Raw genomic sequence first — 115,343 nt, forward strand, 5'->3', positions numbered from 1 at the left:
CCTGCTGGTCGACAACTTCGCGCGACTCGCGCTGATCACGATGGTCTTCTGCCTCATCAGCCTGGCGCTCGGCTACCTGGTTCCGCGCCTGCTGCGGATCGGGCGACGTCAGGCCATCGCGACCTCGTTCGAGATCGGCATCCACAACGCCACTCTTGCGATCGTGATCGCCCAGAGCGTCCTCGGCTCGGTCGAGCTGAGCCTTCCTGCCGCGGTCTACGGCGTCCTGATGTTCTTCATCGCATTCGGGTTCGGGTTCCTCATTCGCGACAGAAGCCTCAGCCGCGACCCCGCGCAGGCTCCCGCTTCGTAGACTGGGTGGTGCGAGAGCCGTACAGCGACTCCGCAAGCGCGCCGATCAGGCGAGCACGTCGACGGAGACGAAGGAGATGGTATGGGTCGTATCGTCACCAGACGACCGGTGCTGAAGATCGCACTGGGGCATCCGCCCACTCGCCGGGTCGACACCCTCGCCGTCGAGGAGCCGCTCGAGATCCGCGTCGGCGCCACTGGGCTCGCGGTCACCATGCGCACTCCCGGCAACGACGTCGAACTCGCGGCCGGCTTTCTCGTCTCCGAGGGCGTCATCGCCGAAGGCGCCGAGTTCCGCTCGGCAATCCACTGCGGCGGCCCCGGCACCGGTGGTGAAGAGAACACCTACAACGTTCTCGATGTCACTCTTGCTCCCGGGGTGGCACCGCCCGCCCCCGAACTGCGCCGCGAGTTCTACACGACCAGCTCCTGCGGCATCTGCGGCAAGGCGAGTATCGATGCGGTGCGGACCATCTCACATCATCTGCTCACTCATGACGACGCGTCGGTGACCGCCGAGGCGCTCGCAGAGTTCCCGGTGCGTCTGCGCGCGCATCAGAGCGCGTTCGACAAGACCGGTGGCCTGCATGCCGCAGCCCTGTTCGATGTCGACACCGGCGAGATGCTCGTGCTGCGCGAAGACGTCGGCCGGCACAACGCCGTCGACAAGGTGATCGGCTGGGCAGTCCTTCAGAATCGCCTTCCCCTGCGCGGCACGGTTCTGCAGGTCTCGGGACGCGCGAGCTTCGAACTCGTCCAGAAGGCGACGATGGCCGGCATCCCGATTCTTGCGGCCGTCTCGGCGCCGTCGTCGCTGGCGGCAGAACTCGCGGACTCGCTCGGCCTCACCCTGATCGGGTTCCTGCGCGGCCGGTCGATGAACGTCTACACGCATGCGGAACGGGTGTCGGTGAGCGATGCCGCAGAATCCGGATGGCTGAGAGAAGGAAGCGCCTCATGACGAGCGTCAGCGAGAACCCGCGGCCGGGAACTGCCTTCGGCCTCATATCGGACGTGCCGCGCCAGGGCGGGTACGGGCCGGTAACGACCAAGCAGTGGTCGCAGGAGGACTACACCCATCCCGTTGCTGCCTGGGGTGCGGCGCTGTCGGTCGGACAGGTGCTGCTCCGCGAGCGCCAGCCGGTGACCGGGGCGCTGGCCATGCTCACGATGAACCATCCCATCAAGGGCTTCGACTGCCCTGGGTGCGCGTGGCCGGACGACCAGAAGGGCCTGAAGCTCGACATCTGCGAGAACGGCATGAAGCACGTCACGTGGGAGATGACGCACAAGCGCGTAGGACCGGCGTTCTTCGCGAAGCACACGGTGACGGAGCTGGCCGAGTGGACCGATTACGAACTCGAGAACGCAGGACGCCTCACCGAGCCGATGGTCTACGACGCCGAGCTCGACCGCTATGTGCCGATCAGCTGGGATGACGCGTTCACCCTGATCGGCGAGGAGCTGCGTGGTCTCGACAGCCCAGATGAAGCGACCTTCTACACGTCGGGAAGGCTCAGCAACGAGGCATCCTTCCTGTACCAGCTGATGATCCGCGAATACGGCACGAACAACATGCCTGACTGCTCGAACATGTGCCACGAGGCATCCGGTCGTGCCTTGACGGCATCCATCGGGTCGGGAAAGGGCACGACGACCGTCGAGGACTGGGAGCAGACCGACGCGCTGTTCCTGCTCGGAGTCAACGCCGCTTCCAACGCGCCGCGGATGCTGACGGCGCTGTCGAACGCCGTGAAGAACGGCGCACAGGTCGTGCATGTGAACCCGCTCATCGAGGCGGCATCCCGGCGGACGACCGTGCCGCACGATTTCGTCGACATGGCGCTGTTCAAGACGCATGAGACCGGAACGCTTGATCTGCAGGTGCGTCCGGGCGGAGACATGGCGCTCATGCGCGGCATCGCGAAGGTCGTCTTCGAGGCGGCGGAGACGGATGCTGCGGCACTGGACGCTGCGTTCCTCGAACGCTTCGCGCAAGGGCTCGCGGAGTACCGCGCGCTGGTGGAAGCCACCAGCTGGGACGATCTCGTCATCCAGTCGGGGCTCAGCGAGGAGCAGATCCGTGCGGCAGGTGCCATCTATCTGAAGGCCGACAGCGCGATCGTGAGCTGGTGCCTCGGCATCAGCCAGCATGAGCACGCCGTCGACATGGTCCGCGAGATCGTCAACGTGCTGCTGCTGCGCGGCAACATCGGGCGCCCCGGCGCAGGACCCGCTCCGGTCCGCGGTCACAGCAACGTGCAGGGCAACCGCACCTGCGGCATCAACCACCACTCGCCTGCGTGGCTGCTCGACAAGCTCGACGAAGTCTGCGGCATCACCTCTCCACGCCGGCCCGGACTCGACACCGTCGGAAGCATCCACCAGATGCACGCGGGGGCGGTGAAAGTGTTCGTGGGGCTGGGCGGCAACTTCGTCACCGCCGCACCCGATACAGTGTTCACCGCCGAGGCGATGAGCAGTTGCCGGCTCACGGTGCAGGTGAGCACGAAGCTCAACCGCAGCCACATCGTGCACGGGGCCAAGGCCCTGATCCTGCCGTGCCTGGCACGCACCGAACGCGATGACCAGTCGAGCGGGCGGCAGGGGCAGACCGTCGAGGATGCCATGAGCATGGTTCATCTGTCGGTCGGCGGGCGAAAGCCGGCATCCGATCGTCTGCTCTCCGAACCCGACATCATCGCCCGCATGGCGCGGGCGACCATCCCCGACAGCGCGACGCCGTGGGAGGAGTACGTCGCCGACTACGCGCGCATCCGAGATGTGATGGCCAGAGTCCTCCCCGGTTTCGATGGCTTCAACGAGCTCATTGCTACACCGAACGGATTCCGGATTCCGCAGCCCGCGCGCGAGCGCGACTTCCGCACGCCGACCGCGCGGGCGATGTTCTCTGCCGCACCGCTGCACGATGTGCGCCCGCCCGCAGAGGACATGCTCGTGCTGCAGACCATGCGCGCACACGACCAGTGGAACACCACGATCTACACCGCGAATGACCGCTACCGCGGGGTGAAGAACCTGCGCGAGCTGATCTTCCTGCATGCGGAGGACATGCGCGAGCGCGGTATCGCGACGGGTGACGTCGTCGACATCGTCTCCACATCGAAGGACGGCACAGAGCGGCGCCTGCGCCGCTACCGTGCCATCGCCTATGACCTGCCGCGGGGGAGTGCGGCCGGCTACATGCCCGAGATGAACGTGCTGATCGGTCCGAACGACTTCAGTGCGCAGAGCGATCAGCCGCTGATGAAGAGCATCAACATCCGGGTGGGACCGTCTGCGGCGTAGGCGAAACCTGCTGGCAACAATCCGACATCACGGCGACATCTGTGCCTGAGAGGGTGTGCCTGAAGCGGTCGCTTCCGATGGGGTGAGCGTTCGATCGTTTCATCATGTTCCCTGGAAGGACGGCTCCGGCATGCCCCGAAGCACCCCGATACACCCCGTGCCCAGACGCCGGCTGGCGACGATCACCACCTCGGTGCTCGTCGGACTCGCCGCACTCACCATCGCGCCCGCAGCGTATGCCGCGAGCGTCACGGCTGTGGCTGTCGCAGCCCCCGCAGACGTGACGGTCGGCGACAACTTTGCGGTCACCGTGACGGTCGCAGGTTCCGCAGATCTGTTCGCCTACGAGGCAGAGGTGGAGTTCGACGAGTCCGTCATCACCTTCGTACCCGACAGTGACGAATATCCGGACGGCGGATTCGGCGCCGCAGCCGCGTCGACGGATTCGGTCGCCCTCACCTACACGCGCTTGGGGAGTTCCCCGGGGCTGGCTGGCGATCTCATCATCGCCACGCTCGAGTTCACGGCCGTGGCCGAGGGAGATGCCGCGTTGTCGGTCCCGACACTCACACTCGTCGGCACTGATGGCGTCGCTACGGCGTTCACGGATGTGACCGTTGATGCGGTGATGGTCGCCGAACCCACACCCCCCACTCCGACGCCGACGACACCGCCCGTCACCGAAGGTGGCGGAGGCGGCGGCAATAGCCCGACCGACAAGATCGATGGCGACCTCGCCTCCACCGGTGGAAGCACCGAGATGGTCGGCGTGCTGATCGGCGCGGCCCTCGCGGCCATCGCAGCAGGCGTCGTTCTCTTCGCCCGCCGTGCTCGCAAGGGAGCTGTCCGATGACCGAAAGCATCCCCACCTCGTCGATGAAGTCTGCGGGAAGGAACCACCGAGTGCGTAACGCGAAACGACTCACCGCCGCGTCCGTTGCGATCGTGTCGATGGGTGGCGCGTTCTTCGCGACCGTGCCCGCGAGCGCGGAGACGACGGATGCTTCGACGGCACTGCTCATGCCGTTCTACACCGAGAAGGATCTGACCGGGGATGCCCAGGTCACCGTCGCGGACCTCGAGGTGCTCGCCGACAGCCTGGGCGATACCGCCGGCTCCGTGGGATGGGACGCGCTCGCGGGCTGGGACTTCGACGGCGATGGGAAGCTCAGCGTCACTGACCTCGCTGGCCTCTCACAGCGCATGGTGTACGACGACGGCCCGTTCGAGCTCGTTGAAGCGAGCGTCCTTGACATGCAGGCTGCGATGAATGCCGGGGTCACCACCTCGGTTGCGATCACGCAGCAGTATCTCGCCCGGATTGCAGCCTACGACCGCACGCTGATCGACATCGCTGCGGGTGGACGCGCGCTGAACTCGATCATCAGCACGAGCGACGCGGCGCTCTCGGCGGCGGCCGCCGCCGACGCCGAGCGCGCGTCGAACGGCATGATGAGCATGCTGTTGGGTGTGCCGGTGGCCGTCAAGGACAACTACAACACGACCGACATGGCCACGACCGCCGGGTGCGGATGCTGGGATGACAACTGGACGGCCGACGACGCGACGATGGTCACGGGCCTCCGCGAGAGCGGAGCAGTGCTCCTCGCGAAGACGAGTCTCGATGAGTTCGCCTACGGCTTCGAGTCGCAGTTCTCGGCGAACCAGGAGACCGGCGCGGCACTCTACGTTGCGAGCCCCTACGTCACCGAACGGACCGCTGGCGGATCCAGCGGTGGCACGGGAGCCGCGATCGCCGCGAACCTCGTGGGCATCGGCTTCGGCACCGACACCGGAGGATCCATCCGCGTTCCATCGTCGTACAACCAGCTCGTCGGCATCCGTCCGACTGTGGGGCTCGCCAGCCGTGACGGGATCGTGCCGCTCGCGCTCACCCAGGATACTGGCGGACCGATGGCCCGATCCGTGATCGATGCGGCAGTCGCGCTCGATGCCGTCGTCGGCGTCGACGAGAACGACCCTGTGACGGCGGCGCAGGCAGGACACGTGCCCGTCTCGTACACGGAGTATCTCGACGCGAACGCGCTCGAGGGCGCGCAGATCGGGTATATCCCGTCGATGCTCGGCACCAACCCGACGACTCTGCGTCTGTGGGCTGAGACGAAGGCGCTGATGGAAGCTCAGGGTGCGACAATCGTCGAGATCGCCGCACCGGAGTGGTTCTCGCGCGTGCTCGGTGAGGGAAGCGGAAGCACGAACGAATTCCGCCACGATCTGACTGAGTACGTCGATGCATATCTCGCGCCGGAAGTGGCGGCTCGCACGATCGAGCAGATCGTCGAGTCCGGGCGCTTCGTGACGTCGCGTCAGCGCACCTACGAGAGCCGCGCGCAGGTCACCGAGGAGACTTACCTCGCGTGGGCAGGGCCGGACGGCAGCCACAGCACGGCGCTTGCCGCGTTCAAGGTGCAGATGACCGGGGTCCTCGATGAGCGGGGACTGGATGCGATGGTCTATCCCAGCGGCAACCCCTACGGCACCGTGGGCAACAACCTGCGGCTGAGCCCGAACACCGGTATGCCGGCGGTGACCGTCCCCATGGGACAGGCGATCGAGGCTGATGGCACCATCACCGGCGCCGGCGTCAACCTCGAGATCTTCGGGCGCGACTTCGCCGAGGGTGAGCTGCTCGGCTTCGCCTACGCGATCGAACAGGCAAACCAGGCGCGGACTGCCCCGTCTCTGTACGGTCCGCTCGGCTGATTCGAACAACGAACGAGGCCCCACGACGCAGACGTGGGGCCTCGTGCTGTGCGTCACGTTGGGGATCCGCACGACGGAAGAACGTATTCCTCGGACTACGATGCCGGGGTCCACGGTCGCGGCTAGGCTGACGGAGTCCGCGCTTCGAAGGAGATGCCCATGAGCGATGCCATCCTGTTGTCGATCGATGAGGGGCTCGCGCGCCTCACTCTGAACCGTCCCGCACGGCTGAACGCCTTCAACGAGGATCTCGCGGTGGCATGGCGGGATGCGACGATAGAGGCGACGTCGAGAGATGATGTGCGGGCGATTCTGCTCGATGCATCCGGCCCGTCCTTCTGCGCCGGCGGCGACGTGATCGAGATGGCCACGTCGATGGCAGACGGCGGTCCGCTCACCGCGCTCGCCGGTGTCATCAACGAGGGGATCCGGGCTCTCACCGAGTCGTCGGTCCCCGTGGTGGCCGCCGCGCACGGCACGACGGCAGGCGGAGGCCTGGGCATTCTGCTCTGCACGGACTACGCCGTGATCGGTGGACGCTCGAAGATCGGCAGCCTGTACGCGAACATCGGCCTCACGCCCGACCTGTCGGTCTCGGCGCATCTGGCGGATGCTGTCGGCCAGCGTCGCGCGCTTCAGCTGGTGCTGCAGGACCGCCTGCTCAGCGCCGAAGAGGCTCTCGAATGGGGTCTGGTCGCCGAGGTGGTCAGCGGGTCGGATGCTGCAGACGAGGCCGAGCGCGTGCGTGCACGCGCGGAGGAGATCGCACGGTTCTGGCTCGCGGGCGCCGCGCGCGCGTACGGGCAGGCGAAGCGGCTGGTCCGTTCGCAGCCGGCGCGCAGCTTCGCGGACCAGCTCGCCGAAGAGGCCCGTTCGATCGGGGCATCCTTCGACACGCCCGATGCGAAGGCGCGGGTCGCGGCGTTCGCTGCGCAGTCGGCGAAGAAAGCTCGCTGAGATCCTCGACGAGTTACTCACAACCGCCCGGATGCCCGTCGTGCAGACGCCGTCGCATGCGAGGATGAGTGCAACGCTGACGACGAGGAGATCATGATGTCAGAGATCAATCACGCCCAGTCGAAGCCGGGTGCGTCACTGCTGATCCGTGGCGCGATCTGGATCGCCATCGGCGCCCTGATCGCTGCGGCGCTGGTCTGCGTCGTGTGGGTGCTCATCGGCGACCAGAACGGCATCATCGGGCGAGCGTTCCTCACGATCCTCCTGCTCGCGGGATTCGCGGGGATCGCAATCCTCGAAGCAGGTCTGGCGGCCCGTCGCCCTGACTGGCTGGCGCTTGCCAGCATGATCACCTGGATCGTCGCGCTCATCGCGGGTGCCATCAAGATCTGGCTTCCGAGTGAGCCCTACGAGTACGCCGGCGGCGCCGGTCGCTTCTTCATGTTGCTCGTCATCGTGGGCGTTCTGCAGCTCGCGCTGCTGCACGTGCGGCTGTTCACCCCCGCCGCGCAGCGGTACGTCACAACGTTCACACGCGTCATCTACTACGTCACCATCGCGATGCTGGTGCTGCTCGTGGCGATGCTCGTCATCTTCCTGACGCTCCCAGACACCTTCGACTACAGCGAGCTGTACTGGCGCATCGTGGTCGCGCTCGCGATCCTCGCCGCTGTCGGCACGACTCTGATTCCGCTGCTGAACGCCCTGTTCGCCCCGAAAAAGCCTGCGTCGGCTGGCCGTTACGCGCCGGTGCAGGCGTACGCTCCCGCCCTCGCGGCGCCCACCGCCCCCGCTGGGTCTGCGGCGCAGCAATGGCCGACGTACGCCGATGGAGTCACTCCGCTGCCGGTTCTTTCGGACGGATCCCCGGACTGGAACGCGTATTACACCGGGTATCCGACGCAGATCGCGCTGCAGGCGCCGTCCGGTCAGCACGCGCCTGTAGGCCTCGTCTCCTCTCCGGATGCTCCGATCGGTCCAGATGGTTTCCCGGTGCCTCCTGCCGGAGCGCCAGCCGCGCACGATGGCATCCTGGGCGAATCGGCGTGGCAGTTCCCCACGCCGCAGGCCCCTCCCGTGCAGGCTTCTCCCGTGCAGGCCGACCTCGACGCGACCCACGAGCGGATGCCGCAGCCACCAGCAGTGCCACCCGTGCCGCCGATGCCAGAGCAGCCTGCTGCTCCTGAGCAGCCTGCTGCGCCACAAGAGCCGCCGATCGCGCCCCCGGCGCCCGGCGCGTTCCCGCCTCCGCCTCCGGCGCCGCACCAGTGAGCGGCGTGGTGTCGGTCGACCCCGCACGGTTGCGAGAGCTCGCGGCAGACATCGCCCGTGAAGCGGGAGCCCTCGCTCGGCAGCGCCGGGCGGCTGGCGTCTCTCTTGCGGCGACCAAGACGAACCTGGCAGACATCGTCACCGAGGCTGACCGCGAGGTCGAAGATCTCATCCGCACGAGACTCGCGGCCGAGCGCCCCGGCGATGGCTTTCTGGGCGAGGAATCTGGTGCCGCCGTATCGACGACCGGGGTGACCTGGGTCGTGGATCCGATCGACGGCACAGTGAACTACGCCTATGGCATGCCGATGTACAACGTGAGCATCGCCGCAGTGCAGGGCGGTACCGTTCCTGGTGGCTGGCAGGCGCTCGCCGCAGCCGTGCACGCGCCGGCGCTGGGGGAGCTGTTCGAAGCATCCCATGGCGGCGGTGCCTGGCTCGCCGGTGAGAAGCTCGCGGTGACGACAGAGACCCCGGCGGGAGCGCTGCTGGCGACCGGGTTCGGCTACGACCCCGCGACGCACGACGGCGACATCGCCACCGTGCGCGAAGTGATGCCGCTCGCGCGTGATCTTCGACGGATGGGGGCCGCTGCGCTCGACCTCGCGTACGTCGCAGCAGGGCGTCTGGACGGGTACTTCGAACGCGGGCTCAATCCCTGGGACTTCGCTGCGGGCGCGCTGCTCGTGCAAGAGGCCGGCGGCATGGTGAGCTGGCTGGACGCGGCATCCGCTCGTCCGATGACGGTCGCTGCCGGCCCCGCGCTGCACGCGCGGCTGCTGAGTGTTCTTTCCGACGAAAAGTAATGGTGAAAGGCATGTCATTGTCGACGTCGCCAAGGTAGTGTTTTTGTAATCGTTACCTTCGTGCTACCCACACGAAGGCGCCCCCGCTGACGACTGCCCGAGAGTTCTGTTTTGCCCTTTGATTCCTCCCTCGCTGGCCCTGCGCCCACGCGTCGTTCGCGACGTCGCGCTGCAGAAGCCACGGTGGATGCCGCTACCGCTGCCGTGCCGCTGTCGCGGCGTGCGCTGCGTGAGCTTCGACAGGGTGAGGATGTTGCGTCCGAGAGCGTTGAGCGCGAGCCTGTGGTCGTTGAGCCTGCTCCTCTGACGAGGGCGAGCATCAGGCGAGCGCGAGCCGAGCAGTCGCAGGCTGAGCCGGCGAGCTGCGAAGACGGAGTCGATTCATTCAACTCGGCATGCCGAGCGTTCCTCGCCGTCCCGCCGAGTCTGCCCGTCTACGTGACCGGCGCCGGAGCAGCTGAGCCGCGGGATCTGAGCGCGTTCCGCTCGGCGCCGCTGCCGATGCCGGAGGAGCGCACGAGAAGCAGGTTCCTCACTGTTGGTGCCTCGGTCGGCATCATGGGCGTCGCCGGTCTGCTCGCGGTGTCGATGACGCTGCCGGCGGGGGCCGTGGCTGCGGCTCAGAGTGCGCAGTCCTCGGTAGCGGCGTCGCTTGTCGCAGCATCCGAACAGCGCGGATCAGGAATCCGCGGGGACGAGATCCAGGCGTTCGTCGCGTCGTCGGACCTGCAGAATGGCACGATCGAACGCGCCGATAAGTTCTCGACCGCGTCGCTGATCGACATCGCGCATGAGCAGGGCATCGACTATTCGACGTCGGTCTACACGAACGATCCGGATGCCGCGATTCAGTGGCCCTTCATGGTGGGCGTCGGCATGAGCTACGGCTACGGCATGCGCGACGGGCGCCTGCATGAGGGCTTGGATCTCGTCCCGGGCGATGGTGCGCCGGTTCAGGCGATTGCGGGCGGTACCGTCCGGATCGCGACCGAGACCGGGGGTAACTACGGTGTCACCGTCTACATCGATCACATGATCGACGGCGACCTGGTCACCAGCCACTACTCGCACATGCAGTACGGATCTCTGCTCGTCAAGGCGGGGCAGATGGTCGAGGTCGGCGACGTCATCGGCAAGGTGGGCAACACCGGTCGTTCGTTCGGAGCGCACCTGCATTTCGAGCTGATCATCGATGGAGCGACCATCGATCCGCTCCCGTGGCTACAGGAAAATGCTGGTCGCTATGACGGGGTCGTCCCGGTTTCGTGAGAACGCCGAAGTGATGGTATTCTCGTGTGGTTGCCTTCACGGGTGACAGCGCCCCGATAGCTCAGTGGTAGAGCACTTCCATGGTAAGGAAGGGGTCGTCAGTTCAATCCTGACTCGGGGCTCGCAGCATCCTTTCTTTTGATCGGATGTCGTGCGGCAGGGTAGCTCAGTTGGTGAGAGCGCACGACTCATAATCGTGAGGTCGCGGGTTCAAGCCCCGCTCCTGCTACAGATGAAAACCCCCGGGAAGTCGGGGGTTTTGTCGTATGTCGGGCGCGTCGTCGCGGGGCCAGTCCGCCACGTCTCCGGCATTGCGAGAAGAATTTCCCGGCTCCGAACGCACCTTAAGCCGGGAAATTCTTCTCGCAATGGGGGCGGGCGCGTTTCTGTGCCGGTTTTGTACCCGTTTCATACGCCCGATGGGGCACGGTCCGGCTCCGGCCGGCGACACCACTTTGGCATTCGCACCTACGGAAACGGCAGGGCTGGCTGTCCTGCGCGACGCAATTCGCGCGTCCCCCGCGCAATTCGCGCTGAGATCGGCGCTCGTCGCTGTGCGGCAGCTCCGTGTCCTGGACGATGGCAGGATAACGAAAATCGCCTATGACAGGCGTGCGTCTGAGGGAGACAGTATGCGTGAGAGTACGACGAAGCGAACTATTCGGGTGGCCGCGCTGCTCGCCGTCGCCGGACTAGCAATGACCGCCTGTTCCACGGGCGCGGAGTCGAAAGCGAGCGATGTGCAGGCCGAGTCCTTCGCCGAAGTGTACGCGCAGACCATCGACTGGGCAGAGTGCGGCGCCGATTTCGGTATGACCGATGACCTCGTCGGGGTGATGGAGTCGATGGGCGGGGATGCTGATGCCTTCGAATGCGCCATGATCGCGGCGCCGTTCGACTGGAACGATCCCGACAATTCTGAGACGATCGAGCTCGCGGTGACGCGGCGCGGTGCTACCGGCGACGCCGAGAAGCTCGGCACACTGTTCGGCAATCCCGGTGGACCCGGTGCGAGTGGGCTGGCCTACACGTTCGGGATAGCCCTGTCGCCCGGCTTCGATAAGATCACGGCGCAGTACGACCTCTTCGGCTTCGATCCGCGCGGTATCGGCCGGAGCACACCTCTCGAGTGCGATGGAGTCTCGGACGTCTTCGAGATCAACCTTGCCGTTTGCGCCGCGGATCAGCCGCTCGCGGCTTCGATCGGTACCTCGCAGGTCGCTCGAGACATGGAACTCATGCGCCATCTGGTGAACGACGACACGTTGAACTACCTCGGATACTCATACGGCACCATGCTCGGTGCGACGTATTCGACGCTGTTCCCCGAGAATGTCGGACGCATGGTTCTCGATAGTGCGGAGGCCGCGCAATGGGCTGGGCTGATCGGCTCGTTCAACCAGCAGTTCGCGATCGCGACTCAGGTCGTCGAACTGTTCGCTCAATGCGGCGCCGCATACAACGCGGCGTCGTGCCCGATCACGTCTGAGGCGGAATACCTCGCAGTGATGGACACACTCGCGGCCGAGCCGCTCCTCGCCAGCGATGGCTCCGAGCTCACAAGCTCGACGTTGCACGGTTACCTCACTACGGCGCTGTATAAGCGCGGCGCTGGGCGTACCGAAGCGCTCGAGACGGTCGCTGGCGTGCTCGCGGGCGACCAGGCTCAGATCGACGACCTCGTCGCAGCGATGACCGGCGGCGGTGCGAGTGTCAGTCTTGCGGGAACGGTCGTGCGTTGCCATTCCTTCCCCGATGATCCCAACATCATCGGTCTGCTTGACCACATCAACGAGATGGGCATGCCCGTGCTGTATGGTGGCCCCGAGATCACGGACGAATCCCTCCGTCCGTTCACAAATCTTGGCTGCGACGCGCTCCCCGGGAGCGGAGACGACATCACCGACACCTTCACCGGATCGCCCGATGCCACCGTGCTGGTTGTGGGGATCACCGGCGACCACGCGACCCCCTATGAGGGAGCGCAGGAGCTCACCCGGCAGCTCGGCAATGCCAGGCTCGTCACCCTCGAAGGGGCGGGACATGGCGCTTCCTTCACTGGGCGCTCTGTGTGCGTCGACGACGTGATCACCGGCTACCTGCTCTCTGGTGACCTGCCGGAAGACGGGCTCGTCTGCTCCGACGACCAGGGGTGATCGACACGTCACGCCGCTCCCTGCAGCGGAGCGGCGTGGCTCGTCGGGCTGTCCGGTGATCACTCATTCAGGGGTAGCATGAACGGGTGTACCCTCAGACCGCCCCCGAAGTAGAGGGCCTGGAAGAACGTTCGATCACTCTGTACGGCAGTCGCGACCTCGCCAAGATCGGAGTTCGCGGGGTCAGCGGTGAGCTGAGCATGAACGCCAGGGTGCGTGCGTTCGGTGCGATCCTCGTCATCGGTGTGAGCGGCTCCCCGAGCGAGATCGAACGGCGACCGATCCGTCCTGACTTGCCCACCATCGACATCATCTTCGTTCACCAGGGCGAGTTCGAGTATCTGCACTCCGGAGTCTGGGTCGCGTCGAGCAGTCCGCTGATCATTGCGTCAAGCGGCCTGCCCAACCGGGTACGGTTCGTGAGCGACTGGCGCTTCGTCGTTGCGCGGGTGCCCCGCGAACAGATGGTGCAGTTCGTGCCGATGCTCGGCGACGACGCTCGATTCTTCGACGAACTCAGCGTGTCCGAGCGCGCGATGGGGGCGTTTCTCACGCAATCCGTCGAGAGCGAGCAACCGGTGTCGCCGGGCGACAGTCAGACGGTCGATCGGATGGTGCTCGAGATGGCGGGGTCAGTCCTCCGCGCGCGTCAGGGAACGAACCCGCCGTCGGGCTCGCCCCGCGCCGCCGCGCGCGATCGCGCTATGGCGACGATCTCCGCGGACAGCTCGGACCCTCGACTCGACCCAGCCGGGGTAGCCAGAGCCGTCGGCATGTCCCTGCGGCACCTGCAAGTGATCTTCGCCGAGGCTGGCACGTCAATCGCCGGTGAGATCCGCCGCGAACGCGCGCGGATCTCACGTTCGATTCTGCAGGACTCGCGGTTCGATCACTTGACCATCGGTGACGTCTCGGCGAGGGCCGGGTTCGGATCGAGCGACAGTATGCGCAGGGCTCTGGAAGACATCTATCGGCTGACCCCGCGAGAGCTGCGCATCGGTCGCGCCTGATCAGCGCTGCCACGCATAATCGCGCGGTCGCGGGTCCAAGACCCGCTCCTGCTTCAGCCTTCGTTCTTGAAGGTGTCAATGTAGACGATGAAGCCCGTCGTCGAGACCTGCGCGGTCTTGTCGCGCAGCAGGAGCTCCTCGAGCTCCTCGACGGTCATGGCGTTGCGCTTCGCGACGATCTCGATCTTGTCTCCGAGAGCATCGATAGCTTCCTGGCCGCCCATGGGCTCGGGGAGGACTGCTCCGGTGAACGGGGATGGCGACGGCTGCACGGTGCCTTCTTCTGTGTCAATATTCGGATCGGCCGGCGCCGAAGTCTCGGGCTGGGCAGACGAGGACGGTCGGGCGGATGCTGAAATCTGGCCACCGCGCGTCGCGGACACGACGACGATGATGGTTCCCACAACGATCACGACAGCGACGATCAGCAGCGCGATCGTGAGTCCTCGACTTCGACGTCCTGGTTGGTCTGTCACGTCAGCCTCCTGGCGAGCGGCATCCTGCGGTGGTGCGAACGGCCCCTCATCATAAGGATCCTTTCTGAGATCTGGCGAAAAAAAGGGGCGAGGACCAGTTACCCGATCCCCGCCCCTTCAGTCAGACGACTCAGCTCTCCGAGGAGAGGTGCTTGCGTCGTGCGTAGACGGCCAGGCCTGCTCCGATGAGGAGCAGCACACCGGCCATCGCTGCGAACGGCGTGGCGTTGAAGTCGCCACCGGTCGTAGCGAGGCTGTCGCCGCCGTTGCCATTGCCGTCGCCGTTGCCACCGGTGCCGCCGGGAGCTGCCGCAACCGTGAACGCGACCGCTGCGCTGTCGTCGGACGTGATCCCGCCCAGCGACTGGACCGCGACGACTGTGTAGGTGCCGTCAGCGAGCGCTCCGGTCAGGTCAACAGACCAGGTGCCGTCCGCCGCGACGAGGGCCTCGGCGAAGACCTCCTTGCCGTCGGCGTTCCGCACCGTGACGATGACCGTGGCGCCGGCAACTCCGGTGCCGCCGATCGTCGGGGTGGTGTCACCCGTCGTCGATCCCGCACCGGGCGTCGTGATCACGGGAGCCGCGACCGGAGCCGGAGGAGCGGTCACAGTGACCGAATCGGTGCCGGCGATCTCGATGCCATCGATGGTCTGCGAGGCGGTGATCACGGTGTTGCCGTACTGGCCCACTGTGACAGCAGCGGCCCAGTCGCCATTGCTGTCAGCGGTCACTGTGTCGACGACCGTGCCGGCGATGGTGAGCGTCACCTGGGCACCGGGAGTTGCGGTGCCGGTGACGTCGATCTCGGATGCTCCTGCAACAGCAGCACCGTCAGCGGGAGTCTCGATCACGATGGGGTCGGTGGCGAATGCGTCGGCAGTGCCCGAGAGCGTGAAGTTGCCGAGGCTGCCGTACTTGACGTAGCCGTTCGCGTTGTCGGGTGTCGCAGTACTCGGGTCACCTGTGCCGACTCCTTCGACCGACAGGTAGTATGTGCCGGCGGCGAGACCAGTCTCGGAGATCGACGCGTTCAGGCCCGAGGCCGTGCTGATGCTGACACGCGCTGCCGCCGGGTCGTTCTCTGCGACGATCGCGCCGGCTGCGTTGGTGAGGGTCAGCTTGGCGTCGAGGTTCGGCCCGATCTCGGCGACCGACACCTGGGCGGTGAGCTCGCCACCGATTGTGGTCAGTGCGAACACATCGACGTCCGTTGTGGTCTCGATGACGCTTGCGGCCTCGAAGGTGTCGTCAGCGTTATCGAGCACCGCTGCCGTGGCGGGCGTGTCGCCGACGGTGTCGGCAGCGTAGTTCGCGCGATCCGTGTAGGTGAAGTTGAGCGTGAGCAGTTCGCCGATCGGGTCGCAGGTGCCGTCAGGATTCGAGGCGCGGTACTGGTCACCAGGCTGAGGGTTCGCCGGGTCACCCGAGAGCACACACACCCTGCCCTCGTACGGGGTGCCGTCCGACAGCGTGACGTTGATCAAGTAAGCAGCCGCCGCATCGCGATCGGTGATGGTCGCCAGGTCATCCTGGGTGTTGGTCGCTCCGGCGTAGCCGCCGGCGGACCACTGGGTCACAGGCGTGTAGTAGCCGGCGCCCATGATCGGTGCCCACAGGCCCTGCGTCGGTATGTAGTACTCACCGTCGGTGGAGCCTGCGATGCCGTCGTGCCCGAGGCCGAAGTTGTGTCCGGACTCGTGCGACGCGATCTCGGCGATCTTCTTGGCGTCGCCGCCGGAGCCCTCGGTGAAGACGAGCGCACCGGACATGTACTCGGAGCCTACAGCGTTCACCCAGGCGATACCGCCGGAGCCTGCAGCGGCCGGAAGGACGTCGGTGTAGGAATCAGTGATGATGACGTGAGCGCCGTACTCGTTATCGCCAATGGACGTCTTGTACAGCGCGTCGGGGCTCGGGCGCGTGGTCGTGACGTTCACGTTGAATGGTGCGTAGTCTTCGGAGACAGCGGCCCAGACAGCGGCCTTGTCCGGCACAGTGCCAGCGGCGAACGCCAGCGAAGGGATCTCCGCGTAGGCGTTCCACTGTGTGCCCGTCAGCGTCTCGCCATCGAAGTCGAGGTACACGGTGACCGGTGCGCCAGGACGCGAACCTGCGGCGGGGGTGCTGGGGATGGGGGCGCCTTCAGCCTGAGGCAGGTTGAAGAGCGAGAGGCCGTGGGATTCGTGCGCCTCGTCGACGTAATAGAAGAAGCCCTGATCCGAAACGCTGATCAGCTCGGCCGTTTCCTTGGCCTCGATCTCTGCGGCGGAATCACCGGTGCGAGCGGCGGCGAGCTCGTACTTGTCTGCGGTGATGTTGAGCTCGACAGGCTCGGCCGAGTCGTCAGCGGATGCGGGAAGAACCGCTCCGCCGAAAGTGAGGGCTGTAACGCCCACGGTAGCCACGGTGGTGGTGAGCCACCTGCGGTGTATCGATTTCAAGTTCAATTCCCCCCGAGTATGCGACAAGCGCCGCTAGAACAGTCAACGTTGGTCAAGATAGCAACTTCCCAGGTAAATCACACAAGTTGCAGGGGGATAGAGCTGCCCATGCGAAGATACCTGCATGACCAAAGCCACCGCAGATCTCTACGATGAGTTCGGCGAAGACCTCCAACCGACCTCGATGCAGTTCCGCTCGATCGGCGGACGCTCGGCCTTCGACGGGCCGATCCGCACGATTCGCTGCTTCGAGGACAACGCGCTCGTCAAGGCCGCACTCGCCACGCCAGGCGACGGCGCCGTGCTGGTCATCGACGGCAGCGGTTCGCTGAGCACCGCGCTGATGGGCGACATGATCGCCGAGTCGGCCGTCCGCAACGGGTGGGCCGGCGTTGTCATCCACGGGGCGATACGAGACAGCGTCGCCATCTCGCACCTCGACCTCGGCGTGAAAGCTCTCGGGACGAACCCTCGCAAGAGCGCAAAGCGCGGTGCCGGCGAGATCGATGTCGACCTTGCATTCGGGGGGATCGTGTTCCGCGTCGGCAAGCACTTGTATGCCGATGAGGACGGAATTCTCGTCGAGCGCTGACCGCCGAAACCAGTTCAGGTCGCGAACTATGCCGTTTTCGTGAGGTCAGAGCGACCCCTTTCGCGACCTGAACAGTGGGTAAGAGCGCTAACCGATGGTGGTGGTCACCAGAATCGGGCGGTGATCGCTCGATCGCTGAGGCAGGGTCTGGATGCTGTCGATGCGGAACCCATCCGAAGTCGCGAAGTCGTAGTGCCCTTTGAAGACCCGATACCGCGTGTAGGTGCGATCGTCGCTGAGCGTGAGGGTGTACCCGTGATCGCGGACCGTCTGCCCGAGATTCTCTTTGAACACCGGGTAGTTGTAGTCGCCGACCATGAGCAGCGGCAGGCCTGCGCCCATCGACTCGAGCTCGGTCAGCGCGGCACGGATCTGGTTGCGCCGCAGCGAGTTCAGCGCGGTCAGCGGCGCCGCATGGAACGATGCGACGATCAACTCCTGGCCGTTGTCGATGTCCTGCAGCCGTACCCCGAGCACGCGCTCGTGCGCGGGCTTAAGCATCCGATCGTGGAGTGACTTCTTCAGCCCGAACGTGCGGATGTCCCGCAGCCGGAAAGTGTTCTTCCGGTAGTACAGCGCGAGTCCCAGGCGGTTGCCGTGTGTGGCATCGGCGAGGGCCAGACCGCTGATCTCGTCGGGCAGCGCGTCGACATCGCACTCCTGCAGACACAGCAGATCGGGCGCGTACTGGTCCACGAGCTGCTCGAGCTCGGTCGCGGCGCGATGCTTGCGCAGGTTGTACGAGATGACCTTCACGTTTGCCACGCTACTCGGTGTCGCGCCGCGCGCGGGTCTGCTCCGCCCTGGTGGCGAGCAGGTCGTCGGCGGGATACCCGACCTCGGTCAGTGTGAGCCCGCGTGCGGCCAGCACCTTGAACGCGCTCGTGCGCTCCAACGCATCGCGAAGAACGGCGAGATCCGAGACATCGAGGCGCTGCTCGCCGACAGCCGCGCATGCACCGACGAGCGCGCGCACCATGCTGTGGCAGAAGGCATCGGCTTTGACCTCCGCGACGAGAACGCCATCGGCATCCCGCGCCCAGCGGTAGTCGAGCAGGGTGCGGATCGTCGTCGCGTCGTCGCGGGCCTTGCAGTACGCGGCGAAGTCGTGGAGTCCGATGAGGGAGCGTGCCGCGGCATCCATCGCCCGGGCATCCAGAACGCCCCGGATGCTGGTGGTGTCGTGCCTGCGCGCCGGATCGTAACCGGCGGCGTCGTCAGCGAGCCGGTAGCGATAACGGCGCCACACCGCCGAGAAGCGCGCGTCGAAGCCCTTCGGCGCGAGCGAGGAGCGGTGCACGACGACGTCGGGGTACGCGCCGAGCACGCCGCGCATGCGGCGTGCGATCGTCGCGGCCGGGTCGGATGCTGCGCGCCCGTGGCGCGATTCGATGCGCGCCCATTGCTCGTCGTCGAGATCGACGTGGGCGACTTGCCCTGCGGCATGCACCCCGGCATCCGTTCGTCCGGCGACGACGAAGCGCACGTCAGAGCCGACGATACGTGCGAGAGCGGCCTCAAGAGTGCCCTGCACGGTGCGCAGGCCGGGCTGCGTCGCCCACCCGCGAAAATGCGTGCCGTCGTAGGCGATGTCCAGACGAATCCTCACGTGCCCAGCCTAAGCTGGAGCTTTGGTTTCGCCCCGATCTATCCGCGAAGTCGCCCTCCTCAGATGCTGAACCAGACTTCGTCATCAGCGGCTTTCTGATCACCTCTCTTCTGCTGCGTCCGTCGAGGCTCGGGCGGCTCGGTTCGCCGCGCCGCCTCGTCGATTTCTGGCGGCGACGCGCAAGACGGCTGATCCCCGCTCTCGCGGTCGTCGTCACGGTCTGTGCGACGGCGGCTTGGATGCTCGGCGGCGACCTGCTGGTGGGCATGGGGCGCCAGGTGCGGGGAGCTGCGATCTTCAGCTACAACTGGCTCGCTGTCGCCGATGGCACCGACTACTTCGCGGCGACCGCGCCTGAGCTGTTCCGCAACTTCTGGTCGCTGGCGGTGGAAGAACAGTTCTACGTGGTGTGGCCGCTGCTTCTTCCGCTCGTGCTGCTGATTCCAGGGCGCTGGCCGCGCGTCGCACTCATGCTCGTCGCCGCGGGTGGGTCGGCGTCGTGGATGGCGCAGCTCGTCGCGTCCCGTGATGTCACCCGCGCCTACTTCGGGACGGATGCGCACGCCTTCGGCCTGCTTATCGGCATCGCGCTGGCGCTCGCCGTCACGAATATGTCGGAACAGGAATGGATGCGTTCGCAGAATGCGCGCGCGGTTGCGCTGCTCGGGGGAGTGGTCGGGCTGTCGGCGATCGTCGTGGCGGCGGCGCAGCCCTCGCCATCTTCGTCGGTATCTGGCCCGGTTCGTGGTTCGGGCGCGGCCTCGATGTCGCACCGCTGAAGTGGGTCGGCGATCGTTCGTACGGCATCTACCTGTGGCACTGGCCGGTGCTCGTGCTGATGCTCGTCGGCACCCAGGGCTTCGGGCCTGAAGCGGGCATTCCGGTGTGGACCGGAATCGCTGCGCTCGTGGTTTCAGTGGCCGCTGCAGCGCTGTCGTACCGTTTCGTGGAGCAGCCGTTCCGCCGATACGGATTCCGTCTCGCGCTGCGCGCGCTCGGTCGGCGGATCGCGGGCACTCCGCTCAGCAGGTTCAGCGGAATCGCAGCGATGGCGGTCATGCTGGTCGCCATCGGCGGCACGACCGCAGCGATCATCAGCGCGCCGCACACGACAACCGCGGCGGACGCGATCACTCGTGGGCAGAATGCCTTGGGCGAGGCCACCACGACACCCGCGCCCACACCTGCTCCAGCCCCGGCCGAAGACCAGATCGTGATTCCGGCCGGCACCGAGATCACCGCGGTGGGGGACTCGGTCATGCTGGCCTCTGCGCCGGCACTGCTCGAGCAGTTCCCCGGCATCGCCGTGGACGCAGAAGTTTCGCGGTCGATCTGGGCGGGACCGGACATTCTGCAGAGCCTCGCCGCGGGCGGTGCGCTCCGCGAAAACGTCGTGGTCGCACTCGGCGCGAATGGTCCCGTCGATAGGGATGTGCTCGAGCAGATGGCGCAGATCGCCGGAGCGGATCGCAACATCATCCTCGTCAACGCGCATGCGCCACGAGACTGGATTCCCGGCGTCAACGCCGATCTCGAGGCGTTCGCCGACAGCCACCGCCGCGTCTGGATCGCCGACTGGTCGGGCGCCATCACCCCGCATGAGGGTCTCCTCGCCGGTGGGCGAGTGTTCGCGGCATCCGTCGAGTCCGCGCTTGTGAACATCGAGAAGAGTCGCCTGCGCGCCGGGACGGACTTCGTTAACGCCACCTCTGGTCGCGCTTCGCGCGTGCCGTTCCCGGAGTAGCCGCGCGTGCGCGCCCTCACCCGTGCCGACGCACCGTTCCCGGAGTGAATGCACCCGTAAGGATCCGCTGGGTGTAGAGCATTCGCAGCGTATTCTCAAATCGGCATGCGACGGCGGTCGGATTTGTACCTGCGCTGAACTAACTCATAAAATTAGACCTTTGCGTCGTCTCGGAGAAACTTCGGCTGACGGCGCCTGTTGGGGACTAATAGGGGAGAAGCACTTCGTGCAGGCTGAGAAGTACATTCGAGCGCGCCATAAAACCGGTGCCGCACGTCGAGGGAGTTTGATCCGACGGATCGTTTCGGCCGTGGGCGCGGTGACGCTTACCGCCGTCGGGCTGGTCGCGCTGCCGGCTACGGCGATGGCGGCCGCGAACAACGCCATCGTGGTCGATGCGGTCACCACGGGTGGCGGTACGGGAGTCGATGGACAGCTGGTGATCGGAGACACGATCGAGATCAGCGGAACCTGGGACGCGTCTGCCGCTGACCCGCACAAGGACGACATCTTCATGATCGGGCTTCCGCAGGAGCTCAACATCCCCACGGATGTTCCGTTCAATCTGACGGGGCCGCGTCCGGATGGATCGACAGCGATCTGGGCGATGTGCCTGGCGACTGCCGGGGTCGATGAGGTCGTGTGCACGCTCACTGACGAGGTCGAGGCGAACCCCGAACTGGTTGGGGGAACGTTCTCGTTCGATGTCAAGGCCGTCGAGGCGACGACCGAGAAGGCGCTTGAATTCGACTTGAACGGCTCGACCTCGCTGGTCGTTCTTCCCAGCGGCGGTGGCATCGACGATGGCATCGTGATTCCAGACAACTGGGACAAGTCCGGTGCGATGAACGCCAACAACTGGTCGATGACGTGGACGATCAACCTCCCCGGCGCGAGCCTGCAAGGGCACGATGTCGTCAACATCGCCGACACGCTCAGCGCCAACCACGTCCTCTGCGCAGCTCCGAACCTCAAAGTCGAAACGGTCAGAGGAAACAACGTCGTCGATGTCACATCCATCGCTGCCATCGCAGCGGGCACGGGCGGGGCGGACTTCAACATCGTCCTCACTGCTCCAGGCGCAGGGTTCGACCCGAATGTCACCTACCGCATCACGTACGAGACCTGCACGACCGATGGTCAGATCGATCCTGCGGGCACCGAGTACACGAACGAGGCGTCGATCGACATCTGGGGCAACGCCTCATCGGGAATCCAGGGTGTGACGTCGAAGCCGTGGCGCATGGACCTCACGAAGTCGGGCAGCGTTCTCGACGGCAAGGACCGCAACGGCAAGATCGCGTGGACCGTCACCGTTCCTGGCAGCCAACTCGTGGGCAAGAACGGCTTCAGATTCACCGAGAAGCTCGGTGCAGGCCATGAGCTGTGCACCGACACGATCACCGGCATCAAGATCACCGAGCGCTACGGACCGAGCAGTCAGATCGTCAAGGACGTAACTCCTCTTCTCACGCCGACTGTCGTCTCGTCCTCGACGCAGGGTTTCGAGATCCAGTTCACGATCAATGACACGGACTTCGCATTCAAGGCATCCGACTACCGCTACATCGTGACGTACGACACCTGCGTGACCGACAAGAATCTGCCGGCGGCGGGCACGGCGTACACGAACAGCGTGGACGTCGACGGAAAAATTGCCGGTACCGAGGCCAAGGTTCCTGGCCGCACCGACGAGAAGGGCGGCTCGATCAACACGAAGGCCGTCACGCTCGATGGCGTCGACTACCTGCCGCAGACCACGATGAACTGGCAGATCACGGTTCCCGGTGAGCGCCTCGTCGGCCTCACCGGCGACCTCACCGTCACCGACACGCTCTCCAGCGCGCACCAGGTGTGCACGGCAGGAGACCCGACGGGCGGCCTGAACGCACGCCTCGGCCTGAAACTCGAAGCACGCGACCAGATCTCCAACGGCGGGCTCAAGACGGTCGACCTGACCGACACGGTCACGGCCGCGCAGGATGCCGATGACGCGCAGAAACTGACATTCACGGTTCCGCAGCCGACGCTCGAGCAGCCGGATGGCACGACGCAGACCGGTTTCAGCCGCGAGTACCAGTACGTCATCAGCTATACGACGTGTACGACGACTGGCGGCATGGATGCTCCGGGCACGACATACGGCAACACGGCCACCGTCAACGGCAAAACTTATGAGAAGTCGGTGACGCAGAGCAATCGCGGGAGCGGCTCCGGTTCGGGCGTGCCGCGCGGCTCGATGGCGATCAGTAAACTGATCGCCGATACGCCGGGTGCGGCTTTCGTGCCAGCGGATGCGATGTTCACCGTGCATGTGCAGGAGTTCGACCCGAGCGGCACGATGCAGCTCGAGTACGACCGTCAGGTGCCGTTGAACGGCGACGCGGTCAGCGGACCGAACTCGCGCGGCACTGGCTGGACCGCCAAGATCACCGAGCCGACCTTCCCTTCGATCCCCGGCGTCGCCTTCGGAACTCCGGTCTTCACCGAGAGCGCCGGCGTCATCGTCAGCGATGGGGGAACAGTAGCCACGGTCTCCCTGGCCCCGGGCAAGAACATCGCCGTCGGTCTCACCAACACCGCGCAGCTGGGGTCGCTGAGCATCGTCAAGGCCGTGACCGGTGGGGCGGCAGCGTTGGTCGATGACGCGAAGAACTACAAGGTCACCGCGAAGATCGACACGAGCGCGCTGGGCGCGACTTTCCCCGCGCAGCCGGACCGCGTGGTCGATCTGACCGAAGGCGCGCCTGCCACGTTGAGCGACCTGCCGATCGGCGCGGTCGTCACCTTCAGCGAGGCAGCCCCGGCTAATGATGATCGGCTCACCTGGGGGACTCCGGTCTTCAGCCCGCAGAGCGTGGCCATCACCGCCGCGCATGCGTCGGCACCGGCATCGGTCGCTCTCACCAACTCGGTCGAGCGCACGGTCGGCACTTTCTCGCTCGTGAAGACCGTGACCGGCGAGCAGGCCGCGAATCCGGCCGTCCCCGCCAGCGTCACCGTCACGGCGACCTGGGACGAGGAGGGCACGGAGGGCACGAAGACGCTGACGGTTCCCACCGATGGCACTCCGTTGCCGCTCGGTGAGAACCTGCTCATCGGTACCGAGGTCACGCTCTCCGAGACGCCGCTCAGCGACGGCTCGAGCATCGCTTGGGGGTCGCCGACTTGGTCAGGAACCGGAGTGACTGTCGAAGGCAGCGACGCGGTCGTGACCATCGGTCGGGATGCTGCCGCCACCGTCACTCTCGAGAACCACGCGGCGACCTCTGTCGCGGGGCTCAACCTGATCAAGGGCATCGCTGGTGAAGCGACGGGCGAGGTCGACTCCGACACCGAGTTCCCGGTCACGGCGACCTGGACCGACGGTGAGGGCATCGAGCAGTCGAAGAACATCACGATCAACGCGGTGGAGCCGACGCTGCTCGGCGATGACTTCCTCGCGGGTACCGTCGTGATGATCACCGAGGGCGAGCGCCCCGGTATCGACACGGTCATCTGGGACTCGATCACGATTACGGGCGATGGCGTCACCGACAACGGTGACGGCAGCGCGGAGATCATCGTGTCCGACCAGCACACCGACGCGACGCTGGTGACGGTGACGAACGAGGCGACATGGGCGCCGGGCACCTTCAATCTCGCGAAAGACGTCTCGGGAGTCCTGCTGAACAACTCTGATGTTCCGGATGAGGTCTTGGTGACGGCGTCCTGGTTCGAAGACGGCGAGCCGTTCGCGCAGGATGTCACGGTCCCGACCAACGGCACGGTCGTGCCGTTCGGTGGCGACCTGCCGCACGGCACCGAGGTGACGCTCACCGAGCACGCGCCGGTCGACGGCGCGGCATTCACGTGGGATGCTCCGATCTGGGATGCCGTGGGCATCGTGCTCCACGGGGACGGCAGTGCGACGATCACGATCGGCGCGGCGACCGACGTCGACGTGGTGCTGACGAACAATGCCACAGCGTCGCTCGGCAGCCTATGGGTGCGAAAGACGCTCTCGGGCGACTCGGATGTCGTCCCGGCGGATGTCGTGTTCCCCGTCATCGCGACGTGGACCGACCTCATGGGCGAAGAGCAGCGGGTGACGCTCGACCTCAAGGCGGGAACGCCGGGAGTGATCGAGGGCCTGCCGCTGGGCACCGAGGTCGCCCTCACCGAGGATTCCGCGACCGGCCTGCCCGCGAACGCCAAGTGGCTGGGTGCGGTCTGGTCGAGCGAGTCCGCGGACGTCGCGATCGACGGGGAGGGCACCGAGGTCGTGGTGACAGTGACCGGCGAACCAGGCGTGGATGCCGAGATCTCGCTCGACAACGAGTTTGAGAGGATCCCGGATCTCGCCACCACCGGTGGAGGCCTCGTCCCAGCGGGTCTGATCGCGGCCATGATGGCGCTGATCGGTGGCGGTGCGCTGCTGCTCATTAAGCGTCGCCGGCTGGAGGCCTGAGCAAGACGGCAATAGCTGTGGGGCGGTACGGATTCCTCCGTGCCGCCCCTTCGCGCATTCATCGATGCAAGGCATCGCGTATTCTGGAGAAAGATCGCCAGGTTCGATCGTCAACTCATGAACACCTACTGAGGAGTGTCAGTGTCTGATTCCGTCGCTGTTGACGGTGGAGCCGATGCGAGGGACCCGAACACGGTCACCAACAAGGCCGCACGGCTCGCTTATGTAACCAATCTCGTCAATCAGGAGGGCTTCGTCGGCGTCGACGCGCTCGCCGATGAACTCGGCGTGAGCCGCATGACGATTCACCGCGACCTCGACGAGCTCCAGCGGCTCCGCGTGCTGCGAAAGGTGCGCGGCGGGGCCTCAGCTCACCGGTCCACGCAGTTCGAGAGCGACCTGCTCTTCCGTGCGCGATCCTCGGTGCACGAGAAGCGGCAGATCGCGGCGGCAGCCGCTGAGCTCATCTCCGAGGGCGACGTCATCCTTCTCGATGACTCGACGACCACTCTGGAGGTCGTGCCCTTCCTCGAGAACTACGCTCCGCTGACGGTCATCACCAACTTCCTGCAGGCGATGCAGAAGCTCACGAGTGCACCCGAGATCAACCTGATCGCTCTCGGCGGCGAGTACGAGAGTAGGTATCAGGCCTTCCTCGGCATGATCTGCGAGCGCACGCTGGCAGACCTGCACGCTGACATCCTGTTCGCGTCGTCCTCCGCTCTGCGCGGAACAGACGTCTATCACCAGGATCAGAGCGTGGTGACCGCGAAGCACGCGATGATCCGCGCGGCCGAGAAGCGCGTGCTTCTGATCGACTCATCGAAGATCGGGCAGAGTGCCCTGCACCGCGTCTGCTCGGTGACCGACTTCACGCACGTCGTTCTCGACGATCAGGCGGACGAGGGCACCCGTCGCCTGATCGAAGAGACCGGCGTGCAGCTCATCATCGCCTGATCCGCTCAGCTGTGGCGCGGATGCTCGTGTCGGAAGGCCTCTACTTGCGCGCGGTCGACGATTCCGGCATCCGAGCCCAGCCCTGTCGCCACGAGTGACCCGCAGGCCAGTCCCAGCGTCGCCGCCTCGCCCAGCGACTCCCCGGCCAGAAGTCCCGCGATGAAGCCGGAGGAGAACGCGTCGCCGCATCCGGTCGTGTCGACGACGTCGACATCGAATGCGGTCTCGAGGATCTCTTCCCGGCCCTTCTCGGCGATGCTGACGCCGTCGCCGCCCATGGTCAGCACCGAGCATCCTGCACCGCGATCGTGCAGCCACTGGATGATCTCTGCGCGGTCCTCTGAGCCGACGAGCCAGCCGGCCTCTTCGATGTTCGGCATCACGTAGTCGACGAACGGCAGGCTGGGTGCGAGCATCTCCTGCGCATCGTCACGCGGACTCATCAGGAAGTCCATGGTGACGGTCACGCCCAGGCTCTTTACTCGCTCGAGGACGCGTGCCATCGGTTTGCCGTCAAGGCCCGGGAGGATGAAGACGCCGCCCATGTGCAGGACCTTCGCCTGAGCGACGAGATCCCAGGGGATGTCATCCTCGGTGAGGTCGGCGTTGGCGCCGATGACATGCAGCGCAGGCCGTGAGCCGTCAGGGCGGATGGGCAGCACACTCGACGAGGTCTGGCTGTGCGGTGACACCGTGAGCCCCGAGACGTCGATGCCTCTGGCTGCCATGCTGGCCGTCACGAACTGTCCGATGCTGTCATCGCCGACCTTGCCGACGGTGCTCACGGAGACGCCGAGCTTCGCCAGGTCGACGGCGGTGCCGGCCGCAGTGCCTGCCACGCTGAGCTTGATCTTCTCGATGATGCCCAGCTGCTGCCCGGCGGGAATGGCTTCGACGGGCCAGGCGTGCACGTCGCCGATGTGGGCTCCGAGGGTGATGACATCGCTCATTGTGGGGTCTCCTTCGACTTGGTACGTGAAAACGGGTGGGCGGGCGCGCGTTACACGACGCGTTCGTTGCCGCCATCGATCGGAATCTGGCTACCCGTCGTGGCCTGGAAGACCTCGGTGTTCATGGTCGCCACGAGCCTACCGACGAGGTCGCTCGTGACCTCGGTGCTCAGCAGATTGCGTCGCTTGTACTCGTCGACGGTGAGGCCGTACTTGCTCGCGCGCTCGGCGAGCAGTTCCTCGGTCCACAGCGCCGTGTCGAAGACGGCATCGGGGTGCACGACGTTGACGCGGATCCCGTCGGAGGCCCACTCCAGCGCCGCCACGCGGGCGAGCTGCGTCGCCGCGGCCTTCGACGCGGAGTACGCCGAGGCTCCAGGCCCAGGAGCTGCAAGGTTCTTCGAGCCGACAAGGGTGGCGCGTCCGTAGGGGACGGCCCGTGCGAGGTAGGGGTGAGCGGCGGCGAACAGCGTCTGCATCGCGTCGACGTTGATCGACATCGTCCGCTTCCACTCGTCGGCGGAGACATCGACGATCGGCGCGCTCTGTGCGAACACCCCTGCCGCGGCGATAAGCATGTCCACGCCGCCGAAGCGCGAGGCCGCCTCGGCCAGCGCCCGTTCGACCGCGCCCTCATCACGGACGTCGACCTGCAGCCCGAGCCACCCGCGGTGCGAGAAGGTGTCGGCGACGGAGTCAGAGACGTCGATTCCGACGACGTTCGCACCGGCCTCGAGGAGCGCGGCGACGCACCCGCGCCCGATGCCGGAGGCGGCTCCCGTGACGACGGCCGTCTGCCCCTGCAGCGCGGGGCGCTTGCCGGCCTTTCGGAGCTTCGCCTGCTCGAGGTCCCAGTACTCGATGTCGAACAGCTGCCCGGCATCCAGCGGGGCGTAGCTGCCCAGGGCCTCACCGGCGGTGAGGATGTTCAGCGTGTGCACGGCGATATCGCGGACCTGATCGGCCTCGGAGAGCGTCTTACCGACCGTCACCAGACTCCAGCCGTCGTCGAGCACGATTCGCGGGGTGGGATCGAGGATCTCCAGCGGCTCGTGCGCGCGATGCTTGTTGGTCTCGAAGTACTCCTCGTAATCAGCGACGTAGGAATCGACGTCGCGTCCGATCAGGGGGAGCCGCTTGGTGCGGATGATGTGGTCAGGGGTGGCGGGTCCGCGGGTGGCGAGGTGCGCGGCGTCCTCGCGAGAGAGGAAGCGGTCCACGGTGTCAGCATCCGATGCCGACACGACCATGGGGCGACCGGCGGCGGCGCTGAGCTGCTTGCGGAAGGATGCCAGCTCATGCGCCTGCTCGACCGGCAGGCTCTTCCGCGTCAGCGAGGGGTCGCCGGTGGGAACGACGGCGCCGCGCTCGGTGAGATACGCCTCCGCGCGAGTGAGGAGGTCGACGTGCCGCGCGTACGCCTCCTGCATCGTGTCGCCGAAGGTGAACAGTCCGTGATTGAGGAGAACGATCCCGACCAAGTCGTCACGGCCCTGCTCTTGCCACATCACCGCGCACAGCCGCGCGAGGTCGAAGCCCGGCTTGACGTAGGGCACGACGAGAACCGAGTCGCCGAACACCGCGTGCACGTGAGCCTCAGGCTCCGGCTGATTCGTCAGCGTCACGATGGTGTCGGCGTGCGAGTGCAGCACAGCGCGATGGGGGAGCAGGGCATGCAGAAGAGCCTCGATCGACGGATCGGGAGCGCTGGCGTCGATCAACGCGCATCGCAGCTCGTTGACGAGGATCGGATCGGGGATCACCTCGACGGTGAGCAGTTCCCTCAGACGCTCCATCCGGAGCGCGGCGAACCCGGGGCGCTCGATTGTGCCGAGATCCCATCCGCTGCCCTTGACGAACAGCACATCGACCTCGCGCCCGGTGACGTCGGTCACGGTGCCCTTGATGGACGAGTTACCCCCGCCGTGCAGAACCAGATCCGCATTGGAACCGAGCAGCCGACTGCCGGCGACGGCTTCATCGAGGGGATCTGCGAAGGGGGCCGCGCCGTCGCGCCATTCGTTGTGCACGCTTACTCCTTGGGTGGGCATCGGGACGCGATGTCCAGACATGTTTTACCAGATGTTATATCTAACATACACGGTGAAATCCTAACGTTGTGAGATTCTGGGCGCTTTTGCGACGATGCTGTGAAGTTGCCAGACGCGCCCGGCGTTGTGACGCAATCGATATGGAGGCAGGCGGCGCACAAAAAACCCAGATAAAACTCTATAAAAACCGGATGCTTCTGGTGTCGGCTCTCGCATGCTCGGATGAGGGTTTGCGAACGTGAGGCATTGTGATATAAATTGTGCAAACCGGTGAATGTACTGTTAACAACACATGCACGGTCTTTACCCTTCACCTTCTATCCGTTCAAAGGAGAACCATGCGCAAGTCCTTCACGCGCCGTTCGGCTGCATTCACAGGACTGGCCCTCGTGGCTGGTTTCGCTCTCGCTGGTTGTGGCTCAGTCGGCGACACCGGCGGTTCCGATGCCGATGCCGGCGCCGGCGCTGACGGAAAGTACGACATCGTCCTCGTCTCCAAGGTCGAGGGCATCTCATGGTTCGAGGCCATGAACGAAGGCGTCGTGCAGTTCAACGAGGATTACACCGACCAGGTGAACGCTCGTCAGACCGGCCCCGACACGGGTGACCCCGCCAAGCAGGTGCAGATCGTCGAAGACCTCATCGCGCAGGGCGTCGACGCCATCGTGGTCGTCCCCAACGACCCGCAGTCGATCGCACCGGTCCTCAAGAAGGCGCGCGATGCGGGCATCGTCGTTGTGACTCACGAGGCACCTGCCCTGGTCGAGACGGAGAGCATCGACTACGACGTCGAGTCCTTCGACAACGTCGTCTTCGGTGAGGGCCTTGCAGAGAACCTCGCTGAGCAGATGGGTGGCGAAGGCCAGTTCATCGGCATGGTCGGCTCGCTCACCAGTGAGACGCACATGGCCTGGTACAACGCTGCCGTCGACTACTTCGCGGAGAACTACCCCGACATCGACGTCGTCGCAGACCAGCCCTACGAGGATGACAACGACGACGCCAAGGCACGCGCCAACGCTGAGGAGATCGTTCGCGCGTACCCCGAGCTGAAGGGCTACATCGGAACGTCGGTCTCGGCCGGCTCGAACTTCGCCCAGATCCTGAAGGAGAAGAACCTCGATGGCGTCAGCACCTCGGTGCTGAGCCTGCCCTCGGTCGCAGGCCCGTACCTCGAAGAGGGATGGCTCGGCTACGCGCAGACGTGGAGCCCGGGATCGGCCGGCTACGTTGCGAGCCTCGTCGCGCTCAACGTGCTCGAGGGCAAGGAGATCGCCACGGGTGACGACTTCGCTCAGGAAGGCTACGAGAGCGTGGTCGTCGACGGCAAGCTCATCACCGGCGACGCCATCATGAAGATCGAGAAGGGCACGTTCGCTCCGGGCGACTACCCGTTCTGAACCCCTTGAAAGTCCGGGCCACGATCAGAGTGACCGTGGCCCGGACTTTCCGCCATACTCACCCAGCAAGGAAGGCTGCCGTATGGGCACCCCATTACTCGTCGCCGAAGACATCTCGATCTCCTTCGGAGGCATCCGCGCCCTGAAGGGCGTCGATCTCACCGTCGAAGAGGGACAGATCGTCTGTCTCGCGGGTGAGAACGGCTGCGGAAAATCGACGCTCGTCAAGATCGTCTCGGGTGTCTACACGCCGAGCACGGGGACGATTTCCATCGGCGGCGACTCGTTCAATGCGCTCAAGCCGCGGCAGGCGATCGCCGAAGGCGTGCAGGTCATCTACCAGGACCTCTCGCTGTTCGACCACCTCTCGGTGGCGGAGAACATCGCGATCAACCGTCTCATCCACGATGGGTCCGTACTCAGCAATCGTGCCGAGGTGCAGCGCATCGCGGCGGAGCAGCTCGAGCGGATCGGCATCGACCTCGATCTGGATGCTCCGGTGTCCGAGCTCTCCGTGGCCAACAAGCAGATCGTGGCGATCTGCCGGGCGCTGAGCATGGATGCCCGCATCCTGTTCATGGATGAGCCGACGACCGCGCTGACGACGAACGAGGTCAAGCGCCTGCTTGCGATCGTGCTCGATCTGAAGAAGCGTGGAATGGCAGTGGTCTTCATCAGCCACAAGCTCGACGAGGTGTTCGAGATCGCCGATAAGATCACCATCTTCCGAGATGGCAGCAAGGTCGGCGACTTCACCGCGAGCGAGCTCGACGAGGTCAGCCTCAGCTTCCACATGACGGGGCGAGAGATCGTCTACAACCGTTATCACCGCACCCGCACCGAAGACCAGCCTCTGCTGGAGGTGCGCGAGCTCTCCAGAGCCGACAACTACGAAGACATCAGCTTCACGGTGCGCCCCGGCGACATCCTCGGCCTCACCGGACTTCTCGGTGCGGGACGCACCGAGATCGCGCTGTCGCTGTTCGGCCTCAATCGACCAGACAGCGGCACCATCCTCATCGACGGTAAGACCGCGGCGATCACCAACCCGTGGGACGCACTGGATTACGGCATCGCCCTCCTCCCAGAGGACCGCAAAACCCAAGGGCTGTTCGGACAGCAGTCCGTCAAGACGAACATCACCTCCACCATGCTCGACCGACTGCTCACGCCGATGCGCATGATCAGCGGTCGCAAGGAAGACGCGCTCGCGACCGAGCTCGTCCACAGCATGAACGTGAACAACAAGGACATCTCCGTCCTCGTCGACAACCTCTCGGGCGGAAACCAGCAGAAGGTCGTCCTCGGCAAGTGGATCGGCACCGAGCCGCGCATCCTGATCCTCGACAGTCCGACCGTCGGCATCGACATCGGCTCCAAGTCCGAGATTTACGCCAAGATCCACGACCTCGCCGCAGACGGCATCGGCATCATTTTCATCTCAGATGAGCCCGAGGAGATCGTCGCGAACTGCAACCGCGTGCTCGTCATGCACGAGGGATCGATGATCACCTCTCTGGAGGAGGAAGACCTCCGCGCCGACGGGATCAAGGAGCGACTGGCCGAGATCATCAGCGATCCGGACAGCTTCGCGGGCACGAACTCCGGCGCTCGGGTACAGGGAGAACAAGCATGAGAAAGCGCACGCCCTTCCAGAAGGTCATGCACCGCCGGTCGACGACCATGGAGCGCTATCTGCTCTGCATCATCGTCGCCTACATCGCGATCGTGTCGATCCGGAACCCGTTGTTCTTTAGCCTCGAGACGCTGTTCGACATGACCCGCAGCTCTTCTGTGGTCATGCTGTTCGCCCTCGGCATCCTCGTCGTGCTCATCTCCGGCGGCATCGACGTCTCGTTCACCGCGATAGCGGTGGTGGCGGGCTATTCGAGCGTGATCCTGATGAATGCGTTCGGGATAGACAACATCCTGTTCGTCCTTCTCGCAGCTATGGTCATCGGTGCCCTGCTCGGCAGCGTCAACGCGCTGCTGATCCATCTGTTCGAGCTGCCGACTCTGATCGTGACGCTGGGAACGGCGAGCCTGTTCCACGGTCTGATGGCCGTGACGATCGGAACCAAGGCCTTCCCGACCGCCGAGATGCCGCAGTCGCTGATCGAGTTCGGAACGTTCAACCTCTTCACGATCGAGGGGGCGACCTCGCAGTACGGTCTGTCGATCTTCGTGCCGATCGTCGTCATCGTGTTCGCGCTGACGTACTTCCTGCTCTATCGCACGATGCTCGGCCGCTCGATCTTCGCGATCGGCAGTAACCCCGAGTCGGCATCTCGCATCGGCATCAACATCTTCGGCACGAAGTGGTTCGTCTACGCATTCTCCGGACTGCTGTCGGGCCTTGCAGGAGTGATGTCGTTCAGCGAGGTCAAGTACGTGAACCCGGTGTCGCTGATCGGCACGGAGCTCATCGTGATCGCCGCCGCAGTGATCGGCGGAGTCAAGCTCACCGGTGGGCAGGGAACGCTCCTGGGTGTCTTCCTCGGTGTGTTCGTGATGCAGCTCTTCCAGAAGACGCTGGTCTTCCTCGGGCTGGATTCGTCGTGGAACAACCTGTTCTTCGGCGCTGTGCTGCTCTTCAGCCTGGGCCTGATGTATTACCGGCAACGAGTGGCCGACCGTCGTGCGCTCATATTCGCGGATTACGCGTGAGGAAGGTAGATCCGATGAATCGAATCATCAAGAGCGTCTCTCGCGAGCGCGAACTCACCGTACTGATCGTGATGATCCTCATCACGGCGATCTTCGTGGCAGTGGTCGCCGGCAGCCGGTTCTACTCGCCGGGCAACTTCCAGTCGATGGCCGTGCAGGTCAGCGAATTCGGCTTCCTCGCACTGGCCATGGGCCTTGCGATGCTGACCGGCGGTATCGACCTCTCGATCGTCGCCGCAGCCACGCTGTCGGGCATCGTCGGCGCCACCGTTCTCTCGGGTGCGATCATCCCGATCGAAGCGGGCAACGGCGGCATGCTGATCGGCATCGCCATCGTGGCGACTCTGGTCACCGCACTGCTGTGCGGACTGCTCAACGGTTTCCTGATCGCGAAGCTCTCCGTGCCCCCGATCCTGGCCACTCTTGCCACGATGATCCTGTTCTCCGGAATCGGAATGGTCATCACCAAGGGGCAGAGCGTCGCGGTGCTCGTCCCCGGTTTCTCGCAGCTGAGTGTCGTGACCGTGGCGGGCATCCCACTGATGTTCGTCGTCATGCTCCTCGGCTTCATCGCACTGGGATTCTTCCTGCGGTACTCGAGGCAGGGTCGGCGCATCTACCTCTTCGGTGAGAACAGCGTCGCGCTGAAGTTCTCCGGGGTGAAGACCGAGCGCACGATTCTGCTCACCTACGCGGTAGTCGGGCTGCTGGTCGGGTTCGCTGCGCTCGTGATGATCGCGCGCGTGAACTCGGCACGCGTCGGGTTCGGCGAGTCATACCTGCTGCAGGCGATCCTGGTCGTGGTGCTCGCGGGGTTCAACCCCTACGGCGGGCGCGGGCGCGTGGTCAGCATTCTTCTGGCTCTCGTGCTGCTGCAGTTCCTGCAGAGCGCGTTCACGATGATGGCGTTCACGCCCTTCGCGAAGAACATGGTCTGGGGTGGGATGCTCCTGTTCGTCATGGTGATCAACTTCACGGTGGCGAGACTGAAGTTCGGCGGTTCTCCGAAGCCTCCGAGGCCGGCATCCACTGAGACCGAGAACCTGCTCGTGACGACCGGAGTGCCGAAGTAGCATGGCGCGCTCGTTCTCTGCACTCGCTGCGGCGGTCGCCGATGAGCTCGGTGCCGTCATGCAGCGTGTCGACGAGCATGAGGTGCAGGATCTCCTGGAACGACTGCTCGCCGCACAGCGCGTCGTGCTCGTCGGGGTGGGGCGAGAAGGCTTGACCGCGCGCGGGTTCGCCATGCGGCTCGCGCATGCGGGCCTTGACGCGCACTGGGTCTGGGACGACACGACGCCTCCCGTGGGGGCGGGAGATCTCGTCGTGGCTGTCTCAGGCTCGGGCCGCATCCCGCATATCGAGGCGGTCATGTCGAACGCGCGCGACGCAGGAGCCGCGACGGTCGTCGTCACGGCGGCTCCGGACGGCATCACCGCCGCCGCGGCGGATGCTCGGGTCTTCGTCCCCGCCACCGCGTATCTCGCATCCGGAGATCTCGTGGCATCGATTCAGCCCATGGGCAGTCTGTTCGAGCAGTCGGTGTTCGTGCTCTTCGACAGCCTGATCCTGATGCTGATGGCCGAGCGGGATCTGAACTTCTCAGACCTCGCCGCCCGTCACCGCAACATCGAGTAGACCCTCACCAGGTTTCGTACCAGCCCTCCGGCATCGCCTGCGACGCCTGCGCGACGGAGACAGCCGGGTGGAACGGTCGTGCGTGCGCACGGGTGATCTCGCGCAGTCGATCGAGCTTCGCGACCGCCGGGGCGATGCCTGACTCTCGCGCATGCGCGTCACGCGAGACCGCATCACGCCAGACGGATCGGCCCGCCATATAACCGGATGCTCCGGCCTGCGCTGCGATCTCGAGCTGGAGGGCGAAGTCGTCGAAGCCGACACCGGCCGAGAGCAGCACCCACGGCACGGAGATCGCTGCGTCGACGCGCTGACATGCATCGATCGCCCGGTCGATCTGCTCCGGAGAGTCCACGGCCCCAGGGAACTCGACCTTGAGCAGATCGGCACCGTACTGCGACGCCTCACCGGCGGCGGCGATGATCCCCTCGACGCGGTCGTGCTGCCATTGCGCATCTCGCGCGTCTTCACCTGCAACGGGATACCAGATCGGCTCGACCACGAGCGGAAGACTGACTGCATCGCACTCGGCCTGGACCCGCACGAGCAGCTCCCGTTGCCGCTGGGCGACGTCCTGGTCGAGGTCAGGGCGGTAGAACCAGAGTAGCTTGGCCATTCCGGCGCCTGCCCGCACGATCTTCTGCGCGTCCCAGCCGGAGCGCATCGATGAGACCCGCGGACTCGACGGTGCCGCGTACGTCTCTTCCTCGACGGCGAGGATGATTCCGGTCTCGCGCGGAACGACGCCCGCGGCGACCGACTGCAGACCGTACTGCGCGTCGAGCAGCACGGCGGAGGCGTGCGGGGCGAGAGCGGCGATCAGCTCGGACTTCGCCTGAACGATCTCGGCCATCGGCACAGCCGTCGGGTCGGGGTCGAGCAGCTTCGCGAAGTCGGCCAGATGATCGACTGCACAGACCTCGAAGAAGCCCGCTTCGCTGGTGACCTGCTGCATGCCGCGGTACTTGCCGGGATCGATGCGGCGGGTGCGGTCAGCCGCGACCAGTGCCTCAACCATGTGCAGCGATTCGCGTCACGATCATCGCGAACGATGTCGCACCGGCGTCGGCGGTGCCGATGCTCTGCGCGGCGAGCGGGCGCGCGCGACCGAGCTTCGGGCTCAGCTGCGCCGTCGCTTCGGCAGCGCGCGTGGCGTCTGCTGCGGCGTCGGCGAGGGCGCTGCCGAGAGGTGCCCCGGCCTCGACCCGTTCGGTGAGCGTGGAGACGAAGGGTTCCATGGCATCGACCATGGTCTTGTCTCCCACGGTCGCCTTACCCAGTCGCACGATCGTGTCGCGGAACGCGCGAGCGGCAGCGGTCACCGCTGCGGCATCCGGGGTGTTCTCGTCCCCGAGCGCGAGGCCGAGTGAGCGCAGAGCCGAGCCCCAGAGCACCCCGGAGGTGCCGCCGGCGTTCTCCGCCCAGGCGTCTCCGGCGTGCGCGATACTCGAGCCGAGCCCTGCGCCGGCCTCGACAGCCTGAGCCGCGGCAGCGGTCGCCGCTTCGACTCCGCGCACCATTCCCCGGCCGTGGTCGCCGTCGCCGGCGACCGCATCGATGCGGCCGAGTTCCGACTCGGCAGAGCGGAGCAGTTCTTCGATATCGCCGAACAGAGCCAGTGCCCGTTCAGCGGCGTCCTTCGAACTCGCGGTCGCTTCGGCGAACGAGGCGTCGTCCTCGACGGTCTCGTCGGCGATGTCTGCACTGGTCGCTCCGCCCAGCGGAGCACCCTTGCGGAACGCCGAGGTCTCGCAGGGGGCATTCCACAGCGGCTCGAGCTCGTCGTCGAGCCAGAGCAGGGTGAGCGAGACTCCAGACATGTCGAGGCTCGTGATGAGCTCTCCGACCTCTGGCTCGACGCAGGTCAGGCCCTCAGCCTCGAGCAGCGCGCTGACCTCTGCCCACAGCAGGTAGAGCTCTTCCCACTTGGTTCGTCCGAGTCCATTGACCAGCGGGGCGACTCGGCCGTTGTGGCCGGCAGGGGCTTCCGCGAGAAGGCGGTCAACGAGAATCTTGGCGATCTCCTTGGCGGTGCCCAGAGGGGCGTCCTCGATTCCGGGTTCGCCGTGCACGCCGAGCCCGATGGACATGTGGCCCTCTGGCACGGTGAAGAGCTTGTCGTCTGCACCGGGGAACGTGCAGCCGTCGAAAGCGATGCCGATCGTGAAGGTGCGGTCGTTGACGAGAGTTCCGACACGGACGACCTCGTCGAGGTCCGCGCCGGTCTCCGCTGCGGCGGAGAGCATCTTGAAGACCACGAAGTCACCGGCGATCCCGCGCCGCTTCACGCGCTCGCTGGCGGGAGCGCTTGCGACGTCATCGGTGACGATCACGGTGCGGGCGCTGATTCCCTCGGCTTCGAGCTGTTCAGCGGCGATGCCGAAGTTCATCACGTCTCCGGCGTAGTTGCCGTAGCTGAACACGATGCCCTTGCCGGAGTGGGCGCGCTTCGCGACGGAGTACGCGTAGGAGGCCGAAGGGGAGGTGAAGATGTTGCCGACGACGGCGCCGTCAGCGAATCCCTGGCCGACGTAGCCGGTGAAGGCCGGATAGTGCCCACTGCCTCCGCCGACGATGACCGCGACCTTGGGCTCGGCGGCACGCCCCGCGCGCACGATCCCGCCCGGCACGCGCCGCACGTACTGCGGGTACAGCTTGACGTAGCCCTCGAGAGAGTCTTCTGCGAACTCGGCCGGGTCGTTGACGATCTTTGTCACGTTGCACTCCCTTGAGCGGTGGTTTCCGAGATGCCGCCTGCGCGGGCGGCGAGGTCGTCGAGGATCGCACGCAGGTCTTCGACATCGTGTGCGCCTCGTCCGACGAACAGCCCGTCGACGGTCTGGGGGAGGGCCGCGAACTGACCGCGACCGGCGGATCCGCCGTAGATGATGGATGCTGCGCCCAGGCGGGGATCCGCATCGCAGGCGCCGCGGAGCGCTGCGGTGACGACCTCGATGTGCTGTGCGGATGCCGGCTGCGCCGCACCGATGGCCCAGACGGGTTCGTAGGCGACGATGACTTCGGTGGGTTCCTCGAGATCCGCGACCGCAGACTGCAACAGGCGCACGCACTCTGCCGCGGCATCCGCCGGGCTGCCTTCGGATGCTTCGCCCACGCAGAGAACCGGGACGAGGCTGTTTCGCACGGCGGCTGTCATCTTCGCGCGCACGATCTCTTCATCCTCGTGGAACAGGCTGCGCCGCTCGGCGTGCCCGACCTCGACGAAGCGGCAGCCGAGCTGTGTGAGCGTTATGCCGCTGGTCTCTCCGGTGAAGGCGCCGGCGTCAGCGACGGCGAGATCCTGTGCGCCGATGGCGACAGGGGAATCGGCGAGGATCGTCGCCACGGACTCGAGCGCCGCTGTGGTCGGCAGAACCCAGAGCCGGACGGTGCCCTGCAGGGTGGCAGGGTGCGACTGCGCGAGGGCGCGGACCTGCTGCGCCCACTCGCGGGTGCGCGGGAGATCGAAATACATCTTCAGCCCGATGCCGAGTTGGAGCGGTCGGGGGCGAATAACAGCCTCGTCGGGCGTGGAACTCAACATGTTGCGATGTGATCTTCGTCGTCAGCGATGGTTTCGTATGCGGTGATCAGCTCCACCTTGGCGGCGGAGTTCGAGCCGGAGTCGAACGTGTAGGTGAGCCACTCGCGAGCCAGGCGGCGTGCGAGCTCGATTCCGATCACCCGTTGCCCCATGGCCAGCACCTGGGCGTTGTTGCTGAGCACTGCGCGCTCTACTGAGAAGCTATCGTGCGCGGTGACGGCGCGCACGCCCTGCACCTTGTTGGCGGCGATCGCCACACCCAGGCCCGTGCCGCAGATGAGCAGGGCACGATCGGCCAGACCGTCTCTGATCATCTCGGCGGCGGCGACGGCGATGGTGGGGTAAGGGGTGGCGCCCGCGGCATCCACGCCGACGTCGACGACGGACTCGACGAGATCGCTCGCTTCGAGGTCCGCCTTGATGGTCTCCTTGTACTGGTACCCGGCGTCGTCTGCTCCGACGACAAGGCGAAGTTTCTTCATTGCTGCTCCCTCGAGTCCGTTCTCCATCGTACCAACTTTGTGATTTTCAATGTTACAGAACGATTCAAACATCACACTAATCATCCGATATCACGAAAAGAAGTAACATCGGGAGTGAGGGCGGCTGAGGGTGCCATAGGTGCGCGCATTTGCCTGGGTGACACGCGATGCCGTAGGCTATCTCCTTGGTGCCCTACTGCTGGGCACACGAACGTGAGCCCTCCACTGGCGTGTTCCGCTTCACAAGCTCAGCGAGCTTCGAAGAGAACCACCCCGGAGTGGGATTCACGAACCTCTCCGTTCGAACAAGAAAGCAGCACTATTGTGACGCGCACATACACCCCGAAGGCCGCGACAATCCAGCGTGACTGGGTCGTCATCGACGCCAACGACGTCGTTCTCGGCCGCCTGGCATCCCACGCTGCAGCGCTCCTGCGCGGCAAGCACAAGCCGACCTTCGCCAACCACGTCGACACCGGCGACTTCGTCGTCATCATCAACGCCGACAAGGTTGCCCTGACCGGCCAGAAGCTTCAGAAGAAGATGGCTTACCGCCACTCCGGCTACCCGGGTGGTCTGTCGAAGGTCTCCTATGAGGAGCTCCTCGAGAAGAACCCCGTCCGCGCTGTCGAGAAGGCCGTCCGCGGCATGCTCCCCAAGAACAGCCTGGGCCGTCAGCAGCTGTCGAAGCTCAAGGTGTACGTCGGTGCCGAGCACCCGCACGCCGCGCAGCAGCCCCAGCCGTACACCCTCGACCAGGTCGCCCAGTAAGCGCCGTAACGACTAAGGACATACTCGTGGCTGACATCGAATCCACCGAAACTCCGCAGAACTACTCGACCTCGAGCCCTGAGGCCGCGGCAACCGAGACGGCTCCCCGTCCGGTTCTCAACGTCCCCGGCGCTGCCGTCGGTCGTCGCAAGCAGGCCATCGCCCGCGTGCGTCTGATCCCGGGCTCTGGCACCATCACGGTCAACGGCCGGACTCTCGAGGACTACTTCCCGAACAAGCTGCACCAGCAGCTGATCAACGACCCGTTCAAGGTGCTGAACCTCGAGGGTGCGTACGACGTCATCGCGCGCATCTCGGGTGGCGGCGACTCGGGCCAGGCCGGCGCACTGCGTCTCGGCATCGCCCGCTCGCTGAACGGCATCGACGTCGAGAACAACCGTGCAACGCTCAAGAAGGCCGGCTTCCTCTCTCGTGACGCTCGCGTCATCGAGCGCAAGAAGGCTGGTCTGAAGAAGGCCCGCAAGGCGCCTCAGTACTCGAAGCGCTAAGGATCACCACTCCGATGCCGCTTTTCGGCACGGACGGCGTGCGAGGGCTTGCCAATGGCATCCTCACCGCCGATCTGGCGCTCACCCTGGCCCAGGCGACTGCTGTCGTCCTGGGCCAGGGCCGCACTGCAGAGGCTCGCAAGGGCGAGGGCAAGCGACTGTCCGCAGTCGTCGCCCGCGACCCGCGCATCTCCGGTGAATTCCTCGTGGCCGCCGTCTCGGCAGGCCTCGCAGCATCCGGCGTCGACGTTCTCGACGCGGGTGTCATTCCCACTCCGGCCCTGGCGTTCCTCGTCGGCGACCACGACGCCGACTTCGGCGTCATGGTGTCCGCGTCGCACAACCCCGCACCGGACAACGGAATCAAGATCTTCGCCCGCGGCGGCGTGAAGCTCCCCGATGAGGTCGAGCAGCGCATCGAGGCCGCGATGGCGGGGGAGATGCTTCTCCCCACCGGCTCTGGCGTCGGGCGCATCCAGCGCTTCTCCGACGCAGAAGACCGTTACAAGCTGCACCTGCTGGGCTCGCTCCCGCACTCGCTCGACGGCATCCACGTGGTGCTCGACTGTGCGCACGGCGCGGCATCCGGCGTCTCACCCGAGACCTTCAAGGCCGCCGGCGCGACCGTGACGGTCATGGGCGCCGAGCCCGACGGAATCAACATCAACGACGGCGTCGGCTCCACGCACCTCGACAACCTCGCTGAGGCCGTCGTGCGTCTGGGCGCGGACATCGGCATCGCCCACGACGGTGACGCAGACCGCTGCCTCGCCGTGGACGCTGACGGCCGCATCATCGACGGCGACCGCATCATGGCGATCCTCGCGGTGGCTATGAAAGAGCGCGGTCACCTCACCAAAGACACGCTCGTCGCAACCGTGATGAGCAACCTCGGCCTGCACCGCGCGATGGAAGAGCACGGCATCGCCGTGCGCCAGACTGCTGTCGGCGACCGCTACGTGCTCGAAGACATGAATGCAGGCGGCTTCGCGCTGGGCGGTGAGCAGTCCGGGCACGTCATCATGAGCGAGTTCGCGACGACCGGTGACGGTGTGCTGACTGGCCTTCACCTGGTCGCCGAGATGGCGCACAAGAAGAAGACCCTCGCTGAGCTCGCGAACGTGATGACGGTGTACCCGCAGGTGCTCATTAACGTGCGCGGAGTCGACAGAGAACGCTGCGCAGATGATGAGGGCGTGCAGAGCGCCGTCGCCGCCATCGAGGCCGAGCTCGGCGATTCAGGACGAGTGCTGCTGCGCAAGTCCGGAACCGAACAGCTCGTGCGCGTGATGGTCGAGGCGGCGGATGCTGAATCCGCACAGTCCTACGCCGACCGGCTTGCCGCGGTCGTCAAGGAGCGCCTCGCGCTGTAGCGCGTGCTAGTTCACCTGACGGCAACCTCACGGCCACGCAGGTCGGGAGTGTGCGACACCGCTCGTTGCGGACGCATCAATAGCTTCGGGACGTCCCTGTCGACTTCCCCAGCCATTGGTGTGTCCACGTGCTCCTGCGCCGCCCTGCTCTTGCTCTCCCGTCCATCTTCGGCGTGACCGTGCTGGCCGCCACGCTGCTTCCGGTCAGTCCGGTCGCGGCATCCGTCACGGCCCCGCCGCACGCGCTGAAGACGGCGACCGCCACCGCGGCGCCCGCCAAGACGGCGCCCGCCACCGCCGCCCCCGCGATCATCGTCACCGAGATCGTCGCGAACAACGTCGGCAGCGACCAGTTCGAGTACGTCGAGATTCACAACACGTCCGCCGCGGCAATCGATCTTGCGGCCGAGGGCTACTCGTTCGCGTACTCCTACGCCGACTCTGACGACCGCAGCCGCGACGTCGCGCTCACCGCCGAGCCGCTGGTACTCGCCGCAGGTGAGACCGCTGTTCTCTGGCTGAGCTACACCGGCGGCACTGTCGATTCGTTCGCCCACACGGCCGATGACTTCCGCACCTACCACGGGGTGGATGCTGCCACCCAGGTCGTCCGTCTCACGGGCCAGGCGGGGATGGCCAATGGCGGAGACCGCGGCATCCGGGTCCTGAAGAATGACGCGCTGCTGACGTGGTCGCACTATCCGGCGGGGTCGATGGGCGATGACTTCGGAGTGCACTTCCGTCTGCCGGCCGCACCAGAGACGGCCGGTGCGCCGGAAAGCCTCAGCGTGCTCGGCCTGCAGTCCGAGCGCACCCCCGGCACGGTGCTGCCGATCGCGCTGGAGCGTCCGGCGCCGACGCAGCCCGAAGAGCCGCAGCCAGGGCCGGCTTCGAACTGGCCGCTCATGGTCACCGAGATCGCACCTGATAACGCGGGCACCGACGCCTTCGAGTACTTCGAGGTGCACAACACCACGAACCAGCCGATCGATCTGCAGACGTCCGAGACCACCGGCGGGTACTCGTTCGCCTACTCCTTCGCGGATTCCGACGACCGCACTCGTGACGTCGCGCTGACGGTGACGACGGATGCCGACACTGATGCCGCACCGACCGCGATCGCCCCCGGCGAGACCGTCGTGATGTGGCTGAGCTACACGACCGCGACCCTGGACTCCTTCGCGCACACGGCGGACGAGTTCCGCGGCCACTGGGGCGCACCCGCCGAGACGCGGGTGATCCGGATCGAGGGACAGGCCGGGATGGCGAACGGCGGGGGCCGCGGCATCCGGGTTGTGAAAGACGTAGCCGAGGCTGAAGAGATCGTCGGCTGGTCGTACTATCCGGCAGGCTCGGTCGGCATTGACCTGAGCGCGCACTTCCGCATTCCCGGCGACATCGCCCAGCACAGCATGCCGCTTCTCGAAGAAGCGGCCTCCCCGACGCCGGGCGTGATCTCACCCGACGCTCTCACGGCACACGCCCCCGAGCCTGAGCCCGAGTTCGACCCGCAGCCCGATCCCTCGGTGGTCACCGCACCGCTGCAGGTGACCGAGCTGCTGCCCGACTCGACGAACGTCGGCGCCTCTGACGGATTCGAGTTCATCGAGCTGTACAACGCCACGAGCGAGCCGATCGACTTTGGCGACTACTCGATCAACTACCTCTACGCGGTCGATGAGCACACCAACACGCAGACGAGCCGGTGGCCGGCGACTCCCGCCGATGTGGTGATCCCGGCCGGAGAGACGCTCGTGCTGTGGATCAAGAACGGCCCGAACGACGAGCTCGGAGCGGCGGAGTTCAACGCCGCGTTCGGCACGAGTCTCACGCTCGGCGAGAACCTCGTCGAGATCTTCTCCGGCGGAATGGCGAACGGCACCCCGCGCGGAGTTGAGGTCATCACCAACACCGGTCACTCCATCAACCGCGGTCACTACAACCTCGCCGGCGCCGATGACACGATGGTCGATCAGGGCATCCGCTACGTCACCAGCGACGACGACCTGACGCTGCAGCGCATTCTGGGTATCACTCCAGCGACCCCCGGTGCGATCCAGGCCGACCAGGTGCCCGCGGGGCTGATGATCCCCGCGCCCGACACCACGGCTCCCGTCATTGAGAACCGCACCGCGGGCGAGATCGACCCGGCCGCGGACTTCGCGCTGAGCTTCGGCATCACGGACGACATGCTGACGCGCACGGTGACGCTCGAGCTGGCCAACGACGTCGACGGCGAGATGCCGGCGGTCAACCTGTCGGATGCCGGCGACGGTGCGTACGTCCACACGATCCCCGCAGTCGACCTCACGGGCAAGTCGTGGTTCGAGTACTCGGTCACGGCGAGCGATGGCACGCACACGACGACGCTCGACACCGTTCGCGTCAACGTGAAGGGCGTCTCCACCGAGCCGCTGCGCCTGGGCCTCGAAGACGGCGCGTACGTCGGCGGTGCCGCGAAGGGCGGCATCGAGACGGTTGTTGCTGCGTCAGACGAGTACCCGGCAGAGATCGCCCTGGACGTCAACGGCAACGCGCTCGAGACCGCGACGAGCCTCGAGTCGGAGCCGGTGTTCGCGTTCGAGACGTCGAACACCGACTACTACTTCAAGAACGGTGTGCGCATCGGCGATGACGTGCTGAACATCTTCGACAAGGGCACCTACTCGAACTGGGAGACCATCTCGACCCCGGTGCCGCTGTCGTACGTGCATCAGGGCGACGAGCTGGTCGTCAGCGTCTGGGCGGGCACGAAGAAGGCCCCCGAGATCGATGAGTTCGAGAACAACGACGACTTCGTGATCCGCGGGCTGCGCATGATCCTCCCTGACGGGCGCACGCTCTTCCCGCAGGGGTACGACAACCCCGAGACCGTGCTCTCGATGGGCGACAGCGCGGGCAAGTTCGACTTCTACGAGGCACGGTTCACCCTGCCGGATGACGCATTCTCTGCGGTCACGGCCCAGTGGAATACGACATCGCACGACGACGGCCAGGCGGTCGTGGCGGCTACGGATGCGGCGAACACCGTCTCGCGCACCGTGAACGTCGACAACACCGGCCCGGAGGTCACGACCGAGATCGTCGACGGCACGGCATTCCAGGGCGTGATCTCGATCGACGCCGAGGTGACCGACGCCGGAGCGGGTGTCGGGCAGACGGTCGCGATGCTCGACGGAGTCGAGATCCCGCTCCCGTACGAGACCTCGTCCGTCGTGCTGCTCGCAGGTACGCACACGCTCGCGATTACGGCGACGGATGCTCTGGGCAACGTCTCGGAATACACCACGAGCTTCATCACCTATGACGAGCAGCCCAGCGCCGGTGCGCTGTCGCCTGCCGAAGGCGAAGAGGTCGAGGCGGGAGACGTGACCCTGCAGGCGAAGGTCGAAGACCCGACCGGAGACGTGCTCGACGTGTCATTCCTCGAGGGCCGTCGCGTCGACCTGTCGGATGGTGATATCGAACTGCAGTCGGGCACGGTGAACGACGCGCAGAGCCTGGATCGCGCGCAGCCCGAGCTACTGAGCGACGAAGACATCCGGATGCTGTCGAGCGCCGACGGCCTCGCCGCAGATGTGTCTTCGAACGAGGCGTTCCCGTACCAGCTCTTTGACGTTGCCACCGGTGACGCCGGCGACGGCTCACTCGTGCGGGTGTCATGGTCTGGTCACGCGAACGCTGGTGCGACGGTGGTGCTGTACGCGCTCGCCGCAGACGGCTCGGCGTGGACCGAGCAGACCCGGCACGTCGCGGCCGATGAGGGCTCGTTCACGCTGGATGCGGCGATCGATGTTACCGCGCACGCGCACGACGGTGCCGTGCGGGTGCTGATCCAGCACTCCGAGGGATTCGCGGGCACTGATCTGAGCACGCGCGAATCGGGCGTGACGCCGGGACACCCGTTGGATACTCCGCGCGCCGAGTACGACTTCACCTTCGGGTGGGAGTCCGACACCCAGTACTACAACGAGAACCTCATTCCCGAAGAGGACCGGTACCGTCACCAGCAGGCGATCCACAGCTATCTGCTCGCGCAGCGCGAGACGCTGAATCTGCAGTATCTGTTCCACACCGGCGACATCGTCGACGACTACGACCAGACGTACCAGTGGGAGAACGCCGACCCGGAGTACCGCCGCCTCGACGAGGCCGGTCTGCCGTACGGTGTGCTGGCCGGCAACCATGACGTGGGCCACTCGGTGATCGACTATACGAACTACGGCACGTACTTCGGTGAGGATCGGTTCGCGGGCAACCCCTGGTACGGCGGCAGCGACCAGAACAATCGCAGTCACTACGATCTGCTGTCGGCGGGTGGGATCGACTTCATCATGGTCTACACCGGGTGGGGTCCGGGCGATGTCGAGATCGCCTGGATGAACGAGGTGCTCGCGCAGTATCCCGATCGGGTGGCGATCATCGCGCAGCATGAGTTCATCCTCACCACGGGTGGGCTGGGAGCTACGCCGCAGCGGATCCTCGATGAGGTCGTCGCGACCAACCCGAACGTGAAGATGGTGTTCTCCGGGCACTACCACAGCGCGTTGACCCGCACCGATCAGTTCGATGACGACGGCGATGGCGTGATGGATCGCAACGTCTACTCAATGCTGTTCGACTATCAGGGCCTTCCTGAGGGCGGTCAGGGCTTCTTGCGCCTGCTGCACTTCGACACGGTGGGAGAGCGCATGATCGTGCGCACGTTCTCCCCGTCGCTGGAGGACCCCGCGAACGGCGGCCTGCTGGGCAAATACAACTCGGATGACGCAACTCTCGCGGCGGCCCCGCAGGAGTTCGAGCTGTCGTTCGCAGACCTCGGTATCTCGACGGTCGAACGGATGCTGGGGACGGATGCCTTCTCGGCAGAAATCCTCACGGCGAACGAGATCGCGTCATTCGAGCAGGTGGAGTCAGGATCGATCCTGTCGGCCACGTGGCCGCTGGCCGAGGTGGGGGAGCGCGGCTGGTACGTGCGCACGAGTGATCCGTACGGCGCGATCGACGTCTCGCCGGTGCAGCTGTTCACGGTGCTGCCCGCTGCAGACCCGGGCCCGGGTGATGGTGATGGAAACGGCGGAAACGGCGATGGCGGCACGCCCGGCGGCTCTGGCGGCTCGGGTGCGGGCACGGACGGCAGGGGCTCTGACGGAGCCTCTGACAGCGCGCTGGCGACGACCGGTGGTGACGGCGCAGGTCTGATCGGCTGGACGATCGCCGCGGCGCTCGCGCTGATCGCCGGAGCGGGTCTGCTCGTGCGTCGCCATCGACGCTCGGTCAGCTAGACGCTCGGTCAGTTAGACGCTCGGTTAGCTGACGGATGCGCGACTTCGCCACCCCGCCCGTTCGGGTGGCGGGTCCCACGCCCAGCGGAGGGCTGACCGACTGGTGAGCACGATCGGCGGTGGATCATCACCCCGTCCGTCACCACTGCCACTGCCACTGCGATCGGCTCCGCCCGTGCCGCTCCCGCGTCTGGGCGGATGGAGCATGAACGCACCGAGCTCGTCGCGCGTGATCTTCCACTTGTTGTTGTGCAGCAGCATGTGGTGATGTCGGCACAGCAGAATGCCGCGGTTGATGTCGGTGCGGCCGAGGTCTTCTTTCCAATGGTCGCAGTGGTGCGCTTCGCAGTACGAGGCGGGTGCCCGGCACTCGGGGAACATACACCCGCCGTCGCGCACAGCGAGAGCGATCCGCTGCGCAGGGGTGAAAAGTCGCTGCTCTCGGCCCACGTCGAGAGGGTTGCCGGCGGCGTCGACGGTGACGTTCCGGCTGCCGACGACGCAGAGGTTGCGGTCGAGCACGACGCCGGGCAGCGCATCGCCGCCGTCTTCGAGGTGTCCGTTCGCGAGCATCCGCCCGAATGCGTCATGCACTCCGGTGGCGCCATCGATCGTGACAATGCGAATACCGGGCTGACGGGCACCGAAGACATCTGAGGCGTCTGCCAGGGCTCCCGCTCGCAGAACGTCCATGAACAGGTCGTATGCGAGCTGGTCGTTCGTGCGCGGATCGTCGACGAGGGCACTTGCTGCGGCGCGCTCCTCATCGGTCATGAACCGCGGCCCGCCACGACGAGGCCGCAGCGCTGCGTCTCGAATCGCATCGAGCCAGGCGGCATTCTCATCATCGGACACGATGTGGGTGTGATGCTGCCCCTCGGCATTGCGCCAGGACCGCCACGACCGCGCTGCGTACGAGCGTTCGAAGCGCTCCTGTACCCCTTCTGGGTCGAGCGAGTCGCGCATCTGCCGCGCTCTGCGCGCGAGATCTTCGACCGACATGTCGTGGGATTCTCGGGCGAGCTGCTCCGCGGCCAGTGACCAGACATCGATCATCGCGTCGGTCGGGCCCTCAGCCTCGCCTCGAACGGGTGGCTGCCCTAATCCGCGCAGGATCGCATCATGCTGCGCGGTGGTGAGCGCTCCCGAGAACAGGGCTTGACGCAACGGCTCGTGCCACGGCATCCGCACGCGCGTCTCGCCAGCGGCCTCGCCGCCGCCTTCCGCAGCATCCGCACCGCCGGCGACATCGACACCGGCGACATCGCCACCGGCGCCGGAAGAATCCGCGTCGCCGCCAGATGATTCTTTCGCCTCGACCGCGGCCGCGGCATCCGAACCTTCGGCGACGAACTCGCCCAACCGCACCGCACGTGCCGCGTCGGCGCGCGTGCCGCCGATGACCGACTGCACCAGCGATACCGCGTTGCGATGGCCGTGCACGGCCGCGAGCCCGGAATGCCCGGCCTCGCGCTGCGACCGCTCTGCGATGATGGCGGCGCCGACCGTCAGCATCCGCTCGGCACAATTCGCGATGGCGGCCGCCTCTGCCAGGCCGGCGACGATCTCGTCGTCGTCGAGGCTGCGCATGGCCGTCAGCAGGACGTCGATATCGACGTCGCCGATGCGCGATTCCAACCCATCGAGGGTCTCGCGCAACTCGCTGAAAATGGCCATATCTCATAGTCCCAGGGGCCACAGACATTCGAACGAGAGCCCGAAGAACTCAGAGATACAGAACTCAGCGCAGCACCTCGACCAGCACCACCCACGAGACCACGATCGCCGAGACGATGGCGAGCAGGCATCCGGCGGCTACGAGGACGAGACCTGAAGAGACCCCGGCGATCAACAGAACTGCGCCTGAGAGATACGCGACGATCGGCAGGTATCCGAGTACTGACTTCACGACGCGTGCCCGCTGCTCGGGGGCGGTGTCGCGCATGATGACCCGCATGGCGTGCACCTGGAATGCGCCCGCGATGAGAGTGCACGCGAGCACGACGATTCCATACCCGAGCAGGTCGAGCCGGGGAATGAGCGCGGCCCCGGATGCCACGAGGGCCAGCACGAGCGACGCGATCGCTGCCCCCAGGCGCGCAGTAAGCGTGCCGGCGTGAATGATCTTGTCGATATTGACGCTGGCGGCGACGATGACCAGTCCGGCGAGGGCGGCACTCGCTCCTGCCATCGCGACGTTGAACTCGCTCCACTCCGCCAGCGCAGTGATCATGCGACCAAAGTACTCCCGCAGGGTGCATCCGTGCAGGCATCGCACCACCACCCGATTGATTGACGAGGTGATGGGGCTGCGCTACGGTGTGGCCTACGCGCGGTACCCGACTGCGCTGGTCTGCCGACGGTGGACGACCCGAACCCTGGCAGTGCTGCCTGGGCGAAAGACTGGGAGCGGTTGAATGACCCGTATGAGAACGCTGCATGTCGCGGCAATAGGGACCGTGGTTGCGGTCTTGGGATTGGGCCTCGTGCCCACGGCGGCCTCTGCGGCCAGTGGTGTTGCGTCGGTGACCGATTCCAGTGGTACGCACGAGTACGCGACGCTCGCTGACGCAGCTGATGCTGCACTCGACGAAGCGACGATCACGCTGCTCGACGACACAACGCTCGATCGGGCCGCATGGTTCGACGAGGGCCGCACGCTCACGCTCGATCTCGCCGGTCACACCATCACGACCGAGAGCAGCAACAGGCTCGAAGCGCAAAACGTCCACCTGAGCATTAACGGCCCGGGGGCGATCGACGTCAGCACGACTTACGACGATGATCCCCTTCGACTCCGCGGGTCGGTCGACCCAGTGGAGGACTACACGGTCGTCGACATCGCAGGAGGCGTATCTGCCGAGGGCTGGCCCGCTGTGTTCCTCACGGGCTCAGAAGGTGGGGGCAACAACGGCATGGTCGCCAACATCGACGGAGCGACGTTGACCGGCTACTACTACGCCGTCTACATCCACGGGGCGATCAACACGGGCACCACCCAGGTGATGCCCGTCCTCAACATCACGAACTCCACGATCATTGGTGACGGCGACTCGCTCGGTATGTACCTCGCGGGAGCCGGCAGCACCACGATCCACAACTCCACCATCGACGCCGACAGCGGCACCGGCACGGGAATCGAAGTGCGCGCCGGCTCGCTCACGCTGACCGACACGACGGTCAGCGCTGGCACCGGCACGCCGACCTTCGCCGCTGCGACGAGCGGCGCGACATCGACCAACGTCGGCGTCGCGATCGCGCAGCATCTCACGAAGCAAGCCATCAACGTGACGGTCGACGGGGGCGCGTATAGCGGCGGCGCAGCGATCTACGTGGCGAACCCCGAAGGCAACGTGCCGATGGGCGACGTCGACGTCACGGTGACCGGCGGTGCGTTCACGGGTGGGGTGATGTCGACGAACTCGGCGGGCGCGGCCCTCAGCAACTTCGTCAGCGGCGGATCATTCACCGCTGACGTCGCGGCAGGGAACCTGGTCGCCGATGGCAAGTCGCAGCTCGTCCACAGTGATCACGCCGCTTTCAAGTACGAGGTCCTGGCCACAGCAGACGCCCGCGCTCACGCCGCCGCGTCGGTCGTTCTCGATGGAACCACGGTGCACTACGAATCCCTCGAAGAGGCCCAGGAATCCGGCGGGGAGGTCACCCAGATCTTCCACGTGAACTTCGACGCCGCTAACGGCGACCCGATAACAGCAGTGACCGTCGACGAGGGCGACGCAGTGGCGCAGCCGACGACCCCGACCCGCGCCGGTTACACCTTCGACGGGTGGACTGACGGTACGGCGATGTGGAACTTCACCTCCCCGGTGACGCAGTCGATGACGCTGACCGGCGTATGGACGCTGATTCCGGTTCCCCCGGCGATGCCGACCGGTGTCACGGTGAGCGGTGGCGAACTGCAGGCGCTCGTCTCCTGGTCGGCTGCTGCGGATGCTGACAGCTACAAGGTCACGCTGACACAGGGCTCCAAGACGGTCACCTGCACGACGGAGACCCTGTCTTGCGCATTCGTGAACCTCGCGGCGGGATCCGTCTCGGCCAGTGTGATCGCGAAGAATGCGGTTGGTGACTCGCCGGCGAGTGCCGCGGCGACCGGAACCGTGACCGCGAGCGCTCCGCCGGCGACGCCTCCTGCGAACACGGGCGGGTCGACGGTGACGTCCGCTCCGAGCAATGCCGCTGCAGGGGCAACGATCACACTTGTGCTCAAGGGCTTCGCACCCGGTTCGCTCGTGAACCTCTACGTGTACTCCGAGCCGATCCTGCTCGGCAGTGCGATCGCAGACAGCAATGGCGTGGCGACATTCACGGTGAAGCTTCCTGCGGGACTCGCTGCGGGTACGCACACTCTTGTCGGGACGGGCCTGAACAGCGCGGGCCAGGCAACGAGCGTCAGCCAGACGATCGTCACCACGGCGGCTGGTGGCAAGGGATCGCTGGCGACGACGGGTCTTCCCGTCGAGCAGACGACCAACGCAGCGCTTCTCGGAGTGATGCTCCTCGCCTTCGGCGGAATCGCGCTTGTGGTTCGACGTCGTAAGGCGACAACGAAGTAAGAGACAGCAGAGGTCCCCTTCCACAACACGTGGGAGGGGACCTCTGCCGTGTAGACCAAACCCCCAAATAAGGAGCTGCCTTGTCCGAAGATTATCCGAGCCGAAAGCTCGCCGACGCACCTCGCGCCGACGAGGGATATTACGGTCCCGAGAGCGTGTCATGGAGAGTGTTCTCCGACCCCTCGACGATGCTGGGCGCGAAGAACGCGCTGTTCCTGCAAATGCTCGAGCCGGGCATGATGGTGCACTTTGAGCGCGTGTCGCTCACGTCCGACGGTCCAGAAGAGATGGCGGCACGCTTCGATCGCACGTCGGCGTATCTGCGGGACGCGATTTTCGCCGATAAGGCACATGCGGATGCCGCGGCCGCGCACGTCGATCGGCTGCACGAGCGCGCATCGTGGACCAACCCCGAAACGGGTGAAGTCGTGAGTGCAAAGCAGCCCGAGTGGCAGCGGTGGACCTGGTGGACGTACATCTGGTCGGCCGTCCGCGGCTACCAGGAGTTCGGGCCGGGGCTTTCCACAGCCGATTCGGACCGGATCGTTCAGGAGTCCCGAAGAGGCGGAGAGAGCCTGCACGTTCCTGGCCCGTACTTCGAGACCTTCGCGGAACTCGACGCGTACATCCACGAAGAGATGAACACGAAGGCGCTGACGCTCTTCGCCGCTCTTGCAGGGCACACGCTGCGCCACCCTGACGTGAAGGGTCCGATCGCTCGCTGGGGCACACGGCGCGTCATCAACGGCATCCTCTCTCTGCTGCCAGAGAGTGCGCGGTGGTTCTACGCGGTCGAAGATCGCACTGCGAAGGACCTCGCCAAGGGGGCGCGCTTCACCAAGATGATCGCGAAGCTCGCGCGCAAGAACCACACGGCCGAGCAGCTCATGGCGCAGGCCGTGGGGGAGTCGGTCGCGAAGCCCTACCAGCGCGTAAGAACCAAGTAAGCGCACCACGCAGGCAAAAAGGCGATGGCCGCGACTCCCGAAGGAATCGCGGCCATCGCCGTTAAAACTGGGTCAGGCTGCGTCAGCCTGGTGCTTGTTGCGGCGCACTGCCGTTGCGACGGCGATACCGCCACCGACGAGCAGAAGCGCTCCGCCACCGATCCACAGGGTGAGCAGCGCGTCGCTGTCTGCACCAGTGGTGGCGAGGTCGTCAGTGCCACCGGGGTTCGTCGCGGTGCCCACCGTGACCGTCGCGGCAGCGCCAACCGGGTTGGACGGCGAGGTCGCGAGGATCGTGTAGGTGCCCGAGGCGTTGGCCGGCAGAGTGATCCGCACGTTGTCGGTGCCACCGCCTGCGTTAGCGGTGGTGGTGCCGAGCGCCTTGGTCTCGACAGCGAACTTCACGAACGCGAGAGATGCGCCAGAAGCGTTCTCACCCGTGAGGCTGATCGTGACGGTCTCGCCCGGGACGAACGCGTCATCCTGAACGAAGAACGTGAATGTGCCACCCGGGGCGACGGTCGAGGTGCTGGTCTCGCCGCTGGGGTCGGGGGTGTATGCGGATGCCGCCACCGGAACAGCGAACATTGCTCCGGCGACGAGCGCGGCCACTGCGGCTGCCTTCGTAAACGTGTGCTTCATGAGTCCCCTCCGGACTGTGTAGATCCTGCTCGGTAGCAGGATGCCACCGTTCAACTCATACGCCGGTGCACAAGAAGGAGCGCCCAACGCCGATCGATTCCATACCGATTATTGGGTAACTTCACAGGTAATTGCAAATGGAGACGTGTCATCCCTATGAATTGTCGGTGTCATCCGCGTAACGATCTGGTTACTCCCCGGCACGTTTGCGCGAACATTCAGAGTGATCTGCTCGCCAGGAGCGAGTCGGGTCTTCCACACGATGACCTGCCTGCCGTCGTCGGTTCCGCCGCCGAAGCTGGGATTCTCTTGCCCCACGACGGAAGTCGACACGAGCTCAGCGCCTTCGGGCAGGTACACGTACGCGAGTGTTTCGACGATCCCGGGCGGAACGCCGAAGCTTCCGCCGCCGGTGATGTACTTGGGAAGTGAGGCCGCATCCGCCGGTGCATTATTACGCAGAGTGACGCTGAGCGCTGCTTCGCCATCGCACCACGCGGCATCGCTGGCGGCCTCCATGTAGTAGTCCATCTTCGAGCCGGTGCCGTCGTTGAGATAGACGCCGAACTCGGTGACGTCTGGGTCGAGGGGGCCGAGCGCTCCCTGCAGGGTGGTCCCGTCGAGGATCGCCTGCTCTTCGGGCGCGGCGTTCCAGACCATGAGCCGGCCCTCATCGCCCGCGCGCCCGAGTGCCGAGACGAGCGTCACCGGATCGGTGCCGCCCGCGGTCAAGGCAGAGAACACCGAGCCAGCCGCGGCGGCGAAGAACAGATCTTGCACGTCGGGGTCCTCGTAGCGCAGGTAGGCCTCGTTGAGCAGCAGCTGCACGGCGTTCGAGCTGTTCAGCTCGTCGCCGGTGGGCAGCGTGAGGGGCCCAGTCGCCTCGAGCAGGTACGAGAGTGCCACGGGGTCGAGTGAGAGCACCCCGTCGATGGGGGTGCCGGTCTGCTGTTCCCACATCGCCTTGATGATCGGTGCGTCGCGGGTGAAGTCGGGAATCTGGGTGATGTTCTGCACGTACGTCGCCGGCTGCGTGCCGAACAACCGCACCTCGTCATCGGTGAGCGGCACGACCGGAGAGTCGTAGTGCGGAAAGTCCTGCGATGACGCTTGTCCTGCGAGAGTGATCTGCCCGTTCTCGGTGTGCACGAGCACCATCGCCCCGACGATGCCGCCGAGCGAGCGCCATTCGGCGTTGTTCTGAAAGACGACGAGATAGTTGCGTGGTCCGGCCGCGCCGAGCATGGCCGGCATTAGCTGGGTGGTGCGGTTCAGGGCGTCGGCTCCGGTGTGCACCTGGGTGAGCAGATCAGAGACCTTGTCGACGGCCTTTCGAAGGGGTGAGACGAGGGGAGTGGTGTCGATGCCGTTGATCACGGATGTTGCGGCGCCGATGCCGGAGGCGCCGGTGCTGGCCGCATCTTGAAGGTCGGTGAAGATCGTGAGGTCGATCGCGCCGTTCTGCGGTCGGATGCTGTCGAGCGAGAAGGATGCTGCCGCCGAGGCAAGCGGCGTCAGCGACTGTGAGGCGACGTCGTCGAGTGCGGCGGCGACCGTCGAGACGGCGGCGAGCTGAGGCCCGACCCAGGGCAGCTGCTCGCCCGCTTTCCACACGATGTCGTCGGTGAGGTCGTGCGCGGCGGCAGTGTGCGACGAGATGTTGGCGATGAGGTTGGCGGCCTTGGCCGGATCAGAGAGAGCGGATGCTGCGTCACTCGCCGAATCCTGGGCACTCGTCAGATGCATATAGGCAAGGAAGCCCCGCACGCCGATCCAGGCGGTGGCCGCGATCGCCAGCAGCAGGATGATTCCGAGCACCCATGCGGTCACTCGCCCCGCGCGTTGTCGCCGCTGCGCGGCGTGGCTCTCGGAAGTCACCCTGCCACGATAGCCCGTCGACTCGGTCGGTCCCTGAGCCTGTCGAAGGGTCGGGCCTTACGGCCGACCCATTCCGTAGTACGTCCATCCCGCTGCGCGCCACGCGGCTGCGTCGAGGCAGTTGCGTCCGTCGACGATGACCTTGTCGGCGACCAGAGATCCCGCGTGCTCGGGTGAGAGCTGGCGGCGGTACTCGTCCCATTCGGTCACGACGACGACGACGTCGGCGTCGCGCAGGGCGTCGTCGCGTTCTTCGATGTAGTTCAACTGCGGATGCTGGCGCTTGGCGTTCTCGAGCGCTTCGGGGTCGGTGACTGTGACTTCAGCGCCGAGGCCCTTGAGGCGAACAGCGACATCGAGTGCGGGGGAGTCGCGGATGTCATCGCTGTACGGCTTGAACGCCGCGCCGAGTACGGTCACCTTCTTGCCGACGACGTCTTCGCCCAGAGCGGTGACGACGAGCTGAACGGCACGTTCGCGACGACGGAGATTGATCGCGTCGACTTCGCGCAGGAAGCTGACGGACTCGCCGCGGCCGAGCTCTTCCGCGCGCGCAGCGAAAGCACGGATGTCCTTGGGTAGGCAACCTCCACCGAAGCCGATGCCGGCGCCGAGGAAGCGCCGTCCGATTCGCGCATCGTGACCGATCGCGTCGGCAAGCTGGGTGACGTCGGCGCCAGTGACTTCAGCGATCTCTGCCATGGCGTTGATGAACGAGATCTTCGTCGCGAGGAAGGCGTTCGCCGAGACCTTTACGAGTTCTGCCGTTGCAAGATCGGTGACAATGAACGGCGTCCCCTTCGCAACTGCCGGGTGATAAACCTCCCGCAGCACGTCTGCCGCGTTGCTATCGACGCTCCCTGAGCCTGCTTGGTCTCCGCTCCCTGAGCCTGTCGAAGGGACGCCAACAACCAACCGATCCGGGTCAATGGTGTCTTGCACCGCCCACCCCTCGCGCAAGAACTCCGGGTTCCACACGAGCGTCGCCCCTACAGCTTCAATCCGTGGCGCCAGCTCGGCCGCGGTGCCCACAGGCACAGTGGACTTGCCCGCAACAATGTCGCCCGGGCTCAGGTATGGGAGCAGCGCGTCAACTGCGGCATTCACGTACGTGAGGTCCGCAGCGTACCCGTCCTTCTGCTGTGGGGTTCCGACACCAATGAAGTGCACTTTGGCGCCCTTGGCTTCAGCCATGTCGGTCGTGAAGCGCAGCTTGCCTGACGCAATACCCTCCGAGAGGATCTCGGGCAGCCCCGGCTCGAAGAAGGGGGCTTCGCCAGCGGACAGCGAGGCGATCTTGCGCTCGTCGACGTCGATGCCGACGACTTCATGCCCAATCGACGCCATTGCGGCAGCGTGCACCGCACCAAGGTAACCGCAACCGATGACTGAGAGTTTCAATGTGATCCTTAGCGAGGAGGAGCTGAGCAGGGAGGAACTTCATGGATAGCAGAGGCGAAGTCGATGGGCCGGCAGCTCGTGCGCGGGTTCGTTCTAACAGCGGCAGGGAGCCGAGCCACAGGTGGAACTCTAGAACGTTTCGCGGACGTTGGACACGAAGGCAATCAATGCGACATACTTCTGGTGTTCGCTGGGAACGCGCTGGCGTGGGGCATGCGATCTGCTGGAATCGCGGAATTACGGAACCAAGAGAATGCGGCTCAGGAGGAAACGCCATCTCAATTAATGATGCCATCGCGCTCAAGGCTGTCCTCGGTGCAGGACCCATCGATGTCGGCTGACCTCGTGGAGGTGCCGCGGCTTGGGATTCGAGTGACCCCGATGACCGCGATCGAGACAGTGCGATGGGTGACGGGGCGGGGTGGGAAGCGATTGCTCCTGAATCACAACCTGCACAGTGCGTATCTGTATCAGAAGGAACCAGACTTCCGAGAGTTCTACGCGCTCGCGGACCGCGTGGTGATCGACGGAGCTCCAATCCTGTGGCTCGCACGGCGCAGTCACGGCAGCGGGCTCAGTGGGGCCCATCGGATCGGGTCGACCGACTGGATCCAGCGGCTTGGCGGTGCTGAGAAGCCCGGCCGTCTTTTCGTCTACGGAGCGTCAGAAGAAAGCAACCGATGCGCCGTAGCGCAACTTCGCCACCAGCTCGGAGGAAAAGGGTGGCACGTGGAAGGGCTGAATGGCTATGCCTCCACAGACGAGGCCATCGACTGGCTCCGGCACGGGAGGCCGACGCTCGTCATCGTCGGGTTAGGCATGCCGTTGCAGGAGGAGTTCTTAGGCATGTTTTGGGATGACCTGCCTGATGCCGTGTATGCGACCGTCGGCGGGGCGATCGACTACGTTGCAGGTCGGAGCCGTCTGGCACCCCGGTGGATGGGGCGCCTCGGGGTCGAATGGCTGTGGCGGTTGGCGCATGATCCTCGCCGACTGGCGCATCGCTATCTCGTTGAACCCCTCAAGCTCGCTTGGGCGCTCGCTACCAAAAAACGGGAGCGCTCAGTCAAGGAACGAACCACCATTCCTGCGCAGGGTCTCGCACCCATATCGCATCCACGATCGAACGACTCGGAGACTAACTAACTGTGTATGCAGTGATCGATGGCGGCGTACCGCCCGTAGGCCGCGTCCGTGTGAGCGGTGCGAAGAACTCAGCAACGCGACTTCTAGCTGCAGCCCTAATGTCGGACGACGAGGTAGTACTCCAGAACTTCCCAACTCAGCTGGTTGATGTGGGACACAAGGTCGACTTCGCGAGAAACCTCGGCGCCGAAGTGCAGATCGATGTAGCTGCCGAGGAAGTTGTCGTCACGGCCTCGCGGCTCGAATCTCGGCTGTTGACCCGCGACGAGTTCGACCTCCCCATCCGCACCACCTATCTCCTTGCGGCGGCGCAACTTGTACGTGGGGGCATTGCCCGCGTCCCGTACCCCGGTGGTTGCCCGATCGGACCGGGCGCAGCGGGCGGTCGTGGCTATGACCTTCACCTCCTGGTATGGCGGGCGCTCGGCTGTGTTATCGAGGAGCGAGATGATCACATCGAGGTAAAGGCGGGAAGCGGCCTCGTCGGTGGCGAGATCAACTTCCCGATCACTACGGTCGGTGGCACCGAGAACGCGCTTCTGTGCGCGTCGGTAGCCGCGGGGGAGACGCAGATTCTCAACGCATACATCACACCCGAAGTAGAGGATCTCATTGCGCTTCTGCGTCGCATGGGCGCGGAAATCACGGTGTACGGCACGAGCCACATTGTCGTTCGCGGACAAAAGGGCGTACTAGGAGGTGCGCGCATGCCTGTAATGCCCGATCGTATCGAGGCATTGACGTGGATCGTATTCGCGATTCTCAGCGGCGGCCAGTTGACGGTCGAGGGCGTGCCCTTTGATTCGATGACGGTCCCGTTGCTGCACATCGAACATGCTGGAGTCGACTTGTTCCGCAACTCGACTTCTGTGCATGTCACGCCTGAGTCGCTCGTCGAGGGCAAAGTACAGCCGTTTGAGCTTGCGACGGGCGCGCACCCTGGAGTGATCTCCGACATGCAATCGTTTTACGTCCTACTGGGTCTGGCGGGCGCCGGTACGTCTCGTGTCTACGACTACCGCTATCCTGATCGAATCGCTTTCGTGAAGGAACTCAAGAAGCTGGTGAAGGGCGATCACCTCGAGGCTGAACGCGGCAAGATCACCGTACGGGGTCCGGCGGAATTCGTACCTGGTGTTGCGGGTTCGACTGACTTACGAGGATCGATGGCCGCCGTCATTGCTGCTTTGTGCGCGCCCGGACGTTCGGTGATCAATGATGTTCAGATGGCGATGCGTGGTTATAACAACCTCGAAGCCAAGCTGACGCGCCTTGGGTCGCGAATCCAGATCTTCAACGATGCTGATCAGGCGGGGCGCTCGTCCTGATGATCGCCACTTCCGTAGATGGCTCCTTGCTCCAACGGCTTGAGGAAGCCGCGCCAGGTGCCGTACGCGCGAACGTCGATCTCTCGCAACTTACGCGATGGCGTATCGGAGGGATCGCTGATGCCTTCGTAGAACCCGTTGACGAGCATCAGGTGTCGGCCGTGCTCCGGCTGCTCGAGCTGACGGGGACTCCACACTGCATCATAGGTGAGACGTCCAACTTGCTGTTCGACTCCGAGGGGTTGCGAGGGGTCGTCATTCGCATCGGCTCGCGACTTTCGGGCATCGAGATCAGTAACCGCGAAGTCATTGTGAAAGCAGGTAACTCTGTGCCGGAACTAGCGCGAGTTGTTGGCGCGCACGGTCTTACCGGCCTCGAACATACCGTGGGTATTCCGGGGACGATTGGCGGCCTGGTACTCATGAACGGCGGAAGCAAGCGTAAAGGCATCGGTTCGAATGTCGTATGGGTGCGATACGTCGACCGGAACGGTGATATCGCTGTCGTCTCGCATCAGGAATGTGAGTTCGCTTACCGTTCGTCTTCGTTGCAGTTAATGGGCGGCGCTGTAGTAGCCGTTCGTCTACGGCTGGAGAGCGGAGACCCGGATCGCATCACCACCGAGATGGACGAGATAGTCGCTTCACGGAGGAGTCGATTCCCGGAGGACCAGCCCAACTGCGGGTCCACCTTCCTCTCCGATCCGGCCATGTACGCGACCGTTGGCCCACCCGGAAAAGTGATAGAGGAGGCCGGCCTCAAGGGCACGCGGATCGGCGGTGCTGAGGTCTCGCTGAAGCATGCGAACTTTATCAACAATGTGGGCGGGGCGAGATCAGGCGATGTCCTCGCGCTACTCGGCCTGGTCCGCCAGACAGTGCTGGCTCGCACGGGTTTTGCCATGGACGCCGAAGCACGGTACGTGGCTCCTGATGCCCGAATCACGCCCGCACACGTAGAGGCCGATCGGCGAACTGCTTCAGCAGACGCATCCGTCAATCAGGGCCAGTGAAAAGTGGACCAAAAGGATCTTTCCGCGGCTGCGGCTCGGGGCGGCGCTATCACGATGACCGCGCAGGCCGCGCGTGTCCTGATTCAGGTTCTGCAGGTTTCCGTTCTGGCTCGGTTGATCGCGCCTGAGTCATACGGGCTCCTCGCCATGGCCGTTGCCTTCACGGGAATCGCCCAGATCCTCCGAGATTTTGGTCTGTCTACTGCCGCTCTTCGGAACGCGAAGCTCACAGGCCAGCAGCGGTCGAATCTCTTCTGGTTGAACGTGACGGCCGGTACCGGGCTAGCAGCGATCGTATTCGTCCTCTCTTGGCCAATCGCAGCCTTCTATGGGCAGAGTGACCTGGTCATCCTCGTCCAGTGGATCTCTTTGACGTATCTGTTGGGCGGAATCACGGCGCAGTTCCGAGTCGCAATCAGTCAGCAACTACGGTTTCGCGCCCTGGCCATGTGCGACGTCGTTCCGCCGATCATAGCTCTGCTGGCAGCTGTTCCCGTTGCCGCCGCAGGGTACTCACTCACAGCGTTAATCGTGCTCCAGCTGACGCTTCCGGCGGCGGACCTCGTGTGTAGTGTCGGCCTCGCCCGGTGGTTCCCCGGGTTGCCGCGCAAGACTGAAGGCATGCGCGAGTTGGTGTCCTTCGGACTGGGATTCGCCGGCACACAGGTGCTCGGGTACATCACCCGTAATGTGGACAGTGTTCTGATCGGCCGACTCTGGGGCCCAACGATGCTCGGGTTATACGATCGGGCGTTCCAGCTCTCGGTAGTTCCGGTAAACCAGATCAATACGCCAATGACGAAGGTTGCGCTTCCGGTCCTTTCGCGAGTGGTCGATGAAGCGGACCGATTCGAACGGGGAATTCGGTCAGCGCAACTTGTTGCTTGTTACGCCACAGCCACGGCTCTCTGCATCGCAGCCGGGCTGGCGGTACCGATCGTCGACGTCTTCCTCGGCCCCGAGTGGGCTCCGTCCGCTCCATTGTTCGCGATCCTTGCCGTCAGTTCCGTATTTCGGGCGATACAGCAGATTGCCATTTGGCTGCAGGTGGCCAAAGGCTCGTCGCGTTCCCTCTTCATGGGCAACCTAATCGGGCAGCCGGTCATCATCCTCGCGCTCTGCTGTGGCATTCCATGGGGAACGATCGGTATCGCGGTGGGAAGCGTGTTCGGCTACGCCGCGTTCTGGGTGTTCTCGATGCTCTGGGCAGGACACAACACGGGTGTCAAGACGTGGCCGTTGTTGACGCGGGCCTTTCGAATCGTTGCGCTCATTGGCGTTCCTGCTGGACTTGCGGCGTACCTCGTGGCTACCTTCGTTCCGCTACCTAGCCTTGCTCTTCTTCTTGCTGGCATCGCGGCTGCGGGTCTTGCAGTCTTCGTAAGCTGGGCGGCATCGCGGCAAACTCGAGCCGAGGTTTCGATCATCTTGCGCCATCTCCGTTCCGTACGAGAGCGGGGCTGAAGTGCGCAGCGTCAGTGCGGCGCCACCGCAACACACGAACTCAGGTCGCTCATGCTAATCCAGCGGGCAGCCAAGATAGAACAAACCGAGCGGCAAATAGAGGGAGCAACGTGGGATCGATCGGCATAATGTCCATGCAGCGGATCTTCAACTATGGATCTTCACTGCAGGCTTACGCGCTCCGGCGCTTGCTCGAACAAGCGAGTGTCGGCGCCGACGTCTCATACGTCGATTACACCCCCGGCGAGCCGCTCGTCAAGAACGCCTCCGCCGGAGCCGCATCGGGGCTCGAACGCGTTATCACGAAGGTCCGCGAATACGGTTCCATCAAAGCGAGCCTGAGAGACAAGCTCCGGTTCTTCGACCACAAGCGCCGTTACGGGGCGAACTACTACAGATTAATCGGGATCCGACCAGAGAAGAATCTCGCTACCGATGTTGACCTCCAGGTCATCGGTAGTGATGAAGTCTTCAATTGCGTGCAGTCCAACGTAAACGTAGGATTTTCTCTGGGTCTCTTTGGTATTGGGAGTAAAGCGCACTCCGTCGTTTCTTACGCGGCATCATTCGGAAATACGACGCTTACGAAGATCGACAAGGCGGGCGTGCGCGGCGACGTCGTCGGCGGCCTGGAGAATTTCGCGGCGATTTCCGTTCGAGACGAAAACTCGGCGATCATCGTCGCGGAACTTCTGGGGATTGAGGCGCCTCCCGTGCATCTCGATCCGACGCTCGTCTATGACCTCATGGGCGGGCATGACGTCCCGACACAACGGCTACGCGACGACAAATATATGATCGTGTACGGGTATTCGGGGCGGTTCAGCGAGACAGAGAACCAGTCGGTGCGCCAGTACGCGGACAGGCATGGTCTTAGAGTGCTCGCATTTGGTGGTCTGCAGGAGTCGGCAGACGAGTTCGTCGATTGCAGTCCGTTCGAATTGCTCGCATATTTCCGTGACGCTGAAGCCATTGTCACGGATACTTTTCACGGTACGATCTTTTCGGTGATCAACGAAGTCCCCTTCGCTACCATTATCCGCCGTAGTGCCGGACACGGATATGGCAACGAGGAGAAGCTCGGTTATTTGCTGCGCCGACTTGAACTCGATGGAAGAACTCTCAGTTCTCCGGAGCGGCTCGAGAAGCTTCTTCAGCAGCCGATCGATTTCACTTCGGTGCGAGCCATTCGCGAAGCGGAGGTTGCGCGGACGCGTGATTACCTCAGGCGTGTTTGTTACGACGCCGGCGTGGGGAGCGCGTCCAGATGATGAATTCGAAGCGCTCTCGGCAGGCGGTGAAGCGAGTGGTGCAGGCCGGTCGTCTTTCTGTATATACAATTAGGGACGGCGTACGCTTTTGGAGACATGCCTCGCTATCGAGCTACGACACTGGCTACGAACAACTTGTAGCACGCATTATGTACAACGTGCACGCTCTCGAAAAGGGGCTAGCGCACGTCCGTGCATGGGCTCCTGGCCGAGGACGAAAAGCGATACGAAATCTGAACGATGCGATGACGCAATACCGACGGCAAGGGTACGACGAAACTTCGTATTCGTACATCGAAGGTGTCTCAATTCTGCAACGCTACAACGAGAACCATCGTGAGAGAGGCTACGCCCTGCCCGACCTTGCAGCGATCATCGATCCGGAGATCCTCACACCGACGACCACCGATCAGTACATCGCTGCCGGGATCAAAACTGTTCATAGGCCTAACGCCGAGACAAACTCGCGTAAAGGCTTCTACGAACTGAGCCAAGGCCGCGTAAGCGTGCGTGAGTTCTCGGGTCATCCGATTGACCAGCAGGCAGTTCTGCGCGCGATCGCCAATGCTGGAAAGACGCCATCGGTGTGTAACAGGCAAGGCTGGCGAACCTACAAGACTGAAAATAAGGAACTCATGCGAGAGGTGTTAAAGCACCAACGAGGGTTTGCATATGAGCAGATGCCCGAGACACTGCTCGCTGTTACTGTCTCGAACAGCTCGTTCATCAGTCCGGTCGAACGCAATCAAGGATTCGTTGACGGGGGACTCTACTCGATGTCTGTTCTTTATGGGCTTGAGGCGGAGGGCTTAGGAGCTGTTCCATTAAACGCGTGCCTGTACATGCGCGATCGCAGCGCGGTCGTGCGACTCCTCGATATCGATCCCTCCGAGGAGATCATCATGTTCATCGCTGTGGGCGACTACCCTGAGGTGACCGTGGTGCCAATGTCAGACCGGCGACCGACGGAGACGATGCTCCGACCGCGGCGGTGAGTTAGGATATTGCATATAGCCATACGCTGTGCTGTTTGGTGGATGCTCGACAACGATGTACAGCATGATGACGTCGTTGAAAGACGTTCTGCGCGCAGCTGAACGCATTGGCACAGCTCCAGTCTCTCCCTGTCAGACGCTGGCTGAGGAGGAAGAGAATGGCGAGGCAATCAGGTTCGGCAAACAGCGGCGTTCGTTCGCGTCGTGACACAAGCGCAATCGCGGAGAAGAGTGCGGCCCGCGCGGTAATAGTTATCGCGCTCATTCTTGAAGTTCAAGGGCCAAGGTTCGCTGGCGGGCTTCGTCTTCTCATTGCAATATTTGTCGTGGCTGCTGCCCTCGCACTTCTTGCGCGCTTGTACCGAGGGCATGACCCTTTCAGGGCGATTGCGAGTTGGCCGATGGGCGCATTCGTCGCGTATGTCGCATGGTGTCTCATAAGTGCAATTTGGTCGGCCGTGCCAAGTGAGACATTTCTTCAATCTGGACTGCTACTCCTCAGCTTGCTACTGGCGCTTTCATACGCGGACATGTCTCGAGAGGTGTTCGCGATTGAGTTTATCAAAGTAGCAGTGGTGCTTTCAGTTGTTTCCTGGGCGATGGTCCCGGTGCTGCCCGATGTCGCCGTACTCCCGGACGTAACCTGGCGTCTAAACGGGCCGCTGCAACACCCTCAGCGCCTATCTCTATTTGTGGGTCTGGCACTGATCTTAGGCGTCGCATTGAAGGTCTCAGGGCGACGCATCTTCACATCTCGACGTAACAGCTTTCTTGCTTTTGGAATTTTATTGACTACGCTTGGAGCTACTCAAGCCCGAGCGAATACTGTGTTTGTGGCTTTGGTCGTGGGCGCAGTTGTGTTCAAGCGGGCAGAAATTTGGCAGAAGATTCTTCTTTTGGCAGCGCTCTTCGCGACTATTCTCGTCGTTAGTTTTAATGTTGACGTGTTGCTCGCCGCCGTCGATCGCGAGGGATCAAACACTCTGACTCTCACGGGGCGCACAAGAACGTGGGAGGCGGCCTCGGAGATGATCGAAATCCATCCGGAGATGGGATATGGATTCGCGAGCTTCTTTAGCCCTTTGACGGAACATTTCTTTACATCCGGATACGTCACTCCGCATGCGCATAATACTTGGGTAAATGCCACGTTCGAAACCGGATTTATCGGTGCGGGTCTATTAACTCTCTTCCTGCTGGGATCTCTTCTGAGTCGAGGGTCAAGTGGTCGAGCGAATTACCTTTCATGGCCCGCGGTTTTGTTCGCGGTAATGGCTGGCCTGATGGGAATTGTGTTCGGTGGCAAAGTTACGACAATGTCGATTATTGTCATGATTATGGTGGGGCAGGCCGCGCATGTCCGTCAGAAAGATTTTGCAAATGCAAAGCGACGCAGGTGGTCGAAGATCTCAACTGGACAGGACTAAACTATCCGACGCAACATCAGTGTCGTTTCGCTTGACAGGAGCTCTCACTTGAAGATCTACAAGTTTGATCGTCCCTCGACGCATTACCTGGAGCGTGTCTAGTGCGGCTGTTACTCATGGCCTCACTGACCTCGACGGTAAGCGGAGGACTGGGTGGGCACTACAACAGCGTGCGCGATCTTCGTCAGTCCTTTTTGATGGCATGGCCTGAATCCGAAGTTCACGTATTAACTATCGGGAATATTCAGCCGGTGGTTTTTCGGAACGCTGGGGAGGGTGTGCATCATGTCGACACCAGCACTAAAAGCTTCCACCAGATTCGACACGCCGTTCGCGCGATTGCGGAGACCTTCGGCGCGACGCACGTTCACGCGTTTGATAATAAGTCCTTTGCGTTTGCGGGAGATGTCGCTCGAAACTTGGGTGCGCTCCTTTATCTAACTAGACCCGGCGGACCTAACCCTACTAGGTACTTTCCGGCCGCTTCCGACATCATTTGCTTTAGCCAAGAGAATGCCGATTATTTAAGCGGGAAACGCAAGTATCGCAACTCGCGCATACACGTGATTCCGCAACGCGTTATTGAGCCCTCCTGGGACGATGTGCGTATCGCGGAACTCTGTGAATTGGCGAACGGAAAGCCGATCCTTTTGCGTATTGCTCGATTGACTGAGCTTAATCGTCCGTCTGTGGAGCAAGCGATTTCCCTCTCTACTCTGCTGCATAGCCGGGGCGTCGAGCACGTCCTTGCGATTATTGGTACACCGAATGAATCTGATCTCGTCGATGAGACGCGTGCAAAAATTCGGGAGGAAGACCTGCTTCTAACTAACGAACGCTTTACGCGGCGTGCCGAGCAGTTGACTATCGCCGCCAGGGGCGTTGTCGGAAGCGGTAGAACTCTTGTCGAGGCCGCTATGGCTGGTGTGGTATTGTACGCGCCCCTGGCCGATCGAACACTCCCGACGCTTGTAACCGAACGCAACCGCAAAGCCTTGGCAGCGCGCAATTTTTCGGCGCGTTCGAGAATTGCTCCTTCTTTGGTATCTTCTGAGTCTGAATTAGTGAAAGCATTCGCTCTTGGACAGGACGATGGTGCTACGGCGCTGGCACGCGAGATGAGAATCGATGCGAAGGTGATTGAGCGTTACGCAACCTTGTATGCGCTCGAACAATACGCTGACCGAGGGCGGCTGGATAGACTTCTGAACTGGGCCTCCTTTGTTGTTCCTCACTTGCGCATGAAGATTGCCGCGAAACGCAATTGATGAGTTCGAAAGCGCGATACGAAGCAAGCGCGTGGGACGACGAGGCCTAGTTCAACCGCGCAAAGCACCCGGGTCTCGTCAACCGGGAGTTGACCGGGACCGCGCCGAACAGGTTCCGGTTGAAGGATCTGACTGGCGCAACACCTAGCCTCGACGGCTATCGCGACCGGACGTTCTATGCCGTTCCAAACGGACCACGATCAGCTGGCCGGAATCAAGTGGTCGAGCCTCCATCAGGCCTAGGGCGCTTCACGAATACCTAGTGGCGATCAATCACAGTATCCAGTGGCACTGAAGACTCCAAAGACTGACCACAAGCATTCTCGTGTTGGACGCATAGCGGAGCGGTCGGGCCGGAGACATCGACACGACCTACATGGCGGAGTCACCGGGGGCAAACGCTGCGCGTGCGGTCCGAGCAATGATCATGATGTCCGTCAGCATCGTCCAGTTCTCGACATATGAGAGGTCGAGACGCACGGTATCCTCCCATGACAGGGTAGACCGCCCACTCACTTGCCAAAGGCCGGTGATTCCCGGCTTCACGAGGAACCTGCGATGTACATGATCAGCGTACTGTGCGACTTCGGACGGGAGCGGCGGTCGCGGGCCCACGAGCGACATCGAGCCACCGAGTACGTTGAAGAGCTGGGGCAGTTCGTCGAGGCTGTATCGTCGCATCACGCCGCCGACTCGTGTGACACGGGGGTCATTCGCCATTTTGAACATTACTTCGTTGCCGGAGTTTTGAGACTTCTTCAGATCTGTCAGTAGTTCTTCGGCGTTCGTCACCATTGACCGAAACTTGAGCATGCTGAACTCCCGGCCGTGGTACCCGACGCGGGTTTGCCGGAACAGGACGGGGCCTGTGCTGGTTGACTTGACGATGATTGCAAGAATGAGGAGCAGCGGCGAAATTAGCGCGAGGCCGACGACGGATAACGCCACATCCATCATTCGTTTTACGAATCGCTCACCCGACGAGAAGCGTGGTGTTTCTACGTGAATCAGCGGCAGCCCAGCGACGGGGCGGGTTTGGATGCGCGGTCCCGCAATGTCGGTAATACTAGGCGCCAAGACGAGGTGCTGCCGGCCGGCTTCGAGTCCCCATGAAATCTGCTTGACCTTGTGCGAGGACAGGTCGCCGATGCTCGTTACGGCGACAGTATCGGCTGTAGCGGCAGCCATTGCTCCAGGAATATCGTCGACTGATCCCAGTACGGGAATCTGGGTGCCCTCGATACTTGTGCCAACTTTTCCTGATGGGATGCATGCGCCAACAACTCGGTAGCCCGCGCCCAAGTTTCGTGAGAGTTCATGAGCTATCTGCGCTACTGACGTATGCGACCCGACGAGCAGCATGCGCGCCGAATACTCTCCTCGGAGGCGCTTTGAAACGAGCCATTGACGCCACACCCAACGCACGAGAACCAGCATCAGTATCCCCGCGGGAAGGCTGATCAATAGATACCCTCGTGCCACCTCTACCTTCAGCAAAAAGGCAACGATTGCAATCGCTCCGAAGAGGATGAAACTTGCACGCGCAACACGCACGTACTCGGTGTTTCCCGTGCCGATCACCCGATCGCTTCGTGAATCAATCAGCGCGAGCGCCCACATCCACACCAGGATGAGGGTGGTCGAGAATAGCCAGTAAGAAATCTCAGGGAGGGCACTCGCCCCCCCGGTCGCAAGCTGGGCGTCATCCACCCCGAGCCAGGCAATCTGCGTGCCGTAGACGACCCAAACGAGTACAAAAAAATCTGTGATGCGAAGGTTGCGGGCGTACAGTCGACGCCAGTCCTTCTGATGCGGGGGAGTGGTCTCCGAAATGGAGGCAACGTTAGTCCGTCTGATCGACGTCACATGTGTCCTTCTAGTATGAAACTGAATGCATCCTTCCCCGGAATGCACGTTACCAGATCAAAGGTTCTACAAAGTTTCGTGTGTTACTGCGTTACGACGTTCTCGCCCCACCAGAGCGTGATGCCGGCAGTGGACGCGGCGAGCGCCAGTGGCGCGGCCGCATCGGCGAAGCATCCGGCGTCTTGCGCAGCCTGAGGGTTCGCGTCGGTGTAGCGCGTGAGCGCTACACCCGTACACCCGTCAGATCGATGCGCCACGACCACATCGGTGGCATCGACAGCGAGCGCCGTCGCGGCGGTCGCCGCCAGCGCGACCCACTCCGCATCCTCGCCGAGCACGTACGCGACGTCTTCACAGACGAGGGCGAGCACCGCGCCGGCGTTGCGCAAACTACGAGCATCGGCACACGGTGCTGCCATCACGCCAGTAGGCCGCACGATGCTCGCTGGATCAGCCGGATCAACGTACTGAGACGCTGCGAGCACTTCGGGGTACGACTCCCAGAACTGCCCCTGGGTAAAAGTTCGAAGTGCTTGAACGTCACAGTTGTCACCCATCGCGGCAACGATCTCGGCCTGACCATCGGCGAACGGTAGCAAAGTGATCAGTTGCCCGATGCCGAGATAGCGCGGTGTGACATCTGTCCACGTCACCCCTCCGTCGCTTGAGCGCTCGAGCAGCGGTTCGACAGATCCGCACTGGCCGGCAACCCCGCGCCAGATGATGTCCGACGCGGCAGCCAAGAAACGTTCCTGCGAGCGGTCATATGCCGGGGTGGTGGTCTCGGCCGGCGTAGGGCTCGGCGACGCCGTCTGATCGCTCGGCTGCGTGAGCGTGGGGATCGGGGCGACGATGCCGTCTTCTGGCGCAGAACGCACATGCGCAAAGGCGAGAGCGGTCAGCGCGAGCGCACCAGTGGCAAGCACAGCAACGACAGCGCCGACTATCCATCGTCTCGGCGCGCTTTCTCTGCGCTCCCTACGCTTCACGCTGCAGACTCATCGAGGATTGAGCAGATCGTCGAAGGTCGTTGACTCGTCACCTGACATTGTGGCCGGTGTCGAGGGATCTGTGATCGCCTCCTTCGAGGGAGCCGCCTTCTTCTTAGACGTCACCTTGGTGGGAGCCTCGGGCGTGTAGGTTCCGTAACCGCCATAGCCATACCCGTAACCGTAGCTATATGCATCGGCGCCCTTCGTGGGCACCATCGTCATCACGACGCCAGCGACCTTCGAGCCGACGGTCTCGAGAGCCTCGAGAGCCCCTTCGAGTTGGTGGTTCGTGGTGCGACCGACCGCAACGACCATGATGGCGCCTGACGTCGCGCGCGAGAGCACTGCGGCGTCTGTGACTGGCAGTAGCGGAGGAGCGTCGCAGAGCACGACATCGAATTCTTTACCGAGCGCGTCGAGCAGCTTGTGCATGCGCTCAGAGCCCAACAGCTCGCTCGGGTTCGGCGGAATCTTTCCGGCAGGCAAGACATACAGCGAGCGGCCGCCCCAGGGCAGCAACACGTCGGCAACGCGTGCGCGGCCGATCAGTACGTCGGTGAGACCGGTGCCGCCCTCGATGCCGAGATACTCGGCGACCTTCGGCTTACGCAGGTCAGTGTCGAGCAGAGCAACACGCTTGCCGGTGTCGGCGAGGGCGAGGGCGAGGTTGATCGTTGTCGTCGATTTTCCCTCTGAGGGAATGCTCGAAGTGATGACGAACGTGTGCCCGCCATCCATCTCGAGGAACTGCAGGTTGGTGCGGAGCGACCGGAACGCCTCGGATCGAGGGCTATGCGGGTCGGCATGAAGGATGAGCGGACGTTCCTTCGCCTTCGGGTCGTGGGGGATCGCACCGATGAGGGGGCGATCAGTCAGCGCCTCGACATCGCGAGGGGAGCGCACCTTGTTATCTAGGACGGCGCGCAGCACCGCGACGCCGATGCCGATCGCGAGGCCGACGAGGACGCCGAGAACGATGTTCAGTGGCACGTTCGGGCTCACGGGGGTGAAAGTTGCAAGAGCGTCGCGCACACGAGTGAGCTTGATCGGGCTGGCATCCTGCCCCGCGGGGGTATCGATGCGCTCAACGGCGGCCGCGAGGCTCGCACCCAGCGCGTTCGCAATGTCAGCCGCCTGAACGGGATCGGCGTCGGTGACGGTGATCTCGATCAGAGTGCTGTTAAGGGGACTCGAGGATTCAACTTTCTTCGCGAGCTGATCGGCCGAGAGCTCAAGACCGAGCTCGGTGATCACAGGGTTCATCACCACGGGCTCGCGAACCAGACTCACATAGGTGGTGATGCGCGACTGCGCGAAGTTCGACCCCTGCTGCAATTCAGCTGCGGTGCCACCGGCCTGTGACTGCACGAACACGACGGCCTGGGACTCGTACATCGGCGTACGCGTCAGAGAGTAGCCCGCGGCAGCCGCGAGACCGACCAGCGTCGTGACCAGAATCACCAGCCAGTTCTTGCGGAGGATGCGGATGTAATCGCTGAGCTCCATGGTGCCTCTCGTAAGGTCGCGGGGTACCGGGTCATTGTCCCACAGGTGCTCCGCTGTGCCAGGCCACCGACATACCTGTGCGGCCCGGTAGCCTGGTGGCGATGAGCACTGATACTCCCGCGCCCGAGCGCGTGCGCGCCCGCTCCGGGCGACGTCGCCCGTGGTGGCGCGGCGGATCGTCGATGCGGCGATGGAACCTCGACCTTCTCGGTATCGCTCTGCTGGCACTCGGAGCCGGCCTGCTGGCCGGGGCATGGCTCGGTGGCTTCGCCGGAACGCTCGTACTGTGGGCCTTGCTGCTGGCGGCGGTCTTGTTCGCGATGCTGCGCCGTGGTGTTCCGCGCGGACTGATGCAGTTCCGCGCGGTGGATGTCTTGTACGGCATCGTGCTCGGCGGCATCCTGCGTGGAATTCAAGGGTGGCTGGCCGTATCGTTCGGAGGCTCAGGCGCGCTGCCTTCCTACCCCTCACTCGAAGGAGCGCTGCCACCGCTGTGGTGGGCCGAAGACCTGCTCGGCGGGGCGATCATCGCGCCGGTCATCGAGGAGCTCTTCTTCCGCGGGCTGCTGCTCGTCGTCATCTTCACTCTCGTGCGCCGGTTCGCCGGCGATGACCGGGCGGGCATCGCCGTCGGCGGGTTCGTCGCGGTCGTGGCATCCACCGCTTTGTTCGTCGCCGCCCACTATCTGGCTGGAGCGATGTCGGCGGACGCCGCAGTGAGCCTGACTCTCGTCGGGCTGGTGTGCGGGTTGCTCGTCGTCTTCACCGGGCGGATCTGGCCCGCCATCCTCGTGCACATCGTGTTCAACGGAACCGGCGTGCTGCTGACGGCCGCCGGGACGCTGCTCGGGTAGCGACATCGATATGGTCATTCTGAACGTATGGGACTACATCGTGAGCGTCAGCATCACGATCGTGTCAGCGGCGTTCACCCTGGTGCTGAGCATGTTTCGTCCGAGGTCTCTGAATGAAGCAGGAAACCACCGGCGGCTTTCCGGATTCTTGGCGATCGTCACAGTGTGCAGCGCGGCGTGGACCGCGTGCACTGTCTGGGGGCTTGAACCCCTTTGGGGTGCACTCATCTTTCTGTGCGCAGTGCTGGCGTTCACTTACCTGTTAGGGCTGATCCGCGCTGGCGAAGAGTGAGCCATCGCTGCTGTACTCTCTGACCGCTCCACCGCACAAGCCCCTGGGCGCAGCGCTCGTCACCGCCTTAGTCTGCTCGCATGAGTGAGAACGAAGAACGCAACGCTTCTACGGGGATGAGTTGCCGGACCCCGTGATAGAGCCGTAGGCACAGTTCTCTTCCGGGTTCCGGGCCAGGGGTCAGTGGATGTTGGATGCGGCGCTCTGCTTGGCCCGCATGCCTAGGTACATGTGGCCGACCGACATCACGGTGATCGCTGCCGCGGCACCGATCAGTGTGTAGAGGGCGCGCTCGCCGATGGAGAAAAGGAGGTCATGCGTGCTCCCCGACGTCTGAAGCACGACGGCAGGGGTCAGCAGCATCGCGAAGGCCCAATAGGGCAGCTTGAGATAGGCATAAGCGGCGCCGATCGTGAGTACGAAAGCGAGGGCGGTGATGACCGCGGGAGCCCCGTGCAATATCGCGACGACGATTACGGCGATGAGCGCGCCGGCGAAGGTTCCTCCCACACGCTCGAGCATCCTCCTCGCGGAGTCGGAATAGTACGGCTGCACGACGACGAAGAACGTCAGGATGATCCACCACGAGGCTGGGTCGAGCCATTGCATGCAGACGTACGCGGCGATGCCTATGAGGATTCCGAGCGCCGCGGCGAAGTGGAGTGCAGTGTGACGGGGAACCGAGCGCGGGGTCTTCACTCCGCTGGCCCGGATGACGAAAGCGCCCATCAACGTCGTCCACAGGCCGCCCGCAGCGATACACGCCATCGCTGCCAGGCCCGAGGTGACCGACGCATCGGCGACGACGGTGCCGGCAGGAAGAGTGACCTGCAGGTTTCCGATGAGGGCATACGCAACCAGCGGGCCTGCGAATGCTCCCATCACGTGCCACCCGCGCATCGCCGACAGCCCCGTTGCGATGCCGATGGCAGCCATGAAGACCGCTCCGAGGATCGGGTCCTCGCGCAGCATGAGGGCGATGCCCATGAGTAGAGGGGTGAGAATGGACGCCGCGAGGGCGAGTCGCCGGTGTGTGAAGAGCCCCATGAGCGCGGGCAACATGCCCAGGTACCAGAGGCTGCCGTTCACACGCAGGGGCGACGCGCTCAGCGCGATCATCGGTGCCACGACGAGCAACGCCATGATGACGAGCATCGCGACGCTGGTCTTGCGCGCGGCGGGCGATGGCGATTCCGTGGGCATAGCATCACGCTAGTAGAAGGAACGGGGCGACGTAGCTCGGGTGAGGCTTCTTTAGACGCAACCAGCTTCAGACGATCTCGTCGAGTACGAGCTCTCCGCGGGCGTTGAGGTGGTCCACCATGCGCGCGAGTCTCTTCGGGTCGATTGGCGACATCTTGGCGTTCTCGAAAGCGAGAACGAGGGGAATGCTCGGGTGCATCCAGATGGTGAGGCGACCCGCGGGGTTCTTCTCATCGGGGAGCCACGTCATCATGAAACTCTCGTTACGGCGGAGCTTCGTTGCGATCACGATCTTCAGGTGCGCGAGGGTTTCGTCTTCAACCTCGATCGGAGGGCGTGAGCTGTTGTACTCGATGGTTCCCATGAAGTGCAGATTACCTCGCGCGGAGGCGGGTCAGCTCAGCTCGACAGGATGAAATTCGACAGGGCCGGGGCAGAAGCCATCCGATTGGCTGGTGTACGGGACCGCGATCCACTCGTCTCGTATGACGTCGCCCGTGCCCGTGGTGATCACTAATCGAATACTGGCACCGGGGTGCAAGCCGATGGTGTCGGCGGGAGCATAGGGCGGTTCCTGGGGAACCTCCCAGCGGCTCCTGAGTAGTCGTCCATGCGATGAACCTATCGTTCCGGGTGATCGCGCGATAGGGCGCGGACACGATGAACGACCTGAGCTGCGCTAGGCGAGCGTCGCGCGCAGTATGCGCGCGACTTCGTCGACTGCGGGAACGAGTTGCGCAGCCGAGCGCTCATAGGTTTCGTGCGAGCGGCGGTACGGGTCGATGACATCATCATCGTCAGCGGCATGCGGTGACATACCCCGCTGCTGGGTCACCAGTGCCGTGACGGCAGCGAGGCGTGCGCGGGGCTCTGTGCCCGCGGCATCCGCTGTGCTCTTGACCTCATCGTCGGTGAGCGCACTCGCGAGGCGCGCGAACTCGCGGATCGTGAACGTCTTGCGCAGCATGCGAGGGGCGAGCTCGACAGCCGTCGTGCGATGCTCGCGCGCCATCGCGAAGATGAGATCAGCATCCTCAGCAACCTGCTCGACGAGCCAGCGTGCGCGATGCGCCTTGACGTCGCTCTCTTCTGCGCCGTTGCGGACCGCGAGCTGCTGGGCGTCGGCGGTCATCGCCTTGTCGATGAGTGCGCGCGTGCCAGCGCTGTGCACTCGCACCGCGTGGGTGGCTTTTTCGGGGGTGCCCATTCTCGCGCGGAGCAGGGCTTCAGCCATGGGGGAGCGGCAGATGTTTCCCGTGCAGACCATCAGAATGCGCGGCTCTGCGCTCTTGTGGAGCGCTGCGGCCCGTTCGCGCAGTTCGCGCCGGGTCATGCCGTGGGGGATCATCTCAGTCACCCTATTAAGAATAGGAGCGGAAAAAGGGGGGAGGTCCCCGTGGCGGCGTTTCTCGTCGCGGCCATACGGTTCTGAGCACGACGATCGGAATTCTCATGGACGAGACCGGCTGGGTGCTTGTGGCTGTTGCGGCGTGGATCGTCTTCAGCATCCCGATCGGGATGATCGCCGGAGCACTGATCAAGCACGGGCACGACGGGGAAGCGTAGCAGTACTGGGCGTCATCACGGCATGTCTCGCGGGGATGTTGCTCGTGATTCGAGTGGTTCCGCAATGGCGGAAGACGCAGGCCGATTTCCTGGCGCCCATGGATGGAGCAACAGCGTTCGTCGCGGGTTCGTGTTCTGGGCGCTGACCTACGGGCTCGCCTGGGTGGTCATCACCGCACGCAGGGGGCCGGAGCCGCCCGTCCCGGAGCCGCCCGCGCCGGAGTGCGAGATCTGATCACGACTTCGTGCACCTAGGAGTGCTGACTCAACTGGTTCTGCACGATCGCTGAGATTGGAGATCTGTCCCCCGTTGCGGGCTTCTGGTGTTCGAGGTGTCGAAAGCCGCGGCTACGCTCGGGGCACTGCCGGATCGCGCAGCCGTCAGGCACAATGAAGGGGTGTACATGTCCGTCGAGATGATCACGGTGCTGATCGGCTTCGTATCGATTCTGCTTGCCTTCGCCGGCGCGTTCGGCTGGATGGTGCACCGGATGGATCTTCTCGAGAACCGACTGGAGCACAAGCTCGGCGCGCGGATCGACGGGCTCGACGGCAAGATCAGTGCGCTTGATGAGAAGCTGAGCGCGCGGATCGACAGGGTCGCCGACGAACTTGTCGAAGTCAAGATCGCGATCGCGCGCGTCGAAGGGCCGCCGCGTCACCTGCTCCCCGTCCGCTGAGCGCTACGTCCTCGGCGCGGCATCAGGCCGTTGGCGGGGCGGTTGGTTCTGAGGGGGCGGCTGGCCGGAGCTGCGTCAGCATAGTTTTTATGCGCTTGAATGAGCACGGACGCTCTTCAAGGACGGCAACATGACATCGACTCCTCCCGGGTGGTACTCGGACCCTTCGGCCGCCCATGAGGGCGACGTCCGCTGGTGGGACGGCGCGGCGTGGACCGCGCACGTGCACTCGGTCGAACAACCTGCGTCGATGATGCCGCCGCCCGCGGCATCCGCTCTGCAGACCGCCCCGCAGGGGCGACGACTGCCGATCTGGGCCTGGATCCTGATCGGGATCGGCGTGCTCCTGCTCGGCGTGATCCTCGCGCCGATCTTCGCCCCGCTGTGGCTCGTGGTGCTCATCACGGGGATCGTCGCGCTCGTCAAGAACACCCCGACCTGGCTGCGGTTCCCGAGCCGCAAGGTGGCGACGATCGTCACGGCTGTCTCGGCCGTCGCGTTCCTCATCACCGGCAATATCAGCGCCGGGGTCTACGGGTCATCGCGTGAGGAGCCTGCGGGGATGGCGTCGGCTGCGCCCTCTGTCTCGGTGTCTCCATCTGCCGCTCCTTCTGCTTCTGCTGTTCCCGACGGCGAACTCGTGGCATTCGCGGGCGAGGCGGGCACGGTCGCCGACACGTCCGCAACCGAGGGGCGCACGGCGCTCGAGGTGCTGGGGACATTGCCGGTCAAGGGGCGAGCGGCGAAGACCGGATATGACCGCGACGAGTTCGGGCAACGCTGGCTCGACGTGGACCGCAACGGATGCGACACCCGCAACGACACGCTCGCCACGCAGCTGACAGGCGTCGTCCGCTCCGGACCCTGCAAGGTCACCTCGGGTGTTCTGGATGACCCGTTCACGGGAAACATCATCGGGTTCTCGCGCGGGCAGGGCACGTCGGAACTCGTGCAGATCGACCACGTCGTCGCGCTCTCGGATGCATGGCAGAAGGGTGCGCAGGCGCTCAGCGCTGATCAGCGTGCGTCGTTCGCGAATGATCCGATCAACCTGCTCGCCGTCGACGGAAAGGCCAATGCACAGAAGGGCGATGGAGACGCCGCGACCTGGCTGCCGTCGAACAAGAGCTTCCGCTGCGAGTACGTCGCGCGTCAGGTCTCGGTGAAGGCCGCCTACGGACTATGGGTCACGCAGCCCGAGCGCGATGCCATCGCGCGAGTGCTCGCGGCGTGTGCAGATGAGCCGGCGCTGACCTCTGCGTATGCGGTGATCGCGCCGGTTGTCGAGGTCGCGCCTGCTGAGCCTGCTCCGGTTGCTCCGGCTGAGCCTGTGCCCTTCGCGCCTGCTGAGCCCGCTCCGGTTCCCGCGCCCGCTCCCGCGCCGGACGTGTATTACGAGAACTGCGATGCGGTGCGCGCGGCGGGAGCGGCGCCGATCCATGCCGGCGATCCCGGTTACAGTCGCAAGCTCGACCGTGATGGGGACGGCGTCGGGTGCGAGTGACGTCACCCTTGGTGTGACTATTGCTCGGCGGGAAACAGGGGTTCGGTCGACAGAGACCCAGCCAAGCGATCGACTAGGACCGCCCCGTTTTCGAGCCCATCTCGTCGAAGCGGAGCGCGCGGAGTATCTCCTGGTTCGGGCGGTGTCCTGGGCCCAAAAGCGCGAATGGGAAGAGGGCGGCGATGCCGGCAATCGTGGGCTTGATGAACTGGTTGTCACGGCGGGCGAACCCGAGTCCGGTCAGAGTGGTGATTCGTCGCTGGAATCGCGACCTGGAGAATGGCCCGGAGATCAGCGAGGCAGCGTAGAGGGACTCGATTGTTGTCGAGGGGGCTCCTCCAGCGCACTCACGCTCGACGAGGGTTTGCACGTCTTTCCGCAGGCGCTCTGGCAGCTTTGGCGCATGGTCAAGGGCGCGACGTATTTCTTGGTCAATGCTGAGGTCGAGGGCGACGAACTGATCGGATGAGTGGTCGATGTCGCGCTCACGAGGGCCGGCCGCCTCGGCTCGGTGGCGTTGAGCGGTACCAACATCTGCACGCAGAAAAAGCCGGGGTGTGGAGGCATCAGCTGCGAAGTCATGAAAGGTCGACATACCTATAGAGAGTCTGACCGTGCGTGTCCATTACGTCGTTCACGTTCAACGGTTTTGCCTCAATAACGAACCAGTCTCGAATTTTCGCGTAATAGATGGACGCATGGTAGATCTATGTGGGTAGGAGACACTCGTGCGCGTGACTGCTGACGTGGGCTCTGAGTACTGAGGTAGCGGGTTTTCCGAATCCACTTTCACAATTTCTCATGGGGGGAGATTCAGCATGAAGAAACGTACACGTGCACTTGCGGCGGTAGGTATCGCCGCCGTGGGTGCGATGTCTTTGTTCGGCGCGACGGCCGCTATGGCCGTGCCGGATGATTTCGGCAATATCGATGGTGGTCTTGAAGGGTCGCTGACGGTGCACAAGTTCCTGCACCAGTCGGGCGCTCATGAGGGCGACATCTCAGAGCCGCCTGCGGATGGGGACTTCACCGATCCCGTGGCTGACGTTGAGTTCACCGTGTACCCACTGATCAAAGATGGTGAGACTCTTCCGCTTAATCTTACGGTTGCGGCGAACTGGAATAGTCTGTCTACGCTCGCCCCGGGAGCGAATTGCACCGCGCCCACGGGTTTCTCTCTGGGAACACCGATAGTGATGCCGCTGACTGATGCTGACGGCGTTTCCACGACTTCGCTCGTTGTAGGCGCGTATCAGGTGTGTGAGACGGATGCTCCAGCCGCGATCGTCGATACGGCAGCGCCATTCATCGTGACCGTTCCGATGCCGTATGAGAACGGCTGGGTCTATGACGTGAACGCGTATCCGAAGAACGGTGCGGCGGCGATCGAGAAGACGATTGTGGCGCAGGAGGGTCTTGGTCTCGGAGCTGCGGTGCAGTTCCCGGTCACCACGGCCATCCCCACAATGCTCGGTCAGGCGTGGACCGCCTACTCGATCTCTGACACGTTCGACCCGCGTCTGGACGTGAACGCCGCCACCGAGGGCATCGCTTCGGTCACCGTTGATGGCGTTGACCTCGATGCGTCGTACTACACGAAGATCGTCACCGGGCAGGAAGTCGTCATGGACTTCACCGCTGCGGGCATCGCATGGCTGAACGAGGGCACTCACGCAGGCAGTGTCATCGAGGTCGTCTTTGACTCGGTGATCGCCGAGGTCGGCTCGGGCACCATCGAGAACCAGGCCCTGTTGTGGACCAACAACCCCACTCGCGATGACGAGGTCAAGCCGCCGCCGCCGTCGAACATCGTGCACACGAACTGGGGCTCGCTTGAGTTGATGAAGCGCGCATCGGGCACGACGAACGCGGACGGTGCACTTGAGGGCGCAGTCTTCGAGATCTACAAGGCAACTGACCCGTACGCTGCGGACTGCACCGCGGAGACCGCTACGGGCGACCCGATCTCGGTCGGCGGTGTCGCAGAGTTCACCTCGGACGCGAACGGCATCGTCGCTTTCCCCGGCTTGTTCGTCTCGGACAGCGAGAACCCGGCGATCGACGCTCCTGAGCGTTGCTACGTGGTCAAGGAGATCGCGGCGCCTGCCGGATACGTCCTGCCCGCCAACGGTGCTGAGTACACGGGTGTCGCGGTGCAGATCGGCGAGACGACCGCTGCAGACAATCTCGAGATCCAGAACACGCAGCAGGGTGTTCCGTCGCTGCCGCTGACCGGCGGTAGCGGTACCGCGATCCTTATCGGACTGGGCGTCGGCGGTGTCGGAGTGGCCCTCGGCTTGGTGCTTATGAAGAAGCGTCGCCGCGACCAGGCAGAGTCGAGCACTCACTCGGCAGCCTGAGCCTAGAGATAGAACAAGGCGGCTCGCTTCGCTTTCATGCCTCAGCGAGCGTGCCGCCTTGTGCTTCTCTCTCATCCAAGGAGCCTGATCAATGCGCATTCTCCACAGCGCCTCGCGTTGGAAGCCCAGTGGGCTCAGCGTGATCATCTGTGTGCTGGCGTTGGCAGGCTCCGTTGTTGGGCTGTATCCCGCTACTGCGGCATGGCTGAGCTCGTATCAGCAGTCGCTTATCGTCAAGAACAGCACAGCCAGTCTTGACAGTCTGAACCCAGGTACGGAAGAGCAGATGCGTATGGCACATGCATACAACGATGCGCTCGTTGCTGGGGTTGCGCTCGAAGCGGGGACGACCGTCCCGAGTGGGTATGCGCAGGGTGTGGGAGGGTTCACCTACCGCGACGTGCTCAATGCTACTGACGAAGGCGTAATGGGGCGCGTCAAGATTGATTCGATTGATGTGGATCTGCCGATCTATCACGGTACAGACCAGAGAACGCTTGAGAAGGGCGCGGGGCATCTGGAAGGCTCACATCTTCCTGTGGGCGGTGAGGGTACGCGCACTGTCGTCACTGCACACCGAGGGCTCGCGTCGTCAACGTTGTTCACGAACTTGGACCAGGTCGAGGTTGGCGATCGTTTTCAGCTGGTCACGCTCGGAGAAGTGTTGACGTATGAGGTTCGCGAGAAAAAGGTCATCGACCCCGATGACACAGACACTTTGCGTCCCCAGGCTGATCGCGATCTCGCGACGCTCATCACGTGTACTCCGTTGGGAATTAATTCCCATCGCATCGTCATCACCGGCGAACGCGTGACTCCGACACCGATCCGCGATGTCGAAGAGGCGCGTGCTGTTCCGGTTATCCCTGGATTCCCGTGGTGGGCGGTAATCGGAGCAGTGCTGCTTATCTCGATCATCGTCTATTTCATCCGTACAGGCTTCACTGATGCCCAGGCAACTCGCCGTCGCCGCGTGCACACAGACCGCATGCGCACAACGCTTCAGACAGCGAGCGACAGAGTTGCCGAGAACATTTCGCAGAAGGACTTAGGAGCAACATCATGACTCCCCAAACAAGAGGAACGCAGGCCGGGTCTTCAGGTCGGTCTCGCTTTCGCTCTCGCATGAAACAGATCGCCTCCGGTGTCGCCGCTACCGCGGTGTTGATATCGGGGCTGGTCGGTGGGGTAAGTGCCGCACACGCGGCGACCGTCTACGAGATTGAAGGACAGTGGGGGGCGTCCACACCCGCTGTTGTGAGCCAAGGTGACACAGTGGTGTCGGAGTGGCGATTCAACATGAACGATGACGCACCGGCTCCGGAGAACGAGATCATTCCGAACGCGACGGTGACGTTCACGGTCGCGAACGGTGTCTTCACGGTACTGCCCACGATCTGTCTGACGGACGCTGCTCTTGTCGATCCGGTGTCTTCCATCAGCGCTGATGGCCAGACGATGGTGTGTAACCTCGGCGATCGCGCCCAGGGGACGGCAGAGCTCGTGCTCGCAGGCATTCAGGTGACTGGTGACACCGGGGACACCGTATCGATTACCGGGAACATCGGCGGTGTTCAAGCGGTAACTCCGGAGCTTCCCATTATGAACGCGTTCGCGATGGACATGAAGTGGGCTGACGGAAACCCCAAATCGACCGAGGAGGGTACCTATCAGATGATGGGCTTCCCGTTCTCTCTCCGCCACGCACCCGGCGCTGAAGCTGGTCCTAGCTCTGTGTCGTACACAGTGACGATCAACGCACTTCATAACGAGCCCGTCACCGCTCGCCCCTTGGCGCTCGGAGGCCCGTGCACGCCGATCACCGACCCGCAATCCGGGTATCCATACTCCGGCGCGGCTGCTGGTGCGGATACCACGAATACTGCGCCGTTCCCCACTTGCACCATGACGCGTATCGGGACGACAAATCAGTACACCGTGACTGTCTCAGGTCTTGACTATTCAAAGGCGCTGAACCCGACGATGGACAGCACCGGTGTGGCGCTGCTGACCTCATGGGACGTCGTAGCGTCAGGCATGATCTGGTTCCGCATGACCTATGTCGAGCCGGGTCTGTTCACGATCTCCGCGAACACCCCGACCTACACCTCGGCTAGTGGAGCGACCAGCGTCGATGAAGCAGGCAACAACGCCAACTCGCGCGCGTACACGCGCGGGGTCTGGTCTGGAGGATGGCAGCTGAACCTGCAGGACCCGCCTGTCGAAGGTACGATCTGGACAGACACCTTCGAGCAGATGGCCGGACAGCCTGCTCTCGCTATGTCAGCGGTACGACCGCCGCAAGGCACCGAGCCCTTCACTCAAACGTGTACGGTGCTCGATACGAAATACGTCACCTTTGACTGGGCAGGCGCCGGCTCAATGTCCGGTGGTGCTGTGGTTCCGTCATCTGGTCCTCAGCCAACGATCGAGTACTTCACGGGCACGGGGGCAAACGGTGTCCTCAGCCCCACCAGCCCGAACTATGACCCGAACAGCTGGGAGTGCAACGCTGCGGGGATCAACCCCGGTAACTGGTCGACCACGCCGCCGGCAGATCTTTCTACGGTCAAGGCCGTGAGGACGACGATCCCGGTCGGGGCAGTGGCTGACTCGGCTGGCGTTGTGCGAACGTTCGTGCAGACCACGATCAAGCCTGATGTCGCAATCGGACAGGATATCTACACCTGGACGAGCTACCTCACGTCGTCATGGTTTCACCGGCACCGTTCCGAGAACACGGCGGACGCTCCTGATAGCGGCGTAATTCTCAAGCCAGGGGATCGTCACGCCTACACCGGTGGCGGCCGTGACGTGCTCCGTGTGGTCGGCTCAACACCGAGAGTTATCAAGGAGGCCGGTCAGGCCGAGTCGATTCCAGGCGCCACCGTCAGCTACTCGCTCATGTATCGTGCAGAGTCGCCGGCAAACGTGGTGCTGGACGAGTACACACTCGTGGACACCCTGCCGCTCGGAACCACCTATGAGCCGGGGTCGGCGACGATTACGCCCACGTCGATCACGACGAACGTGGATGGTCGAGTGGTCCTCACCTGGGATCTGCCGGACTACGTGTCCACCAACTGGGATTACTTCATGCACTACAACGTGGTGCTGCCGGATGACGCTCAGCCGGGTCAGGTCTTCGTCAACAGCGCCACTGCGTCCACCAACGGCCGCACAGCGACGGATACCGCTCGTGTGCGAATCCGCGAAGGGGGATCGACGTTCATCACGAAGACCGCTCTGCAGGACACTGTGCCCCACGTGGCCGGCGTCGCGAACGGCGGGTGGACGGTGCGGATGACCTCCGAGGACACCGCAAGGCAGATCTTCACTGACACGATCGACGTGCTCCCGTACATCGGTGACGGACGTGGATCTGACTTCACCGGCACGTACGGGCTCACAGGCCCGATCGACATCAGCCAGATGCCGGCAGGGACGCAGGTCTACTACTCGGTCGCTGACCCGACCACGATCTCGGACGACCCGAAGGATGCCACTAACGGCGCCCCGAACGACGTCACCGGGAACACGGTTGGGTGGAGCACGACGTACGCCGAGAACGCCACCGCAGTGCGCGTGATCGGTGGAGAGCTCAAGCCGAGCGCCTCGCAGGAGTTCACGATCAACGTCGTGACCACCGGCGCTTCCTACGAGGATGTGTACGTGAATCGGGCGCAGGGTGTGACCAGTCGCACTGACCTGGTGATGCGCACCTCGGACCTCTTCAATATTGCGGCATGGAAATCGCTCGTGATCAAGAAGTACGTACAGGACGCTGAGGGTAACTGGCATGACGCGCAGAACATCGACGACTACCCCGGTTTCGCCCAGGGCGCGGACCTGAACTACCGCCTGGTCGTCACCAATACCGGTGACGTGGCGCTCACGGATGTTCAGATCACCGATGACAAGGTCGACCTCGCAGCCCTCAGCCCGCTTCCTGCTGGTCTGGGAGCTGGGGCCGTGATCGCTGAGATCCAGCCCGGTGAAGCAAACGCCGTCACCATCGAGTACACCGTGCCGCTCACCGGTGTCGCGATCGGCCAGTCGCTGATCAACAATGCGTGCGCAGCGGTTCCTGCAGACGCCGAGGTGCAGGAGTCGTGTGACCCTGCCGGTGTGAAGGCGCTCCCATCGACGCTTGCGTGGACGAAGATCGCAGCAGGCACCACGGAGACGCTCTCGGGCTCTGAGTGGGAGCTGACCCCCGTGGACAGCTCGGACGCACCGACGGGCGCGGCCGTGGCCATCGAAGACTGTGTCGCAGCTACGGCCGCCGAGTGCACGGGCGTCGACAAGAACCACCTTGCGGGTGAGTTCCTGATCGGAGATCTTGAAGCAGGCCGGTACATGCTCATCGAGACCCTCGCGCCGGCCGGGTACGTCTTGGGCGACACTCCTCATTACATCGAGGTCTCCGGAGACACCGCGTTCGAGAACCCCATCGAAAATGATCAGCAGCCCGCTCTCGTGATCCCCCTCACAGGCGGTCAGAGCACGGACCTCTATCTCCTGGTCGGTGGAGCGCTCGCCGTACTCATTGCGCTCCTGCTGGTTCTTCGCCACCGCCGGCGACAGCACCAACTGGCTGTGTAATAGCGGCTCCGGCCGAAAGCCGGACGCTTGATCAAGCGTCCGGCCACGACGCGGACGCGTAGCTGATTTTCGCGGCGCAGGGGTGTGGTGACCGCGCGACGGTGACTCTGGGGTGGCCCGAAGGGTCTGATGCGAATCAGGGGGTATGCCCCCGTAGCGCGATGTCAGATGGCGAACCTACGATTCGAGAGACGACCGAATGAGGCCTGCCTCGTCGGCGAGAGATGAAGAACTCGACCTCGGTGCACCCCCTCCGCGCCGGGGTCGAGCTTCATAGTTGGTTATCCACAGATTTGCGAACTTTTGTTTCAATGTCGGTGGTTGCTGAGAGTATGAAGTATGGCAACTTTCACCGACGTCGCGGCGCTGATCCCCACCCTGCGTGGGCAGCTTGCCGGCGGTGAGGGGACAGAAGACGCACAGGCCTCGTTGATGGCGATGGCAGATGCTGACGTCGTAAAAGTTCTTCAAGAGGCATCTGATCTCGTGACGCAGGCCGAGCAGATTCAGGTGGTGGCGGCGGGCGTGATCGCCGCGCGCTCGACGCGCGATCGAGGGCATTCCGGGCTATCGCAGTCGCGCGGCCACCGGTCGGCGGCGGCGCTGATCCAGAACGTGACGGGGTCGACGAAGGCAGACGCGAATCGCAAGGCGCGAGTCGGCGAGGCTCTGCTCGATGACGGACGCTCGGAATGGTTCGGTGGGGCGGATGCTGCGGGCGGTGGGGCGGATGCTGCACCCTCGGACGGTCTGCCGGCAAACGGGTTGCAGCCGGGAGACGAGGAACGCGCTGCGCGCGGACCGTGGTTCCAGCCGTTGAACCACGCCCTGCGCGGTGGAACGCTGACGTCAGCGCAGTTCGACGCGATCCGGCGGGGGCTCGGTGAGCCGCCGGCGATCGACGGTGTGGGGGCGATGAGCGAAGCTTCACGCGAAGCGTGGGAAGAAATCCGCGTGACATGGGCGCAGGCCGCGGAGCACCTCGTCGCAGAAGCTGCCGTGAGGACAGTGGAGGAACTCCTGCAGCAGGCGCGAACGGTGCGTGATCTGCTCGATCCGGAGGGCGCCGAGGCACGGTACTTGGCGCGGTTCGAGAAGCGATCCTTCCGCACGTACCGAGATCAGGATGGACAGAAGCACGCGAGCATGGCGCTCGATGACGAGGGTGATCTGTTTGTCGAGACCATGCTCTCCGCGGCGTTGCGGCCGCGACGAGGCGGTCCGCGGTTCGTGGACTCTGATGAGGAGGAGCGGGCGGCGTCTCTCGTCGATGACACCCGCACGAACGACCAGCTCGCATACGACTTGATCATGGATGTGCTCCGCGCCGGCACTCTCGCAGACGCCAAGAACGTGTTCGGAACGCGTCAGGCCGGAGTACGGCTCGTGCAGATCGTCGACGCCGACGGTCACCCCGCCGCGGTCGCGCACAGCGAAGACCATTCCATGTCCGTGCCGAAAGCGGTGGCAGAGCAGCGGATGTGCGAGAGCGGATTCGTGCCCGTGACGATCGATACGTTCGGGAATCCGCTCGACGTGGGCCGAGAACAACGACTATTCACACCGAAACAGCGCATTGCGCTCGCAGTGCGTGATGGCGGATGCCGGTGGCACGGATGCGATCGACCTGCATCGTATGGCGAAGCCCACCACATCGACGAGTGGGAGCGAGATCATGGTCGCACCGATATCGATCGGGGAATCCTGCTCTGTCGCTATCACCACATGACTTTGCACAACGGCAAGTGGCGCATCACTCGCGACGGCAAAGACGACTTCATCCTGCGAAGCTCATCGGGGGAGACATTTGCGCTGAGACCGCGCACCGTGCTCAGCTACGCCTTCGGCGGGATCGATCCGCCGCCTGCACGGTTCAGGGCGGGTGCGGGCAATGCAGCGTGACCCGTCCGCAGAACTCCGTCTGGGGTTACTTTTTCGCGGCCTTCGAGAGGGATCGGATGCCGCGGGTCGCGAAGCATCCGATGACTGTCCCGAGGGTGTTCGCGATCACATCGGAGATCGTCGATACGCGCTCGGGAACCACCAACTGGACCAGCTCGATGAGCGCGCTCGTCGAGAAGCCCGCCAAGATCACCCACCACACGTTCAGGCGTGGCCACGCGATCGCCACCAGCAGACCGAAGGGAACGAAGAGGACGATATTCGCCACGAACTCGAACACCGTATAGCTGGTCTGCAGGGGGACGCCCGACTGCTCCGACACGAACCGCGCGAACTCGAACACGATGCCGGTCGCGCCCGATGCGGCATCGGCCGGTAACCAGACGATCAGCCCCAGCGCGACGACGTACGGGACGAGAAGGATACGTGCCGCGACGACGAGAGCGGGCGTGCGGGGCATGTACCGATCGTATGACCCGGCGCCTGCCGGGCTCAGCCTGGGGCGCCATGCTTCCTGCCCGCTAGGGTAGGGTCCGGTCGAGCGCTGGCGCCGGCGGCGCCGGTCTTACCCCAAGCCGGCACTTCATGGCCACTTCCCGGTCGACCTCTTGACGAAGCCTCTTGATCGAGGCCAGACGTGGAGACAACGATGATCGAGGCACGTGAGCAGGGCACGACGCCCGACGTGCCCTCGAGAGCGCCCCGACGGTCTTATCTCGTCCGCCAGCGACTGCTTGACCACTTGGATCAACTAGGCCGGGTGGCGATCGTTCGAGGAGAGGGCGGCGCCGGCAAAACTCTTGCCGTGGCCTCATGGGTCCAGCAACGACGTGACGACGTGCCCACGTTCTGGATAGCACTGGACGAGAACAGCGGCACGAACGACTCTTTCTGGCATCGTGTCGTCACATCGGTCGTGGCACAGCGTGGATCGACCGAACCTGATCAGCTGAACGCATTCCTCAGCGGCGACATCGATGTATCGATGGTGCCGGGCCTGCTCGTCGAGGCGCTGTTCGCCTTCGGAGAGCGAGTGCGAGTGGTGCTCGACGACCTGCACCTGCTCGCGGACAACGCCCAGACGAAGTTGATCTGGGTGCTCGAGCGAGCCCCCATGCTCGAACTGGTCGCAACCGCACGTTCCCGTACCCGGCTCGAGGATCCTCTCGTCGCCACCCGGCTCGACGTCGGCGCGATCGGTTCCGATGAACTCGCGTTCACCTTCGACGAGATCGCCGAGTTGGCACCCGAGGTGACGAGCCGTCTCCTCCCCGATGAACTGCACGTGCTGCACGATGTCACTCGCGGGCACGCCCTTGCGACGCGGCTGGCGCTCACGGCACTTCGTGACCGGAGCCCTGGCGCTAGCAGTGCGGAACGATCAGAGGTCGTCAGCGCCGTCAGCGCGTTCGCAGCCCGGGAGCTGCTCCCGACGTTCGCCGACGTCGAGCACGAGCAGGTCGCCCGTCTCGTCGCGCTTTCGCCCGAGGTCGACGCGCCACTGGCCGCAGCCCTCAGCGGTCGTGACGACGCCTGGTCCCTGGTGCAAGATTTCGAGCGAGACGGGCTGGGCCGCTTCTACAGCAGAAGCGGTCGCCGCATCTTCGCCTTCCACTCACTCGTCGCCGCATCCCTGACACGCCAGCTGCTCACCGAACTTGACGACACCGAGATCCGCCGGGCACGCAGCGTCGCGGCATCCCGCCTCTCTGCGTGGGGCGACCCGGTCGACGTCATCCGGCTGCTCCTCGCCGCCGGGCGGGACGAGGACGTCTGGCCGTTCTTCACGGAGAACTTCTCGGAACTCAGCCAGCACCGCAATGCAGAAGTGATTCACCTGCTCGACACCGTGCCACTGGAGAGGCTGGAACAGCACGGCACTCTCGCGATCAGCCACGCCGTGATGCTCAGCGAGAGCGAAGCGCGTCCCTCCCGTCGACTCCAGCACCTGGTCGATATCGGCATCCGGCAGCTGAGCACTCGGGCTCCCGCCGCCAACCCCTCCGACCGACTTCTGGTCCTGATCGCGAGATTCGCCGGTCTTCGGGCCACGCGCCGATACGAAGAGGCCGCGATCGTCGGAGATGACATCGTCGACCACGTCGCCGCCATGGGGGCAGAACCTCGGGCACGGGTCGGATCGACTGTTCACGTCGGACTCCAGCAGGTTCTGATCACCAAGATGCTCGCCGGGCACATCGACACCGCGATCGCGGTCGGGTACATCCTCGACGAGGACCCGCACCCCGGTCGCACGCGCCACCGCCGGAGTCTTCTTGCATATGCGCATGCCGTCCGAGGCGAGATGCCGACCGCGGGGGAGCTTCTCGGCTCGATCTCTCCCGAGTACCTCGAAGCCTGGTCGCGCTCGCTCTACGGCGTCGGCTGGAACATCGCCAGCGCGATCGTGCACCTCGAGCGCGGAGACCCATCCGACGCACTGCAGGCCCTCGACCCGTTCGAGAACGGCGGCCTCGTCGTAGAACACTGGCCTACCATCCTCTGGGTTCGCGCTCTGATCCGCCTCACAACGGACGACGCTGCCGCCGGCCTCGACGAGCTCACCCTCGGGTTGCGCGATCATCATGGACGCCCGGCAAGCGCCATCCTCACCAGCAGGCTCCGCGCGATTCACGCGGACCTGGCGACCGCCACGGGAGACCTTCGCACCGCGCGGCGGGTGCTCGACGAGGCGCAGCCTCTGCCGGCCACGATCCTCGCTCGCGCACGACTTCATCTCGCCACCCAGCATCCGGAGCGCGCGATCGCCCTCCTGCCGGTGGAACGAAACGCCGATGCGGCACCGCCGCGCGAACTCGCGGAGCGATTGCTCGTCTCGGCGGTCGCGCACAAGAGGTTGGGCAACGCGGGCGGCGCCCGGGAGCTGGCGTACCGCGCAATCCACGTGCTTCATCGATATCGCCTCGTCTCGCCGCTGGCTTTCATCCCCCGGTTCGAACTCGGCGAACTGCTGTCGGACGCGAATCGCGACGTGCTCGATGCTGCGCTGGGAGACCCGTTCGCTGCCCTGGCAACGCACGATCCGCTCACGCCCCGCGAGCGGATCGTGCTGACCGAGCTGCTGACCACAGAATCGATCCCGCAGATCGCCGCTCGACTCCATGTCTCACCGAACACCATCAAGTCGCAGCTGCGGACCCTTTATCGCAGACTCGGCGCATCAGACCGGTCGGATGCCGTGCGCCTCGCGCTGGAGCGCGGACTGATCTAACGCGACAGGGCGATCACTCAGATCCCCACGCCGCCCCACGTCATCGACTCGGTGTAGCGCAGCAGCACGCCCTCACGCAGCGCCCATGGCGAGACCTCGAGCTCGTCGATGTCGAGCATCTTCATCGCCGTGTGCAGGCAGACCGCGGCCGCGACGATCTGGAACGTGCGGTCGGGAGTGATGCCCGGCAGTTCCTGACGAGCGGATGCCGGAATACGAGCGAGCCGCGGAATCCACGACTTCAGCGCTGAGCGCGACATCACCGTGCGATCGAAGCCCAGCCCCGACACCTCGCGTCCGGCGAGGTTCGCCAGCGAGCGGATCGCCTTCGAGGATCCGACCAGGTGATCGGGGGAGGGAAGGGCATTGAGCTTCTCGGTCACCGGCGCGAGAACTTCGCGAGCATGCGCGCGCAGCAGCTCGACAGCATCCTCACCGGGTGGATCCTCCGGCAGGAACTGCACGGTCGTGCGCCCCGCGCCCAGGGGAACGGATGCCGCGACCTCCGGCACCTCATCGCCGCCGGCGGCGAACTCGAACGAGCCGCCGCCGATATCGAGCAGCAGAATGCGTCCGGCATCCCACCCGAACCAGCGCCGCACGGCGAGGAAGGTGAGCTCGGCCTCTTCGACCCCCGTGAGCACCTGCAGCGGCTGGCCGAGCGCCGCCTCGATGCGAGCGATGACCTCTTCGCCGTTCAGCGCAGCGCGCACCGCGCTGGTCGCCGTGGCCAGCAGCGTCTCAACGCGCTCGGCTTCGGCGATCTGCCGGGCGCGGGTGACGGCGGCTTCCAGTGCTCGCACGCCCTCCTCGCTGATTGCGCCCTCTGGGGTGAGAAATCGCATCAGGCGCACCACACTGCGATCGCTCGTCGTCGCCAGCGGCCGACCACCTGGGCGCGCATCGGCGGCGAGCAGGTGGACGGTGTTCGAGCCGATGTCGAGGATTCCCAGACGCACGGGACGAGACTACAGCGCGGTGGGGATCTCTTCGGCGTTGCGTGCATGCAACACGGCATCGATGAGCTCACTACGGCGACACCCGGGTTGAGCGCTGCTGAAGTGGCGCGGTGCGCCTCATGATGGCAGGACTGCTGATGTCGGGCGGGTATGACCCCGTGAACGTGTGGTCCGAGAGCGCGCCGAACAGCGGGTTCGAGATCAACTCGGCCAGCCCGCCGAGCGCGACGAGGTTGACCGCGGCGAGCAGATAGACCACGTCATCGCCGAAGAGCGCTCTAGATAGAGTGAGGGAATGGCAGCTCCGGGTCCGATGGCGACATCCCCGGCCGCATCGACGTCACTCGAGCGTCCCCGGCTGCTCTCCGCACTCTCCTCTGCCGCGCCTCTCGTGGTCCTGGTCGGTCCGGTCGGCACGGGAAAGACGATGCTCCTGCGGCAGTGGGCCACGCGGCATCCGAACGTCGCCTGGGCTGCGCCGCACAGCATCCCGGACCCGACGGGCGACGTCCTCATGATCGACGACGCCGATGCGCTGACCGAGACCGACTGGGCGCGCGTGGGCGAGCTGCGCCGATCCCGGCGGCGGCTCGTCATCCGCGCCGCCGCGCACAGTCGCAGCGCCGTGCCGACCGGTGAGCGCGCCGAATTCATCGCCGAGCTGGCCTTCACGGACCAGGAGACCCAGGCCTACCTGTCGATGCGCGGGTCGCCGCTCGACGCCCGCGCCGTCCAGCTCGCCACCAGAGGGCTGCCGTCGGCTGTCGGCGCCGTCGCCGCGCTGAAGACGGTCCGAGACGACATCGTGCAGGCGCTCCTGGCAGAGCTGCCGCCGGGACCGCTGTCATCGCCGCATGCCACGCTCGCGATGCCCGAGGTGCTGACCGGCGAAGTGGTCGCCGGCCTCGGTGGGCCGGCGGATTTCATCGCGGAGTGCGAGCGCGCAGGTCTCGGGGAGTGGGTGGCGGATGCCGGCCACCCGCTGTTCCTGCTCACCGCCCCGGTGCGCGCGGCGACGCGGAAGGTGCACCCGCAGCAGAACGCGCAGACCGTGCGGGAGGATGCCGCGCAGACCCTGCTCGGTCAGGGAGCCTGGTACGGAGCGCTCATCGAGGGCGCGGCCGCAGCGTCGCTCCCGGTCATCGATGGCGCGCTCAGGGGTGGGGGGATACCGTTGCTCCAGGCGCACGGCGCATCGATCATGATCCTGCTGCGCAGCATCCATCTGTGGGAGCTGAGGCGCTGGCCGATCATCGCCATGGCACAGGCGCTCATCTACAACGCTCGCCACGAACACCGGATGCGGGCCGTCGAGCTCATGGGCATCGCCCTCATCGGCGCGCGCACTGCTCCTCCCGGTTCCGCCGATCGCGCGCTGCTGCGCGTGATCGAATCCGTGCTGCAGCGGCTGCTCGGCATCGGCGACGGCGGAGCGAAGTCGGCGCGCGCCGCGGCATCCATCCTCAGCGAGCTCCCGGCCGATGAGTATCGCGCCATCGAGGGGCTGCTCGGCGACCTGCACACGCATTGTGCGATCAGTCTCATGTACGCCGGTCACCTCGACGAGGCGGCCGCCGAGTTCGAGCGGGCCCTGTCTAACGCTGGGCGCCCCGGAATCCAGCTGATCTCGTTGGGCGGCGTCGCGGTGGTCCATGCGCTCGCCGGCGACCTCGGTTCGGCGCAGAGATGGGTCGACACGGCGCTCGAGCACGCGTGGGCCGACGACATCCTCAACGAGTACGCGGGCAGTCTGCTGCGCATGGCGCAGGCGAAGATCCAGATCGAGCACGGTGAGCTCGACCGCGCCGAGGCCGCCCTCGACAGCGTGTGGCCCATCATCGACACCATCGAGCATTGGCCGCTGCTGGCACATCTTCGGGCGCAGATCGACATCTGCCGGGGCGAAGCGGATGCCGGACTGGAGCGGTTCCGCGCACTTCGCCGTTCCCGCGGTTCTCGGACCACGCGCCCGCAGACCCGCCTGCTCGATCTGACGGATTCCTCATTGGCGCTCGCCGCCGGCGATCTCGCATCGGCACGCAAGCTCACGGCGCGCGCCGATGATGCCGCACCGGTGGCGATCGGTGCGGCGCGGGCGCTCGTGTTCGACGGGCTGCACGAACGTGCGCTGCAGATGCTGGGGACCATCGCGGCCGAGACTCCAGGCGCCAGGGCGCAGATCGCCGTTCTCGATGCGATCGTGCTGCGGCGGCTCGGTCGCCCTGTTGAAGCCGCGGTGGCTGCGCGCCGGGCGGGCACTATCGCCGGCACGTACGGGTTGACGACGCCGTTCCTGCTGACCTCGGTCGAGGATCGGGAGCTGTTCGACCTGGACGTGCCGTGGCCGGCCTTGGACGCACGCGGGAGCGTGCCTCAGCTCACCGCACGCGAACATGTCATCCTCGCCGAGCTGATCGAGACCGCGAACGTGAACAAGATCGCCGCCCGGCTGCACGTCTCGGCGAACACCGTGAAGTCGCAGCGTCGGAGCCTGTACCGCAAGCTCGGCGCCGCCTCGCGGGAAGAGGCGCTCGCCATCGCGCTCGGGCACGGGCTGCTGGCCAGCACCACTCCCTGACCCGCTGCTCATCAGGTGCCCCGACGGGCGCGACACGCCGGGGTGAACTGCGGGGTGAATTCGACTCACCCGCGCTTTTGCCCTTGTGGCCCCTGGGTAACGTCACGTCGGCAGTTACCCGACTGCCGCGCGCATTGGCATCTGATTTGCTGCGCGCCCGGGGGAGCAAAGAGGAGTCATTCACGTGAGACGACCACGTCCAGAATCAATGCCGCGCCGGCGTGCGCGCATCGCTGCGAAGGGGGCCGTGGCTGCGACTCTCGCGGCGGCGCTGGCCCTCGGCGGAGCGGCGACCGCCAACGCGGTCGAATCCGATGTACCGGTGCAACCGAACCCGGCGCTGTCCGAGCACTGCGCGATGGACTTCGCGATCAGCATCGACCTGTCGAACTCCGTCACCGACGCGCAGCTCTCGAAGACTCGTGAAGAGCTGAGCGGACTGGTCACCGCACTCGAGGGGTACCCGGTCAAGGTCGCCGTGCACACCTTCGCATCGAACGCGCCGGCCTCAGCGGTACCTGCGAACGCGCCGCTTCCGCTGACCTCGGTCGCCGATGCTGCTGGTGTCGCAGCGATCAGCTCCTACGTCAATGGAGTACAGCGCCCCGCGAGCCAGCAGGGCGGCACCAACTGGGATCGCAGCCTCGCCGCCGTCGCGGCATCCGAAGAGCACTACGACGCGCTGCTGTTCTTGACCGACGGCAACCCGACGCAGTACGGCAGCCCCGCCGCCGGCCCCGGCAACAGCACCGACAAGCCCGTGCTCGATGCAGCTGTGCGCAGCGCGAATGCGCTCAAGGGCGAAGACACCCGGATCGTTCCGATCGGCGTCAGCGACAACCTCTCAGGTGCTGCCCTCGAAGAATTCCGTGAGCACATCAAGCTGATCTCCGGCCCCGTCGAAGACAGCGACTACTACGTCGCCGGATTCCACGAGCTTCAGGCGACTCTGCTCGAGATCGTCAACGCGAACTGCGCCTCGATCGACCTCGAGAAGACCGGAACGCTCGCTGCCGGCGCCATCGGCGTCGAGGGGGACACCGTGGATTACGCATTCACCGTCACCAACGACGGATCGGCCACGCTCAAAAACGTGACTCTCACCGACCCCAAGCCGGGACTGTCGAGCATCGAGTTCGGCACGTGGCCGGGTGAGCCGGGAGTGCTCGAACCCGGGCAATCGGTGACCGCATCGGCGACGTACGACCTCACGGCCGCTGACATCATCGCTGGCGAGGTCACCAACACGGCGACCGTCGCAGGTACACCGCCCGCGGGCAAGCCCGTCACCGATGAGTCCCCGGCAATCGTCGAGCTTCCCGAGCTCGCCCCGGCAATCTCGTTGGTCAAGACCGGTGCGCTCGAGGGCGACACGATCTCTTATGAGTTCACGGCGACCAACACGGGCAACGTCACGCTCACGAGTGTCTCGATCGCTGATGAGCTCGAGGGCCTCTCGGAGATCACTTATGGTGCGTGGCCTGCGGCTGACGGCGTGCTCGCTCCCGGTCAGTCGGTCACGGCGACGGCGTCGTACACGCTGACGCAGGCCGATCGGGATGCCGGAATCGTGGAGAACACCGCCACGACGACCGGAAACCCGCCGACTGGCACCCCCGTCACGGACGAAGACGACTTCGACCAGCCTGTGCCGCAGGCTCCCGGTATCTCTCTCGTCAAGACGGGTGCGCTCGAGGGCGACACGATCTCTTATGAGTTCACGGCGACCAACACGGGCAATGTGACCCTGACGGGTGTCTCGATCGCTGATGAGCTGAAGGGCCTGTCGGAGATCACTTATGGTGCGTGGCCTGCTGCTGAGGGTGTTCTCGCTCCCGGCCAGTCGGTCACCGCGACGGCAACGTACACGCTGACGCAGGCCGATCGGGATGCCGGGATCGTGGAGAACACCGCCACGACGACCGGAAACCCGCCGACTGGCACCCCCGTCACGGACGAAGACGACTTCGATCAGCCCCTCGACTCGCGCCCGGGGATCTCGTTGGTCAAGACCGGTGCGCTCGAGGGCGACACCATCTCTTACGAGTTCACGGCGACCAACACGGGCGACGTGACGCTGACCGGGGTGTCGATCGCTGATGAGCTCGAGGGTCTGTCGGAGATCACCTACGGTGCGTGGCCTGCGGCTGAGGGCGTGCTCGCTCCCGGCCAGTCGGTCACGGCGACCGCGTCGTACACGCTGACGCAGACCGACCGGGATGCCGGCGTGGTGGAGAACACCGCGACGACGACAGGGAACCCGCCGAGCGGAACTACGGTCACCGACGAGGACGACTTCGATCAGCCGGTGCCGCAGAACCCCAGCATCCTGCTGGAGAAGACCGGTGCGCTCGAGGGCGACACGATCTCTTATGAGTTCACGGCGACCAACACGGGCGATGTGACCCTGACGGGAGTGTCGATCGCCGACGACCTGAAGGGCCTGTCGGAGATCACTTATGGTGCGTGGCCTGCGGCTGAGGGCGTGCTCGCTCCCGGCCAGTCGGTCACGGCGACGGCAACGTATACGTTGACGCAGGCCGATCGCGACGCCGGGATCGTGGAGAACACCGCCACGACGACCGGAAACCCGCCGACTGGCACTCCGGTCACCGACGAAGATGACTTCGACCAGCCAGTGCCGCAGATCCCCAGCATCCTGCTGGAGAAGACCGGCGCGCTCGACGGCGACACCATCTCTTATGAGTTCACGGCGACCAACACGGGCAACGTGACGCTAACCGGGGTGTCGATCGCTGATGAGCTTGAGGGCCTGTCGGAGATCACTTATGGCGCGTGGCCTGCGGCTGAGGGCATGCTCGCTCCCGGCCAGTCGGTCACGGCGACCGCGTCGTACACGGTGACGCAGGCCGACCGGGACGCCGGCGTGGTGGAGAACACCGCGACGACGACCGGAAACCCGCCGAGCGGAACTCCGGTCACCGACGAGGACGACTTCGATCAGCCGGTGCCGCAGAACCCCAGCATCCTGCTGGAGAAGACCGGCGCCGTCAGCGGAGACACGATCTCGTACGCATTCGCCGTCACCAACACCGGCGACGTGACGCTGACCGGGGTGTCGATCACCGATGAGCTCAAGGGCCTGTCGGAGATCACCTACGGTGAGTGGCCGGCTGCTGAGGGCGTGCTCGCGCCCGGTGAATCCGTCACGGCGACCGCGTCGTACGCCGTCACCGCGGGTGACCGCGCGGCCGGCAGCATCACGAACGACGCGAACGTCACGGGCACACCGCCCACCGGGTCTGAGGTCACCGATGAGGACAGCGTGACCACTCCGGTCGGTGCGCTGGCTGTCACGGGTGCCGAGGCCGCACAGTGGCTCGGTGTGAGCGCGATGGCACTGCTCGTCATGACGATCGGCGCGGTCGCGATGATCCGCCGCCGTCGCGTGCAGGCGTAACCGATAACGCAGAAGAGTATGCCCCGCGGCCCGGATGGGTCGCGGGGCATACCCATCGGGCGGGCAGCGCTTCGGTGCCCGATACGATGGATGCCGTGACCACCGCCGACACGACAGCGCCTCTATCGCCGTACCGCGAGATCGGAAGAGCGGAGTGGGCGCGATTGGCCGCAGGGCTCGATCAGCCGCTGAGTGAGACCGAGGTCGTAGAACTGCGCGGCATCGGCGATCGCCTTGACCTCACCGAGGTCCGCGAGGTGTACATGCCGCTGAGTCGGCTGCTCAGCCTCTACGCATCGGCGACCAAGCGGCTGGGCGCGGCGACGAGCGCTTTCCTCGACGAAGAAGACGTCACGACTCCCTTCGTCGTGGGTGTTGCGGGATCTGTTGCGGTGGGGAAGTCGACGATCGCCCGTCTGCTGCGTGAACTGATGAGCCGGTGGCCTGGGACGCCCCGAGTCGAGCTGGTCACGACCGACGGGTTCCTGTACCCGAACGCCGAGCTCGAGCGCCGCGGGCTGATGGACCGCAAGGGATTCCCCGAGTCGTACGACCGCCGGGCCCTTCTGGAGTTCCTCACCGAGGTGAAGTCGGGTGCCCCTGAGGTGCGCGCGCCGTTCTATTCGCACATGCGCTACGACATCGTTCCGGATGCTCGGGTCGTCGTGCGCCGCCCTGACGTCGTGATCGTCGAGGGACTGAACGTGCTGCAGCCACCGCCCGCGCCGAATGATGTCGCCGTGAGCGACCTCTTCGACTTCTCGATCTTCGTAGACGCCGACACCTCGCACATCGAGAAGTGGTACGTGGATCGGTTCTTGGCGCTGCGACAGGGCGCGTTCGCGAACCCCTCGTCGTACTTCAACGTCTTCGCCCATCTCACCGATGCCGAGGCGCGCGCGACCGCGATGGGGTACTGGAATGAGATCAATATGCCGAACTTGATTGAGAACGTGATGCCGACCAGGCACCGGGCGACCCTCGTGCTGAACAAGGGTCTGGACCACAACGTCGAGAGCGTGCTGCTGCGCAAACTGTGAACGGGTTTTCGTTCGGAACCCTCGCAAAATCTGCCGCTTATTCTTGACACCATGTGTGGAATCGTCGGATACGTGGGCCCTCGCCCCAGCCAGGACATCCTTATCGCCGGGCTCGCCCGTCTCGAGTATCGGGGGTACGACTCGGCCGGCATCGCGGTGATCGATGCGGATGGTCACCTCGGCATGCGCAAGAAGGCGGGAAAGCTCGCAGCTCTGCGCGATTCGCTCGCCGACGCACCCCTCCCTGATGGTGCAACAGGCATCGGCCACACCCGCTGGGCCACCCACGGCGGACCCACCGACGTCAACGCGCACCCGCACCTCGCAGACGGCGGCAAGCTGGCCCTCATCCACAACGGCATCATCGAGAACTTCGCCCCTCTCCGCGACGAGCTCGCTGCCTCGGGCGTCGAGTTTCTCAGCGAGACCGACAGCGAGATCGCCGCAGCCCTCCTCGGACGCGAGTACGCGAAGAGCGGCAACCTGCAGACCGCGTTCCAGAACGTCGTGAACCGTCTTGAAGGCGCATTCACTCTTCTCGCCATGCACCAGGACCACCCGGGCCTCGTCGTCGGCGCTCGCCGCAACTCGCCACTGGTGATCGGCCTCGGCCAGGGGGAGAACTTCCTCGGGTCCGACGTCGCCGCCTTCGTCGAGCACACCCGCAAGGCGCTCGCGATCGGTCAGGACCAGATCGTCTCGATCACCCCTGATGCCGTCACCGTGACCGACTTCTCCGGCAACCCCGTCGAAGCCGAGCCGTTCGAGGTGTCCTGGGATGCCGCCGCCGCTGAGAAGGGCGGATGGTCTTCGTTCATGGCGAAGGAGGTCGCCGAGCAGCCCGAGGCCGTCGCCAACACGATCCGTGGCCGCGTGCACGACGGTCAGGTCGTGATCCCCGAGCTCGACGGGCTCGACGAGCTCTTCATCGGAATCAACCGCGTGATCATCACGGCCTGCGGCACAGCATCCTATGCCGCCCTCGTCGGCAAGTACGCGATCGAGCAGTGGGCGCGTGTGGCGACCGACGTCGAGCTCGCGCACGAGTTCCGCTACCGCGACCCGGTGATCGGCGACGACACGCTCGTCATCTCGATCAGCCAGTCCGGCGAGACCATGGACACGCTCATGGCCGTCAAGTACGCGCGCGAGCGCGGCGCCCGCACGCTGTCGATCTGCAACACCCAGGGCGCGACGATCCCGCGCGAATCGGATGCCGTCGTCTACACGCACGCCGGCCCCGAGGTTGCCGTCGCATCGACCAAGGCGTTCTCGGCGCAGATCACCGCTCTGCTGCTGCTCGGCCTGCACATGGGGCGCGTGCGCCAGGTGCTGACCGATGACACGGCTGTTTCCGAGCTGGCGGACCTGCCGGCCAAGATCGCACAGGTGCTCGAGAAGGAGAACGACCACGTCTCGCAGCTCGCGAACTGGATGGCAGACACCCGCTCGGTGCTGTTCCTCGGCCGCCACGTGGGCTACCCGATCGCTCTCGAGGGTGCGCTGAAGCTCAAGGAGATCTCCTACATCCACGCCGAGGGCTTCGCCGCCGGCGAGCTCAAGCACGGACCGATCGCCCTCATCGAACCCGGTCAGCCCGTGTTCGTCATCGTGCCGTCGCCGCGCCACTCCGCGCTGATCCACTCGAAGGTCGTCTCCAACATCCAGGAGATCCGTGCCCGCGGCGCCCGCGTCATCGTCATCGCCGAAGAGGGGGATGCCGCCGTTCTGCCGTTCGCGGACGAGGTCATCCACATCCCGCTGGCCGGACCCATGTTCGAGCCGGTACTCACGGTCGTGCCGCTGCAGATCTTCGCCATGGCTCTGGCGACCGCCAAGGGCCTGGACGTCGACCAGCCCCGCAACCTCGCCAAGTCGGTCACCGTCGAGTAGCTGCCACTGCCGCCTGCTTCCGCAGCCCTTCCGTCTTCTCGGTCATTCGTCCCTGGTATCCGGGACGGATGGCTGGGGATCGGTACGGATGGCCGGTGCTTCGTGCTGTATCCGCGGCCGGGCGTGCCGCGGGCCAGCCATCCGTGCGCACCGCGGGCGACGGGCCGGGGTCGGTCAGGCACGTGCGCGATCGAGCGCGGCACGAATTGCCGACATGACCCTCGGCCAATCATGGATGATCATCGCGTAGTCGAAGTGCAGCGATTCGTATCCGAGGGCGGATGCCGCGGCATCCCGTTGCAGATCGCGATGCCGTTGCCGCGGCACGTCGTGGTGCTCCGCACCATCTGCCTCGAGGATGACCCGGCCCTCGATCACGAAATCGACCCGGCCAACACCGGGAATCTGCACTTGAGCGCGCACGACGATGCCCACGAGGTGCAGGCGCAGCCGCACGAGTGATTCGAGGCCACTCTCGGAGTCCTGGTGGGCGAAGTCGACCAACCAGCGGGATGATGCGGGCAGCGCCTTGCGAATGCGAGATCGCGCGCCTGCACTGATGAGTCGTTTGTTCCACGCCGATTCGAACGCGCAGAAGAAGAACTCGTCGCCGTGGCAATAGAAGGCGTGGATGAGGGCGAGCTCCACTTCTGCGACGCCGAGCAGCATCTGCCCCGGGCGATAGTGAGGCACGCAGCGACACCCTTCGTGATGAACGCGCCCGGCCTGCCCGAGCCAGACGTGCGGTGACGGATCATCATGCAGCACCCACACGCCGTGCAGGCGCAGCGCACCTGCACAAGTGAGAGCGCCACCGTGCTCGGCCGCGACGCGCACGGCGAGAGGTACGGATGTCGTGAAGAATACGCCAGGGCGGAGACGGCTGATCTCGCCGTGGTTTACGGCATCCGCCAGCATCCTGCGGGTGAAGCCGAACGCAGTGAGCTGCTGACCGCGCGCGATCCCGCCGAAGTGATCGATGAGTTGACATGCCGAGCCCATGCCCAGATCCTGCCCGTTTCGGGCTCGGTCGTATGTGCAAAACGGGCCGATGTGGATAAATCGGACGAAGATGGCCGATGTGCAGGAAGAGTGGCTGCGTGCGTGCCGCGTACGGATGGCTGGGGCACGGCACGGATGGCTGGGGCACGGCACGGATGGCTGCCGACCCGCCGAAGGTTCGGCGGCCCGATGTGCGGTCGTCCAGCCATCCGTCCGTAGGACAGGGGACAGGGGACAGGGAACAGGAGACCGGGACAGGGGTCGGCGAGACGCGGGCCGGTAGGCTGGAACCGTGATCATCGGGACCGGCATCGACCTCGTCGACATCCCGCGGTTCGAGCGCACGATCTCTCGCACTCCGCGGCTGATGGAGCGCCTGTTCGCCCCGACCGAGCGTGCACTCAAACTCCCATCGCTCGCCGCCCGCTACGCCGCGAAGGAGGCGCTCATCAAGGCGCTCGGCGGCTCAGACGGCGTGCACTGGACCGAGATCGAGATCGGCTCAGAAGAGTCCGGCAAGCCGTACTTCCGTCTCACCGGCACCACCGCCGACGTCGTCGAACAGCGGGGGATCACCAGCCTGCACCTGACGATGTCGCACGACGCGGGGCTCGCCACCGCATTCGTCATCGCTGAGCGCATCGCCGAACGCATCGAGAACTCGGAGGGAGCAGCATGACCGTCCCGTTCCGCGAGGCGACCATCGACATGGATGCCATCGCCGACAACACCCGGCACATCCGCAGACTCACCGGGGTCGACGTCATCGCCGTCGTCAAAGCGAACGCATACGGCCACGCGGCGGCGCCCGCAGCGGTCGCCGCGCTCTCTGGAGGTGCAACCAGACTCGGCGTCGCAGAGATCGCCGAAGCCCTCGACCTGCGCCGCCAAGGCATCAACGCCCCGATCGTGGCCTGGCTACACGCGCCGGGTGAGCGCTTCGAGAGCGCCGCAGAGCAGCGCATCGAAGTGGGCATCTCGTCTTTCGAGCAGCTCGAGGCAGCCGGCGCTGCCGCCGGCACCGAAGGCGTCCTCGGCGTTCACCTCAAACTCGAAACCGGCCTGTCGCGCAACGGCATCCCACCGAAGGACTGGGCGCGCGTGCTCGCCGAAGCGGCCAGACTCGAGCGCATCGGCCGCATCCGCATCGTCGGCCTCTTCAGCCACCTCTCCAATGCTTCGGATGCTGATGACCGCGAAGCGCTCGCCCGGTTCGAAGAGGGCACCCAGCTCGCCGCATCCCTCGGCATCCATCCCGAGATCCGGCACATCGCCGCAACAGCCGCGGCGATCGATCTGCCCGAGGCCCGTCTCGACGCGGTCCGCATCGGCATCGGCCTGTACGGACTCTCACCGTTCGATGATCGGTCGTCCGCCGAGCTCGGGCTGCGCCCTGCCATGACCCTGCGCGCATCCGTCGCCGCGGTCCGGCGCGTTCCCACGGGTGCCGGCGTCTCGTACGGCTACGACCACCGCACGAAGGATGAGACGACGCTCGCCCTCGTCCCGCTCGGCTATGCCGATGGTGTTCCCCGGCAGGCATCCGGTCGTGGTCCCGTAACGATCGGCGGGCGCCGCTTCACGGTCGCGGGCCGCGTCGCCATGGACCAGTTCGTCGTCGATGTCGGCGACTCTCCCGTCTCGGTGGGGGACGAGGTCGTGCTCTTCGGCGACCCGACGCTCGGAGTTCCCTCGGCCACGGAATGGGCCAACGCCGCCGGCACCATCAACTACGAGATCGTCACGCGGATCGGCAACCGCGTGCCGCGGAGGAGCGCGTGAGCATCGACCCCGCGTTCCTCGGACGTCGTGAGATCACGACCTCCGACGACATGGAGCGGCTCGGCTTCGTCATCGGCGAGCAGCTCGTCGCTGGCGATCTGATCGTGCTCACCGGGCCCCTCGGCGCGGGGAAGACCACCTTCACCCGGGGGCTCGCCGAAGGGCTCGGGGTGCGCGGCCCCGTGCAGAGCCCGACCTTCGTCATCGCCCGCACCCATCCCTCCCTCGTCGGACGCGCCCCGCTCGTGCACGCCGACGCGTACCGGCTCGGTTCGGCGGCAGAGCTCGACGACCTCGACGTGGACCTTGCAGGGTCCGTCGTCGTGATCGAGTGGGGGCGCGAGATGGCCCCTGCGATCACGGACGCCTGGTGGGACATTGAGATCGAACGGCCCGTCGGCGGTGACGAAGAGCTCGCCGACGAGGATCTGGATGCTGACGCACCCCGCGTCGTGACGATCGAACGCATCGACCGAGCGCCGACTACCCTGGAGAGGTGATTCTCTCCGTCGACACCTCGCTCGGGACGGCTGCGGCCCTCATCGATACCGACGGCCACGCGCGGGCGACTGCCGAAAGCCCCGACCCGCTCGGCCACGCCGAGGTGATCGGCACCCTCCTGGATCAGGCGCTTGCCGATGCCGGGGACGACGAGGTCACCCACGTCGTCGCGGGCATGGGCCCCGGTCCCTTCACGGGACTGCGAATCGGCATCGCCGCGGCGCGTGCGTTCGCACTCGGTCGCGGCATCCCCGTCATCCCCGTGCCCAGCCACTTCGCCGCAGCCCTCGCCGTGATCGAGGCCGACGCTCCGAACACGCCGTTCGCCATCGTCACGGATGCCCGCCGCCGCGAGGTCGCGATCTCCGTCTTCGACGGGGCGGATGCCGACGGAATCCCGAATCTCACAGAGCCCACCGTCCTCGTGCCCAGGGTCGATTCGGAAGAACGGCTGCGCGGCATCCATTCGATCGAGGTGGCGACGCTCGACGCGGCGGCCCTGGCGCGGGTCGGCCTGCGCGCGGCGCTGGCCGGACGGGTGCTCGCCGACGCCGAGCCGCTGTATCTGCGTCAGCCCGATGTCACCGTCCCCGGTGCGCCGAAGCGGGTGAGCTGATGGCGATCCGTCTGGCCACCCCCGCGGACCTCGATGCGATCATGGCGATCGAGAACGCCTCCTTTCCCACCGAGGCGTGGAGCAGCGAGGCGATGGCGGCAGAGCTCGCCACCGACTACAGCCACTACATCGTCGATGAAGAAGACGGCGGAGTCATCGGGTACGCAGGGCTGCGGTCGATCCGGGGGAATGCGGATGCCGACATCCAGACGATCGCGCTCATCGACGCGCGCAGGGGCGAAGGGCGAGGACGCGCGATGCTGCGGACGCTGCTTGCCGAGGCATCCGCCCGCGGTGCCCGCGAGGTGTTCCTCGAAGTGCGCGCAGACAATCCGGCAGCCGAGGCGCTGTACCTGTCAGAGGGGTTCGAAGAGATTGGCAGGCGTCCGCGGTACTACCAGCCAGACGATGTGGATGCGATCGTGATGAAGGTGAAGATGTGAGCCCTGAACCCCTCGTGCTTGGAATCGAGACGAGCTGCGACGAGACCGGCATCGGCATCGTGCGCGGGCGCACGCTGCTGTCGAACACGATCGCCTCCAGCATGGACGAACATGCCCGCTACGGCGGCGTCGTCCCAGAAGTCGCCGCTCGCGCGCACCTCGAAGCCCTGCAGCCCTCGATCGAGGCTGCGCTCGAGACCGCGCAGGTGCGACTCGAAGACCTCGACGCGATCGCCGTCACCAGCGGCCCGGGCCTTGCTGGCGCACTCATGGTCGGAGTCGGTGCGGCCAAGGGACTCGCGGTCTCGCTCGGCAAGCCGCTGTACGCGGTGAACCACCTCGTCGGACACATCGCCGCCGACATCGTGACACCGGACTCCGAGCCGCTGGAGTACCCCACGATCGCCCTGCTCGTCTCGGGCGGACACACCTCGCTCCTGCACGTGCGCGACCTCACCACCGACGTCGAGTTGCTCGGTGAGACGATCGACGACGCCGCCGGTGAAGCATTCGACAAAGTGGCCAGGCTTCTGTCGCTGCCGTATCCGGGAGGGCCGGAGATCGACCGGGCAGCCGTCGACGGCGACCCGAAGGCGATTCGGTTCCCGCGGGGCCTGTCGAAGGCGACCGATATGGCCAAGCACCGCTACGACTTCTCGTTCTCGGGGCTCAAGACCGCCGTGGCGCGGTGGGTCGAGCGATGCGAGGCCGCCGGAGAACCCGTACCGCGCGCAGATGTCGCCGCGAGCTTCCGCGAGGCCGTCGTCGACGTGCTCGTCACCAAGGCGCTCGCCGCGTGTGCGGATCGAGGCGTGCCGCGGTTGCTGCTCGGCGGGGGAGTGATCGCCAACAAACGACTGCGCGAAGTCGCGCTGGCCCGTGCCGCAGAGGCCGGGGTCACAGTGCGGATTCCGCCGCTGTCGCTGTGCACCGACAACGGTGCGATGATCGCGGCCCTCGCCGCCGACCTCATCGCCTCTGGGCGACGGCCCTCGACGCTCGAGTTTGGAGCGGATTCGACACTGCCGGTGACCGAGATCCAGATCGCCGAGCGCGCCTCATGACGAATACGCCAGAGCCCCCGCGGCCCGCACGCATGCCCGGCGCGCGCCGCGAGGAGTACACGCGCATGCCGACGGGGCCCATCGGCGTGGAATCGACCGTCAGCAGCGGGCCGTCAGAGGACGTCGGGATGCCGATCGCGCAGTGGGATCCGCAGTCGCTCGAGCCCATCGAAGACAATTCGCGCCTCGCTCCGTGGGCGCTCCTTGCGGCGATCGTCGCGCTCATCGCGTCGTGGTTCGTCGGGTGGGGCATCCCGCTTGCGATCATCTCGGTCGTCGCTGCGATCATGTCGCTGCGGCGTCCGGTCGAAAGCCGCGCGATGGCGACGTGGGCGCTCGTGCTGGGAATGGCTGCCACGATCTTCAGCCTCGGATGGCTCGTCTGGGCGGGCATGCAGTTCGAGCAGTTCGGATAGCCGGATGTGTTCAGAGCCGGTCCCTGAGCCTGTCGAAGGGTACGCAGAGCTGCGGATGCTGCGCGCCAAGGCCTACGGCCAGGGCGATGGTCTGTCGTCCGAAGAGCTCACGCGACTGCGTGAACTCGAGGGGTGGGGCACGATCGGCGCCGACGCTTCAGGTTCGGTCCCTGAGCCTGAAGTTTCGGTCCCTGAGCCTGTCGAAGGGCCGCGCGGTTCTGTCGACGCTTCGACAGACTCAGCGATCGGCGCTGTCGAAGCGCCGCGGCGCCCCCGTCGCTGGCCGATCCTCCTGGCGACCGCGGCGGGTCTCCTCGCGGTCGGTCTGGGCATCGGCTGGGGGATCTGGGGCTGGGACAGCGAAGCATCCGCGCTCGCCGCCGCACACGGCGACACGCAGGCCGAACTCGAGGCCAGGCAGGACTACGATCTCGGCACCGTCGTGCCCGTTGCCGAGGAGCACGGCGTCGTCGTCTGGCGCGCCGACCGCTCCGATGGCGAAGAGCTCTGCGTGATCATCACCGGACCGAAGACCGAGGCTCGGACCGGGTGTGTGACTCGAGGTGACATGGACAACTACGCCTGGCCAAGCGCGACCGGCACCGTTCCGGAAGGCGCAGACAAGGCCGGGCAGCAGCTCACGGCGAGCCTGATCCCCGCGACGAACGGTGAGATCGTACCGTTCATCCAAGTGTGGGATATGGACCGCAACTGGGAGGCGCAGTACACCGAGGATGAGCTCGCCCAGCTGCACTCAGTGGAGGCGGCCGGCTACATGGGCTCGGCGCTGAGCATCCTCGGCTACGACGGCGATACCGTCGTGTGGTCGAGCTGGGAGACCGGAATGCTCTGCGTGATCGCGTCCACCGACGCCCACAACTTCGCGGAGGCGTGCGCCGAAGGTCCGGACGAGATGCTCACGCTCAGCACCGAGGTGGACGGCACCCCGACCCGCTACGTCGTCACGCAGTCCGAGATGCGTTCGCCGCAGCTGACGGTGTACAAGGACGTCGACGCGGAGTACTACTTCGGCGCCGATGATCCTTCATCAATCGACGACAAGACCGGCCAGTAGCCGACCGTTCTCAGACCCGCTCGGCGAGAATCGCCATGCGTTTGTCGCCCACGCGTGTGAGGATCAGTGTGGCGCTCGCGCTCCCGCGCAGGTTCAGGTTCTTGCGGAAGGCGGCGGGATCGATATCCATTCCGCGCTTCTTGATCTCGAGCGTGCCGACGTTGTGCGTGCGCAGCGCAGCATTGATGGCCTTCGGGTTCGCCGCTGTCACCTCGCGCACCCGGAACGACTGCACGAAAGGGCTCGTGACCGCGGCGTCCCCGGTGAGATAGGCGATCTTCGCATCGAGCATCCCGGCATCCAGCGATCGTGCGACGTCGCCGATGAGTCTTGCCCTGATCACCGCGCCGTCGGGTTCGTGCACGAAGGCCCCGAGTTCGCGGGTCTCCGCGTCCTCAGCATCCGCCCCTGCCGTCAGCTCGTGCGACTCGTCTGCGCGGATCACCAGCGCTGATCTGCGCACGCCCTCGCGGGCGAGGATGCCCGACCACAGCACGAGCTCGACGACGCTGCCGTCGGCGCTGACCCACTGCGCCTCGGCGTCTGCCGGCAGGGCATCGCGGTCGTGGGCAGGGCCGAGCTTGATGCCGCAGGGCACGCGCTCTGCGAGCGCGAACGCCCAGTCGAGCGAGGGGGAGTAATCGGATGCCATGACCCGCCGTGTCTCGCTGTGCCCGGCGGTCCGGCGCGCCGGATCGAGCCAAACCGCGTCGATCCCGGCGAGATCGGTGGTTTCGGCGGTGCCGTGCTGCACCGCGGCATCATCGCCGAACGGTGCGAGGTTGTAGGCGGCGATCGCGGCGGTGACCTCGTCGACATCGACGGCGACCACGCCCAGTCCTGCGCCGGCGAACGCGAGGGCGTCCCCGCCGATGCCGCAGCCCAGATCCGCCAGTCGTGAGATGCCCGCGCGGCGCATGCGCCCGGCGTGCCGGGCGGCGACCCCCAGACGCGTCGCCTGCTCGAGGCCGGCTCTGGTGAACAGCATCCGCTCGGCGAAGCCGCCGAACTTGGCTGCGCCCTTCGCTCGCAGGTGCGCCTGACCGACCACGGCCGACACGAGATCAGGGGAATGGCCCGCAGCCCGAAGACGTGACACGGTCTGCGCGACTTCAGCGGTCGATGAGATCGTGCCCACCTCGTCGAGCAGCCGAAGGCCCTCGGGGGTGAGCAGTGCAGTCAACTCGGACATCTCCACTGGTCCAGACTACGGCGAGCACCCGAAACTGGCACTCGCATTGCGTGAGTGCCAGCCGACCGCCTACACTTGTGATTAGCACTCTCGGGTTGAGAGTGCGAACAAGTCTTTCGTGTCAGCGTCAAGAAAGAAGAGGTAGACCGTGTCGGTTTCCATCAAGCCGCTCGAAGACCGCATCGTCATTCAGCAGGTCGAGGCAGAGCAGACCACCGCGAGTGGACTGGTCATCCCCGACACCGCCAAGGAGAAGCCCCAGGAGGGCGAGGTCGTGGCCGTTGGCCCCGGTCGCATCGATGACAACGGCAACCGCGTTCCGCTCGACGTCGCCGTCGGCGACCGTGTCCTGTACAGCAAGTACGGTGGCACCGAGGTGAAGTTCGGCGCCGATGAGTACCTCGTGCTCTCGGCTCGCGACGTCCTCGCTGTCGTCGTTCGCTGAGCGGTTCCATAAGCTCAACGCTTCAGAAGGCCCGGATGCATCACGCATCCGGGCCTTTGTTGTGCTCGGGACAGCAAGTCACCCATCCGCCCCCCATCAGCCCCTGGGGATCCCCCGGTGACTCGCGTCAAGCCTCGGGGGGACCCCCGATGTAGGGAGAGCGCGCGAGATCCACACTCGTAAGACGAAGCCATTCCGGCAGTCTCACGAACAGAGGAAAACATCATGGCTGTAGAAGACAACCTGAACGTTCTCGGTCTCCAGTGGAATCTGGGCGTCGAGGACATCGGGAACACGAACGTCGAAGACAACATGGTCATCGCCGACAATGAGGTGGGCAACACCGAAACGAGTGTCGACGACAACACCGTCATCGCTGACAACGAGGTGGGCAACACCGACACGAACATCGAAGACAACAACGTCGGCAACACCGAGACGGATGTCGACGTCGACGTCGATGACTCGTTCAACGACAACGACGACTTCTCCGACACAGACTCCAACAACGACAACTCCAGCCTGAAGGACTCGATCAACGACTCCTTCCAGGACAACTCGGTGCACGACTCGGCCAATGACTTCTCGGTCAACGCTGGCATCCGCCAGTACAGCAACAGCCAGGTCGACGTCGACGCGATGCTCGACAGCTCTGGAGCAGGTGCGGGATTCGGGCTCGGCGGCGGGGGCGACCTCGACCTTGAGATCGACAGCCGCAGCACGGTCAACGACCAGTCCGTGAACCAGAACATCACGACCTCGTCCGGCTCGGGCGGCGCAGCCATCGCCGTCGGAGGCGACTCAGACGGCGGCTGGGGCGGGCCGGCATTCTCCGGCGCGAACGGTGGCGACACCGGCAACGGCGGCGACGGCGCATCTGACGGCGGCACGGGTGTCGGCGTCGGTCTGATCGGTGTCGGTGTCGGCGGCGACGCCGAGGGCGACGGCGGCGGCACGCAGGGTGCAGGAGATGCAGGTTCCCTCGCAGATGGCGGCAACGCCAGCGGCGGTGACGGTGGCAACGCCTTCGCAGGAGCCGGCGACGCTTCCGGCGGCAACGTCTCGCAGTACTTCGGTCAGTCGAGCAACGTGGCCTCTGGTGATGGATCGGTTGCGGCCGGCGAAGACGCCAGCATCACCAACATTGACACGGACATCACCGTCGGAGACATCAACATCGGCAACGAGTACTTCGACAACTCGTTCAACACCGATCTGTCTGACAACTGGTCTGTCAACGACTCGTTCAACGACCAGTCGATGACCGACAACTCCGACAACTGGTCGGTGGAGGACTCCTTCCAGGACAACTCGCTCGAGGTGGATGTCGACGTCGAGAACTCGAACGTCGCCAGCCCGTTCGGCGACGCGACGGAGCTCGATTTCTGATCCGAACCGCACACAGTGCCCGGCCTCCCTTTCGGGGGGCCGGGCATACCAGTACACTCCGAAGCATCCTGATCTGAAAGCGGGATCTGATGTTCCATGACGAGCCTGACCCGATCGACGAGACCGGTTCCGATGGCGCGGCATGGAATAACTCGGATGCTGCGTTCTCCGATCCCACGGGAATGAAGATGTTCGCCGAGGAGATCGACAACGTAGACGTGTCGGATTGGGACGTCGACAGTGATTCGCTCTGGGGGGACGAAGGAACGAATCCCATCGCCGACATCGGCGACGGGACATTCGACATCGATTTCCTGGGCTGATCCCGGGACGTGCGGCTGCGAACAGCCGAATGGCAGCGAACGACAGGGGAGTTCACGTGCCGAACAGAGACTTCGAGGTCACACCGATCGTCGACGTCGTCCGCGACGTTGGCGATATCGCCGCGTCCACAGGGCGCGCCGATCTCGCGGAAAGACTCGAGCACACCAGCGCACGGCTGCGCGACCCCGCCGTGCGGGTGATCATCGTCGGCGAGTTCAAGCAGGGCAAGAGCAAGCTCATCAACGCGCTCGTGAACGCGCCGGTGTGCCCGGTCGACGACGATATCGCCACGAGTGTGCCGCTCGCCGTCGGATACGGCGAGGAGTCATCTGCCTGGGTTCTCCGGCGAGTGGATGCGCCGGCCACGCGATCTTCGGCGAAGAAACCGCCCGTGCGCACAGTGGAGCGGGAGGAGATCGAACTGAGCGATCTCGCACAGTACGTCTCAGAGCAGGGGAACCCCTCCAACGAGCGGGGCCTCCTCGCGGCAGAGGTGCTGCTTCCGCGCGAGCTCCTCAAGGGCGGACTGAAGCTCATCGATTCGCCCGGCGTCGGCGGACTCGACTCGTCGAATGCTCTGACGACCCTGTCGGCCCTGTCCACTGCGCATGCGGTGCTGGTCGTCTCCGACGCTTCACAGGAGTACACCGAACCGGAAGTGCAGTTCCTCAAGCACGCGATGCGCGTCTCGCCCAATGTGGCAGCGGTGCTCGCGAAGACCGATCTGTATCCGGAATGGCGTCAGGTCGAGGATATCGACCGCGGCCACCTCGAAGGCGTCGGCGACGACGTGCCGATCTTCTCGGTATCGAGCGACCTCCGTCTGCTCGCAGCCGAGCTGCAGGACCGTGAGCTCAACGACGAGTCCGGCTTCCCCGCACTCGTAGCCCACCTGCGCCGCGAGGTGCTCGGTCGGGCCGAAGTGATCCATGAGCGCAGCGCAGTGCATGATCTGCTCTCGGTGGTCGAGCAGCTCGCCATCTCGATGCGCGCCGAGTTGAACGCGCTGCGCAACCCGCAGGACACCCCGCGGATGATCGCCGAGCTCGAAGAGGCCAAGGCGAAGGCAGACGAGTTCCGCGGGCGCTCCGCCCACTGGCAGGTCACCCTCACCGACGGCATCAGCGACCTCATCGCCGACATGGAGCATGACCTGCGCGACCGCCTTCGCACGGTGCAGCGCGAGGCAGAGCGAGCGATCGACGAGGGAGATCCTGGCCCTATCTGGGACCAGATCAGCGAATGGATCGATCAGCGAGCGACCTCCGCGGTGACCGAGACGTTCGTGTGGACGGACGAGCGCTCGCGCTGGCTCTCTGAAGAGGTCGCCGACCTGTTCAGCGAGGGTGAATCGGCGATCCCCGCGATCGATGTCGGCAGCACGGAAGGCGTACTCGACCCCGTCGAGCCGATCTCGGGCCTTGACCCCGGGCGCATGGGCGCCGGTGAGAAGATCTACATCGGTGTGCGCGGCTCTTACGGTGGGGTTCTCATGGTGGGGCTCGCGACCGGTCTGATCGGAATGGCGCTGATCAATCCGCTTTCACTGCTCGCCGGCATCCTCGTCGGGCGTCGCGCCTACCGCGAGGACATGCACGCCCGTCTGGCACGCCGCCAGCAGGAAGCGAAGCTGCTCGTGCGGCGGTACATCGATGAGGTCATCTTCCAGGTCGGAAAGCAGCTGAAGGACCGGCTGCGCCTTGTGCAGCGCACTGCCCGCGATCACTTCGGCTCGATGGCAGAGGAACTGCACCGTTCGCTCTCTGAAGCACTGAACTCGGCGAAGACGGCCGCGGGGAGCTTCACCGCGACACGTGATGAGCGGGTGATCGCCCTGCAGGAGAAGATCGCCATGCTCGACGGCCTCCGCGACCTGATCCCCGAGCTCCCACCAGCGCCCGTGCGGCGCGGCCTCCCGGCACGGCCGTCCGCGCAGCCCGCTGAGGACACCGCGCACTCCGGGACCGCGCGATGACAGACGTCATCGCTGACGCCGACCGCGTGCTCAGCGCCGCTGCCACGGTCTACCATCGCCACTCGACGGTTCTGGCGGGGCTTGAACGGCTGCGCACGAGGCTGCACGAGCCGCTCCGACTGGCGATCGCCGGAATGGTCAAGGCCGGCAAGTCCACCCTCCTGAACGCCATGCTCGGCGAGGAGATCGCGCCGACCGACACCGGAGAATGCACCAAGGTCGTCACCTGGTACCGGTACAGCGCCACGCCGACGATCACGCTGCATCCGCGAGTCGGCCCGCCGCGTCGGATGCCGATTCGCCGCGACGGCAGCAGGCTCGTGCTCTCGCTCGGAGGGCTCTCAGCCGAGGAGGTCGAATGGATCGACGTCGGCTGGCCGCTGGAGGGACTGAGATCAGTCATCCTCATCGACACGCCCGGCATCGGTTCGCTGTCTGAAGCGACTTCTGCGCGCACCCACAGCTTCCTCACCCCCGACGAGTCGCCGTCGACAGCGGATGCCGTCGTGTATCTGATGCGGCATCTGCACGGCGCCGACGTGCACTTCCTCGAGGCATTCCGCGACACCGCGGCAGGAGCCGCGCAGACGGTGTGTGCGGTGGGGGTGCTGTCCCGGTCGGACGAGATCGGCGCGGGGCGCATCGACTCGCTGCTCTCGGCCGGCAGAGTAGCCCAGCGATACGAGCGCGATGGTGACCTCGCCTCACTGGTGCTCCGGGTCGTGCCGGTCGCCGGCCTTCTCGCCGAGGGGGCGCGCACACTCCGCGAGAGCGAGTACATCGCCCTTCGCGAGCTCTCAGGCCTGAACCGCGCCGACCGTGAGAAGCTGATCATCTCGGCAGACCGATTCGCAGGTCCTTCCACGACGACGACGCTCAGCACGACCGTGCGAGAAGATCTCCTCGCACGGTTCGGGATCTTCGGCGTGCGTCTGGCGACCGCGCTCATCCGAGGCGGTGCGCGCACCTCGACGGAACTGTCCGATCAGATGGTGCAGCAGAGCGGGCTCATCGAGTTGCAGGAGTTCGTCGCCGCGCAGTTCCACACGAGAGCCGCGACGCTGAAGACCCGCGGGGTGCTGCTGGAGCTTCAGCAACTGCTGCGCGCCCACCCCACGGAGGGCCTGGACGAGGTGCACGCCGGCATCGAGCGCATCACGATGAGTGCGCACACTCTACGCGAGCTCGCGCTGCTCGCGCTCGCCCGCTCAGACGGTCTGCCGGTGTCGGATGCTGATGCAGAAGAGGCCCAGCGCATCGCCGGCGTCGACGGCACCGCAGTACACACACGTCTCGGTCTACCCGCGGATGCTGACGCCGAGGCGCTCCGCGCGAGCGTGACGGAGAAGATCGATCACTGGCGGAGCCTGAGCCAGTCGCCGCGGGCAGAGCGCGCCGCGGTCGGGGTGTGCCGGACGATTCTTCGCAGCCTCGAGGAGGTCGCGTCAGAAGTCGGCGCCGGCCGGAGTCTCTGGGCCCCGACGGACGTCATGCTGTCGGGCGGTCCAGGCGATGGCGCGGGGCAGGACGCTGGCGAGCAGAGCGAGAAGAACAAGCGCCGCCTGAGCGGTAAGAAGCGGTGGGAGTGGCTGACCCTGCTGACCCAGCGCAACCCACTCCGGTGAGAGCACGACGACGAGCGCCTGCACGGCGAGGGTGGCCAGCTGCCACCACCGTGTGCCAGGCCGTCGTCCCATGAACGACACCATCAGCACGATCTGTGTGAGCAGGATCGCAACGAGCGCCGTGAACACGATCCAGAAGATGATGTCGGCCGCGGACTTGTACGTCGCCTCATCTCGACCCTCGGTCACTCCCTTGGCGACATCGGCGATCAATGGCAGCAGATCCTGTCGGATGATGAAGAAGTACACCGCGGTGAACCCGCCCACCGCGAAGCTCATGATCCAGAAGAACTGACTCAGCCTGATCGAGAAGGGCGGCGGCACCTTGACCAACACCGGTGCCTCGTTCGCGCCGCGAACGAGAGGCCGCTGGGGGGCCTCTCGTCTCGGCGGGCTCCCGTCGCCGGGAGCGGGGTTGGACTGAATGGTCACTGCTGCTCGACCGGCTCCTCGATCATCGGCTCGTCTTCGACGACGACGCCGGAGGCATCCTCTGTATAGGATTCCGCAGGAGCTGCGGCCATGTCGGACTCGAGCACGTCCGCTGGCTCCTCGTGGGCCACTACCGGTTCGTAGAGCTCTGGTGTCGCGGCGACCTGTGCCTGTGTTCCCGCGTCGGTGGAGTTGTCCTGGAACGAATCCTCCACCGTGACGTCGACGGATGCATCGGTCTGCGAGTTGTCCTGGAACGAATCGTCGATCGTGGAGTTATCGGAACCGTCGGTGTTGTTCGAGTCGTTGTACTCGTCGTTGCCGATGCTGATGTCACCGGTGGTGATGTCGGTGTCGGTATCGGTGAGCGTGGCGTCATCGCCGGCTGCGACCGATTCATCGCCCGAAGCGACCACGGCGTCCTGATCGAAGATCTGCGTGACATCGCCGCCGTCGGTCCAGATGTTCTGGTTCACCGACTGGTCGACGATCGTCGAACGGGCATCGATCGTGGTGAACTGACTCACCAAGCGAACGATCTCGTTGACCACCGGGTCGGGAGGCGACGGCGGTTCGGGAGGCCCAGGGTGCGGAGGGCGCGGTGTGACCGACGGGTGATCCATGACGACTGGCGCTACCGCGCGCACGTCCGCGACGCAGGCGTTCTGCACGCCGCCGCGCATCATCGCCGCCTCCGGATCAGCGGTGAATTCTTCCGCGGCATCCGGATCGTGCAGAAGGCTGAGTATGAACGAGATCAGCGCATCTGCGATGGTCTCTACAGGTGAAATCATGAGGTTGCCTCTTCGCCTTGCTCTGACAATGGTTCACTATCGGGGAGCTCATCTGAGCGTATTGCGCCGCGATGCTCGCATCATCGGGGGTGACCCCGATACATCCCCGTGGAACTAGGGGGGTGTGCCGTCTTCGCCGGGGTGCGGGGTGCCGGCGCCGCGGTCAGTCCCGATGAGCTGCCGCAATTGCGCGAGCATCTCGGAGCGTGAGCTCGCACCCAGCCGGCGCCGGATGTGCGCGATGTGATGCTCGGCAGTGCGGGGCGAGATGAAGATCGTCTCGCCGATCTCGGCGTAGGTCTTCCCTTCGATGACCAGCCGTGCCACTTCGAGCTCGCGTTCGCTGAGCACCTCCTGTGGGGTGCTCTTCGTCGGGGTCGTCGCATCGCCGCCTTTCGCTGCCATCGCCCGACGCGACCCGTCGATCGGGTGCAGTTCTCTCGCGCAGGCGAGCAGTCGTGCGGACACCTTGCGGTCCTGCGACCTGGCGGCGCCGTGACCGGCGAGGCGTGCGCCATCCCAGACCAGACCGATGGACGCGAGATCCTCTGCCGCCTTCTCTACGGCTTCGGCCTCGACGGTGCCGCCGAGCACCGAGGTCCAGACCCGTCCCGCCTTCGCCATGGTGCTGGCGATGCGACTGTGCGCCGAGGCTTCCACGAGTGCTTTCGCGTGCGGGCGCAGCGATTCCGGGCTGTTCAGCAGGATGCCGTTCTGGATTCCCGCCCAGCGCAGATGGGCAGACCACAGTGCAGGATCGTGCAGCTGGTTCACGAGCTGGAGCGCTCGCTCGAACTGCGGACGGATCCTCTCGGGGTCTCCCACCCGCGATGCGGAGCTGATGAGTTCGGCCAGGGGGTGCAGCAGGTACAGATCGACGTCCACCCGCAACAGGCTCGCCCTCGCTCGACGCCAGGCTGCTTCCAACCCTGCGGCGTCCTCGTAGCGGCGCGCGATCGCGACGCGCACGGCATCCGCAAGCAGAAGGTCGCGCGGGGAGCGCGCGGCAGTGGCGCTCGCCAGCGCATCGCGGGCTTCACCCGGCCGGGCGAGCTCCACGGCGATCCACGCACGCCACAGCAACAGACGGGGGCGTGCCCATGGCCCGCCCTGCCCACCCGCGATCGCATCGTCGATGACGGAAGACGCTGTGGCGAGTGCGCCGAGATTCAACGCGACGATCGCCGCGATGACCGCGGGCAGTTCCGGAATGCCGGATGCCTCATGCGAGGTCGTGTACATCTCTGATGCGCGCACGAGATCTGACAGCGACGGCTCAGCCTGCTCCGGCGCGAGCGAGGCATCGAGTCCGCGGCGCAGCAGGCGCATCGCGACGCCGAGAGTCGAGGGGATGGCGGAATCTTCGGTCGTGGTGGGGGCGTCCGCAGCTGTGTCCGAAGCGATGCCGATGCCGAGTGAAGCGATGCGCGCGCGGGCGGCGGAGAGCGGACCGGAGGGCGAGGTGACCTGATACACGGTGTGGGCCTGCTCCATCATTCCGCGTGCCGCCCAGATCGCTGCTGTGGTGTCGGCGAGCCTGTCGCGGTCATGAGCACCTGCGGAGGGACCCGTCAACGGGCCTGCTTCGTCCACGAGCGCACTCGCGGTGTCGAGGTCCCCGGCCGCCCACGCGGCTTCTGCGCGTCGTCCGGCCAGCAGCGAAGCATCCTCACCGGAGCGGATGGCGCCCTCGTACAGCTCT

Annotated in this window: 91 protein-coding genes and 2 tRNA genes (2 of these 93 running past the window's edge); 64 read left to right on the plus strand and 29 right to left on the minus strand. The window is 64.9% G+C overall.

Annotated elements, in window-relative coordinates; genetic code table 11:
* From ACTU6V_RS06025 to ACTU6V_RS06085, 13 genes are all read left to right on the plus strand, one after another.
* Window positions 1-313, plus strand: the final stretch of a protein-coding gene (locus ACTU6V_RS06025; RefSeq protein ID WP_443475194.1) for a bile acid:sodium symporter family protein. It extends 572 nt beyond the left edge of the window; only the last 313 of its 885 coding nucleotides appear in the window; its start codon lies beyond the left edge, outside the window; it ends in the stop codon at window positions 311-313.
* 81 nt (window positions 314-394) lie between these two features.
* Window positions 395-1,273: a formate dehydrogenase accessory sulfurtransferase FdhD gene (gene fdhD, locus ACTU6V_RS06030; protein ID WP_443475195.1), complete on the plus strand. Its 879-nt coding sequence runs from the start codon at window positions 395-397 to the stop codon at window positions 1,271-1,273.
* Window positions 1,270-3,621, plus strand: coding sequence for an FdhF/YdeP family oxidoreductase (locus ACTU6V_RS06035; protein WP_443475196.1), 2,352 nt, complete (start codon window positions 1,270-1,272; stop codon window positions 3,619-3,621). Before fdhD ends, ACTU6V_RS06035 begins: the two co-directional genes overlap by 4 nt.
* Before the next feature lie 130 nt (window positions 3,622-3,751).
* Window positions 3,752-4,474: a cohesin domain-containing protein gene (locus tag ACTU6V_RS06040; RefSeq protein ID WP_443475197.1), complete on the plus strand. Its 723-nt coding sequence runs from the start codon at window positions 3,752-3,754 to the stop codon at window positions 4,472-4,474.
* Entirely contained in the window at window positions 4,471-6,345 is a 1,875-nt protein-coding gene (locus ACTU6V_RS06045) for an amidase family protein (protein WP_443467464.1), read from the plus strand. The genes ACTU6V_RS06040 and ACTU6V_RS06045 overlap by 4 nt, the downstream gene beginning before the upstream one ends.
* A gap of 159 nt (window positions 6,346-6,504) precedes the next feature.
* Window positions 6,505-7,302, plus strand: a complete 798-nt coding sequence (locus tag ACTU6V_RS06050; protein WP_443467463.1) for an enoyl-CoA hydratase/isomerase family protein — start codon at window positions 6,505-6,507, stop codon at window positions 7,300-7,302.
* Between the two features lie 96 nt (window positions 7,303-7,398).
* Window positions 7,399-8,574, plus strand: coding sequence for a hypothetical protein (locus ACTU6V_RS06055; protein ID WP_443475198.1), 1,176 nt, complete (start codon window positions 7,399-7,401; stop codon window positions 8,572-8,574).
* Window positions 8,571-9,380 carry an inositol monophosphatase family protein gene (locus ACTU6V_RS06060; RefSeq protein ID WP_443475199.1) on the plus strand — a complete coding sequence of 270 codons (810 nt, stop codon included), beginning with the start codon at window positions 8,571-8,573 and terminating at the stop codon, window positions 9,378-9,380. The genes ACTU6V_RS06055 and ACTU6V_RS06060 overlap by 4 nt, the downstream gene beginning before the upstream one ends.
* Before the next feature lie 183 nt (window positions 9,381-9,563).
* On the plus strand, window positions 9,564-10,649 hold the full coding sequence (locus tag ACTU6V_RS06065; RefSeq protein ID WP_443475200.1) for a M23 family metallopeptidase: 1,086 nt from the start codon (window positions 9,564-9,566) through the stop codon (window positions 10,647-10,649).
* A gap of 50 nt (window positions 10,650-10,699) precedes the next feature.
* Window positions 10,700-10,771 (plus strand) — tRNA-Thr (locus ACTU6V_RS06070).
* A 33-nt stretch (window positions 10,772-10,804) separates the two neighbouring features.
* Window positions 10,805-10,878 (plus strand) — tRNA-Met (locus ACTU6V_RS06075).
* 403 nt (window positions 10,879-11,281) lie between these two features.
* Window positions 11,282-12,805 (plus strand): alpha/beta hydrolase, encoded by a 1,524-nt coding sequence (locus ACTU6V_RS06080; RefSeq protein ID WP_443467459.1) that lies wholly within the window; start codon window positions 11,282-11,284, stop codon window positions 12,803-12,805.
* Window positions 12,806-12,891: 86 nt separating this feature from the next.
* The gene (locus tag ACTU6V_RS06085; protein ID WP_443475201.1) at window positions 12,892-13,815 is read left to right on the plus strand and encodes a helix-turn-helix domain-containing protein; all 924 of its coding nucleotides are present in this window, start codon (window positions 12,892-12,894) and stop codon (window positions 13,813-13,815) included.
* A gap of 53 nt (window positions 13,816-13,868) precedes the next feature.
* Here ACTU6V_RS06085 and ACTU6V_RS06090 read toward each other — a convergent pair whose 3' ends face one another.
* A complete protein-coding gene (locus ACTU6V_RS06090) occupies window positions 13,869-14,291 on the minus strand; it encodes a hypothetical protein (RefSeq protein ID WP_443475202.1) in 423 nt (140 codons plus the stop codon).
* A gap of 130 nt (window positions 14,292-14,421) precedes the next feature.
* Complete coding sequence (locus ACTU6V_RS06095; protein WP_443475203.1) at window positions 14,422-16,689, minus strand: Ig-like domain-containing protein; 2,268 nt, start codon at window positions 16,687-16,689, stop codon at window positions 14,422-14,424.
* Window positions 16,690-16,858: 169 nt separating this feature from the next.
* On the opposite strand from ACTU6V_RS06095, the gene rraA reads away from it, so the two are divergent.
* Window positions 16,859-17,326 (plus strand): ribonuclease E activity regulator RraA, encoded by a 468-nt coding sequence (gene rraA / locus ACTU6V_RS06100; RefSeq protein WP_443475204.1) that lies wholly within the window; start codon window positions 16,859-16,861, stop codon window positions 17,324-17,326.
* Between the two features lie 87 nt (window positions 17,327-17,413).
* On the opposite strand, the gene ACTU6V_RS06105 is transcribed toward rraA, so the two are convergent.
* Entirely contained in the window at window positions 17,414-18,082 is a 669-nt protein-coding gene (locus ACTU6V_RS06105) for an endonuclease/exonuclease/phosphatase family protein (protein ID WP_443467454.1), read from the minus strand.
* A gap of 10 nt (window positions 18,083-18,092) precedes the next feature.
* Entirely contained in the window at window positions 18,093-18,935 is an 843-nt protein-coding gene (gene truA / locus ACTU6V_RS06110) for a tRNA pseudouridine(38-40) synthase TruA (protein ID WP_443467453.1), read from the minus strand.
* On the opposite strand from truA, the gene ACTU6V_RS06115 reads away from it, so the two are divergent.
* The 3 genes from ACTU6V_RS06115 to ACTU6V_RS06125 all read left to right on the plus strand — a co-directional run bounded on the left by ACTU6V_RS06115 (window position 18,830) and on the right by ACTU6V_RS06125 (window position 26,086).
* Window positions 18,830-19,714 (plus strand): acyltransferase family protein, encoded by an 885-nt coding sequence (locus ACTU6V_RS06115; RefSeq protein ID WP_443475205.1) that lies wholly within the window; start codon window positions 18,830-18,832, stop codon window positions 19,712-19,714. The genes truA and ACTU6V_RS06115 overlap by 106 nt on opposite strands.
* A 1,275-nt stretch (window positions 19,715-20,989) precedes the next feature.
* A complete protein-coding gene (locus ACTU6V_RS06120; protein WP_443475206.1) occupies window positions 20,990-25,129 on the plus strand; it encodes a DUF5979 domain-containing protein in 4,140 nt (1,379 codons plus the stop codon).
* 141 nt (window positions 25,130-25,270) lie between these two features.
* Complete coding sequence (locus tag ACTU6V_RS06125; RefSeq protein ID WP_443475207.1) at window positions 25,271-26,086, plus strand: DeoR/GlpR family DNA-binding transcription regulator; 816 nt, start codon at window positions 25,271-25,273, stop codon at window positions 26,084-26,086.
* A 5-nt stretch (window positions 26,087-26,091) separates the two neighbouring features.
* Here ACTU6V_RS06125 and ACTU6V_RS06130 read toward each other — a convergent pair whose 3' ends face one another.
* The gene (locus ACTU6V_RS06130; protein WP_443475208.1) at window positions 26,092-27,036 is read right to left on the minus strand and encodes a carbohydrate kinase family protein; all 945 of its coding nucleotides are present in this window, start codon (window positions 27,034-27,036) and stop codon (window positions 26,092-26,094) included.
* A 50-nt stretch (window positions 27,037-27,086) separates the two neighbouring features.
* Complete coding sequence (locus ACTU6V_RS06135; RefSeq protein WP_443475209.1) at window positions 27,087-29,066, minus strand: bifunctional aldolase/short-chain dehydrogenase; 1,980 nt, start codon at window positions 29,064-29,066, stop codon at window positions 27,087-27,089.
* 359 nt (window positions 29,067-29,425) lie between these two features.
* Between ACTU6V_RS06135 and ACTU6V_RS06140 the strand changes: the two genes are divergently transcribed.
* From ACTU6V_RS06140 to ACTU6V_RS06160, 5 genes are all read left to right on the plus strand, one after another.
* Window positions 29,426-30,487, plus strand: a complete 1,062-nt coding sequence (locus tag ACTU6V_RS06140) for a substrate-binding domain-containing protein (RefSeq protein ID WP_443475210.1) — start codon at window positions 29,426-29,428, stop codon at window positions 30,485-30,487.
* An 82-nt stretch (window positions 30,488-30,569) separates the two neighbouring features.
* On the plus strand, window positions 30,570-32,123 hold the full coding sequence (locus ACTU6V_RS06145) for a sugar ABC transporter ATP-binding protein (RefSeq protein WP_443475211.1): 1,554 nt from the start codon (window positions 30,570-30,572) through the stop codon (window positions 32,121-32,123).
* Window positions 32,120-33,154, plus strand: coding sequence for an ABC transporter permease (locus tag ACTU6V_RS06150; protein ID WP_443475212.1), 1,035 nt, complete (start codon window positions 32,120-32,122; stop codon window positions 33,152-33,154). Before ACTU6V_RS06145 ends, ACTU6V_RS06150 begins: the two co-directional genes overlap by 4 nt.
* Before the next feature lie 14 nt (window positions 33,155-33,168).
* Window positions 33,169-34,227 (plus strand): ABC transporter permease, encoded by a 1,059-nt coding sequence (locus ACTU6V_RS06155; protein ID WP_443475213.1) that lies wholly within the window; start codon window positions 33,169-33,171, stop codon window positions 34,225-34,227.
* 1 nt (window position 34,228) lies between these two features.
* Complete coding sequence (locus tag ACTU6V_RS06160) at window positions 34,229-34,792, plus strand: SIS domain-containing protein (RefSeq protein WP_443475214.1); 564 nt, start codon at window positions 34,229-34,231, stop codon at window positions 34,790-34,792.
* Between the two features lie 4 nt (window positions 34,793-34,796).
* Here ACTU6V_RS06160 and ACTU6V_RS06165 read toward each other — a convergent pair whose 3' ends face one another.
* From ACTU6V_RS06165 to ACTU6V_RS06180, 4 genes are read right to left on the minus strand one after another with little or no spacing between them, the layout of a single operon-like run.
* Window positions 34,797-35,810 carry a tagatose 1,6-diphosphate aldolase gene (locus ACTU6V_RS06165; protein WP_443475215.1) on the minus strand — a complete coding sequence of 338 codons (1,014 nt, stop codon included), beginning with the start codon at window positions 35,808-35,810 and terminating at the stop codon, window positions 34,797-34,799.
* Window positions 35,803-37,509: a dihydroxyacetone kinase family protein gene (locus ACTU6V_RS06170; protein ID WP_443475216.1), complete on the minus strand. Its 1,707-nt coding sequence runs from the start codon at window positions 37,507-37,509 to the stop codon at window positions 35,803-35,805. The genes ACTU6V_RS06165 and ACTU6V_RS06170 overlap by 8 nt, the downstream gene beginning before the upstream one ends.
* Complete coding sequence (locus ACTU6V_RS06175; protein ID WP_443475217.1) at window positions 37,506-38,336, minus strand: triose-phosphate isomerase family protein; 831 nt, start codon at window positions 38,334-38,336, stop codon at window positions 37,506-37,508. Before ACTU6V_RS06175 ends, ACTU6V_RS06170 begins: the two co-directional genes overlap by 4 nt.
* Complete coding sequence (locus tag ACTU6V_RS06180) at window positions 38,330-38,818, minus strand: ribose-5-phosphate isomerase (RefSeq protein WP_443475218.1); 489 nt, start codon at window positions 38,816-38,818, stop codon at window positions 38,330-38,332. The genes ACTU6V_RS06175 and ACTU6V_RS06180 overlap by 7 nt, the downstream gene beginning before the upstream one ends.
* A 324-nt stretch (window positions 38,819-39,142) precedes the next feature.
* On the opposite strand from ACTU6V_RS06180, the gene rplM reads away from it, so the two are divergent.
* The 4 genes from rplM (at window position 39,143) to ACTU6V_RS06200 (ending at window position 46,756) form a co-directional block, all read left to right on the plus strand.
* Window positions 39,143-39,589 (plus strand): 50S ribosomal protein L13, encoded by a 447-nt coding sequence (rplM, locus tag ACTU6V_RS06185; protein ID WP_417510404.1) that lies wholly within the window; start codon window positions 39,143-39,145, stop codon window positions 39,587-39,589.
* A 26-nt stretch (window positions 39,590-39,615) separates the two neighbouring features.
* Window positions 39,616-40,098, plus strand: coding sequence for a 30S ribosomal protein S9 (gene rpsI, locus ACTU6V_RS06190; RefSeq protein WP_443467449.1), 483 nt, complete (start codon window positions 39,616-39,618; stop codon window positions 40,096-40,098).
* 14 nt (window positions 40,099-40,112) lie between these two features.
* Window positions 40,113-41,471 carry a phosphoglucosamine mutase gene (gene glmM / locus ACTU6V_RS06195; protein WP_443475219.1) on the plus strand — a complete coding sequence of 453 codons (1,359 nt, stop codon included), beginning with the start codon at window positions 40,113-40,115 and terminating at the stop codon, window positions 41,469-41,471.
* Between the two features lie 128 nt (window positions 41,472-41,599).
* Window positions 41,600-46,756: a lamin tail domain-containing protein gene (locus ACTU6V_RS06200; protein ID WP_443475220.1), complete on the plus strand. Its 5,157-nt coding sequence runs from the start codon at window positions 41,600-41,602 to the stop codon at window positions 46,754-46,756.
* A gap of 24 nt (window positions 46,757-46,780) precedes the next feature.
* Here ACTU6V_RS06200 and ACTU6V_RS06205 read toward each other — a convergent pair whose 3' ends face one another.
* Entirely contained in the window at window positions 46,781-48,433 is a 1,653-nt protein-coding gene (locus ACTU6V_RS06205) for an HNH endonuclease signature motif containing protein (RefSeq protein ID WP_443475221.1), read from the minus strand.
* A 64-nt stretch (window positions 48,434-48,497) separates the two neighbouring features.
* Window positions 48,498-48,989: a hypothetical protein gene (locus tag ACTU6V_RS06210; protein WP_443475222.1), complete on the minus strand. Its 492-nt coding sequence runs from the start codon at window positions 48,987-48,989 to the stop codon at window positions 48,498-48,500.
* A gap of 292 nt (window positions 48,990-49,281) precedes the next feature.
* Here ACTU6V_RS06210 and ACTU6V_RS06215 point away from each other — a divergent pair, with 292 nt between their 5' ends.
* The gene (locus ACTU6V_RS06215) at window positions 49,282-51,333 is read left to right on the plus strand and encodes an InlB B-repeat-containing protein (RefSeq protein WP_443475223.1); all 2,052 of its coding nucleotides are present in this window, start codon (window positions 49,282-49,284) and stop codon (window positions 51,331-51,333) included.
* 80 nt (window positions 51,334-51,413) lie between these two features.
* Entirely contained in the window at window positions 51,414-52,280 is an 867-nt protein-coding gene (locus tag ACTU6V_RS06220) for an oxygenase MpaB family protein (RefSeq protein ID WP_443475224.1), read from the plus strand.
* Window positions 52,281-52,352: 72 nt separating this feature from the next.
* Here ACTU6V_RS06220 and ACTU6V_RS06225 read toward each other — a convergent pair whose 3' ends face one another.
* The 3 genes from ACTU6V_RS06225 to ACTU6V_RS06235 form a co-directional block, all read right to left on the minus strand.
* The gene (locus tag ACTU6V_RS06225; protein ID WP_443475225.1) at window positions 52,353-52,922 is read right to left on the minus strand and encodes a hypothetical protein; all 570 of its coding nucleotides are present in this window, start codon (window positions 52,920-52,922) and stop codon (window positions 52,353-52,355) included.
* A 108-nt stretch (window positions 52,923-53,030) separates the two neighbouring features.
* Window positions 53,031-54,800, minus strand: a complete 1,770-nt coding sequence (locus ACTU6V_RS06230) for a DUF4012 domain-containing protein (RefSeq protein ID WP_443475226.1) — start codon at window positions 54,798-54,800, stop codon at window positions 53,031-53,033.
* 57 nt (window positions 54,801-54,857) lie between these two features.
* A complete protein-coding gene (locus ACTU6V_RS06235) occupies window positions 54,858-56,201 on the minus strand; it encodes a UDP-glucose dehydrogenase family protein (protein ID WP_443475227.1) in 1,344 nt (447 codons plus the stop codon).
* Between the two features lie 330 nt (window positions 56,202-56,531).
* Between ACTU6V_RS06235 and ACTU6V_RS06240 the strand changes: the two genes are divergently transcribed.
* Window positions 56,532-57,347, plus strand: coding sequence for a WecB/TagA/CpsF family glycosyltransferase (locus ACTU6V_RS06240; RefSeq protein WP_511198794.1), 816 nt, complete (start codon window positions 56,532-56,534; stop codon window positions 57,345-57,347).
* An 11-nt stretch (window positions 57,348-57,358) separates the two neighbouring features.
* Window positions 57,359-58,675 carry a UDP-N-acetylglucosamine 1-carboxyvinyltransferase gene (locus ACTU6V_RS06245; RefSeq protein ID WP_443475334.1) on the plus strand — a complete coding sequence of 439 codons (1,317 nt, stop codon included), beginning with the start codon at window positions 57,359-57,361 and terminating at the stop codon, window positions 58,673-58,675.
* Here the strand turns inward: ACTU6V_RS06245 and ACTU6V_RS06250 are convergent.
* Window positions 58,654-58,872: a hypothetical protein gene (locus ACTU6V_RS06250; protein ID WP_443475341.1), complete on the minus strand. Its 219-nt coding sequence runs from the start codon at window positions 58,870-58,872 to the stop codon at window positions 58,654-58,656. The genes ACTU6V_RS06245 and ACTU6V_RS06250 overlap by 22 nt on opposite strands.
* On the opposite strand from ACTU6V_RS06250, the gene murB reads away from it, so the two are divergent.
* From murB to ACTU6V_RS06280, 6 genes are all read left to right on the plus strand, one after another.
* Window positions 58,780-59,688: a UDP-N-acetylmuramate dehydrogenase gene (gene murB / locus ACTU6V_RS06255; RefSeq protein WP_443475335.1), complete on the plus strand. Its 909-nt coding sequence runs from the start codon at window positions 58,780-58,782 to the stop codon at window positions 59,686-59,688. The genes ACTU6V_RS06250 and murB overlap by 93 nt on opposite strands.
* Window positions 59,689-59,691: 3 nt before the next feature.
* On the plus strand, window positions 59,692-61,152 hold the full coding sequence (locus tag ACTU6V_RS06260) for a lipopolysaccharide biosynthesis protein (RefSeq protein ID WP_443475229.1): 1,461 nt from the start codon (window positions 59,692-59,694) through the stop codon (window positions 61,150-61,152).
* A gap of 134 nt (window positions 61,153-61,286) precedes the next feature.
* Window positions 61,287-62,423, plus strand: a complete 1,137-nt coding sequence (locus ACTU6V_RS06265; protein WP_443475230.1) for a polysaccharide pyruvyl transferase family protein — start codon at window positions 61,287-61,289, stop codon at window positions 62,421-62,423.
* Complete coding sequence (locus ACTU6V_RS06270) at window positions 62,420-63,418, plus strand: nitroreductase family protein (protein ID WP_443475231.1); 999 nt, start codon at window positions 62,420-62,422, stop codon at window positions 63,416-63,418. The genes ACTU6V_RS06265 and ACTU6V_RS06270 overlap by 4 nt, the downstream gene beginning before the upstream one ends.
* 158 nt (window positions 63,419-63,576) lie before the next feature.
* Window positions 63,577-64,845: an O-antigen ligase family protein gene (locus ACTU6V_RS06275; RefSeq protein WP_443475232.1), complete on the plus strand. Its 1,269-nt coding sequence runs from the start codon at window positions 63,577-63,579 to the stop codon at window positions 64,843-64,845.
* 116 nt (window positions 64,846-64,961) lie between these two features.
* Window positions 64,962-66,113, plus strand: a complete 1,152-nt coding sequence (locus ACTU6V_RS06280) for a glycosyltransferase family protein (RefSeq protein ID WP_443475233.1) — start codon at window positions 64,962-64,964, stop codon at window positions 66,111-66,113.
* A 372-nt stretch (window positions 66,114-66,485) separates the two neighbouring features.
* Here ACTU6V_RS06280 and ACTU6V_RS06285 read toward each other — a convergent pair whose 3' ends face one another.
* From ACTU6V_RS06285 to ACTU6V_RS06295, 3 genes are all read right to left on the minus strand, one after another.
* Window positions 66,486-67,979 (minus strand): sugar transferase, encoded by a 1,494-nt coding sequence (locus ACTU6V_RS06285; protein WP_443475234.1) that lies wholly within the window; start codon window positions 67,977-67,979, stop codon window positions 66,486-66,488.
* Window positions 67,980-68,062: 83 nt separating this feature from the next.
* On the minus strand, window positions 68,063-68,905 hold the full coding sequence (locus tag ACTU6V_RS06290; RefSeq protein WP_443475235.1) for a hypothetical protein: 843 nt from the start codon (window positions 68,903-68,905) through the stop codon (window positions 68,063-68,065).
* Window positions 68,906-68,977: 72 nt separating this feature from the next.
* Window positions 68,978-70,477 carry a tyrosine-protein kinase domain-containing protein gene (locus tag ACTU6V_RS06295; protein WP_443475236.1) on the minus strand — a complete coding sequence of 500 codons (1,500 nt, stop codon included), beginning with the start codon at window positions 70,475-70,477 and terminating at the stop codon, window positions 68,978-68,980.
* A gap of 101 nt (window positions 70,478-70,578) precedes the next feature.
* Here ACTU6V_RS06295 and ACTU6V_RS06300 point away from each other — a divergent pair, with 101 nt between their 5' ends.
* Window positions 70,579-71,331, plus strand: coding sequence for a CPBP family intramembrane glutamic endopeptidase (locus ACTU6V_RS06300; RefSeq protein WP_443475237.1), 753 nt, complete (start codon window positions 70,579-70,581; stop codon window positions 71,329-71,331).
* A gap of 10 nt (window positions 71,332-71,341) precedes the next feature.
* Window positions 71,342-71,623, plus strand: a complete 282-nt coding sequence (locus tag ACTU6V_RS06305; RefSeq protein WP_443475238.1) for a hypothetical protein — start codon at window positions 71,342-71,344, stop codon at window positions 71,621-71,623.
* A gap of 180 nt (window positions 71,624-71,803) precedes the next feature.
* On the opposite strand, the gene ACTU6V_RS06310 is transcribed toward ACTU6V_RS06305, so the two are convergent.
* The 3 genes from ACTU6V_RS06310 to ACTU6V_RS06320 all read right to left on the minus strand — a co-directional run bounded on the left by ACTU6V_RS06310 (window position 71,804) and on the right by ACTU6V_RS06320 (window position 74,174).
* Window positions 71,804-72,826, minus strand: a complete 1,023-nt coding sequence (locus ACTU6V_RS06310) for an FUSC family protein (protein WP_443467427.1) — start codon at window positions 72,824-72,826, stop codon at window positions 71,804-71,806.
* 67 nt (window positions 72,827-72,893) lie between these two features.
* Entirely contained in the window at window positions 72,894-73,190 is a 297-nt protein-coding gene (locus ACTU6V_RS06315) for a DUF7882 family protein (RefSeq protein WP_443467426.1), read from the minus strand.
* Window positions 73,191-73,505: 315 nt separating this feature from the next.
* Window positions 73,506-74,174 (minus strand): arsenate reductase/protein-tyrosine-phosphatase family protein, encoded by a 669-nt coding sequence (locus ACTU6V_RS06320; protein ID WP_443475336.1) that lies wholly within the window; start codon window positions 74,172-74,174, stop codon window positions 73,506-73,508.
* Window positions 74,175-74,456: 282 nt separating this feature from the next.
* Between ACTU6V_RS06320 and ACTU6V_RS06325 the strand changes: the two genes are divergently transcribed.
* The 8 genes from ACTU6V_RS06325 (at window position 74,457) to ACTU6V_RS06360 (ending at window position 85,443) form a co-directional block, all read left to right on the plus strand.
* Window positions 74,457-74,627, plus strand: a complete 171-nt coding sequence (locus tag ACTU6V_RS06325) for a hypothetical protein (protein WP_443475239.1) — start codon at window positions 74,457-74,459, stop codon at window positions 74,625-74,627.
* A gap of 169 nt (window positions 74,628-74,796) precedes the next feature.
* Window positions 74,797-75,072, plus strand: a complete 276-nt coding sequence (locus ACTU6V_RS06330; protein ID WP_443475240.1) for a hypothetical protein — start codon at window positions 74,797-74,799, stop codon at window positions 75,070-75,072.
* 130 nt (window positions 75,073-75,202) lie between these two features.
* Entirely contained in the window at window positions 75,203-76,576 is a 1,374-nt protein-coding gene (locus ACTU6V_RS06335; protein ID WP_443475241.1) for a GmrSD restriction endonuclease domain-containing protein, read from the plus strand.
* A gap of 142 nt (window positions 76,577-76,718) precedes the next feature.
* On the plus strand, window positions 76,719-77,045 hold the full coding sequence (locus ACTU6V_RS06340; RefSeq protein ID WP_443475242.1) for a hypothetical protein: 327 nt from the start codon (window positions 76,719-76,721) through the stop codon (window positions 77,043-77,045).
* 349 nt (window positions 77,046-77,394) lie between these two features.
* On the plus strand, window positions 77,395-78,936 hold the full coding sequence (locus ACTU6V_RS06345) for a SpaH/EbpB family LPXTG-anchored major pilin (RefSeq protein ID WP_443475243.1): 1,542 nt from the start codon (window positions 77,395-77,397) through the stop codon (window positions 78,934-78,936).
* Window positions 78,937-79,027: 91 nt separating this feature from the next.
* On the plus strand, window positions 79,028-80,002 hold the full coding sequence (locus tag ACTU6V_RS06350; RefSeq protein ID WP_443475244.1) for a class C sortase: 975 nt from the start codon (window positions 79,028-79,030) through the stop codon (window positions 80,000-80,002).
* Window positions 80,003-80,061: 59 nt separating this feature from the next.
* Entirely contained in the window at window positions 80,062-83,541 is a 3,480-nt protein-coding gene (locus ACTU6V_RS06355) for a prealbumin-like fold domain-containing protein (RefSeq protein WP_443475245.1), read from the plus strand.
* A gap of 339 nt (window positions 83,542-83,880) precedes the next feature.
* The gene (locus ACTU6V_RS06360; RefSeq protein WP_443475246.1) at window positions 83,881-85,443 is read left to right on the plus strand and encodes an HNH endonuclease signature motif containing protein; all 1,563 of its coding nucleotides are present in this window, start codon (window positions 83,881-83,883) and stop codon (window positions 85,441-85,443) included.
* A gap of 25 nt (window positions 85,444-85,468) precedes the next feature.
* Here ACTU6V_RS06360 and ACTU6V_RS06365 read toward each other — a convergent pair whose 3' ends face one another.
* Complete coding sequence (locus ACTU6V_RS06365) at window positions 85,469-85,903, minus strand: VanZ family protein (protein ID WP_443475247.1); 435 nt, start codon at window positions 85,901-85,903, stop codon at window positions 85,469-85,471.
* A 189-nt stretch (window positions 85,904-86,092) separates the two neighbouring features.
* Here ACTU6V_RS06365 and ACTU6V_RS06370 point away from each other — a divergent pair, with 189 nt between their 5' ends.
* Entirely contained in the window at window positions 86,093-88,675 is a 2,583-nt protein-coding gene (locus tag ACTU6V_RS06370; protein ID WP_443475248.1) for a LuxR C-terminal-related transcriptional regulator, read from the plus strand.
* Between the two features lie 17 nt (window positions 88,676-88,692).
* On the opposite strand, the gene ACTU6V_RS06375 is transcribed toward ACTU6V_RS06370, so the two are convergent.
* A complete protein-coding gene (locus tag ACTU6V_RS06375; protein ID WP_443475249.1) occupies window positions 88,693-89,634 on the minus strand; it encodes a Ppx/GppA phosphatase family protein in 942 nt (313 codons plus the stop codon).
* A 70-nt stretch (window positions 89,635-89,704) separates the two neighbouring features.
* Window positions 89,705-89,893 (minus strand): hypothetical protein, encoded by a 189-nt coding sequence (locus ACTU6V_RS06380; protein ID WP_443475250.1) that lies wholly within the window; start codon window positions 89,891-89,893, stop codon window positions 89,705-89,707.
* Window positions 89,894-89,929: 36 nt separating this feature from the next.
* Here ACTU6V_RS06380 and ACTU6V_RS06385 point away from each other — a divergent pair, with 36 nt between their 5' ends.
* From ACTU6V_RS06385 to glmS, 4 genes are all read left to right on the plus strand, one after another.
* Window positions 89,930-92,212 carry a helix-turn-helix transcriptional regulator gene (locus ACTU6V_RS06385; RefSeq protein WP_443475251.1) on the plus strand — a complete coding sequence of 761 codons (2,283 nt, stop codon included), beginning with the start codon at window positions 89,930-89,932 and terminating at the stop codon, window positions 92,210-92,212.
* Between the two features lie 247 nt (window positions 92,213-92,459).
* Window positions 92,460-95,633, plus strand: coding sequence for a CLIPPER-2 domain-containing protein (locus ACTU6V_RS06390; protein WP_443475252.1), 3,174 nt, complete (start codon window positions 92,460-92,462; stop codon window positions 95,631-95,633).
* Window positions 95,634-95,719: 86 nt separating this feature from the next.
* Window positions 95,720-96,673 carry a type I pantothenate kinase gene (gene coaA, locus ACTU6V_RS06395; RefSeq protein WP_443467901.1) on the plus strand — a complete coding sequence of 318 codons (954 nt, stop codon included), beginning with the start codon at window positions 95,720-95,722 and terminating at the stop codon, window positions 96,671-96,673.
* 51 nt (window positions 96,674-96,724) lie between these two features.
* Window positions 96,725-98,566: a glutamine--fructose-6-phosphate transaminase (isomerizing) gene (glmS, locus tag ACTU6V_RS06400; protein ID WP_443475253.1), complete on the plus strand. Its 1,842-nt coding sequence runs from the start codon at window positions 96,725-96,727 to the stop codon at window positions 98,564-98,566.
* 174 nt (window positions 98,567-98,740) lie between these two features.
* Here the strand turns inward: glmS and ACTU6V_RS06405 are convergent, their stop codons facing one another.
* A complete protein-coding gene (locus tag ACTU6V_RS06405) occupies window positions 98,741-99,568 on the minus strand; it encodes a DUF559 domain-containing protein (protein ID WP_443467402.1) in 828 nt (275 codons plus the stop codon).
* 292 nt (window positions 99,569-99,860) lie between these two features.
* Between ACTU6V_RS06405 and ACTU6V_RS06410 the strand changes: the two genes are divergently transcribed.
* Genes ACTU6V_RS06410 through ACTU6V_RS06445 form a run of 8 tightly spaced genes read left to right on the plus strand, consistent with a single transcriptional unit; the run spans window position 99,861 to window position 105,465 of the window.
* Window positions 99,861-100,247 (plus strand): holo-ACP synthase, encoded by a 387-nt coding sequence (locus ACTU6V_RS06410; protein ID WP_443467401.1) that lies wholly within the window; start codon window positions 99,861-99,863, stop codon window positions 100,245-100,247.
* Complete coding sequence (gene alr / locus ACTU6V_RS06415; RefSeq protein WP_443475254.1) at window positions 100,244-101,350, plus strand: alanine racemase; 1,107 nt, start codon at window positions 100,244-100,246, stop codon at window positions 101,348-101,350. The genes ACTU6V_RS06410 and alr overlap by 4 nt, the downstream gene beginning before the upstream one ends.
* A complete protein-coding gene (gene tsaE, locus ACTU6V_RS06420; protein ID WP_443467399.1) occupies window positions 101,347-101,850 on the plus strand; it encodes a tRNA (adenosine(37)-N6)-threonylcarbamoyltransferase complex ATPase subunit type 1 TsaE in 504 nt (167 codons plus the stop codon). The genes alr and tsaE overlap by 4 nt, the downstream gene beginning before the upstream one ends.
* Window positions 101,847-102,467, plus strand: coding sequence for a tRNA (adenosine(37)-N6)-threonylcarbamoyltransferase complex dimerization subunit type 1 TsaB (tsaB, locus tag ACTU6V_RS06425; RefSeq protein WP_443475255.1), 621 nt, complete (start codon window positions 101,847-101,849; stop codon window positions 102,465-102,467). The genes tsaE and tsaB overlap by 4 nt, the downstream gene beginning before the upstream one ends.
* Window positions 102,467-102,910: a ribosomal protein S18-alanine N-acetyltransferase gene (gene rimI / locus ACTU6V_RS06430; RefSeq protein WP_443475256.1), complete on the plus strand. Its 444-nt coding sequence runs from the start codon at window positions 102,467-102,469 to the stop codon at window positions 102,908-102,910. Before tsaB ends, rimI begins: the two co-directional genes overlap by 1 nt.
* On the plus strand, window positions 102,907-103,974 hold the full coding sequence (gene tsaD, locus ACTU6V_RS06435) for a tRNA (adenosine(37)-N6)-threonylcarbamoyltransferase complex transferase subunit TsaD (protein WP_443467396.1): 1,068 nt from the start codon (window positions 102,907-102,909) through the stop codon (window positions 103,972-103,974). The genes rimI and tsaD overlap by 4 nt, the downstream gene beginning before the upstream one ends.
* A complete protein-coding gene (locus ACTU6V_RS06440) occupies window positions 103,971-104,390 on the plus strand; it encodes a hypothetical protein (RefSeq protein WP_443467395.1) in 420 nt (139 codons plus the stop codon). The genes tsaD and ACTU6V_RS06440 overlap by 4 nt, the downstream gene beginning before the upstream one ends.
* Window positions 104,391-104,394: 4 nt before the next feature.
* Window positions 104,395-105,465, plus strand: coding sequence for a hypothetical protein (locus tag ACTU6V_RS06445; RefSeq protein WP_443475257.1), 1,071 nt, complete (start codon window positions 104,395-104,397; stop codon window positions 105,463-105,465).
* 10 nt (window positions 105,466-105,475) lie between these two features.
* Here ACTU6V_RS06445 and ACTU6V_RS06450 read toward each other — a convergent pair whose 3' ends face one another.
* Window positions 105,476-106,663, minus strand: coding sequence for a THUMP-like domain-containing protein (locus tag ACTU6V_RS06450; RefSeq protein ID WP_443475258.1), 1,188 nt, complete (start codon window positions 106,661-106,663; stop codon window positions 105,476-105,478).
* A gap of 142 nt (window positions 106,664-106,805) precedes the next feature.
* Between ACTU6V_RS06450 and groES the strand changes: the two genes are divergently transcribed.
* The 5 genes from groES to ACTU6V_RS06475 all read left to right on the plus strand — a co-directional run bounded on the left by groES (window position 106,806) and on the right by ACTU6V_RS06475 (window position 112,415).
* Window positions 106,806-107,102, plus strand: coding sequence for a co-chaperone GroES (gene groES, locus ACTU6V_RS06455; RefSeq protein ID WP_067242196.1), 297 nt, complete (start codon window positions 106,806-106,808; stop codon window positions 107,100-107,102).
* A gap of 225 nt (window positions 107,103-107,327) precedes the next feature.
* Entirely contained in the window at window positions 107,328-108,491 is a 1,164-nt protein-coding gene (locus ACTU6V_RS06460; protein WP_443467392.1) for a hypothetical protein, read from the plus strand.
* 89 nt (window positions 108,492-108,580) lie between these two features.
* Window positions 108,581-108,814, plus strand: a complete 234-nt coding sequence (locus ACTU6V_RS06465; protein ID WP_443467391.1) for a hypothetical protein — start codon at window positions 108,581-108,583, stop codon at window positions 108,812-108,814.
* A gap of 56 nt (window positions 108,815-108,870) precedes the next feature.
* On the plus strand, window positions 108,871-110,790 hold the full coding sequence (locus ACTU6V_RS06470) for a dynamin family protein (protein WP_443475259.1): 1,920 nt from the start codon (window positions 108,871-108,873) through the stop codon (window positions 110,788-110,790).
* Window positions 110,787-112,415, plus strand: coding sequence for a dynamin family protein (locus tag ACTU6V_RS06475; protein WP_443475260.1), 1,629 nt, complete (start codon window positions 110,787-110,789; stop codon window positions 112,413-112,415). The genes ACTU6V_RS06470 and ACTU6V_RS06475 overlap by 4 nt, the downstream gene beginning before the upstream one ends.
* Before the next feature lie 428 nt (window positions 112,416-112,843).
* Here the strand turns inward: ACTU6V_RS06475 and ACTU6V_RS06480 are convergent, their stop codons facing one another.
* Both ACTU6V_RS06480 and ACTU6V_RS06485 read right to left on the minus strand, forming a co-directional pair.
* Window positions 112,844-113,641, minus strand: a complete 798-nt coding sequence (locus tag ACTU6V_RS06480) for an IniB N-terminal domain-containing protein (RefSeq protein ID WP_443475261.1) — start codon at window positions 113,639-113,641, stop codon at window positions 112,844-112,846.
* A 114-nt stretch (window positions 113,642-113,755) separates the two neighbouring features.
* Window positions 113,756-115,343 carry the 3' portion of a LuxR C-terminal-related transcriptional regulator gene (locus tag ACTU6V_RS06485; RefSeq protein ID WP_443475262.1) on the minus strand. 980 nt of this gene lie beyond the right edge of the window, so the window shows 1,588 of its 2,568 coding nt (coding positions 981-2,568); its start codon lies beyond the right edge, outside the window; the stop codon is at window positions 113,756-113,758.

It is taken from the genome of Microbacterium zouquanmingi, from assembly GCF_052266675.1.
Taxonomy (GTDB): domain Bacteria; phylum Actinomycetota; class Actinomycetes; order Actinomycetales; family Microbacteriaceae; genus Microbacterium.

Coding starts and splice junctions, on each gene's coding strand:
- fdhD (WP_443475195.1), top strand. CDS start 395: ATGGGTCGTATCGTCACCAGACGACCGGTGCTGAAGATCGCACTGGGG.
- ACTU6V_RS06035 (WP_443475196.1), top strand. CDS start 1,270: ATGACGAGCGTCAGCGAGAACCCGCGGCCGGGAACTGCCTTCGGCCTC.
- ACTU6V_RS06040 (WP_443475197.1), top strand. CDS start 3,752: ATGCCCCGAAGCACCCCGATACACCCCGTGCCCAGACGCCGGCTGGCG.
- ACTU6V_RS06045 (WP_443467464.1), top strand. CDS start 4,471: ATGACCGAAAGCATCCCCACCTCGTCGATGAAGTCTGCGGGAAGGAAC.
- ACTU6V_RS06050 (WP_443467463.1), top strand. CDS start 6,505: ATGAGCGATGCCATCCTGTTGTCGATCGATGAGGGGCTCGCGCGCCTC.
- ACTU6V_RS06055 (WP_443475198.1), top strand. CDS start 7,399: ATGTCAGAGATCAATCACGCCCAGTCGAAGCCGGGTGCGTCACTGCTG.
- ACTU6V_RS06080 (WP_443467459.1), top strand. CDS start 11,282: ATGCGTGAGAGTACGACGAAGCGAACTATTCGGGTGGCCGCGCTGCTC.
- rraA (WP_443475204.1), top strand. CDS start 16,859: ATGACCAAAGCCACCGCAGATCTCTACGATGAGTTCGGCGAAGACCTC.
- ACTU6V_RS06130 (WP_443475208.1), bottom strand. CDS start 27,036: ATGAGCGATGTCATCACCCTCGGAGCCCACATCGGCGACGTGCACGCC.
- ACTU6V_RS06140 (WP_443475210.1), top strand. CDS start 29,426: ATGCGCAAGTCCTTCACGCGCCGTTCGGCTGCATTCACAGGACTGGCC.
- ACTU6V_RS06145 (WP_443475211.1), top strand. CDS start 30,570: ATGGGCACCCCATTACTCGTCGCCGAAGACATCTCGATCTCCTTCGGA.
- ACTU6V_RS06150 (WP_443475212.1), top strand. CDS start 32,120: ATGAGAAAGCGCACGCCCTTCCAGAAGGTCATGCACCGCCGGTCGACG.
- ACTU6V_RS06155 (WP_443475213.1), top strand. CDS start 33,169: ATGAATCGAATCATCAAGAGCGTCTCTCGCGAGCGCGAACTCACCGTA.
- ACTU6V_RS06160 (WP_443475214.1), top strand. CDS start 34,229: ATGGCGCGCTCGTTCTCTGCACTCGCTGCGGCGGTCGCCGATGAGCTC.
- ACTU6V_RS06165 (WP_443475215.1), bottom strand. CDS start 35,810: ATGGTTGAGGCACTGGTCGCGGCTGACCGCACCCGCCGCATCGATCCC.
- ACTU6V_RS06175 (WP_443475217.1), bottom strand. CDS start 38,336: ATGTTGAGTTCCACGCCCGACGAGGCTGTTATTCGCCCCCGACCGCTC.
- ACTU6V_RS06180 (WP_443475218.1), bottom strand. CDS start 38,818: ATGAAGAAACTTCGCCTTGTCGTCGGAGCAGACGACGCCGGGTACCAG.
- glmM (WP_443475219.1), top strand. CDS start 40,113: ATGCCGCTTTTCGGCACGGACGGCGTGCGAGGGCTTGCCAATGGCATC.
- ACTU6V_RS06205 (WP_443475221.1), bottom strand. CDS start 48,433: ATGGCCATTTTCAGCGAGTTGCGCGAGACCCTCGATGGGTTGGAATCG.
- ACTU6V_RS06210 (WP_443475222.1), bottom strand. CDS start 48,989: ATGATCACTGCGCTGGCGGAGTGGAGCGAGTTCAACGTCGCGATGGCA.
- ACTU6V_RS06225 (WP_443475225.1), bottom strand. CDS start 52,922: ATGAAGCACACGTTTACGAAGGCAGCCGCAGTGGCCGCGCTCGTCGCC.
- ACTU6V_RS06240 (WP_511198794.1), top strand. CDS start 56,532: ATGTCGGCTGACCTCGTGGAGGTGCCGCGGCTTGGGATTCGAGTGACC.
- ACTU6V_RS06265 (WP_443475230.1), top strand. CDS start 61,287: ATGCAGCGGATCTTCAACTATGGATCTTCACTGCAGGCTTACGCGCTC.
- ACTU6V_RS06270 (WP_443475231.1), top strand. CDS start 62,420: ATGATGAATTCGAAGCGCTCTCGGCAGGCGGTGAAGCGAGTGGTGCAG.
- ACTU6V_RS06275 (WP_443475232.1), top strand. CDS start 63,577: ATGGCGAGGCAATCAGGTTCGGCAAACAGCGGCGTTCGTTCGCGTCGT.
- ACTU6V_RS06280 (WP_443475233.1), top strand. CDS start 64,962: ATGGCCTCACTGACCTCGACGGTAAGCGGAGGACTGGGTGGGCACTAC.
- ACTU6V_RS06295 (WP_443475236.1), bottom strand. CDS start 70,477: ATGGAGCTCAGCGATTACATCCGCATCCTCCGCAAGAACTGGCTGGTG.
- ACTU6V_RS06300 (WP_443475237.1), top strand. CDS start 70,579: ATGAGCACTGATACTCCCGCGCCCGAGCGCGTGCGCGCCCGCTCCGGG.
- ACTU6V_RS06305 (WP_443475238.1), top strand. CDS start 71,342: ATGGTCATTCTGAACGTATGGGACTACATCGTGAGCGTCAGCATCACG.
- ACTU6V_RS06310 (WP_443467427.1), bottom strand. CDS start 72,826: ATGCCCACGGAATCGCCATCGCCCGCCGCGCGCAAGACCAGCGTCGCG.
- ACTU6V_RS06315 (WP_443467426.1), bottom strand. CDS start 73,190: ATGGGAACCATCGAGTACAACAGCTCACGCCCTCCGATCGAGGTTGAA.
- ACTU6V_RS06320 (WP_443475336.1), bottom strand. CDS start 74,174: ATGATCCCCCACGGCATGACCCGGCGCGAACTGCGCGAACGGGCCGCA.
- ACTU6V_RS06325 (WP_443475239.1), top strand. CDS start 74,457: ATGGCGGAAGACGCAGGCCGATTTCCTGGCGCCCATGGATGGAGCAAC.
- ACTU6V_RS06330 (WP_443475240.1), top strand. CDS start 74,797: ATGTCCGTCGAGATGATCACGGTGCTGATCGGCTTCGTATCGATTCTG.
- ACTU6V_RS06335 (WP_443475241.1), top strand. CDS start 75,203: ATGACATCGACTCCTCCCGGGTGGTACTCGGACCCTTCGGCCGCCCAT.
- ACTU6V_RS06345 (WP_443475243.1), top strand. CDS start 77,395: ATGAAGAAACGTACACGTGCACTTGCGGCGGTAGGTATCGCCGCCGTG.
- ACTU6V_RS06350 (WP_443475244.1), top strand. CDS start 79,028: ATGCGCATTCTCCACAGCGCCTCGCGTTGGAAGCCCAGTGGGCTCAGC.
- ACTU6V_RS06355 (WP_443475245.1), top strand. CDS start 80,062: ATGAAACAGATCGCCTCCGGTGTCGCCGCTACCGCGGTGTTGATATCG.
- ACTU6V_RS06360 (WP_443475246.1), top strand. CDS start 83,881: ATGGCAACTTTCACCGACGTCGCGGCGCTGATCCCCACCCTGCGTGGG.
- ACTU6V_RS06365 (WP_443475247.1), bottom strand. CDS start 85,903: ATGCCCCGCACGCCCGCTCTCGTCGTCGCGGCACGTATCCTTCTCGTC.
- ACTU6V_RS06370 (WP_443475248.1), top strand. CDS start 86,093: ATGATCGAGGCACGTGAGCAGGGCACGACGCCCGACGTGCCCTCGAGA.
- ACTU6V_RS06385 (WP_443475251.1), top strand. CDS start 89,930: ATGGCAGCTCCGGGTCCGATGGCGACATCCCCGGCCGCATCGACGTCA.
- coaA (WP_443467901.1), top strand. CDS start 95,720: ATGGATGCCGTGACCACCGCCGACACGACAGCGCCTCTATCGCCGTAC.
- glmS (WP_443475253.1), top strand. CDS start 96,725: ATGTGTGGAATCGTCGGATACGTGGGCCCTCGCCCCAGCCAGGACATC.
- ACTU6V_RS06405 (WP_443467402.1), bottom strand. CDS start 99,568: ATGGGCTCGGCATGTCAACTCATCGATCACTTCGGCGGGATCGCGCGC.
- alr (WP_443475254.1), top strand. CDS start 100,244: ATGACCGTCCCGTTCCGCGAGGCGACCATCGACATGGATGCCATCGCC.
- rimI (WP_443475256.1), top strand. CDS start 102,467: ATGGCGATCCGTCTGGCCACCCCCGCGGACCTCGATGCGATCATGGCG.
- ACTU6V_RS06440 (WP_443467395.1), top strand. CDS start 103,971: ATGACGAATACGCCAGAGCCCCCGCGGCCCGCACGCATGCCCGGCGCG.
- ACTU6V_RS06445 (WP_443475257.1), top strand. CDS start 104,395: ATGTGTTCAGAGCCGGTCCCTGAGCCTGTCGAAGGGTACGCAGAGCTG.
- ACTU6V_RS06460 (WP_443467392.1), top strand. CDS start 107,328: ATGGCTGTAGAAGACAACCTGAACGTTCTCGGTCTCCAGTGGAATCTG.
- ACTU6V_RS06465 (WP_443467391.1), top strand. CDS start 108,581: ATGTTCCATGACGAGCCTGACCCGATCGACGAGACCGGTTCCGATGGC.
- ACTU6V_RS06475 (WP_443475260.1), top strand. CDS start 110,787: ATGACAGACGTCATCGCTGACGCCGACCGCGTGCTCAGCGCCGCTGCC.
- ACTU6V_RS06480 (WP_443475261.1), bottom strand. CDS start 113,641: ATGATTTCACCTGTAGAGACCATCGCAGATGCGCTGATCTCGTTCATA.